The following is a 113744-nucleotide window of genomic DNA, read 5'->3' on the forward strand; positions in this document are numbered from 1 at the left end:
GCTTATATAAAAGCATACCTCAGCGAGTGGTCTAAGTTTTCAGATGCTATTTTTGATATTTGGTGAAATGTCAAAAATTTATTAACAATTAATACATAACGACGACAAAGTAGGGGAGCTACTTGAGTTCCTGTAGAATGAGGAATAATTTAACGATGTGGAATGATGTATTTCGAGTTTGAGGGCTTGATTGAATATTTCTCCTTCCTAAGGACTTGAGCTTCCTCTCACCAACCTTCAATCCAGAAATTGGCTGGGTGTCTTGTAAACCTCTGAAAATGCTTTCCTTGATTCAGAGACTATCATCCTCAACCTTTCAGACATGTCTTGGAGATCTTTTATTTCCTTTCCTTCTTTTGACAACATCTCATCGAGATTATCTTTCACTGAAAGCTTCCTTACCAAAATTGAAAAATTTGGGATATTTACTTTATATTCCCCTATGTAAGCCTGTAGAATAGCCCTATCAAAATTTGACAACGAATCAATATTGTATTCCTCTGTATCTTGAAATGGTTCTATTCCAAGCAATCTTCTGGGCCAGCTTCTCATATGACGGCCCCAAGTCCTCGAATATCTGCTATATTTAGGAGAAAATCTATACTGGTAATCTTCCATAAAATTTATGCTGTTTTCTTTAAATATGATAATTCAGCTTTTTCTTAGAATTCCTGAGGAAGATGTGGACTTGTCTATTGCCAATAATTATCACGAGAAGATCAAAAAAGTTGATGAAGACCTCTTCCTGATAAAAGTTCGGGATACTCCTAAGAAGATAATTGAACTTCTTGAAAGACCGTTGGATTTCAAGATTACCTTGCCGGAACTCGAGGGAGTGAAACATTTAATCGAAACTTACGAGGATCTATTTATCTTTTTGAAAGATTACATTGACGCTAAGGTTAAAAACGAGCATTCTCGGGGGAGACTCTCCATTCTGGGAATATTACAATCCGAGATGGGACAACCAATGTGGAATTCGAAACAAGATGTTCGCGAAATATCTCAAGGATCTCGGACTTGAAGTCCGGATGATTGGAGGCATATTTTTGACTAATCTCGATAAAACCCCGAGAAGTGTGGAGGCGACTCACGCATGGGTTGAGGTTAAAATAAATGACAAATGGGTTGAACTGGATGCTTCGGGAAAACCTGTATCCCACTTGCTGCGTCGTTCGACTGAACTCTCTTGAGAGGTGGGATAGATTCGAGAGATTACTGGCTGAAAGGGAAAGTTTTCGCGGAGATACTGTAAAATAATTTCATTCTTGTACAACGTCGAAAAGAAAGATAATTATTAGCTATTGAAAGCAATTTCAAGTTATATGGCGGAGGAGTCCGTTTACAGGGCACTTAACATCGGGCTCGGATACTCTTCTCGAGAGTTCTATCCCGAGCTAAACATTGATATCATAGGGTATCTTTCCATAGCTCCAAGTCTGAAGAGTCCCTCGAGCATCGACAACAATTTATCCAACTTAGAGAGAATTTTGAGGGAAATTAGTGATACAGATTTTCTGAAAGCGAAGTTTAGGAGTGCAGGATATGAGTGGTGGTTCTATGATGGCTGTGATGATGAGTAAATTTTTGTCCCTCAGAAAATATACTCGCCCGAATCCTGAATTTATTTCTTATCTTCGAGAGAACTATGATAAAGTAGATCTGAAATCTATTTGGAGGATTATCAGCTCCGAATTCTCTTATGATTCGGATATTGCGCATTGTGACAAAATTTACTCTGCTTCTGAGTTAATGAAAGCCCGGAAAAGAGGAGGATGCTCTTCATATTCAATTCTCTCTTCATCTATTTTGAGATCTTTTGGCTATCCTACAGCGATTCTCGTTTGTTTATAGCTTGATACGATATTTTACAACGAGGAATTTGTCAACAAAATGGCTCATAAGCTTGGGGAGGAACACTTAGAAAAGATTAAGAGGAAATGTTTTATTGGCGGGCTATGTGCTATTAAGACGGTTCGATATTTAGTTTTTCCATAAAAATATATTTTATTTAATGGTATTGCCTCAAAATAATCTTTATACTTAGAAATATAGTATACAAAAGTCATAGCTTAGCTTATATGTAGTACTCTCTTACTATTCCAAAGCGCCTTTCGACTTCTCTATCAAACCAATAGCCACTCCCATAACGTATATACCTATTTGGATCCAGCCCATAATTTTCTTTTAATCTCCTACAAGTGGCATTCCATAATTGTTTTCTTGCATCCCAAACGTCCATATCATCTGATAAGAACTTCCATTTGTCTAAGACCTTATATAGGTTATACAGCTCAGTACCTCTATATGAATCAATATCTATCAAGATTTTTTAGGATCTCCATATTCTCTCGCAAGATCTCTTAGCCTTCTCATCCCATATCCAAGAGGGATTAGCGTATTCGCTATCCCGAAATATTTAGAAGATAAATCTACTAAGTTTAGCACCTCTAAATATAACTCTAACGAATTTTCGTCCTTAGCTTGTTTGTATATTTCGTAAGCCTTAGAAATTGCTCTCTGAGAATCTTTCATGATCTGGTAGAGCTTTTTATCTAATTTCTTAGGGTCTCTCACAAGATTCTTGGTCTCGTCGACAAGTTCTTTCAGACCTTTATGAACGAGAAAACCATATGTCCACTCTACGTAAAGATAGTGTTTATCTGGATGACCTTCAATTGCATTGAACTTAGAAAGAATATTATTCTTTATAGCTTTTGGAGTGTCTGGATGGAAATACAATATGTTTGCTCCTGAAATCTTCTCAAGCGCGAAGATTTTCTCGGGATAAGCTACAACGTATATCTTATCCGCCTTGGAGAGATTTTCCATTTTCCATCCTTCGAGATCTATTACCATGTCGTGAGCTTCTTCTAGTAGATAAGACTTAACAGGTCTCCCTGGATAATAAACTACTCCCTCATCTGCATCTACATAGATTTTCATTCCATCATATACAACACTTAAAATTCCGGTAGCTCCAACTACCGCTGGAATACCAAATTCTCTTGCAACTATAGCTGAATGAGATGTTATTGTTCCGACCTCATTTACTATTGCTCCGGCCTTTAACATATCTGGCATGTAATCGTTGTAAGTGGTTTTGGATACCAGCACTTCTCCGGGTTTTAATTTATCTAAATCATTTTTATCTCTGATTATTCTTGCAATTCCGATATATTTTCCTGTTCCGGTGGGAATTCCTACTATTTTAGACCAATCCTTCGGAACGTTAAATTTGATCTCTTTTCTTCTTTTTGGAGTTAGAGGTCTCGCCTGGAATATATAGATTATACCTTTCTTGATTCCAAACTCTACATCCACCGGATATCCAAAGAGCTTTTCTATCTCAAGCGTTTTTCGGGCGATCTCTGTTATGATTATATCGTCTAACGACTCCTCTCTAATGACTCTGTTAGATATTTTTAGGGAGTTTCTATCGACTCTATATATGTTTGTTTTTGCTTTCCCTGAGACAACATTCTCTCCCAATCCTTTTGCAATTTCAATAATCACTTCATTTTTATCAGAAAAGACATCTTTCGAAAAAGATACTCCCGCAAAATCTGTGTTTATAAATTCTTGAACTACTACTGCCATTTCTACTTCTCTCTTTATGTCCAAGAATCTCATATATGCCTTTACCCTTTCAGATTCAACAGATTCATATATTTTTTCTATAGCTATCCTTAGCTCTTCCAAGCTATTTATGGGAAATATTGAAACAAATTGTCCGGCGAAGCTATGGGATATGGAATCTTCTATCGTCGCAGAGCTTCTTGCAATAAGAGGAAATGTTATATTCAAGTACTTTATTGCATCTCCTACTTCCTCAATAACTTCATCTAGAGAATCTTTTCTTTTGAACTGTCTGTATGCGAGAGTGTTTATTATGAATCCTTTTGGAACATTAAATCCTTGAGAATATAACCTTTGAAGGGATGACCCTTTTCCACCCACTAATTCCAAGCGAGAATTTTCATGAAAGAAGTTTATATACCTAAACTTTTTAGAAGGGCTGGACATCCCAAATAATTGGATTTTATGTATATAAGCTTATTTAAGCCCTCTTTGATATCACCTTCTAAGTCTCGTAGCTTATCTTCAAACTCCTTCTTTAGAGAAGAGATTTCCTTCCTTATTTTCTTGACATCTCTTTCTTCCTCCTTTATCTCCTTATCAAGATACTTTGCATCCTTCTTAAGAGCTTTTACTTCATGATATGCTCTCCCAATGACTCTCTCTGCTTTTATAGATACTCTCCCTACTCCTATAGCTCCATAATACAACAGTGCAATCATATTTCCCACAAAGAATCCCCAGAATAGACTCTGAACGCTAAGGGACATGTTTGCCAGAATAGTAAAGTTTAAGATATTACTACTCCATAATAATAACATGGGGTTGGATTCCATAATCAGAAGAAGACTGAGTCTTCTTTATCCAAAATATGAGAAAAGTGATAAGTTTTGGAAAATTGAAAGAAGAGCTCAGGATTTTAATAGAGAGACAAGATATGATGTTCCAAAATTTGATGAGTATATGAGAAAGTATATTGATGAGATCGTTGATAGTACTGGAGTTTTAGACAGGTATACCCTTCCTTATGTTACAATCGCAGCCGCTGTTTATGAGTTGTATAAAAGAGATCCTCATTACTTCGATTTCGTTAAGCCCGGAAACGTTACTGAGGAGGCTTACAAGACCTTTGATTACCTATTGAACCAAGGAAAGGCTAAGGAAGTTTACCAGAGGTTGTCCGAGTTCTTGGAGAAGCCATTGAGCCAAGTCCCAGAGTTCCAGAGAATAGTCGAGTTCATCGACAAATATGGATTCAGACCTTATCGAGAGGATGTAAATGGGAATGATTCTAAGGTTAAATTTACGCTTTCAATTATCAAGGATAATGACATTATTTCAGCTGGGATTGGAGTATATTCCAGTGGAGATAAGTATAAGTTTGAAGAACTTAATACTAAAGTTGAAAAAGAGCTTCTTCCAGCCTTTGCGAGAGTAATAGCAAAAAAGACAGAAGAATATTTGAATAGGCTTGGCTACCAAGAAGATTAATTTTTATCTTCGAGCCACGTTTCTCTCCACGGCTTGACTCATTGAATAAAGTTCTCTAAGTCTCTGGTTGATGACTAACATCGCCTTCCTAAAGCGATAACCTTCTCTAATGGATAGATCTCTTAGAGTCTTCAGAATCTTGTGAGCAACGTCTCTTAGATGGTTAATCTCGCTAAGTTCTCCTTTTATGTTGACATTTTTAATCTTCTTTAGCAAGTCTCTAATCCCTTCCTCGATGCTCTTGAAGCTCTCGGAGATTCCCTCTAAGCTCTTGATGGAATTCTTGAGAGGATCGATCTTCGAGATTATCTTATTGCTAATTCCCTCGTTCTTCAAATCTTTCTCGAGCCTTGAAATGTCCCTTCTTACGTCTTCAAGATCCTCTTCTTGCCTTCTCAATATATCTCCAATTCTCACCAAGTGTCCTTCCCACTGCTCGAGCTTCTTCAATTCAACTTCAACGGAATTCAGGGCAGATAACAATCCCTGAAATTCTCCATCCATATCTCTCCAGAACTCTTCGACTTCTCTCTCCAAGTCACTTAAAGATTCCTCTATGATCTCCATTGCGTTGTTCACTCCCTTTCCAAAGGCTTCAACTACTTTGTGCGGATAAACTTCATTCGCCATCTCTACAGCTTTAACATCCTTGAAAGCTATCAACTGCTTCCTTATCTTCTCAAGATGCTTCTTAACGGCATTGGATAATCTAACAGAGTACTTGTTCTTCTTCCTCATCTCTTCGAGATATTTTTCTAACCTCTCTATCTTACTCTCGTCGAACTTCAACCCATTCACCATTCGGGACATCGTGTGTATCTGATGGAAAGCTTCTCCCGACTCTCTAACTATTTTTCTCAGCTCCTGAGAGATCTCTTTTAACTCGCCTCCACCTCTCCCAATTTTTCTCAAGGTTTCCACGAGGTGTTTATCATGGGTAATCCTCTCCTCAAACCCCAATAGATTCTCTTCAACGGCATCGTACTCTTTTACTATCCTCTCGAACTCTCCAGAGAAGGTCTCGAAGTCCTTTAGGTAGGCCTTTAAATTACCTAAGGCTTCTTCAGTCTTTATCAGGGCTTTCTCGAGGTCAGAATCAACGTTTTTCATCTCATCAACCATTCTCTCAATGTCCCTGAGAACTTTCTCTGTCTGTTCTTTCAGACTCTCAAGAGGTTTATCTGCCTTCTCCTTTAACTCCTTTGAGAGAGCCTTTAATAACTCTCTTTTCTTGTTTGGCCTTAGCATGTAGAGAATCGATCCATACTTCTTCATGAACTCTTGAATGAGCCTCTTAGATTCCTCTATATAGCTTAAGACTTCTTTAACATCCATCTCTTCTACCTTTAAGTCTTTGTTTAGCTTCTCCTCGAGTTTTTTGATCCTCTTCTCAAACTCCTTCCTTGCCTCCTCCATCTCCCTGTGAATCTCCTTCAGATCCTTCAGCTCCTCCTTTTCTTCTTTTTCTAATCTCTTCTCTTCTTTTCTAAGAGCTTTTACTTCATGATAAGCCCTCCCAACTAATCTTCCAGCCTTCAAACCAATCTTTCCAACTCCAATGAATCCGTAGTATAATAAAGCGATCATATTTCCCGCGAAGAAACCCCAAAACAAACTTTGGACGCTAAAGGGCATGTTCTTCGATGCTTGCATCCAGAGATCTTGCAACTCGAAGAGCATTCCGAGGGTTATCATCGACAGGGCTATCGCCGTTAAAGACCCTCCGACCTTCGATTTATAATGCTCGTAGACCAATCTCGGGAGAGAGAATCCGAGTATGAACGATCCAAGGGTGAACAATAAGTTAGCCGTCGGAGATGCCATTCCTATTATTTCTCCCCCGGTGGTTATTTACTTTTCCTTCGAAGAATCGAGACGAAGAATCCCTTAACCATAACTCTCAAGAACGATAGGAAACCGTGGAAAAAGAGCTCGGAGAATCCCATAATACTACTCAACGCCGAAGAGAAGAAAGAGAAAGAGCTCTGATTTTAGCTTTATCCACGAGTTATGCCATCTAACGTGAAAAAGTTTGATGAAATGGTAAGAGATTAGCGGAAGGGCTCTCTAAGCTCACCTTATCTCCCTGTACCTGAAAGTTGGCAGAGGTTTCTTGAAGATCACGAAGAACAGGCCGTGGAATAAGTAGGTAAAGATCATCTGGAACGGAGCCAGAGCCCTCAACCACCTCGGGAGATCTGACTGGGCGAACCTTCTATCAAAAGTGTAAGACTTTATCGCGAAGGTTATCACATTCCTCTTCCCGACCTTCTTCTTCATCCTGTATCCGAAGTCGAAGTCCTCCCCAGGATACAACGCCTTAAACTCCACGAAATCCTCCCTCCTGATGGCAAAAACATTTGTTAGAGTCAGGGGAGCGTTCAAAATATTATTAAAGAGTATGAAGAAGGGCCATCCTATTAGGTCTCCGAGCAAGAAGTTTCCAAACCTCACGAACGATTTGGGATAGAACTTGGGAAGGTGAATCAGCTTGGGATATACGTAGGACAAGTCTCTCCTTCTCTCGATTATCTTAGCTAACTTGATCATATCTTCAGCCTTTAACCAGCTATCTGCATCGAAGAAAAACCATGACCTCTCCAGAGGATAGTTCATAACCTAGTTAAACAAAAGCTTAGAGCCACTCGATCTTGACTTTGTCTTTAATGTTCTTGAATTCTTCATCCCCGGTTAAAAGGGTTGCATCGAGGTCTATTGCTGTTGCAGTTGTGAAGGCGTTTGCATGGCTTAGTTTGTGGAAGGCTTTTATTCTGCCGGCAATTGGGGAGAGGTGCTCATCCGCGGGGGTGAATAGGATTGGGCTTTTCAGCAGGTTGGCTATGATGAAGTCAGCAACGTCAACATCCTTTCTGCGTGCTATGATGTAGTAGATCTCGCCAAGATTCACAATGTTCATGTAAACCTTTACTTCTCCATTTCTAGCTTTATTTAGCAGTTCTTCAACGCGCTTTGCATCCTTTTCGTTGAGGAGGTAAGTTAGTATAGCGTAACTGTCAAGCACTACTCTCTCCATTTTTTGGCCTCTAGTTCTTCTTCCTCCTTCCTTACCTCCTCCATAATTTCTTTCAAAGGTTTTTCAAGCTTTAATATTCCCTTGAGGTCAATGTCCCTTTTTATTGGAACTATCACTATCTCGTTTCCAAAGTCAAGAATCTCAAGCTCATCCCCTTCCCTAATCCCAAACTTCTCGCGAATAACTTTTGATATGACTATCTGACCCTTCGAAGAAACTTTAACAGTCACCATCTTACATTCACTAAGTTAGTCTTACCAACAGAGCATAAAAATATTTTCAACTCAGCATATTCAAAACCCCCTAATTACTTTCTCAACAACGGGATCTACTATCTTGTAAGTTTTCTTCCCGTTCTGGAGTTCTGCTTTTATCCAGCTCATCTTCTCAAGGTTCTTAAGTAAGGCCGAAAGCCTGGCGTTTGTTATGGGGCCATATTTAACTTCAACGTACTCCTTTATCTTTGACCACCGGTTCATGCCCAAAGATATTGCCTTTAGTATCTCTAAGTACCTCTCACTCCTTTTCTCCAGCTCTGCTAGCTCCGATCTTATTAGGGATTGAGCACTCCGAAAGGTTCTCTCCAACGCTTTTCTATGGTCTTTAGTGTGCACGTAATGGTAGCCGTATTCGACCAGCCATCCTGGGATCCCGTCTAAGTTCTCGACGGCTTCTTCAAGATGCTCCTCTGGAACATCGATTTTTACTTCCCTAAAGCCCTCCTTCAAGAATTCAACTGAAAGATCCCTGGGGAAGGGCTCCAGTGTTATCTCGTTGTATATCCTTCCAAAGAGAGGAGCCTTAGAGTCTTCAAATCCTAGGAAGTCATGCAACAAACCCACCTCGGATCCTGAAAAGAGGAACCTAAGCCACTCATGATTGTCATAGGAATACGCAACGGCTAGTAGAAAGTCCTCGCCACCCCTCGCCCCATAAAATCTGAAGTATTGGGCCTCATCGAAGGCTAAAACAACTACTCTCTTCCTTTTCTTCCCGTATGAGTTTAATACATCAAAGATATCGGGTAAATCAATTGATATTGGCTCAAGCTTAATTCCAGGAAGGCTTATCTCCTTTATTTTTACCCTCCTAATAGTGCCCAGGAGTTGAGTTTTGAGTTTCTCATCTGAAATTCTACCTCTCCTCATGGCCCTTCTTACGTCGATGTAGATCCCTACTACATCACTCTCGTTCAGCGAAACCCTGATTATTGAAGACTTCCCTGTCCTCCTTATTCCGAGTAATACCGTTATGGGATAGTTAACTAGTGAATGCATGAGCTCGGAGAGCTCTTTTTCTCTGTCAAACAGTTCTTCCCTTTTCTCTTTGGGCCTCGGATCGAACAACAAAGTATCGCCCCCGATACTTAGTATCGGTATCGATACTTAATAACGTTTCCAGGATCAAAGCTTAATACTCCCCAAGGCTAAATAGTTCTGAGGGGTAGCGATGGTGGAGAATAAACCCATTGAACTAATTCTTCCCAAGGTTGAGGGGGCGGTGCTAATAGAGGGATACCCAGGAATTGGGCTCGTCGGTCACATAGCTGCCAATTTCTTAGCTAAAGAGCTTGAAATGGAAATGATAGGGTACGTTGAGAGCTCCTTTATTCCACCGATGACTTTAATTCTTGAGGGCAAGCCAAATCCTCCCCTGAGGTTCTACGGCAAGGATAACATAATCATAGCGGTTGCGGACATTTACCTCCCCCCGACTCTGATAAACGAGATAGCAAGGGAGATGGCCAACTACCTTAAGTCCGTAAACGCAAGCAAGGTAGTATCCCTGGGAGGAATGGGCATAGGAATGTTCAAGGAGAAGTTTGAGGTCTGGGGTGTGGGTGGCACCGAAGAGGAGAATAAGGAGCTTGAAAACCTTGGAGTAAAAATTCTGAAGTTCGGCTCGATAAGCGGGATGAGCGGTAAGCTGCTTTGGGAGGCTTCGAGGGCCGGATTGAAGAGCTATGTTCTACTGGGAGAAACCTTTGGAGACAGGCCCGATCCAAGGGCTGCAGCTAACGTCGTTGAAGTCCTGAAGAAGATGCTCAACATAGAGGTTTCAATTGAACCGCTAATCAAGGAGGCAGAGATGATCGAAGAGCAACTGAGAAGGATGCATGAGCAGATGGAAGAGGCGAGGAGAAAGGTTGAGAAGCAGTACGAGACGATGTACCTGTGAGGTGGGATTATGGAGCTTCCCCTTCTCTCCGGAATAACGAGGAGGGCTTTGGATGCCCTCTTAAGGAATCCCTTTCGGACGTTGGAAATAAGGAGTGCCAGAAACTATATCGTGCTGGAGAGGGTAAGAGAGGGTGACTTAGTATTCCTTACTTATGAATCGCTTGAGGACGTAACTAAGGGAACGGAAGGTATAGTTGCAAGGGTAGTTAAGATTGAGAGGATGTTCCAGAGGGTTCCCTGGGAGGAGAGTGACGAGAGGGAGATGAACATTTGCAGGGTCCAGCTGAGGCTTGTTGGTCTTGGGAGGATAATTGAGGTCGAGGAGAAAGATGGGATGGTGTTCGTTAAGGTCAGGGAGATGATGCACCACGAGATGAGCATGGGCTAAAAGAAATCCAGCGTTCTCTGCCTTGACTTCTTTCTACTTTCCCTCTTTGGGGGCTCGAGCTTCCTAAACTCTAGTCCCTCCTTTTCAAGGAGTTTCCTTGCCCCTTCCGTTAGGGAGGGCGCAACAAGTATTCCCCTAACTTTGTCCCCGTACTCCTCTTTAAGGGAGTCAACGTACCTCTTCAACTGACTTACCGCGTGTAGATCTGCCCTTCTCCTCTTAAGCTCTAAGACCACCACGTTCTCCTCCCTGTCTACCCCCAGGATGTCAACTATTCCATGCTTTATCGGCTTCTCCTTGAACATCGGCTTGAATCCTTCCTCTATTACTTCGGGCTTTTCGAATATTAGCTTGGCCATCTCTGCCTCGCTTCCCGTTAACGAGAGCTCCTCATAATCTTCGGCTAGAAAAACGGTGATTGCATAGTTCTCTATCAGCTCAACCTCTAACTTCTCCCTGGGCTTTCTCCTTATGCTGACGACTTTATTTCCTTCAATCTTCACCACGCTTCCTGGAGGTTGCCAGTTGACTGGTTCCCTCTTCTTGTTCTGGTGTATCAGGAAGCTTCCGTCCGGCTTTATGATTATAATCCTGTCCCCCTCTCCAAGCTCACTTTTTGCCCTCCCCTCATAATAAACCCTGCATCTGGCGAATATTGTAACCATCCCGTTGTGCTTCTCGGCGAATTCTAGTAATTCCTTCACATCTTCTACCGTGGGGTTTTCTCTAACTACTATCTTTTTCACGTACAACACTCTCCAACAATCATTAAAAGGAAATTGTTAATGTTAGGTGGGGGTGCTTAAATGTTCAACCTTCGCGATTTCCTGTGGAACTACTTTATAAGGCCAATGTACACGAGGGAGGGATACAATCCGATAAATACAGTTGTCTATGCTTTAATCTTCGGCTTTGCCGTGATATACACTTACAAGTATATAATCAAACCCCTGAAGATAAAGGTTGATGAGAGATTATTTCTTGCCGTAACCCCAATGGTAATTTTTGGTTCCACCGTAAGGGCTTTGGTTGATGGGGGAGTATTAAAGCCAAACCCTTGGATTTTGACTCCGGGCATATTCTTCACGGCATTCTTCTTGATAGTCCCCGTTCTCTTCGCGGATGTCAAGCTGAAGATGTACCCAAAGCTTACAATAGCATGGGGTGCCGGACTGGCCCTCTACGCGAACTACCTCCTCTTCAAGAATGTGAAGTGCTGGGAGCCTTATGAGCTAACCTTACTCCACACGGTGGTAAGCTTTATTGTTGTTTTGGCATTTTACAGATTTAAGCCCTTTGACAGGCTCTACTTGTATCCAGTTTTAGCTCACTACTTTGATATAGCATCAACGGTCGTTGCAATTCACTTCTACCACTACATGGAGGTTCACTGGATTGAGAGGCACCTCGTCAGCTGGTTTGGAGCCTACGCTTACTATCCGTGGATAACCATAATACTCGTGGCCGTCTACTACATCCTTAAAACGATGGTTCCGGATGAGGAGGAGAGGAACTACTGGTACCTTGCCATATACATCCTGGGGCTTGGGCCTGCTATAAGGGATCCCGCTCAGATGATCTTGCAGATAGCCTGTCAATGATGAAACCGGCACTGCCTGATTGATGATGACCACTCGGTTGACCGAGACGGAAACGTTAAATAGAACTTGGGAGAAGGATTTGTGATGTTCCGCAGGCTCTCCTCCATTCCTTCGCTTGAGGTTCTTGGTGAGGTATCAAGGTTAGTTGGTCCCCTAAGGGAGGGGGATCTGCTTGGGGTTATAGCTACTGATCAGCTCGCCTATTCTTACGCTCTCTCTACGGCAGTTGAATCCGTAGGCAGGGCTTACTATATGGACGTCTCTTCGAGGATTCCTCCCGTAAGTGGAGAAGTTTTATTTGGAAGGGTTTATTCCATGGAGGAAGTGCTTTCCGGCCTTGATTACGTTGAGGATGGTTCCCTTGTAATCGTTGGCTCCCTCAACGTTCTTGAGCCTTCTAAGGAGGATATCCTTGAAGTGAAGAAAATAGCAGATAGAAAGGGCCTTTATATGATGTTCGTCGTTGAGGAGCCTTCTTTAAATGAATTAGACCTTCTGTCGGAGGCCAAAAGGCTCTTCATAGTTCCCGAGGTTTTTGAGCAGCTCCTCGTCCTCAGGATTTCATATTATAGAGGTAAGTACAGGCTCTCGCTCAGCGTTTTAAGAACTTACCCGGACAACTTAAGGGCGCTCGGCGAGCACGAGATACAGATTAAAGAAGAAGCCTTGTTCCCAAGTAGAGGAGGGCAACCCCAAGAATGATTGCCAGGGCCACATAATCTATTGGCTTCATCTTAAGGTCAACTAAGTATGTCCTTTTCCTTGAAGCTCCAAATGCCCTGCTCTCCATGGCTATAGCGAGCTCATGTGCAGTCCTTATCGTGAGAACCAAGAGGGGGATTATAACGGCCGTCATCTTTTTGGCCCTCTCGAGGAAGTTCCCTTTCTCAAGCTCAAGCCCCCTGCTCTTTTGAGCGTCCATAACGTTCTGGGCGAGGGCGTATATCGTCGGTACGTACCTTAGGGCAATTAAAACGGCTAGCCCTATCTCGTACGGAAGCCCAAGCTTCGTGAATCCCCTGATTAGGTCTCTCTGCTTTGTCGTCATCATTAGGCCGAAGGCCATTATCGTTATTCCCATTAGCCTGAACGTGTACGCTATGCCAACCAAAACTCCCCTTTCCCAGGGATCTATGATGATCGGCCAGCTGATAAATGTTAGCACAAAAACCGGAATTAGTGGCTTCAAAACCTTTAATTGTTCCTTAACTTCAATTTTTCCCAAGATTTTAAGGCCAATAATGGTAAATACAAAGATAAGGGGTGAGTATATGGGATCCTTTATCATGAGCCCCATGGTCATGAATATGGCAGTTCCGATAATCTTTACCCTTGGATCAAGGGAGTGGAGTATTGAATCCCTCTCAAGGTATAGGGAGAACATCATCCTAGAACCACCTTTATCAGTTCTTCCTCTGACCTCACGAATCCGACTCCAATCTCTTCGGCTATCTTTAGGACTTCGGGCACTTCTAAGCTGTACTGCCTTAGATCAAGGTTGAAAAATTCTCTAACGCTTCCGTAAAATTTCACTTCTCCTTTATCGAGCAGTAACACGGTATCGGCGAGCCTGAGGAGGAACTCCATATCATGTGTAACCAAAACTATTGAGTGCCCCTCCCTCTTTAAATTGAGCAGGACTTTCTCTAGGCTCTTGATTCCTCTGTAGTCTAATCCGGTTGTCGGTTCATCGAGAACGATTATCTTGGGCTTCATAGCTAGAATGCATGCTATGGCGAGCCTCTGCTTCTCCCCTCCGCTGAGCTCGAAGGGGTTCCTCTCCTCAAACTCCTCCAGTCCAACCACTCTCAGGGCCCACTTGACTCTCTCCTCCAGCTCCTTTCCAGAAACTCCAAGGTTCCTGGGGCCGAAGGCAACCTCCTTAAAAACGGTCTCCTCAAAGAACATTCCTTCAGGATTCTGGAATACGTAACCAACAATTCTGCTCATCTCGGCAACTGTTTTTTCCTTAACGTCTATTCCCTCCACGATGACCTTGCCTTTCTTGGGCTTCAACAATCCGTTCATCATCTTCGTTAGAGTCGTCTTTCCGCTACCGTTAGGCCCCACAACTCCAAGAACTCCACCGGAAAACTCAAAGCTAACCGATTTAAGCACGGGTTTCCCTTCCTCGTACCAGAACCATACATCGAGGAATTTTATCATCGAATGACCCTACGTGTTTTGAGTTAAAAGTTTTGAGAATAGAGAAAAGTTTTTATTTGGAAAAAGTTCTCCCCACATTAGCGGGGCCTGAACTCATGAGAGGTTCTATTCTAAAAGTGAGAAAGGGGAAGAAATATGCAAGTGAAAGTTGACCCAGAAGAGATTAGGAGAATCAAGCGCGAACTTGAGGCTCTACAAGAAGAGAGGAGGAACATAGAGCTTAAGCTACAGGAGCTACAGCAAGAGCTGAACACTTGGATCCAGAAGAGGGATGAAAAGAACGCGGAGGTCAGGAGGCTTAGGGAGAAGGCGAAGGAGTTCAAAGCAAAGAGGGACGAGATAAACGCCAAGATTAAGGAGCTTAAGAAGAACAGAGAGGAAATAAATGCCAAGCTCGACCTTCTCTATCAGGAGGCCCTGGAGTATAGGACTAAGAGGGATGAATACAGGCAGTTAAGAAGGCTTAAGATGCCTAAAGATAAAATCGAGGAGAGAATCGAGAAGCTTGAGTGGGAGCTCCAGACCAATCCAAACATAACCCCTGAGAGGGAGAGGCAGATAGTCGATCAAATCCAAGTTCTTGCAACTGAGCTCGAGATAATTCAGCAGATTGAAAGGTTCAATAATAAGCTCCAAGAAGTTAGGAAGAAGATAGATCAGCTTAAGAAGGCAAGGAGGGCTATAAGCTTAGAGATTCAGCAATTGGCAAATCAAAGCCAGCAGTTCCATGAACAGATGATAAAGAGTTATCAGAAGGCTGATGAAGTTAAGAAGGAGGCTGATGAGTACCACCAGAAGGTAGTTGAGCTGAGGGAGAAAGTGAGGGAAATTAGGAGGCAACTCAGGGAGCTCGACAGGAAGATACTTGAGTACGATCAGAAGCACAAGGAGCTAATAGCGTACAAGCTGGTTGCAAGGATGCTCTCGAAGAGGGATGCAAACTTCGAGAAGGCCGTCCAAGCCTTGGAGAAGTTTAAACGTGGAGAGAAGCTTACCTGGGACGAGATACTGCTACTCCAGAGGTACAATCTCGTGTGATCGGAGATGGAAGTCGTTAAGCACGATGGGCCTGGCAGGTTAGGAGTTATAAGGCTAGATCCTCCGGTTCAAACTCCCGCACTGGCTGGAGTTGATTTCACGCTCTCCCCATTCAACTCGTTCTTCCATCCAAAGGATTTTTCTGAGTACGATTTCAACTTGGCTCCTTCAATTCCAATAAGCTATTACACTCCCGATGAAGTGATAAAGAAGGCCTTAAAGAGGCTCTGGGACGTTGATTATTCTAAGTTCAACGCCTTCTACTTTCCCGCTCTAAAGAGGGATAAGTACCATGAGGAGCTCTTCAGGATAATCGAGGAGAATGAGTTTGAGGCAATTTACATAGGGAACTCAAAGATCATGGTTAGGGACTACAGGGGGTTCGTGAAGACCATTAGGGAGCTCAGGGAGAGATTTCCAAATGCCGTGCTAATCACGGATCTAGAACCCTTCTTCTATCCCCTAGCCGTTTACCTTGGGGTTGATGCCTTTGACGTTAGGTCTTTGAAAATTTATGAATTTGAGGGGTTAGGGTTTACCCAGTTCTCGCCCATAGTGTGGGACTCTCCCAATGATCCAGTTGAGTTCGCGAAGAACGTGATAAAGCTAGTCAAAGTTGCAATTCAGGAGGGAAAGCTTAGGTATCTCGTTGAGAACTTCCTACCAACGGCCATGAACGCTGGAATTTTGAGGATCGCCGACAGGGAAAACATGGATTACCTTGAAAAGTACACGCCGGTTCACGATAAGACCGTCGTCTTCATAAGCGACCACTCAATGACGAGGCCTGAGGTTTTTAGGTGGCGCTCAAGGGTCGTTGAGAGGTTTAAGCCTCCCCAAGGAATTGATCTCCTTTTGATCCTACCATGCTCGGCGAAGAAGCCCTACTCAAGGTCAAGATCCCATGCTCTCTATAGGAAGGCAATGAAAGATGCTCTCGGGAATAGGCTCTACAGGGTTCACGAGCTCATAATTACCTCTCCCTACGGTGTAGTCCCCAGGGAGTGGGAGTGGCTGGCAAAGTACGATATAGTCGTTACGGGCCACTGGAGCGAGTGGGAGGTTAAGTTTGCCGGTGAGCTTTTAGCGGAAACCCTGGAGAAGTACCCCGACATCCCTATAATTGCACACGTAGAAGGAGGCTATAGGGAGGCCGTTAAGCTTGCCATGGAACTAACCAGTAGGGACGTAATATTTACCGCCGGAGAATCTACAACCTCGAGGGAGTCGCTTGAGAAGCTTAGGAAAACGTTGGCCGAGTTCGACCTTAGGGAAGTTGACAAGGCCCACAGGAGGTACAGGTTCTATGAGAACGTTAGAAAGGTTTTCGACTTCTACTTTGGCCTTGGGGCTGGAGAAGCAGTTCTTCCAGATAACGCTCAGATAGTCGGCTCAAAGATGCTCAGACTTATAGTTAACAACTCCCAGACCGGAACCTTCCAAGAGGGGGTCATAAGCGTAACACCCTTCGGGATGCAGAGGATATACGATGAGCTGAGAGCTTATTGGGTTGAGGTTGACTTCGAGATAAGGGGAGACGTGTTCTCAGCGGGAGTTGAGAGTGCCGATGATAAAATAAGGCCCAACGATTGGGTTGGCGTTGTTAGAGATGACAGGGTTGTTGCCGTGGGGAGGGCCGTTTTGAGCGGTGAGGAAATGGTGAGGGCCAAGAAGGGAATAGCCGTGAAGGTGAAGAAGAGGGCGAAGGGGTGAGATCATGAAGTTCATCGTGAAGACCCAGATGGATATGGAGGCCGTTGCTGGGAACTACATCAAGGAGATCCTTCCCAACGCTAAGGTCACGATAGCTCCCGAGGGCTATCCTGGGATAGTTATAGTTGAGGCTGAAGATGAGAATGCCTTCCAAAAGATTCTGGAAGTTCCAGAGGTTGAGAAGGTCTATCCGGTCTTGGTAGAAGTTCCCGCAACCCTTGAGGATATAAAGTCGGCTGCCGAGGAGATAGTGAAGCACATAAACGATGGTGAGAGCTTTGCGGTTAGAACGAAGAAGAGAGGGAAGAAGGACTTCTCGAGTGTCGATGTAAATGTAGTGCTTGGTGCTAGAATCAAGGATCTCAAGAATGTTGAGGTGAACTTAAGCTACCCCGATAAGGTCGTTCAAGTCGAGATAATAGGGGACAAAGCGTACATCTCCGTGATCCCTGGGGAAGAGTACATGAAGTGGAAGAAGTATCCCAAGGAGAAGCCCGACTGCAGGAAGCTTTTTAAGAAACTGACGATAGTCCAGATGCCCTACTGGGGAGATTACAAGACCGCGAGGGCCTTCGGTGAGAAGATTGGAAGGGCTGCCCAGGCCTTTGAGGTTAAGGAACTCATAATTGCCCCTAAGGAGAAGATGAATGCTTACGAGCTAATGGCCTTCATAAGGGGGGTCAAGGAGGGGCAGGAGAGTAGGTATCAGATACAGAGGGAGGCTTATCCGTGGCAGGTTGAAAAGGTTCCGGTAACAGTTTGGGATCTGTATCAGGTCATAAGGGACAAGAGAAGGAACAGGAGGCTAATAATAATCACCGATCCAAAAGGCCCAACCCTAAATGAGGTAAAGAATAAGCTGGCAAAGGACATGTACTATGCAAAGGAAGTAGTGGTTTTCATAGGGTCAAGGGAAGGAATTCCGGTTGGCCTGTTCAGGTTCGCAGATTACGTCGTTGATTTGGCCCCTTACATGACGTTCGCGACTGAACACGGAATTCCAGCGACTTTAGTTGCCTTGTGGACGATCTATGAGGAAGAGCTCAGGAGGAGGGGAGAAGTTGCTGGAGAGGATTAAAGAGCTTATAAGGCTGCGGAGGTCAAGATGTCCCTTCTTTAGGAGATTTGAGGAGTGGAGGATGAGGAGAAAAGTTGACTTCAAGGTTCGCTGACCTTTAGGTTTATATACTCCAAGGAGGTATTCCTAAAGGGAAGTGCTCCATGCTATTTGATGTGAAACCAAAGACATCGATTAAAGATTTGTTTGGAAGGAAGGCTGAATATCTAATGTTTAAAGATGCTATAAAGAAGAACAGGAACTTTATTCTGATTACTGGGCCCAGGAGAATAGGAAAAACTAGTTTTCTGTATGCGTCGTTGAATGAGATCGCCAAGGAAGGCGTGCCTTACGTGGTGATAGATGCTAGAGCCGCTACGTCCCTTAACTCCAAGTATCCCCAGAAAGTGATTGCCGGGCACATCTATAAGGTCTTGAGTGGAAGGAGCGTTCTTAGTGAGGTTATTTCAAGAGTCAAGGGAATTAAGCTTGGACCAGTTGAGTTAGAGCTTAAGGATAAGTTTGATTTGATAGACGTCTTTGCAGAATTAAACAAGATTGGGAAGGTTATCGTGGCCTTTGATGAGGCCCAATACCTGAGGTTTGCAAATGAAGACTTAACGAAATTCTTTGCCTGGGTTCTTGATGCCCTCCAAAACATAATCCTCGTGTTCACTGGTTCCCAAGTTGGAGTGCTTGAAAAGTTTCTAAGGTTATATGATGGCTCGTCCCCTCTCTTTGGGAGGTACAACGTGAGAATAGTCTTGCCGAGATTTAATCCCTCAGAGAGCTTGGAATTCTTGGAGAGGGGATTTAAGGAAGTCGGCAGGGATGTCAGGGAAGAAGAATTGCTGTCAGCAATAAAAACTTTAAATGGAATTCCTGGGTGGCTAGTTCATTACGGTGTCTTTAGGGTCGATGGGCTAACCCATGAGGAGGCTATAGAGAGGGTTCTGGAGGAGGCAATGACGTACGTTATCTCGGAATTTAAAGAGCTTTCAAAGCTTTCCCCGAGGTACGAGGAGATAATGAAGGTTGTTGCGGAGCTGAGCGAGGGTAGGGGTGGAGTAAAATTTGAAGAGATAAGGAAGAAAACTAAAATAAACCCGAGGAGCCTGAGGAACTACATAAACAGGCTCATTGATTACGGATTCCTTGAGCCCACCGGACACGGGAGGTATAGGATCCCAGATCCTGTCATGTTCAGAGTTTTCAAGAGGCTCTAATCTTCAATGCCTTTCTCCGTTATCCTGAACACGGCCTCTCCCTCTGGAAGGTGTGGAGCATCTATTAACCTTGCAACCCTCTTTCCGCCCTTGCCCTTCCTTAAGTATACTCTAAGGGTTGCGGAGTGGGCTAAGATGTGCCCACCAATTGGCCTCGTTGGATCTCCGAAGAATGCATCGGGCCTTGCTTGGACTTGGTTGGTTACGAACACAGCTATCTCGTAGAGGTTGGCGAGTCTATGGAGGTCTGCAAGGTGCTTTGCAAGCTTCTGTTGCCTCTCAGCTAGGGCTCCTCTTCCTATGTACTCGCTCCTGAAGTGGCTCGTTAGTGAATCAACTACGAGTAGCTTAACGGGCCTGTCCGTGTTCAAAAGCTCCTTTATCTTATCTTCAGCCTGTTGGACGAGCAACATTTGGTGGTTGCTGTTGAAGGCCCTTGCAACGTATATATGCTTTAAAACCTCATCTGGATCAAGTCCCCTGTTCCTTGCGATCTCCCTAATTCTCTCCGGTCTGAAGGTGTTCTCGGTGTCAATCCAGATTACTGAACCGTGCAATCCTCCTTCTTCGGGAGGAAGTTGCACCATTACGGCTAAAGTATGAGCTAATTGGGTATTGTGGAGAATTAGACCGTTGGGTGCAATGAAGTTGTGTGTTCCTGGGACTACTAGGTCATAGACCCAGTCATTGTAATCAATTTCCCTGATTTCTTCAACTTTGTGGAATTCTAGCTCCCCTGATCCTAGATTTTGCGTTTTTGCATTTTTAGGAACATTCTTAACTCCAACAATTATGTCTCCTGGCCTAACGTTTTCTGCCTTTACCCATTTTAGTCCGTCCCTGAATACTAGGACTGGATGGGTCTTGGTTATCTTCAGTACCTGTCCCTTAGATAGTTTTATCTCTAGGATCCTCTTTACCTTCTCTCTGTAGATGTAAGTTGCCTGTGTCCTCCTGATTTCTCCTTTGGTGATGTCGAAGGTGTATACATGAACGGTGTTGAGCGGAACTGCAAATCCGTTGTCAAATGGGACTTCGCCATTAATTTTTGCGTATTTGGAGTACATCTCTTCTATTGTCTCCATGTGGAGCACTGTGTCGTTCTCATAGTATACTGGAGTGTCCTTGGCGAAGCATTTCCCCGATCCAAACTCTCCAAATACTTCTGTTATCGCCTGTGTCTCTATTCCTCCGCCTAACAGCTTATCTAAGCTCTTACTTCCCGTAGATATCCTTCCAATGCTCTCCCTCTTCTTCAAGTACTCGTCAGCCCTCATGAAAGTTCCTAGGTTTGCGGCCTTTCTTGCGGCTTGAATTATCTTTATTGCTGCTCCCTCACTTATTCCAGCGACTTCCTTGAGCTCTATTGGTGATGCAACGGCTATTGCCTCTAGCGTGTCGAATCCTGCCTCTCTAAGCTTCTCTGCAGTCGCCGGCCCTACCCCAGGGAGATCCTCTATTGTCCTAATCTCCTTCTCCTTCTTCTTTTTCTTTGTCGTTTCTACCTCCTCCACGGGCTCAAAGCCAAGCTCTTCAAGCTCGTCAATCTCCTTAACATCAGCGTTACCATTTTTCTTTGCCATATACCTCACCCTATGAGCGTGAGTTTTCAAGGTTGGTATAAGGTAAGGGATTATATACTTTTCTCAATGTTTAAAAATAGGATTATGGTTGCCCAAATTTGAAAAACAAAGCCTTACGCCCCTTGTTTTCTCACATCGCTTTGGCCAGTTATGCATATCAACTTGGCTCCCTGGGGAACTACTTCATCGAGTGGTGGGGCTAACCTCATCTCCCCCTTAACGTAACCAATTGGGAAATAACTCGGGCTCAAAATTTCAATGGCATCCTTAAAGTTCTTGTTCCATGTCCTTTCATCTAAGATAATAACGATATCGTGCCCTTCGCTGGACTTCATTAGATCCTCGAGGACATCTACTACCTCTGGCTCAAAAATGGAGCTCGCAAGTAGCCTTCCAGCCAACCCCCTGCTAAGAACGACCCTTTCGGCTCCGGCATTTTTTAAAAGGGGGATGCTTTCTTCCCTCAATGCCTCAACATGTATCTTGGCCTTGGAGAAGCTTTTCACCTTAAGCGTTATGAAAACCGCTTTGCTGTCATCTTCAGGGGTTAATATTACGTGTTTGGCCCTCTCTATTGAGGCCCTCTTTAGCGTGTCATCTTCTGTGGGATCTCCAACTAAAACCTCGACTTCCTCTGGGAGATTCAGCTTCCTCTTTTCATCCTCGCTCTCCACTATTGCTACTATCTTTCCTCTTTCGGCTTCTCCCCTCTCCATTGCCGCAATTATTTCCTCAACGAAGGCCCTAACCCCAGGACCCTTTCCTATAACGACATAATGATCTTTGAACCTCACACCATGCATCCCCATCATCCTCCTTAGAGAAGAAGTTAGGAAGTACTCGGCTATTAGCGAGATCAGGGCCGTGAAGCTTGAGATTCCGGCCACAGCTGCTACCATTGCAACTATCTTCCCTGCCTGAGTCGTTGGAGTTACATCGCCGTACCCTATCGTGGACATCGTGATGATGGCCCAGTAAAGGGCGGTAAAGAAGTCCAGATTCTCAAAAATCATGAATAAGAGTGCCAAGATAACCGCAAGAACTGAAACTCCAAGGGTTAGCCATGCGATCCTGCTCTTCTTGAGCTTAAAGTGTATCTTCAGGAGTTTTCTTAGCACCGGCACTGGTAGCATGTTCTAAAGTAGCTGCTAGAGGTTATATTATTATCTCACGACCCATATCGTCAGTGTCATTAGGATGTAGGTTATAACGGCAAGGGCCACGTGGACATAGGTCCAGAACTTCTTCCTCCTTCCCAGGAAGATCAAGGCTCCCGAGAGCATCGTGAAGTTCATAAAAACAAAGGTTAGGTAGCCGAGGGTGCAGTGATCGATCATATCTTCCCCACCGGGAATATGTATAGTGGAACTCCATCTACGCCAAGTGTCTCGGTGACTTGATCCTCATAGAAGGCTCCCACGGCTACGGTTCCTAAGTTGAGGGCTGTAGCTTGAAGGTATATGTTCTGGCCTATATGCCCGGCCTCCATGTGGACGTACATTTTACCCCTCTCCCCATAGTACTTTGTCGTTCTCTCGTAGTAAGCCACGAGGACTATATCTATCGCCGCGCTTCCCACCCATGCCTGATTCAACGCTGCTCTCTGGAGCGCTTTCCTAAAGTCTCCCCTTTTTACTAGCTTTATCGAGTGCGAGAAGGGATCATAGTGGTATATCCCGGGTTCGAGACCCTCAACCCTCCCAACGACCACGTAAACTTCAAATGGATAGGTAGCTCCGGCACTCGGTGCGGCTCTGAATTTTCTGTTGGGTTCGGTTATCCCCTGGGCTGCCCATAATAGCTGTGAGAGCTCTTGAAGGGTTAAGGACTCGTTTCTGTACCTTCTTATGCTCCTCCTCTTTGCTATTGCCTCCTCAACGCTCATTTCTCCCTTAAGTCTTGGCTCTGGGAGCTTGATAACTTCCCCTATCATCGTGGTTTCACCCCTTTCCCTGGGTAGGTAGGGCTTCAGCAAAACCGCTAGGCTACCTACTATAACTAGGAAAACAGTAAACCATGCAACCCTCTTCATCTACGTGAATTTGGGCTCATATTATTTTAGTTTTTTGAGTAAGGTGTAGTGCCAGATCAGGAATGCAATGACACCTATAGTTTCCGCAACCGCCACTCCTTCGAACCTGTGAAGGGCCCAGAGCGAGAGGGGGACTCCTATTGCGAAAATTATAATGCCCAAAACTCCTGTTTTATCTCCCTCCAAAAGGAGGGAAATAGAAGTTGCAAGCACCGCTAGAAACGTGAATATGAAGAATCCCCAGCTTACCTCGTAGTGTGGACTTGTCCCCTCGGGGAATATCCCAACGAGGGCTAAAAAGATCATCCCCAGGAGGTACAGGCTGAAGCTTACCTTCCACTGGAGCTTCTCCCTTTTTACTATCATCGAGGCTGAAAAGATAATCAAAAGGAGTGCTCCAATGATTAAGGAGGCATTCATTACCCAATTGTATGGGAGACCTACCTTGCCAAGATCGCTTATAGCATTTTCAGTTATTCTCCACCAGTTCCTATGGATTAAATAAGAGGTAAGCACACCACCAACCGAAATTACAGGCCCGATGTACGCTAGTTTCTTCATGTTCTTTACTTCGCTCTTTAGCGTTATTAACCTTCCTCCTGTAGTGATTCGTAACCCTCATAGACTTTAAGCTTCCTCCTTGCTCTTCCCCTTATCGCATGTCCCATTAGCCTGACTATCTTGTCTGCCTTGGCCTTTCCACTCCTCATCAGCTTTCTCTCGGTCTTTATCATCTCAACTTTGAATGTGTAGCCTCCAACCTCGATAACCTCCCCAACGACGAATTCTTCATCCCTGTCGACTACGACCTTGAAAGACTGTGTTATTCCCCCTGGAAGGTATATCGACACGCCGAAGACCTTTGGGTACGTTAAGCTCTCGCCCCATATCGTCTGGATCTCCTGCACTTTTGCCCTCCTAACTCTTTTTCCTCCTGGGAGCTCTATGCTCAATACCCTCACTTCGTCGTTCTCAAGCTCAATCACATCTCCCACCTTTACCGTTTCGTCTTCTGGTAGCTCTGCGAACTCTCTAAAGCTCCTCTCGTGCTTGCTGACTATGACCGGAACCTTTTTGAGCTTGGGGAGAGTGATTATCCAAACGTGACCGCACTCGTTGCACTTTAGGGTGATCTCTCTCCCTCTCTCCTTGATTACCTCTACATCCTCACTCCCGCACTCTGGGCAGATGAAGTATTCCTCCATACTCTCACCCTGAAGCTTAAGCGGAAGGTTGGGTTAAGAACTTTTGGGGTGGGAGAATGAAGGTCATAATCCTAGGATCTGGATCGTACAGTGGAACCCCAAAGCCCCTGTGCACCTGTGAGAACTGCGTGAGGGCAAGACTTAATCCCATGTACAGGAGGACGAGGTTCTCCATTTACATTGAAGGGATATTAATTGATCCAAGCCCTGATCTGCACTACCACTTGGAGAGGACTAACAAAAGGGTTAAGCACGTCCTCATAACCCATGCGCACTTTGACCACGTGTTTGGAGTTCCAGACCTTCAGGTGTTCAAGGAGGTGAGCTTTCATTCTAACGAGCTCGGCATTAGAACTGCCCAGGACCTTTCTAGGCTGGCCTTTGGCGACATCATGCCTCGCGGGTACAGATGGGAGTATGAAGTCCTAGAGTTCTGGAAGGAGTATAGGATTGGAAGGGCAAAGGTAGTTCACTTTCCAGTGAGGCACTCCATAGAAGTTGCCGGGGGATTTCTAATAGAGATAAATGGGGTTAGGATAGGCGTAACGGGAGATACTGGCCCTGAGATCCTTAACGATGAGAGGGTTTTAGAGCTCTTGATGGGAGTTGATCTTTTGATTTCTGAAATGACGAAAAAGGAATCAGTTCCTGGGGTTCACCTTGGTGTTAAGGACTCAATAGAGTTGGCGAAGAAGGTCAATGCCGAGTATACGGTGTTTGCCCATATAAGTCACAGCAACTACCCCCATGAGGTTCTCGAGAAGAAGGTTAGAGAGGCTGGAGTTAGGGGAGAGGTGGCGAAAGACTTTACGATTGTAGAGCTGTAATCAGTTCCTAAGGTCCTCATCACCCTTCAGCAATCCGCCATCTCATCACGTAAACAGGAGGAACAGTGATAATCCGATAAATCCTCCGATTAACGTTGATAAAAAGTTTGTGCTGTCGTTATTCGTTATTCCTTTCTTCTCTAGAGTGGCTCCTATTAGACTATCGACGTTTGCCCCTATAAAACCTCCAATAAGAATTGAGAGGAACATTTCAAGCTTTAAATTCGTGATAAAGGTGCTAACAAAAGCTATCATTGCTGCTCCAAATAGTGCAGCCATTTCTCCTTGAACGCTTACAGCTCCTTCCTCTCCTGGCTTAGCTTTTTTGAATCCAAGTATAATCCTGGGATGCTTTCCAAGGACTTTTCCTATCTCACTAGCTAAAGTATCGGCATTGGCAGTAGCAATTGAAGCAAAAACCGCTGCCCAACCATAATCGTCTCCAATGAACTTCTCATAAGCCAAGAACAGTAGGGGAGCAAGACCATTTCCCAGGACGTTTCTTATACTTCTGCATTTTTCATCCACAAGGCCGAGCTTTTTCTTCTCTTTGATTTTGAATTTTGTTGCAAGTGTTCCAGATATCAGAAAGAGGAGAAGAGCCAGAAAAGGTAACCAACCTCCAAGGGAAAGGATGAAATATCCAAGGATGAAAGCAGTGAAAGTTCCCCATAGGTCGAGGGCTTTAGCCTTATAGCTTATTATAGCAAGTGCTATTAGGATCAGGAATCCTTGAACGCTCATGTTGTAACCCTTGGCCTTTGCAGGATTTTTAAGCTTTTATCATTTTCTTAGATTTAGATGTATAAAAGGAATTACTTAATGGCGAGATAGAATAAGAGGGCTAAATTGAAAGTGAAGGTGCCTTTAAACTTTTTACTCTGAGTCATGAGGGACTAATAAAGATATCTCTTCTCTCTAAAGTTAATTGATACTCCGAGCACTTCTTTAAGCTTGGTATATATGACTTTGGATGCTAATTTTTGAGCTTTTGAACTGTCCCCTCGAAATCTTTAGGTAAAGCAAATTTGATGAGGACAAGCTGGAGAGGAATAGGAGGTTCTTATGGAGGTTATTCTTGAGAAAGTTTTAACCGACATTTCTGACCGTTCAAGAAGACATATACTCAATTCTCCCTCGCCTAATTTAAGATTTCAACTATTTTTAGTCCCAAATTTAATTTTGGAACGTTTTGGAACGTTCTTTTCACAGAGTCCCTAAAATATGTGGAATGCCAAGTTAAGAATGGTGATGGCCATGAAAGGGTTGAAGATCTGGTTGTTAATAGCCCTCTTAGTGGGGAGCATAATCCCAGCAGATTTGGCCCTAGCAGACGAAAATGCCACTATAGAAAATGAAACAGAACCCCTAGAGATCCAAAACATAACGCAGGAAGAAAAGATAGCTGGACATATTGTTGCAGCCCTTGAAAGATTGAGCAATATAACAACAAGGCTAATTAATAATGTAAATCTTCCTGAGAACTCAAGCATTATAATGCACTATCAGTTAGCGGAGCAGTATAAAGAAGTTGCCCTTGATGCTTATGAAAGCGGCGACTATTACAACACCATAATCAATGGATTAACGGCAATGTACCATTATAGAGAAGTGCTAAAGAGCTTCGAGAGAGGGAAGGAGGAGCTTAAGGAAAGGTTACTAGAAGAGATAAAGAGAATGAAAGGCTACTTTAGAATGGTTGAAAAGACAATAGAAATTGCCCAGAGACAAGGGATTGATGTGGGAAATGCAACAATGCTCTTACAAGAGACCAAGGATGCCTACAAGACTGTGCTGGAAGACATAAAAGCCAAAGATTTTGAGAAGGCCAAAGAAGACCTCAAAGTCGCCAGAGAGAAAAAAGCAGCTTTAGACGAGGAGCTGAAAAGAATAAGAGAAGACATTATAGAGGCAAACGCCGATAAGATAGTGAATAAATTCCTTGAAAAAGGCGAAAAAGCAATACAAATGGCGGAGAAAGTCATCGAGATGGCGGAAGAAAAAGGCTATGAGACAGATGAGCTTCAGGAGAGACTTGAGGCCTTCAAGGAGGTTTACAATGAGGTAAAGGCTCTTGCAGATGAAGAAAAATACAATGAAGCCCTTCAAGTTATGAGGGACAACACAGACGCCATAAAGGAGTTCCACAGAGCAATGGCCTTCCTTCAGAGAAAGTTCCACGAGAGAGAAGTTCAAGAAAGAATGAAAGACCTAAGAGCATTCCTCAAGGAGATTAATGGCAGGATTCAGAAAGACACTAAGGCACTGAGGGAGCTTAAAAGAAGAGGCATTGATACAAGAAAAGCAGAACTCCAGCTCAAAATAGCAGTCCAAGAGGTAAGAGTTGGAATGATACTCGTAAAGCACAAAAAGCCAGTTGAGGCTAAGACTCACTTTGCAATTGCCTTAGAGATGCTCCACAGGGTGGACAAGTTTATCTTAAAGCACCTCTGATTTCAATTTTTATGGAGGTGAAGATAATGAAAAAAGCTTTGCTTGTTCTTTTGCTTTTCGTTCCCTTTGTAAGTGCACAGAGCATAAACATAACTCCATACTTTGACGGATACGCAACTGTGGAAATCGAAGTGCCCGTTGATGATTATGCAACGCAAGTTACAGCCTCCCTGCTCGGGGATCACTATGAGGACATCTTTGTTATAGATGAAAACGGTAATCCTTTAGAATACTCCATAAACGGAAATGAGATCATAATAAACACTCAAGACGCCCAGATAGTGAAGATAGTCTACACAACCTCCGATTTAATCAGGCAGGAGGGCCTTGTCTGGACTCTCTCGTTAAATTCAGAGTATCCAGTGAGCGTTATCTTGCCTGAAGGAGCAAGCTTGGTGGATGTAAGCGATGTTCCCCTTGAAGTTGAAGGTAACAAAATAACGCTCCCAGCGGGAGAAATTGAGATAAGCTTTACAACTCAGGAGGTAGGAACAGGGGTTAAAGATGTTACAACGAGGGAGGAAGGCACTTCGACAAGAACGATCTTCGCGTTGGGGACAATCCTGCTGGCCTTGATTGTAGGATTTATTCTTTGGAAGCGATGACGTTTTGGACTTTATATTTTTATTCCTTACTTGATTACAAAAAGGGCTTTACGTATTCGATTTTAGAAATTGCTCTCTAATGGGGGTTCTTATTCCGAAATCAACGTAATTTCCATCTAAACCTTCCATGTTGGAGATGGAAAGGAGTTTGGAGGATTCTAGGAGGGGAGTTGCAGTTACTTGAATTCAACCTTACTCGAACGAATTGATGATAGACAAAAAACAGAAGGTATTAGAGGAAACTCCAACTTTATCTCTGTTCTTCAATAACATTATTTCCACATGCCTTATATGTTATAAGTTTCTATTCCATTTTCTCAATATGGCTCGCTTACATTCAGTGGGCTTATTTACAAAACTGGAGGAGTTTTATCAAAAATAATCAAAAACTACCGGAAAATTTCAAGCTAATTTAAAAACGTTCATCAACTTTCAGTATTTTCCAAAAACAACAAGCAAAGGCTCGGTTATATCAAAAACGGCCAGATCCTTTCGGTATAAATAAATGAAATCCCGTTAATTTCTTTCCGTTAGACCAAAAAACTTTAAAAGTATCTCCGTTCCACCCTCACAGTGTAACAGAACTTGAGGGAGGTGAGAGATATGGATACAATTGGGCACCACTACGTTGTTGAGGCTGCAGGTTGCGATCCTAAGATCATTGCTGATCCTGACAAGATTAGAGAGATTTTCCTTGAGGCAGCAAAGAGAGGTAACATGGAGGTTAAGGCGAGTTATTTTTTCAAGTTCTCACCGACAGGGGTTAGTGGTGTCGTTATCGTTGCCGAAAGTCACATCTCAGTTCACACGTGGCCGGAGAAGGGTTACGCAGCCCTAGACGTTTACACTTGTGGTGAGAAGGCTGACCCAGAGAAGGCCGTTGACTATATTCTGGAGCAGTTCAAGGCCCAGTACGCTCACGTCTCGGAGATAAAGAGAGGGATCGAGGAGGATGATCAAACTTTCACCCACACAATACTAACATGGGAGGAAAAGCTCGATAGAAGGAACGGGCAGAAGCTTTAACCTTTATTTTTTGTTTCCTTCTCCAAATACCTCTTCTTGGCGTAACTTTTAAATACCTCTTAGCTTATAGTATCCTGAAGTGAATAAAATTCTTGGGGGTGAGAGTCATGACGAGGAGAGTTAAGACTGGGATTCCTGGGATGGATGAGATACTCCACGGCGGCATCCCTGAGAGAAACGTTGTCCTGCTCAGCGGAGGTCCTGGGACTGGTAAGACAATCTTCAGCCAGCAGTTCCTATGGAACGGGCTTCAGATGGGTGAGCCTGGCATTTATGTTGCCCTCGAAGAACACCCTGTTCAGGTTAGACAGAACATGGCTCAGTTTGGCTGGGACGTGAGGAAGTACGAGGAGGAAGGATTGTTTGCGATGGTTGACGCTTTTACCGCAGGAATTGGGAAGAGCAAGGAGTATGAAAAGTACATAGTCCATGATCTCACAGATATAAGGGAGTTTATCGAAGTGCTTAGGCAAGCAATAAGGGACATCAACGCCAAGAGGGTTGTCGTTGACTCGGTAACTACCCTGTACATAAACAAGCCTGCCATGGCTAGGAGCATAATACTACAGCTTAAGAGAGTTCTTGCAGGAACTGGATGTACTTCAATATTCGTCAGCCAGATAAGCGTTGGAGAAAGGGGATTCGGTGGGCCTGGAGTTGAGCACGGTGTCGATGGAATAATTAGACTCGACCTAGATGAGATTGATGGAGAGTTGAAGAGGTCATTGATAGTCTGGAAGATGCGTGGAACGAGCCACTCAATGAGGAGACATCCCTTTGATATAACGGACAAGGGGATAATTGTGTATCCGGATAAGGTGCTCAAGAGGGGGAGGGTCCTAGAGATTTGAGAAGGTGGTGAGGATGAGGGTGGAAGTTCCACTTAATCCGATAACGAGAAGCGAGATTCACCAGCTCGAGAGCTTACTACTATTTGCAACACTCTTCAGGCCGGAGGTTATAGAATTAATTAAGGATCCCGCAGAGAGGTTAACCTGGGTTGACAGCTTAGCAGTAGCAGCTGGAGCAATCGCCAGGGAGAAGGCTGGAATGACCGTAAGTGAAATTGCAAGGGAGCTTGGAAGGACTGAGGCAACGATAAGGAAGCACCTCAAGGGTGAAAGCAAGGCTGGACAGCTTGTTAGAGAAACTTACGAGCTAATTAAGCAGGGTAAGCTTGACGAGCTAATAAAGACGATAGAGATGATAGAGAAGGGTGGACTTAAGGAGGTAGTGGCTAAGGAAGAGTACGAGAAGTTACTGCAGGAGTACGAGGAGCTCAAGCAGGAGTTTGAGGAGATAAAGGCAAAGCTTGAGGCTGCGGAGCTTGAAAGCTTAGAAAAAGCTAAGAAGGAGATAGAGGAGCTCAAGTCAAAGCTTGAGAAGCTTGAAGGGGAGAAGAAGGAGCTGGAGAAGGAGCTTAAGGAGTACAAGGTTAAGCTGATGGAGTACGAGGCAAAGGCCAAGAGGGCTGAAGAACTTGAAGCGAAACTCAAGGAACTTGAGGAGAAGGCAAAGGCAGTTGAAGAAGTTGAGACTAAGATTAGGGAGTACGAGGAGAAGGTAAAGGAGTGCGAAGAGAAGCTTAAGGAGAAGAACGCCAGAATTGAGGAGCTTGAAGCAAAGCTTAGGGAGTACGAGAACAAAGTTAAGTCCCTTGAGGAGGAAGTTAGCAAGCTCAAGGATGGTATAAGGAAAGCCAAGGAATTACTTGACTCCCTTCTTGCTTGAATTTATTTCTTAAAAATTTATTAACTATAAAGTTCTTAAAAAGTAAGATTTGCTACAATCTCTTGATAATTGTAAGGGAGTTTATTGAAAGCTTGGGAAAAGACATGCACTGACCCATTGGGTAAAGGTAAGGGCTTTCTTGAATATGCTCTGGGGTTAAGCTGACAGAGCTTGGCGGGAAGGTAAAAACAGCTATAGAGGGTGCAAAACTTCAGAAGGCATAAAGGCTAAGTTTCTCTACTCTTTAACGTGCTAAAGGTTATCCACCAACAGAATATGGAAGGAGAAGAGTGAGGTCATTAGCGTTAGAGTCCATAGCTTGGAATGAAACCTCCCCAAGTAGGGACTATAAAGTTAAGGGGATTGATTTGGGGGAGAAGAAATTAAGAGAGCCTCAACGGTGCTGAGAGTCCTTGGCTTCCTGAGAAGCTTGGGGCTTATTAGAACACCGCTTCTCCGTTTTCTTTCTTGAAGATATGAGCTCTCTTCATATCGAAAACTACGTCAATTTCTTGGCCTTCTTTCACTTTTGATTCACCTGTAAACTTTGCCTGGAATGTTATTTCTCCTATTCTTAGGTGGACTACCTTCTCCCCTCCGAGGTTTTCCACTATGTCCACCTTGGCTCTTGCCATGTTTTCACCAGGGATTTTTATTTGAGCAAACATTGCATCATAGATGTCCTCTGCTCTTATTCCAAATATCACGTCTTTTCCTATCATGTTGGCTTCTTGGAGTACCTCAAGTTGATCCGGAAGTAGCTTGAGCTTGAATTTTCCGAAGTCTATGAAACCGTCTTCTCTCACAGTTCCTTCTGTGAAGTTCATTGGTGGTGTTCCTATGAATCCGGCTACGAATGTGTTTTTTGGTTTTTCGTAGACTTCTTCTGGGGTCCCAACTTGTTGGAGAACGCCCTTGTTCATTACTGCAATTCTATCTCCCATGGTCATTGCCTCAACCTGGTCGTGGGTCACGTAGATTGTCGTGACTCCTAGTTGTCTTTGTAGTTTCTTTAATTCAGCCCTCATTTTTACTCTTAATTTTGCGTCAAGGTTGCTTAAGGGTTCGTCCATTAGGAAGACTTTTGGTTTCCTGACTATTGCCCTCCCCAAGGCTACCCTCTGCCTCTGCCCGCCTGATAATTCCCTTGGTTTTCTCTTCAGTAGTTCAGTAAGCCCCAGCATTTCAGCAACTTCTTTAACCCTCCTGTCAATTTCTTGCTTGGGCAGTTTCCTGAGCTTGAGGGGGAATGCTATGTTGTCATAAACGGTCATGTGGGGGTATAATGCATAGGATTGAAAGACCATGGCTACGTCCCTTTCTTTAGGGGGGATGAATACGCCCTTTTCAGCGTCAGCCACGACTTTATCTCCAATTATAATCCTGCCTTTTGAGGGCTCTTCAAGCCCAGCAATCATCCTCAAAGTCGTAGTCTTACCACAACCCGACGGGCCTAAAAGTACTAGGAACTCACCATCCCTAACCTCTAGGGTTAAATCCTTAACCGCAGCAAACCCCCCGAAGATCTTCCAAACATTAACTAACTTGACTTCAGCCAACTAAGCCCCCTCCGTTAATGTCAATCTTATATCAGTGCTCTCATAATCCTCAATAACTGCAAACATGCCTCCAATTTTCACAACTCCTTCTTCTGTTTCAATGTGAATATTGTTTACAGCTGAATCAAAGGATAGCGTATAACCGACGACTCTTCCCAAAATCTCTTTGTTTTCTCTTGTTTTTATTGATCTACCTATGACTCTAGCAAATATGTTGTACGTTTTTAGATGCCTCCTTACAAAATCTGCAGCATGGAACATCGCGAAGAATTTTACCTCATGAGGATTCGCTATGTTTTCCATCGTTAATTCGGACTCTTTGAATATCTCTATTATCAGAGAATACTGGGAAAATATTATTTCCGGATAAGTAGCCTTAAAACTAGGTGGCTTTTTTGGTCTGAACGAGACATTTTGAATAGCAACAACTTCTTTACCATCTGCCATCCCTATTAGGTGATTAAGCTTTGAAAATCTTCTTATAAATAAGTTTCCCACTTTCTCAACTTTGAGATCTTGTGGGAGTTTATCGATATACAAAGAAACTGTAGTGCCTCTCTTTAGCACATCTATTATATCATCAATTATATGTTTTAAAAACTCACTTGGGGTTACTATTATTACTTCATTTTTAGCTGATCTTAAGGTTTCTCTAACCATTTCAAGACCTTCCTCTAAGTCTTTACTCCTCCATATTGCTGGTCTTTGGTTCTCTTTTCTAATGTCTTTAATAGCTCCTTCTAACTCTTCCATTACCTTTTCTAACTCCTTTTTGAATCTGAAGAACGCTATTCTAGGAGAATAAGCGGCATAAACTTTGGGATTTCCATCTATCTCACTTACGAATCCCCTTAATTTTAAGGAAGATATAGTGTCGTACACTCTATTGTAAGGTATACCACTAAGAGTTGAGATCTCCTTAGCGGTACTTGGCCCATTGACGAGTAAAGTCCAATACGTAAGGATTTCATACTTAGTGAAACCCATTTCACTTAGGGCATATAATATCTTGGGGGGGATGTCTAGTCCCATCTCTTCACCTCCTTAAATAGTTTAAGATACTTCTCTAAGTGCTTTGTTATTATAAAGTGTTCTTTTACTCGTTCTTTAGCCTTAATCCCCATCCTTTTTGCAATTTCTGGGTGTTTTAAGAGGTAAATTACTTTTTCAGCAGCTTCTTTTACATTATTTACAAGAAAACCTGTCTCTCCATCGATTATTTGTAATTTTATTCCTCCCACTCCTCTCCCAATAACTGGTTTTCTTTTCCACATGGCCTCGGTGACACTTAGCCCGAATCCTTCTCTAGTCGAAAGCTGGAGTATGACATCACTAGCCCTTTGAAAAGCATTAACTTCCCTTGCATGAACTCCTATTAGATTAGTAAGTACCTTTACATTATAATCTTCCCCGATTTTTCTGAGTACCCTCTCATAGTAAATCCATCCTTCTGGATCATCATGAGCCATGACACTAACTAAAAGTAACTGAACATCTGGGAACTTTTTCTTTACTTCCCTATATACATCAATCACATCAAATATTCCTTTCCATGGATCAAATCTTGAAACTTGGGTAAGTATTGGTCTATCAGGATCAACATCAAACTTGTTTAGGATTTTAAGTATTTCTGTATCGCTTAGTTCAATGTTTTTCTCACTAAGAGGATCAATCGAAGGAGGCATTATTACCACTCTGTCTCTTTCTAAGTCATTCTGGACATACTCTCTCATATGGAATATGTAATAATCATACTTCTTAACGAACCTACTCAAGAAACTCCAGTACTCTGTATTGGGATCACTCAAGTCTATATGACATCTCCAAATCCACGTCTTTCTTCTTCTATAGAAATCTATTAGAGCCGCAGGTTGAGGGTCATGAACTATTACATAGTCATATTCGCTAATATCAAGACTTTCAGCATTGTACTTATTAGTTCTGAGGTAAAGGTCTATCATCTCTTTTGTTAATTTAATATTCTTATTTCCTTGGAGAGCATTATGCATGCTTTTTGTTACACTAAAAAAGGTATCATTCCCCTCTATCACGAACCATCTAGTGTCTAGGCCAAGGCTTCTCATTAAGGGAACTAAATTGTGGAGTATTTCTGCAACCCCTCCACCAAAGGATGTCGAGTTTACATGTGCTATACTTTTCTCTAAGAGTTCTTCCCCTAACGCCCTGATTTTCAGGATGTTTTCTTCACCAACAATTTCTTTGTAGTCTTCAATTTTCTTGCCCTCTCCATAAAATCTTTTCACTTCATACATTTTTAACATCCCCTCTCTATTTCTCTGTGGACCATCCAACCATACCAGCAATGTAATACTTCTGGAAGATTGCATAAACTACTAATGGAACGGCCATTACTATAATTGAAGCAGCAGTAAGAATCCCCCAGTCAACAAAGTACTGACCTCTTAGGAGAGGCAATCTCTGGGTTGCTACGTATTTATTTGGATCTTGGAGGAATACCAGAGCTAAGAAGAAGTCGCTCCAGACCCAGGTAAACTGAAGTATTGCAGCTGAGACTATTCCTGGGACTGCAATTGGGAGAACTATTTTATAGAACACTTGAAAGTCAGTTGCTCCATCTATCTTTGCAGCTTCTTCAACGTCCTTAGGTAACATCGAAAAGTAATTTCTCATAAAGAATATTATCCAGGCCAAACCCCAGGCAGAGTGAACTAAGATTAGGCCCGTAAAGGTATTTAGTAATTTAAGGTCTCTTAAAAGGAAATATAAGGGAACTACAGTCATCTGTTGCGGAAGGGCCATTAAGAAAACTATAAATGCAAATAGATAATTCTTTATTGGAAAACTATATCTGCTAAAGGCGTAGGCTGCTAAAGATGCTGTAAAGATGGGGATTACTGTAGAAGGAATTGCTACAATCAGGGAATTCTTTAAGCCAGTGCTTATTGGAAACATTGGATGGTAGAAAGCTTTCATGTAATTTTCTAGTGTTATTGTCAAAGGATGAATGTGCCACCAGCCAGATACGATTTCTTTATAGGGCCTAATTGATGCCATAAAAACTCCTATAAACGGGAGTAACCAGATCACAGCTACTGTCCAAGCTATTAAATTTGATAGTAAGTAAGATTTAATTTTATATTTTGGAGGAACTTTCATAAGCTCCCCCTCCTCTTAATGAGCCATGTTGCTGGAATTATAGTCAACAGGGTTAGCAAAACCGCTACTACTGCAGCATAATTGTAATTTAGGGCCCTAGCAAAATAATCCCACATCTGAAGTGCTAATACCATCGAAGCTCCTCCTGGTCCTCCTCCTGTGGCTACATACACAATGTCAAATATTTTCAAGTCCCACAACAGAGTCATCGCAACTACGACGACTGTTATTGGTTTTAGTAGTGGCCAAGTAACATATCTGAATATTTGGAATTTTGTTGCTCCATCTATTAAGGCCGCCTCATAGTAGTCTCTGGGAATCGAAGCTAGCCCAGCAGAATACATGAGCATGCTAAAACCTGTCCAAATCCAGATAGAGCCCAAAATAACTGCAAAGAGTGCAGTTTGGGGATAAGCTGTCCAAGTTATCTCTAAACTTTTAATTCCCAATTTCCCAAATATTGTAGGTATAATCCCCGCTCCCCTTTCGAAGAGGAATCTAATAATAAGTCCTCCAACTACCATGGGGATCACCATGCCAAGGAAAATTATTGACTTTATAATTGAACTCCCGAAAACTTCCTTTTTTCTTAATAATGTTGCTAAACCAAGACCTAAGAAAACCGTGGTTGGCAAATGAATAGCTATCCAAATTGCATTGTGAATTAATGCTCCCCATGGAGGGGAATCTTTTGGAAACCTATCAAGGTTTACTATATCTTTGCTTAATAGCACTTCTTTGTAGTTTTCTAATCCTACAAACTTTCCATCTAAGAAGAAACTTAAGTAAATCGTTTTAAATACAGGATATATAACAAAGGGAATCAGAAACAATATAGCGGGCAAAAGAAAAAATAAAGGAGTTAAATTATGCCTAGGCATTACTTATCCCCCATTACTTTTTAGGGAATTTCTCATCCAATGTCTTCAACACTTCATCCAATCTATCTGGCTGAACCCATAGGAGCTTTAACTGATCCCAGAATACTTTCTGCCACTCTCCTCCAACACTGTCATCAAGGTCTGGTGCGGACTCTACCTCTGACACTATTTTTGCTACTTCTTTCATAGGTTCCCAATAATCCTCTATTGAGACATTCCTCCATGTTGCTAACTTACCAGACTTAGTTCCGACGTGAATTCTTTGGCCCTTTGTTGCCAAGAATTTAGCTAATTCTAAGGCCTCTTTGGGATGCTTAGTGTACTTAGGAACCATGAAATAATCGGGAGCTATGACCATTGCCTTAACCCCAGGAAGAGATATGAGACCAAGATCATTTGGATCTTCAACCATTCCCGTAATCCATGTTCCCATAAAGTACAACGCATAATCTCCCTTCCACCAAAGATCAATCGCAGACGTCCATTCTATTGGTTCACTAAAGTACCCAGCTTTCAATAGTGGAACTAACCTTTTCTCAAAGATATTTCTGACCTGGGGATCCTCCCATCTAACTTCTCCTTTGATAAGCTTGAGCTGGAGATCCCTGCCCCCAAATGTTAAAATGAAGTGTTCTACAACGTCAGAAAGGGGCCATCCAACACTATCTCCACTTACAATTGGAGCTTTAATCCCTGGTATTTTCTGTATCTTCGCCAATAATTCAACAAATTCATCCCAAGTTTTTGGGGGCTCTAGACCGTGCTCCTTGAAGAAGGATTTCCTATACCAAAAGCCAGGCTTAGCTGCAGCCGTGAAAGGAGCTCCATAGATCTTACCATCTACTGTTACTGGATCGAGAATTCCAGGGATGTACTCATCTGGATTTATTACTGAACTAAGATCCAAAAGGTGACCTTTCTTGCCCATCTCTGCAATGAACCATCCCCACATTGCTATTACATCTGCGGGAGTGTCTCCTGACTCAAACTGTAGTGGTAGAATTGTTGCTAAATCTTCAGCCCTATATGTCTTATACTCGACCTTTATATTTGGATGCTCCCTTTCAAAGGCTTTTATTACCTCCATGAATGCATCAAGCTCAGCTCCTGACCATGGTCCTATGACTTTTAGAACTATTTGTTGCTGTGTTTCAGTTTTAGTTACAGTTTCTTTTTCAGTAACTGTCTTAGTTACTGGAGTTTGAGTTTGGGTAGTACCTCCAATGCACCCACTACCAAGAACACCCATCAAGATAACCCCCAGCAGGGCCAAGGTTAGGAACCTCTTCATATCGCATCACCCTATTCTCGTTCTCATTTTTGATGTACTTTTGGTATATATAATTTTCTGAACATAAGATAACACTTAGGGGAAATTTCAGATCTAAGACTCCAAGATATGTTAAAAATTTTGAATTGTCCTAAGATTCCTAAAAATATTTTTAAATTAATGAAACTGAAATTTCGTTGATATACTAAAAGTAAACAAAAAATTCAACCTAACACCCTCTCGTGCTCCCTCTTTATGCACCTGTGAGCAACGGCAGAAGCCTTTATTAGTCTCATTGTGTGTCATTGCATTGGTGAGCTCGGGTTTCCGTCAACGGTAGTGCTGTGACCGGTAACGGGGGTTGAGTTTCTGCCGTGAATGCTTAGAATCGCCGTGATGACCCCACACTACAACGATGCAGTATGAGGGAACGGCACTTCATAGGCGTGCTCAAGTAGGTATCTCATAACTTCATTGGCATCTCTTTCAGGTTTTGGCAAGGTTCCAATAAGTGCTATTTCCCTGTACATAGTATCTCCCGAATGTCATCGTCCCTTAACTGTCAATCGGCATTATCCTAACCATTTGATCACCAGGTAACACTCTGCTAGAAAGTTTAAGAGGCTTTGACGTATCCAAGTAGGAGGTATTGAATTAACTTAGAAAGATCCATCATAACAAGGAATATCAAGAGGAGAACGGCAGTAGCGGTCCAGAATGATGAGTTCTTTATGAAACCCAAAAGAAAATATAGGAGAAAGGCCACTGTTAAGGTTAAAATTAAATGAAAAGCTTCTTCGCTCTTTTTGCCCCGAATTAGCTTCCATAATCCCTTTGCATCCTTAACCCAATATACTTCTCCAACGTACTTGCAGTCCTCTGAAAGTATTATCCTACCCTCACACTTAACGAGGCAAAATTCCCTTCTAAACTCCATGAAAGGCTCAATCTTAAGTTCAACTTCGTACTCTGAGTTCCCCAAAATAACATAAGATCCTCTAATTAACTCCTTGCACGGCTCATCTATCTCTAACACCTTTACTAGGTACTTCCCCCTAAATAGCATAAGGGCCACCTTTAACAGGAAATCCTGCCTGCAAGGTTCCTGGGATTGGAGTTAGGATTGACTTCTCGAGCTTGACTTCCACATTTTCGTGATTTAATTTTGGCAAAACTTCCTTATAGAACGTTTTCATCCACTCGCCATCCCTTTTCACTATGACATGAAATCCTCCCCTGGTTTCACTTATCCACTTAACAGGAATTGAATAATTGTTCAATTGTTTAATTACGTAGTTAATTAACTGTGCATCTTTTGAATCAACATCGATTATAAAGTAGGGCTTCCTCCCAGGGGACTTTTGAAGGTTCGAGAGGAATATTCTATTAAACTTCTTCAACCTCCCAACGTTCTCTTGAAATGCGAGTAAATTAATGAAATCTTGCAGCGTCTTAACTACACCCTTCTTGATGTCCCTGGGAATCACATCAACGTACAGGGCCATCGCACTTACCGGAATGCATTCCTCAGTTCTGACATCAACGTACGCGCATTCCTGTGGGATCAACCTTAAAACAGCCCTATAAAACCTCTTAAAATTAAACTCAGCCAGGATTTTATAGTTGAGCAATTCATAGTTTGAGCTCAGCTTTGAAAACCACTTCCTTCTGGTCATCAGGAACAACGTGTATACTTCCCCCTCTCTTGGCTCCACCAAGACTTCCTTAAAGAATTTCTCCATCAGGTCAAGATCGTATATCATGAAAAACGTTTGGAAAACTACTTTAAACGATTTCTCTAAGGTCACTCTGGTGAGAGTATGGAGGTTAGGTACAGACCCGAGGATCTAACGAAGCTCCCTAGGAGCGTCGAGTACAAGAACGGTAAAGTTTACATGATAAACCAGAGGTTACTTCCCAGGGAATTCAAAGTTGAAGAGTTTAGGACAGTTGAAAGCGTTGCTGAGGCCATAAAGAACATGACCGTCAGGGGAGCCCCAGCGATAGGTGCGGCGGCAGCTTTCGGATTAGCCCTGTACGCGGAAACCTCTAAGGCAAAAACAAAAGAGGAGTTCCTTGAAGGATTCTACAGGGCTTATGAAACGCTTAAGAATACGAGGCCCACAGCTGTGAACCTCTTCTGGGCCTTAAACAGGATTAAAAATATCGTTGAGGAGCACAGGGAGGATTCCCTCGACGAAATAAAAAGGCTGATAGTCCAGGAAGCCCAGAAAATAGCGGATGAGGACGTTGAGGCCAACTTAAGGATGGGCCACTATGGGGCTGAAGTCCTCCCTGAAGGTAACATATTAACCCACTGCAATGCCGGAAGCTTGGCAACTGTCCACTTAGGAACGGTAGGGGCTGTGGTCAGGGTTATGCACAAGGACGGAACGCTAAAGCTGCTGTGGCTCGATGAAACTAGGCCAGTCCTCCAAGGTGCAAGGCTAAGTGCATGGGAGTACAGCTATGATGGCTTAAGTGTGAAGTTAATAGCCGACAATGCAGCCGCATTTGTAATGCAACAGGGCCTTGTCGATGCAATAATCGTTGGAGCTGATAGAATAGTTGCAAATGGAGACTTCGCAAATAAAATAGGAACCTACATGCTCGCCGTCCTTGCCAGAGAGCATGGCATTCCCTTTTTCACAGTTGCCCCGATCTCTACCATTGATATGAGCCTGAAGAGCGGGAGGGAGATACCAATTGAAGAGAGGTCACCGGAAGAAGTGCTGACATGTGGAGGTTGCAGGATAGCCCCAGATGTTCCGGTTTACAATCCGGCATTTGATGTCACCCCCCATAAGTACCTCACGGGGATAATCACTGATAGGGGGGTTGTATGGCCACCTTTTAAGAGGAACTTGAAAAAGTTGTTCTCTTCCCTTTAGCTTTGAAATTTTTCCAACAAACAGGGGGTCACTATCCGGAAAATTTTTTAAAATTTGTGTAAGGGAATAGTTACTAGATGATGACCATGGAGACATTCAAAGTTGTTCCAAGTGATGGTGCAGTTGTGTCAATAATTTACGACACATACTCATCAGGGTGGCAGTTGTTTTTCGGTACAATAGCCGAACTCCTTGAACGGGGTAAGTTTGTAATCCTCTCAAACTATAACCAGCCCCTCAAAACCCTTTTCAAGCTAGCTTCGGCGGTAGGGATAGAGATAGAGAAGGAGCTCAAAAACGATAACATGGCAATAATAGATGTGTTTGGCTCTAAATACGAGGCTCACTTTAACATACCCAATGTTTATTACCTTCAGGGTGTTGTTGATGTAGACACCATAAACCCCAAGATTTTATCTATATTTGAAAGGCTTCAATCGAAATTCAAGAAGAGGGGCCTAGTTAGAGCTATCTATGCCCTTGAAGGAGCAACCTTTATGTTTGGTGAGGAGGAAACCTTGAAGTTAATAAATGCGGATCTAGCTCATAAGTCGAAGTACCATCCTGATGCCATTTTCATGTTCCTCATGAATAGTGACATCTTATCCAGGAAGTTCATAGCTTGGGTTTCTGGGATAAGTGACTACGTAATAGTGACCAAGTCAAAGCTTGAGCCAGATGGGATCCTTGAGAGGCTTTATGTGGTGAGGAGTCCAGATGAGGGATTTAGGCCATTGGCCTTTAAGTTGCACGTGGCTGATGAGCTTACTAAGGAGAGAATCAAGATAGAGAAGCTCTTCTGACTTATAAATTGCTCCAAAATATAAACCCCTTTCGAATTCTTTATAAACTCATGAGGGCCCTCGCTTATCCTCGATGAAGGGTATGAAAAGTAGGAAGGGTAGAAATATCATAGTGTTAAAATCAAGGGAAAAAGCCGCAAGAAAGGTTAAGCATGGTAAGTGGTTCTACTCATTCATTCCGTTCAAAGTGTTCACAGGAGGCATGTCACAGCTCATCCCAATCTTGGCCATCCAGGAAGGGGGAACTCCAGTTGATCTCGGATATTTGGGAAGTGCCGGTAGCCTTGCTTCAATGATAGGAGGAGTATTTTGGGGCAGAATAAGCGATAAAGTGGGGAGGAGGAAGATATTCCTTATACTGGGATTTATAGGTAGTTCCATATTGGGAATAGTACTTGCCTTCATGACATCGATAAAGGCCCTGATAGTGCTGACATTTCTCTATACCTTCTTCGTTGCCGCAACCATACCTATTCCCGTCTCCCTAATCTCAAGGGAGTTCAATAGGCCTAAGATTGGAGAGGCAACAGGAAAGTTTAATGAAATAGGAGGGTGGGCCTGGGTTGCAGGATTATTGCTGGGTCTCGCCCTTATAGTGACCATACCACTAAGGTTAATTCCAGTAATCCTGGGCCTGATAGGGATGCTGTCAGTAATAATTGCAACCAGAAACATTAAGGAATGTCCAATTTATGTAAGAAGGGTATCTCCCTCAACCTTCTTCTATCTCCCACGCAGAATTTCCATTCCCAGGATCTCAACTTTGAGAGGTAACCTCATGCCTCTATTCCTATCTTCAACTCTACTCTGGGCTGGTTCAATGCTTCTCCTAACCCAGTTTCCAATGTTAGCTAAGGAAAAAGGGTTTGATGGAAAATTCCTCTATGTTCTAGGCCTAGCAAGTTCGACAATTTCCGCAATGACATATTTAAAGGTTGGCAGATCCTTAAGAGAGGATGGAACATACAATTTCGTCTTAGGACAAGGTGTGAGGTTGATAGGGCTTCTCCTTTTAATGCTCTCTCTGATACTTACTGGGTACGCTTTCCTCGGAATGGCAGTCCTTGGGTACATGCTTCTTGGTTACAGCTGGTCTCTGATCAGCGTTTCATCAACAACAATAGTCTCAAACAGGAGCCCAGAAAAGAACAGAGGAAGGATAGTAGGGGCATACAACTTTGTCTCTTCAGGGGGTGCTATAGCTGGAAACCTTGCGAGTGGGTACTTAACGAATGCAATCGGTATCCCTGGGGACTTCGCGGCAGGAGTTGCTCTAGCTGGGCTCTCACTTGTTCCAACGATGAAAATGATAAAATCGGAGGGTCACCCTCTGAACTTTGGTCTCCTGCTTAGGAGCAGGGGTAAGGGCCTTGGCTTGTAGGGGAATCCTTCCACCTTTGACTTTATCTCCCTGATCAGCTCTTCGATTCTAGTCTCATACTGCTTTCCATCTTCCCTTCTTCTGACCGTTATTGTTCCAGTCTCCTTCTCTTTTGCTCCAACTACGACTATATAGGGAATCCACTCCTTCTCTGCTCTTCTGATTTTCTTGCTGAGTCTCTCCTCTTCATCGTCAACGTCAACCCTAATCTTTGCCCCTTCGAGTTTGCCTGCAATGTACAGGGCATAGTCAAGGTACTCCTGACTTACTGGAATTACCCTAACCTGTATTGGGCTGAGCCACAGTGGGAACATTGGCTTCTTCCCTTCCTGCATGAGCTTTGCCTGCTTCTCAAGTATTGCGTACATGACCCTTTCAATGGCACCACTTGGGGAGCAGTGGAGAATTAGTGGATACCTCTCCTCACCGTTCTCGTCGTAGTAGGTGATTCCGAATCTTTCTGCGTTCTCAACGTCAATCTGCACGGTGCTCAAGGCTGCGGCCTTATCTAGGTTGTCAACGAAGTTGAACTCGAACTTGAGTATGAAGTAGAAGAACCTCTGCTTCCACATCTCTATCAGGACTGGCTTTCCAATGAGCCTGACTAGCTCAATTATGAAGTCCCTGTTTTCCTTCCAGAAGTCCTCGGTGAACCTTATCGCGACCTCATAATCCTCGGGGTTAAGACCAACTCCTTTGAGAACCTCCATGCTGAGCTTGAACTGCTTCTTGAACTCATCCTTCGCCTGCTCTATGTCCTTGGCCAAGGTGTGCATATCTGGCATTGTAAATGCCCTAAGCCTTCTGAGGCCCGAGAGCTCACCTCTCTTCTCCCTTCTGAATGAATAGCGAGTAAGCTCGTACATCCTAAGTGGGAGGTTGCGGTAGCTTATTATTGCATCCTTCTTTATCATGAACTGGCCGAAGCAAGCTGCAAATCTAAGGAAATACCTCTTATCTCCGCTGAGAACTATGTACTGCCTTGCCGGGAAGCGGTTGAGGTACTTCTCAAGCGCAGGATGCTCGAAGTCATACATAATCGGTGTCTCAACTTCCATGGCCCCGTACTCTATCACCTTCTCGGTAACGTACTGCTCAAGTAATGACTTAATTAGCCTACCTTTTGGATAGTAACGCAAATTCCCAGGATCACTTCCCGGCTCATAGTCCACGAGCTCGTGCTCGAGCATTAACTTAACATGTGGAGGTTCCTTGTCCGCAATTCTATTTTTTGCTATCTCGTAGTTTACGAACTTTCTCAGGTTTTCATAGCCCGTGAAGTCGAACTTATCGACCTCAATGAGCTCGCCCTCCGGGGTTAGGATGTACCAGTAACTTACTAACTCGGTTTCTTCCTTTTTCAAGGCCTCCGGAACTTCCTCCTCTTTTGCGGCCTCCGGAACTATTGTTCTGCTGAGCTCAGCTAGCGGGTGACCTTTACAGCTTATCTTGAATGCCTTGTAGTAGCCAAATGGAGCCCTCCCAACGTTATAACCCTTTTCTTTAAGCTTCTCCTCAATCTTCTTAAGAACTTCAAGGGCCACAGAGGGCTTGGCAAGTTCGCTACTCAGGTGGGCGAAGGGATAAACAAATAGGTTCTCAGCCTTTACCTGCTTTGCGACGTTTATAATTTCTTCAACTGCTTTCTCCACAACTTCATTCGGATTTTTCTCATCCACTTTCTCGACGCTTATGAATGCAACGAGAACTTCATCCATTCGACCCTTTTTCATTTCATCGGAAATGGGCTCAGGGTTCTTCAGGGCTTTATCCTTAACTTCGTACTCTATATAGTCACTGTGTATAAGGAGAACCCTCACATTATCACCCCCTAGGACTTGTAAACTTCTTCTTTATAAGGTCTTTTATAGGGATAAGGTTTTTAAATAATCTCCTGTAAGAGCTCTTAGCTTTCATCCCGAATTCTGGAGGTGAGAAAATGAAGGCGCCGATCTGTGAGGTTTGTCTTAAAACAGAGGGTATTCTTTGTCCCGCTGATGAAAAGAAGCTGGAACAGGGCATTATAACTGAGCTTGACGTTAAAATATCACGCATGCTTTATAAGTTGCTTGGAGATGCTGATGTGGAGTTCAAGAAGGCAGTTGAGGCAGGGGACCTAATAGTTCTCATCGTCGGGGAAGGAGATGTGCCAATAGTTATTGGAAAAGGTGGTAAGAACATAAAGTTCCTCATGAGGGAACTGGGCAAGAGAGTAAGGGTAATTGAAGGAAGAGACATAAAGGGAACCGATGACGTCAAGAAGCTTGCAATGGATCTTCTGTACCCTGCAGGAGTGTTTGGCGTGAATGTAGTTTACAAACCCGGAGGAGAGCAGTATTACAAGGTTTTAGTTTTCAGCAGAGATAGGAACAAGCTTCCAGAGAAGGCTGAAATTCTAGAGAGTATTCTAAGCCAAATTACGGGTGTTGAAACTAAGATTGCCTTTATTTAAATATATTTTTAGGATGTCTAGCAATGAAGATAATTATTAAGCCTGATAAAGGATTTGGAAAGATAGTTCTTGAAATCGACGAGAGGTTGTCTTCCAGGATAATTGAAATTAGTAGAAAATTTAATGTTTCCGTTGAGGAGGTTATAGTTCGAGCATTAGTGGGTGATTTTAGAAAGCCAAAAGGAAATCTAAGGGTTCTAGAAAAGGAAGTTCAAGAACTTGAGAAAAAAGTATGGAAGCTTGAAAAAGAGTACGCTCCGCTGAGGTTCAAGGCTTATGGTGTCTCTGAGGACAATAAGCTCCTTGCAATTGAGCTTACGGGGCTAATGGCTGAAAATGCCCAGTTAAGAAGATTCTTAAGGATGAAAATAGAGAGAAATGATGAATTAAGAAAAATCGTTAGGTACTATCTAAGCGGATGATGATATATTATTGCCGAGTGATGACGAACCCTATGAGCGCTGACGCTTTAAGGTTTTTCATCCAATATCTTTTTGTGATGTGCAATGCTAAGCCTCGCCGAAATTGAAAGGAAGGCTTTTGACTTGATGGCAACATCCATAAGGAAGCACGCATTTCTTCCAACCTGGGAGCTTGAGAGAAAGAAAGTTAGACTACCCATTGTAACCGAAGCAAAACCTGGGGATCTTATTAAGATAAAAACAACAGTGGAAGTGCCTAAGGATGGCCTAAAATGGTTTCTTAAAGTCTGTATGGAGGGTAATGCCCTTGTTAGACTGGACGGGATGGCTTATGGAACCATAGATGACGTGCACACTTATATCCCGATAAGACCCGGAAGGCACGAGCTCGAACTTATAATATCCCCATTAACGATGTTTGGTTATCATAAGTGGAGGGTGAGGATAGAGTACGCAATGCTCGTCGGGATAATGTGGGAGCCCTACGTACTGGCTCAAAGGTTGCTCGATCTAGTGAGCTTTATCGAGGTAATTCAGGAGGAGGATCTGAGGGAAACCCTGCTAAAGGAGCTGTCTGATATCTTGATCACGGTAAAAACGGTTCCAAATTTAAGGCAAATAACCCTGCTTAGGATGCTTCTCTATGACGGAGGACTTGGCATTAAGGAGCTCAAGCTTGGAAGGTTTGATATTAGAGAGGTAAGAACAGACTATATGTTTCTATCGGCCGTTTATGGTATTGGAGAGCTGAAAGGGTACATAGAGGATATACCGAGGCCAAGCAGGGAAGAATACCTAAGTGAAATTAGCGACGTTGAAGAAAAGCTCGAGAAAGCCCTAGCTAGGCTCAGAAAAGCTTTCCCAAAGGTCGGGAAAGCTTACGCTTTTGCACACTCCCATATAGATGCAGCTTGGCTATGGACGTATGCGGAGACAAAGCAGAAGATCCTCAGGACGTTTTCAACGATAGAGAGGCTCATGAGGAGGTACGGAATAACATACGTACAAAGCTCAGCCCAGTACTATGAGTGGCTTGAGGAGTTAGATAAAGACCTCTTTGAGAAGGTAAGGAGATTCATTGAGGAAGGAAAGTGGATATTAGTTGGTGGAATGTGGGTGGAGAGTGATGTTCAGCTCATAGATGGAGAGTCAATAGCAAGACAGTTCCTCTATGGACAGAGGTACTTCAAGGAGAAGTTTAACAGAATAGCAAAAATAGGATGGCTTCCAGATACCTTTGGATTTCCAGCTTCTCTCCCTCAGTTCTTGAAAAAGAGCGGTCTTGAGATGTTCGCTACGTACAAACTACTGTGGAACGAGAGAAACGAATTTCCTTATCACGCTTTTATATGGAAGGGAATAGACGGAACAGAAATTCCAGTACATTTAATGATGAGCTACAAGTCCTCAATGACCGCTAAAAGCCTCTACAAGCAGTGGAAGAAATACAAGAACAAGTACGAAGTTCCCTTCTTGCTATACGCCTACGGTTATGGGGACGGAGGAGGAGGGATAACCTGGGAAATGGTAGAGATGATGAAGCACATGAACAAAGTCCCGTACATTCCAAAGCTGATTAAGGGAACTGAAGAGGAGTATTTGAGGGAACTCAAGGAGCACGTTAGCGAGATGCCAACCTGGGAAGGGGAGCTTTACGTTGAGGTTCATAGGGGAACGTACACAACAAACCTGAACGTGAAAAAGCTAATGGCTGAGGCGGAATCAAAGCTCAGAAGCGCGGAGATATGGACCTCCCTCGCTCATTCTATGGGGATAATGGATTATCCAAAAGAGAAACTGGAGAGATTGTGGAAGAAGACTTTACTCCATCAATTCCATGACGTTCTCCCAGGATCGTCAATAAAGGAAGTCTATGACGAAGTGATAAAGGATCTCGAGGGTGTAATAAGAGAGGCTGAAGGGATAATCAGAGAAGCAACGGAGAAAATAGCCCAAGGTGAATCGCTGGTGTTTAACGACTTGCCGTGGGAGAGGGAGGAGGTAGTTGAGGTAGATGGAAAGCCCGTTCTTGTGAAGGCTTCTCCACTAGGATGGTCTCCCCTTAAATTGATTGATAAAGGATTCGTGAAAGCTTACAGAGAGGATGGCACCTTCGTTCTTGAGAACGATCATCTTAGAGTTAAGATAAACGATGAGGGAGAGATAGTATCACTGTACGACAAGGAGCTCAAATGGGAGGGGATAAGGAGTCCAAGCAACGTGATAATGGCCCATGTAGATACACCAGGAATGTGGGATGCTTGGGATGTAAATGAAGACTTCCTAATCCAGGGGCAGAAGCTCAAAACCGTTAGGGTAGAGATAACTCGGAACGATGGTTACATTGCCGAGGTAATCGTGGAAAAAGCCTACGGAAACTCTAAAGTCGTCCAGAGGGTAAGGTTGAAGAGGAAGTCAAAACTGTTAGAGTTCCACACAGAGGTGGACTGGTGGGACAAAGAAGTTCTCCTGAAGGCATGGTTCAACTTCAACACCCATAATTGGAGCGCCTACTACGATATCCCCTACGGAGTAATAAGGAGGCCCGCAGTTAGGAACACTCCCTGGGAGCAGGCAAAGTTTGAGGTTCCAGCATTGAGGTGGGCAGACGTCAGCGATGGAGAGCACGGGGTTGCCGTAATATGTACATCAAGGCATGGCTATACAAACTGGGACTCCAAGATAGGCCTTAGCCTCTTGAAGTCCCCAATATATCCCAATCCATGGAGCGATACCGGGAAGGGGGAGTTTACGTACTACCTATACCCTCACAAGGGTTACTGGTTCGAGGGTGAGGTGTACAAGAGAGCTCTGGAAGTCTGGTCACCCCTTAGAGTAACCAAGGGAAGCTCAGGAAAGAAGAGGTTTTCCTTGATGAGAACGAACGCTGTAGTGGGTGCAATAAAGCTCAGCGAGGATAGTAATGGGTACATAATCAGGCTATACAACCCCTCCAAAGGTGATCTAGAAGTTGAAATGCCGAGCGAAGGTGTTGAAGTTGATATTCCAGAGCTCAAGATTATGGGAAAAGTGGGAAAGAAGATAAAGCTGGGAGCCTTTGAGATAAAGACGATTAAAGTTTCCTCCTTGGCAAAAGCTTAACAGGACTACCACAGTCAGGACAAACGCCCCCAGGGGGAAGCTCCCTGAATTTCCTCCCGCAACCTATGCAGACGTACCTCCACTTGATCTTTTTCCTTATCCCCCTTTTCATAGTCTTAAACTTCAGCCCCAGGAACTTTGCAACGTTCTGAACGTTGTAGTCGTCGGTAAATATAACGGCCTTAAGCTCATAAGCTAGAGCCAACACCTCTACATCAGCTCTGCTAAGCTCATTAAGCTCTCCAGTCTCCTTCGCTACCTTTTTAACTGTGTTTATAGCCTCAGCGGAAGGTTCAACTACCTTAACCTTGCCCGCAGATATTAATCCCTCAAGGAATATCCTAGATTCTCGATCCCTAACTTCCTCAACTACCCCCGGGGTAGTGTAACCTTCAACGTCGATGCCTTGGATAAAAACTGAAGAGTCGAGAACAAGAATCAAGCCTTACAACACCCCTCCTTCTTCTCAACGGGAACTATTTCCTTAAAGCCAGTGTACTTCCACAGGACTTTCGGTATCTTTACCGTTCCGTCCTCCTGCTGGTGGTTCTCGAGTATTGCGATGATTGCCCTTGAAGTAGCTATGGCCGTTGAGTTTAGGGTGTGGACGTAGCGAGGCTTCTCATCGGTCCTGTCCCTGAACCTTATGTTCAGCCTCCTGGCCTGCCAGTCAGTACAATTGCTCGCGGAAACAACTTCTCTAAACCTTCCTTGGCCCGGCATCCATGCTTCAATATCATACTTCTTCGCTGCAACATATCCTAAATCTCCAGTGCAGATGTTCACTACCCTGTAGGGAATCTCAAGTTCCTGGAAGAGTTCTTCGGCGTTCCTTATTATCTTCTCGTGCCACTCCCAGCTCTCCTCGGGCCTTGAATATACGAACTGCTCAACCTTGTGGAACTGGTGAACCCTAAAGATACCCTTGGTGTCCTTTCCTGCCGTTCCCGCTTCCTTCCTGAAGCATGGGCTGAATGCCACATACAATAAGGGTAAATCTTTCCCATCAAGGATCTCGTTAGCGTGTAAGCCGGCCAATGGGTGCTCGGCCGTTGGAATCAAGTAGAGATCTTCCCCCTCCACCTTATATATGACATCTTCGAAATCTTCGAACGTCGTTGCACCTTCCTCAACGAACCTCCTAACCATGTACGGCGGTATTACGGGAGTGAATCCTTTCTCTATTAGCTTATCCAAGGCAAATCTTATCAAAGCCAAGTCAAGGATTACGATCTCGTTGAGTAGATAGTAGAACCTCGAACCGCTAACCTTGGCGGCCCTTGCAAAATCAGCACCTCCCAAGATCTCCAAGAGATCAACGTGAAGTCTAGGCTTCCATTCCAGCACCTCGTACTCCATCTTCCCTTGGCTCTGCTCAAGGAACCTCTCGAGGTGGCCCTTCCAGACCTTTGCCTTACCCCAGAATCTTATAGGCACGTTATCTTCGTCGCTCTCTCCCACGGGAACGCTTGGGTGTGTTATATTAGGTAGCCTCCAGAGGTAGTAGTCTATCCTCTTTCTGAGTTCCTCAACCTCCCTCTCAAGAACTTCAATTCTCTTAACGATTTCCCTGCTTTTGGCCAGTAGGTCATCAACAGGTTCCCCAGCTTTCCTTTTCTTCCCAATCTCTACGGCAATCTTGTTCCTTTCATGCCTTAACCTGTTTATCTCCTTAAGCTTTGCCCTCCATTCTGCATCGAGTTTTAAGATTTCATCTATCCACTTAACTTTCTCGAGTTCTCCCCTTTTTATTAAGTCATTTTTGACTAGGTCTGGATTTTCTCTTATGAGCTTAATATCGAGCATGTCTATCCCCTAATCCTCAAAGAGGTCTCTACTTAAAATAATTACCATAAAGGCACCAAATTATTTAAATTAGAGTTTTCCCATAGATATTCGAGAAATATCAAAAATTAATCAAGGAGGCAGGATAAACTATGGATAGACTACAATTACTTCAAATCCAGAGATGTGAAGAGGAGTTTGAGAAAGCGATAGCCCTTGGGCAGTACGATAAGGCAAGGCTAATAGCATTAAGATGCTCAGAATTGCTGAGAAAGTTAGCAAGTGAGAACTTAGGCATGTCTCACATCCTTTTAGAGCAGGCGAAGGTATGGGAACAGAAGGCTAAGAACGTCCATAAGAGGAGGAAGAAGGGAAGCGATGAATACATAGAAAGGATAAAGCTTCTGATTAAGAAAAGCTCCATAACTTGGAACGATATAGGAGGCCTTAAGGAAGCTAAAAAGCTAGTTTCCCAGGCCGTTGGATTGAGCATTGCAAAGTCTCCAATAGACCCGCCCCAGGGAATTCTCCTCTTTGGTCCCCCAGGAACAGGGAAAAGCCTCTTAGCAAGTGCAGTTGCAAACGGTCTTAATGCAACTTTCTTCAGCGTTAAGGCAAGTGATTTATTAAGCAAATACTTTGGAGAATCCTCAAAGTTTGTCTCTGCTCTATTTTCCTTAGCTAGACAGCTTAGCCCAAGTGTCATCTTTATTGATGAAGTTGATTCCTTAACCCTTAAGAGAGCCAGCTTAGATGACGCCGCCAGGAGGATGATTGGAACTCTCTTAGCGGAAATCGATGGGTTCAAAGATAACATGAAGAAGGTAATTCTTCTAACGGCAACTAATACTCCCTGGGATCTTGATGAGGCTATGCTTTCAAGGTTACCGATAAGGATCTACGTTCCTCTCCCGGACGTAGAGGCTGCAGTCGAGATATTTAGAATTCATCTCAGAGGATTGCCATATAGGTTAAATATGGCAAAACTAGCTAAAGAAGCCGTGAAACGATTGTACTCTGGAAGGGAAATAGCGAATGTTGTTAAATTAGCCTCAATGAAAATGTTAGAGGAGATGAACCCTGAGCTAGCCGATCCCCTGAAGATACCATCGCTCAGAGGGAAAGAGCTCGCCATAAGACCGCTAGAGATGGATGATTTTAAAGAGGCATTTAAGAAAGTTAAAAGTCCACTCACAAAATCAGAGATAAGAAAATATGAGAAATGGGCAAGGGAGTTTGCAATCTGATCACTCAAGCCTCGTAACCTTTTCGAGCTCTGGAATGACGAAGTCGAGGCCAAGCTTCTGGAGGGTTTCCTTCTTCGGAATTCCTCTCTCGTCCCAGCCCCTGATCCTGTAGTACTCCGAAAGTAGGGCATCGTACTTCTCCTTGTCAAGGTGCTGGCCCTTGTATGGGCCGCTCTTGAGCCCCTCGTTGAACCATCTCTTCGGTGGATAGTCCTTGGTTCTGTCCCAGTTGCCGTTGAACTCCCTAACCCAGTAAGCCCTGATGAGTGCATAGACCCTGTCTGCAGCTGCATACAGGTCATCCCATGTGTAGGTAACCCCAGTTATTGCCTTGAGTAACTTTGGATAGTAATCTAAGCTTAAGCCGATCTCAACCCATGGAAGCCTACATGCGGTGAGCATCTCGAAGAGTCCACCCCTGAGTCTCTGCAGCTCAACGACTTTCTGAGCCTTGATTGGGTCATAGGTTATCTTGTACTCGACCTTCTTAGCCTGCTCTCCCTCTATTGGTGCCGTTCCAATCTCCCATGCTATGACCCAAGCCTCCTTGTGGTGGGCACCTATTGAGGAGGTTCCATAAGCTAAGGCCATGCCAGGGTATATGTAACTGTTGTATCCACTAACCTCTAAGCCCTTAACGTGCATTGCGAAGCTATCATCTCCAAGCTTCTCCGCCATTCTCATGACTCCTTCGGCTGCAAAGTTGCCAAGTTCGCCCCTTCTATAGGCTATGTCGTAAGCGAGCTGCTTAGCACCCTTGAAGTCTCCAAACTCTGGACCTTCCTTCAGAAGTCCCCTTTCCTTAGCCTCCATGACGAAGCTTATCGAAACTCCAAGGCTTATCGTGTCCATGCCCATCTCATCTGCTATCCTGTTTAGGGCTGCAACCTCATTGAGCTTTCCGATTCCAAGGTTCGAACCAAGTAAAGCGACGTTCTCGTAATCAAGCTCACTCTCTTGGCCCTCAACATCTAGGACAACGTTTCCACATGGCATGTTACAGTATGGACAACCCCTTTGCTTGACCTTCATTCCCTCCATAGTGTAACCATCAATTGACCTTGCAAATTCGAAGTGCCCATCCTGGAAGTTCCTCGTTGGCAGTGCATAGTTCTCGTTGGTCCACTCAACTGCAGCCATAGTCCCCTGTCTCTTCCAGAATGGGTAGCCCGGAGCATTGAGAATTGCCTCATAAGCTTCCTGACTTAGCTTCCTTAGCTCATCCTTGTCCGCAACCGGTATATCCTTCGTACCCTTTATCACTACGGCCTTCAGCTTCTTGCTTCCCATTACCGCACCCATTCCGGGCCTTCCCGCAGCCCTTCCTTCCTGAGATATTACAACGGCGTACCTGACTAAGTTCTCACCAGCGGGACCTATGCTGAGAATTCCAACGTTTTTACCGTGTATCTTCTTAAGCTCCCTCTCTGTCTCAAACGTTCCCTTGCCCCACAATCCCTCAGCACTCAAAATGCTAACGTTGTCATCTTCAATGTAGATGTACACGGGCTTCTTCGCCCTACCCTCAACAACCAAAGCATCATAACCTGCTTTCCTGAGGTGGATGCTTGCCATTGTACCTAAGTTACCGTCACCATAACCCCCGGTGAGGGGGCTCTTTGCTGCAACAACCATTTTTCCGCCACTTGGGGTTGGGAGACCGTTAAACGGACCGGCTGCAAATACAAGTTTGTTCTCAGGGCTTAGGGGATCAACGTTCTTAACTTCATTCCACAAAATCCATGCGGCTAATCCCCTACCTCCGATGAACTTTTTTGCGATTTCTTCAGGATATTCCTGAACTTTTACTTCTCCAGTGGTCAAGTTAACTCTAAGAATCCTTCCCCACCAGCCTTTCATTGTAATCCACCACTTGACATTTGTTAAGCCATTCTAATAAATGTTTTGTAGTTCGAAAATATTTACAACATTTGAAAGTTGTAAACATATTTGTTGACCCCGTCAACGTTTAAATCTCATTATAATTTTGTAGTGATGGTGGGAAAAATGGTGAGGCTACCCCAGCTGTACGTTGAAGCAACATATGAAGAATGTTTCGATGAGGATGGGAAGGCGAAATATGATTGCATAGTCACCCAGGATAACATCGAAGTCAGGCTAAGAAAGGGAGAAAAGCTTCCGGAATTTATAGATAAGAGTAAAGCTAAGTTCTTGGCAAAAGAGGTTTACGATAGGTTCCACTTTTATGTTGACCAGTACGAGCACAGAATGAAGGTCGATGCTATTATAATATACCCTGACAGGAGGACAAGGATAGAGCTCAGGAAAGGAGACGAGCTCCTCCTACTCCCAGTAGAAGGGTACGTTGTTACTCTAATAGCGGACGTTGGGAATAGGGTTAGAACTGGAGATGCATTTGCGGCGGTAACAACGAGGAAGGGAGAAGTTCATTACATGAAGCCTCCGAGGTCGGGGACGGTTGTCTATATAGACGAGTTCACGAACAGGCCGAACTACGTCTATTATATACTCCCAGAGGAGTGAGGGAGGTGACCATGGCATCCCTACTAATAGTTGGCATCCTTCCATATGATTCAGGCAAGACAACATTGGCACTTTCCCTAATAAGGGAGGCCTTAGAGTATGGAATCGATGTTGGAGTGGCAAAGCCCGTAAGCGGTTTCAACGGGTGGTACCAGTATGAGTACCTTCTCAAAAGCATAGAGTTTGGCTTTTTGATAGGCGAGGATTCTTACAAGCTACACATGGCCGCAAAAAGCTCAGATCCAATTTACCTTGAAAGTCCCGTTACCGCACTTTTACTTCCTCCTGATCCTGAAAGGGTTGGATGGAAGAGCTCTTCATATACAGCAATTTCCTATCACACAAATGTTGTTCTCCTGAGGGTTCTTGAAGACCACTTTTGCGTTCCTGATAACATTAAGAGGCTCACACAACCAATGCAAGAAGCTGTGGCACCTCTAATAGAAGCAACGAAACCCGCTGAGATAAAGGCTGAGGATGCTCAACACTTACTAATGAGGGGAAGGGAAGAGGCCAGTAAAACCCTGGAAGTTATAAGGAGAAACCACGAACTAACTGTAATTGAGTCCTACAACAATATCGCAGCTCCCTGCAGTTCAGCACTGAATTCAGACCTCATAATAGCTGTGGCTCCAGGGAAAGCTGTCATTCTCGATGGGGAGAAATATAGAAAGGCTATCTATGCCGTTTCAAACATTAAAGAACCGTGGAGAATTGTTACAGAAGATGTAATACCCCTGCTGAAGCCCCTTAAGAAGTTCGAGTTCAAACCTGGGAAAGTAAGTGGTCTGCTTGATGGAGTATTAGAGATTCTTAAAGCGAAAACTTTTTAAATGCGATTTGGGGGAGAACTATTGGACGTGCCCCGGTGGTGTAGCCCGGTCAATCATGCGGGACTCTCGATCCCGCGACCCGGGTTCAAATCCCGGCCGGGGCACCAGCATGGGCCCGTGGCTCAGCCTGGTTAGAGCGCCCGCCTGATAAGCGGGAGGTCCGGGGTTCGAAGCCCCGCGGGCCCACCAGAACTATTCTTTTCGAAATTTCCATCAAAACGAGGGTCAGATTTCAAAACGAGGGGAGGAGAAGGGATATTTTGCTGAGGGGGTTGTATTCTTGCTGGAGCTTCGAGATCAAGAGCCTGCACGCGAGGTTCACAAAATCACTCAAACTCACTCCATATACCTCACAGAACTCTATTATGTCTTTTTGAATCAACACATGCTTGCGAACTTTCTCAACCATCTCAACCACCCACAGTGTGGGCTAACCGTGTGCTTATATATAATTACTGAACCCGCATGCCCTGGGAAGTTCTACTGTAGAAGAGCTGGATCACAACGAGGTGGGGAGATAAGAAAAAATGATAAACACACACTCAACTGATAAACATATCACGCTCGTCATTTTTGACACGTCTTACATCTCAACACCCTTTGTGCACACCTTCATTTTTCTGGCGTCTCGAAGTGTTTTCCTGTCCGGGCCCTACTACAGTTCTTGATAATTTTGTTGGATGGTAAAGGGGTTACGAGAAGGCCTCAAACATGTGCATTACCCCCCGATGTTCATCTTGCATTTTTATTACACAAATGTGTGAATGAACATGTTTTACACCCTCCCACGCCTTCTTTGGGGAACTTTTGTTTGTGTACACCTTCATTTTTTCCCATGGAAAAATGATAAACACACACTCAAATGACAAACACACCCTCGAGCGAAGATGCACATAAAATGACATAACCACGCCGTGATCATGTCATTTTGTGTACCACGTTAGCCATATGAACTGCATGAACCATGTGAGAAATATGAGAAACATGAGAAATGTGAACCTCCCATATCTAACTCTACCAAAGATGCAGGGGCAGTGTCCCTTATGATGTTTTTGGGAGAAAAAATTTTCATACAATGTCTGACTCGTGAACTCTATAGGGTTGATAAGACCTGTAAAAGAGGTCATTATCTCGCCTGATTTTGAGTGTTTTGTAAAATGGTCAGAGTTTTATTTATAAATGGGTTCGTGAACTTTGCCATTTTTGCATGTTTATTTCATCCCTGTAAGCAGTTTTATAATCAGAAGTGTGCACTCAAAAACAAGTGCACTTTTCTTCTCTCTGCTAATCAAATCGAAGTTGCGCTGGGGTTGTGCCATGTTTCCATATTTTTTATCGCAGGAAAAAACCTGGAAAAATGGTCCCTCCCATCACATCGTTGTGAATTCTTTTTTGTCAAAACGAGGTGGTGCTAAGGCTTCGCCATTTTTCCATTTCCAATGGATTGGTAGCACAATAATTCCTTGGAAATTTTCCAAGTATTGAAGTTCAATCTGACTTCTGTTTGTGCGAATACTTTTGTGTAGCTTTGCCCCCCAGCTCGTTTTGTCATACTCTTGTCATTACTATCACATAATATTGCTTATAGAAAAGACAATTATTTGCCGCGAGCATGTCAAAGTATATTACTATATTTGGTAGTAATTGACGCGTGAATGATCCACTAAAACTATACCCCCCCAGCGTGGTTCTATGTAGCGAGGTGATGCGCTATGACGAGTGCGGTTCAAATCCAACCAATTCAAACCCCCTACGGCCCAGCTAAAATGCCACAAGAAGCAGTCGAGAAAATAAAGGTGTTGGAGGAGAAAGTGGGCGAAATCGTTGAAACGAAGCTAAATGCAAGCGATCTACTTGTTAGAGCACTTGATGAGAAGTTTGAAGACTTTGAAATTATCAGAGACGAAGAACTTCGCAATCTTGCCACAAGGCTGGGAGTTTCGATGAAAATGCTACTTTCTGCACTAAGAAGGTTAGGTGTAGTCTTTAGGTATAGGTTGAACAGTAGAGATGTTGTTTACGTATTGATAAAAGACATAGACACTGAGGAACTCTTTGCAGTCGCCCTCGCCCACGTCGAGTGGAAGAAAAAGAACGCAGGGGGTGAAGAGTGATGCTCCACGCGACCGCCGCCGCCCTCGAACTCGTCAAAGTCATAGCCAAGTCAAAAGCAGTAAAAGTCTTTGATGATTTTGACGAGCAAATAGGAGCACATGCGGTTGCGATTGTCAAGAAAGGAAGAGCAAGATACGTCCTCGTGCTGAAATCAATCGTGAATGCGGTTGTGGGTGAGTATTGGGGCGACTTCAGCGAACTACTTGACAAATTTACAGATACGATAAGGCTTGCGGGCAAGGAATACTACGTCTTTCCGGCAATTGTTGATGAAGACTTTGAGAGAGTTTTGAAAGAGGAAGAGAGAACCATCGTGGAGTGGGCGCCGAAGAGGGAGAAGAAAGTGAGAGATCATGAGGAAGAAGAAGAGAAAAGGATAATTGCGCTTTACGACGAACTCTTCGACCTCGCATTGCAGGATCCACGCCTCGCAGAGGAATTATTTGCACAAGGTTTGTTGTGAATAAAAACAGGGAGGTGAGGGGAGTGGTAACTGAACTAAAATCAGCAAGCGCTCAATATAAAACTATCGCAGAGTTCATCAAGTGGTTGTTTAGTGATATCCCTTCCTCCCCCCACTCGTTTTACATATTTTTCTCAAGGGGGAACGAAAAGTATTGGCGTGATTGGTCAGTGCCGCTAAAGATTGTGCTAGAGGACCCTGAAAGCATAGCAAAAGAAGTTTATGATTACAACAAGTGGGACGAGATAAATGTTTACGTTGCACCCAGGTTGTTTGTGAGTAATAAGTCAAAGGAGAAGCGCAACGTGTTTGGAATGTCAAATGTTGTCGTTGCAGACTTTGACAACAATGCAGTGCATGGGGAGAAAATTTTTGATAAGGACATAATGAGGTTCAATTTTGAGGTTGCAGAAGTTGTTGCAAGAGAGTTACAAAAATTAGGGTTAGTAGGATGGGTCGTCTGGACTGGTGGTGGGGTGCATATTATAATAAAACTAAAAATGAAGAAATTATAAAGCTCCAGCATGCCCTTGCTCGCTTTATTGAGATTGAGATTATTAGCAAAATTGAAGGAGCGGATCATTTTGAATATGACAAGAAAGTTGCATCAACAATAAATCAGGTCATTAGACTTCCTGGGTCAATAAACTACAAATATAGAACAGAAGATGGTAGGAAAGTACCAATCAGGACTGTAGTGCTTGCAAGGACAAGTTCTACTGTAGAATACGAGAAGTTCATTGAACTTATAAAAAACTATATTCAAGAGCAGAAGCTACCCAAGCACTCCTCTCCTCGGTTTGGCACTATCAAAATTGAAGAAGTGGATGTAGACGTTGCGTGCTTGACTCAAACTCTTTACGAGGCTTTGAAGGGGGTGTGGAGGCCCAAAAGAAGGCACGACTTGAGCCTCGCGGTTGCAGGGATCCTTCTGCGAAAAGGAGTCAAAAGAGATGTTGCTAAACAAGTTATTGAGAACCTTGTGATGATTTTTGATGAGGGTGATGAAATAGAAGATAGAGTTCGTGCAGTGCTTGACACATATAAGAAAGATCCATCTCAAATTGCAACATTTTACGTCCTCAAGGAGAGAATTGGGTTGAGTGAGGAGGCGGCGCGGGAAGTTATCAAAAACGTGCTGATTGCTATAGATAAGTGTGCTGAAAAGAAAAAGGCGGAACAAAAAATAACAACAACGAGAGGGGTGTTGAGGAGAAGGAGTGATCTAATTGATGAGGAAGATGAAATTAGCTCTTACGTCGCAGGATTGATTGCAAGAGCAATACATGAAGTTGTTCTTGAAGATAGAGAGATTCCGGTTGAAGATATCTGTGGCTCAATAAACTACATCCTGTTTAAATATTATAATGTTGTGGACTGTAGATTACTAAAACAATACTACAAGAGGGTTAGAGAACAATTAGAAAGCCTCGGCTGGGAAGGGATTTTTTGCGCTTGTGAAGACTCACAAGTCAATGAGAAAATTGTAAAGAAATTTGAAGAAATTGCAGACGAGTTTGGGAAGAAGCTTTATGATGCAATTGAGATAATCTCCCTCCGCCCCTCGCATCGTTTTGCTCTCGAGACGAATTTTTGCTGATAACCTCCATGAGAGCTACTACTACAAGTTAGTGTATGTGGAAAGACTTATTGAGCTTTCAAAGAAGCGAAATCTAACAGAGAACGAAGTGAAAAGAGCTCGTGAGCCTCACTCAGAAGCTTCTCGATACAAGAAGACTGTAAAAATTCTAACAGAGATTTACAAGCGCAGAAACTCTTTTGGTGGCAGTTTAGAAACATAGGAATATCATTGAGTATGCTGAAGGAGCAGGCACGATTGCTTCTTGAAGCTTACAAGGAGGCAGGACGGAGCATAACTGTTGATACTATGCATTCTTCAAAAGGGAGAGAAGCTGATATCGTTATTTTGGTTGATGATTTTCACATAAACTCCATTCAGTCAATGAAGAAACCCGTTTAGTGTATGTGGCTCTAACACGTGCTCGTAAGACAATAGTGTTTGCAAATTTATTCAAAAAGAACAAATATATCAAGCTAGCGGAAGAAGTTGCCCGAGAGGTTATTTCTGTTCGGATTCTTTGATTTTTATAATTCCTAAGTGTATATGTGAGGAACAACTTTATGTTTTGAACTCAACTTTCCGCGCACCTCCTATGTTCCACTATTGTATTGTATGGACACATGCATGCTCTCTGGCATGTAAATAAGATGTAAAACTGACAACAGGAAAGTGTTCCTGGGATCTTTACAGAGTCAAGAACAAAAAGAGATGTCAAAGAGCTCTTATCGCCAAGATTTATATAATGTTGAGAGGAAACAAACATAACCACTTACTCAAACTAGCTCAACGCTTCGCTTTCAATACCACTAGGTGTTCCGTTTCAATACCACTTGGTGAAGCGTTCTTTCTATTCCTGAAGAGCTTTCTGCTTTTTATTACATCAACGTAAGTTATGACATGCTCGAAACCTTCTTCTTCGAGATGTTCAGTAAAAATAATGTCATACGGTGGATCTATGCCTGAGAAGGATGCATTTCCGACAAATATAGCCAAGTAATCTGTTATCCTACTACCTAATCTTTCAAAAACTCCAAGGACAGAAGTGAAATATTTCTCATACACCCTGACGAGTTTTGGATTTTTCTTTTCAATTATATTATAGTACCTCTCATATGTTTTGGAATGAATCTCAATCGGCGGGATAGTCTTTTCATGTCGATAAGGTATTTCTAGCTTTGAAAGCTTGCGGATTTGTTTGTCGTCATAACCAAGCCAAGCAAGTTCAAGTTTGAAAGACCGGATATATTCATGCGCCATTCCATAAGGTGGAGAAGTAATAAGATGGTTTACTTCCCTATCAAGCTTGTAGTTTACAATATCAATATGACCCCTCGCGATACACGTTCCTCCCTTATAATAAGTTTTGAACTCTGCGCTTGCTTTGTAGACATTCCTAACTGACTTTTCAAAAAAGTCGAGAATAAGTTTATAAGGGTTTTCAGATTTCAACATCTTTTCAATTTCAATTCTTTTTTTCTTTGAGCGGAAAATTTTAGGAACTTGATCGTCTGCAAGCGAAAATCGTCTTGAAGTTTTGAAAAGAGCAATAAGTGTTAGTGGGTGTGGATTTTCATAGTAAATTCCCCATAGCTTCTCAAGAACTTCGAGAAACTCGGGAGGATACCATTCTTCAATCCTACTCCACTTAGGCTTGAAAATTGGTGCATTATTGAGCTGACGATACTGTGATATATCTGGGGGGGACTTTGGAAGATATGTTTTTGCCTCTAGGAGTGGTTCAATAATGGGATTTAGATCAAGACATAGTGCGTTCCTATTTGTTATAAGTGCCTCAACTCCAACAGTTCCAGAACCAGCAAAGGGATCAAGTAGCCAGTCTCCCTCTTTTGTATATTTCTCTATGAAAAAGCGAACTACTTGGGGAATGAATCGGGCTGGGTAATAATACATTCCATGAGATGCGTATGTTGTACTAAGGGCAGGATAAACATCCCTGAAAGAAATTTCAACTCGTCTATAATTCTTCATTTGATCACCTCTCCCTTACGAATTTTCACAAATTTATCTAACTTTCCTTGTCTTTTATTAGGGTTGCCTTGTTCTCGAATTTTCTGGAGTTTGTGGAGTTTCTTTCTGGTATTTGGATCAACACCAATTACATTGCAAATTTCCTCAAGATGCTCATAAACTATTCTTAGAATTAGCAGATCACGGATGTAGTTGAGCTTATCTCCCAGTGCACTAAAGGGTATTATATCATCTCTGCCTCTAATGTACGGTGAGATTTCTTTTGCCATTTCAGCACTACATTCTCTATAATTTTCAAGACACTCTGAGGAAGATAACTTTTTCTGTAGAGCTGGGGTAAGCTTCTCTTCGAAAATCATTGCGTTTGTCTTTCCATATTTCACTAGATTTTCAAGTTCAAGAGTTGCAATCGCATAAGAAAGCCATAGATCATCCCACATAGAGACAAGTTCAAGGTATTTAGAGTACTCTTCAATAATTTTATTGGTTATTTCAGAACTTATCTCATCTCTCTCACTGACCTCTGTTAGAATAGTACTTACAAGTTCCTTAGCTCCATAAAGGATACAAACCTTGAGTTTCTCTTTTAGTTCAACGACTTCTCCATTCTTTAGTTTCTCTTTTATTTCTTCTACTCTCTCCCTCTCAAGATCTATCATATCTAACAATTTATTTATTAGCGTTATTTTCTGTTGGGGAAGGGTACTACTCTCGGGTTTCACCCATACATAAATTATGTAAAGAATTTCTTTCTGAAGATCAGCACGGTAAAGATCGCGAAGAAGCTCAGCAAGAGAAGACTTCGCAGTAGCACCACCTGTGTCGTCACGAGACCTCATTTGTAATATAAGAACTTTATCACTAACCTCTGCTAATATATCTATATCATGTCTCTCAAGAATATCCTTCGCTAGTTTTTCGTTACAAAATACTTCCTTCAAAATTTCTATTTTTTTGCTTTTGGAGGGTGCAATGTGTAGTTTCACACCAACTTGATCACTTTCTAGGATTTTTGCAAGAATATTCTCGAGAGCTTTCCCTTGCCTCGCTTCAAATGATCTATGGACATATTGTTGGAAAGCAAATTGATAGAGGCTGTAAAGTGCAAGCTTGTCATATACCCCAGAAGAGACAAGGATCTCAGCTCTACCTAGACCAAAGGCGACTTTCTTCGTTTCATCAAGGTTGTCTTTATAATCCCTCAAGTGTACACCTCCATCAGTAAAAATAGCATCTATAAGGATAAGAGCAAGCTTCAAAGGACTTTGTAGGTTATTTATTATTTCAGTAAGGATATCTAAGTTTTTATTTTCATCATTGTCCCTACTATTATGCGCTTCTCTTTTTCTGTTACTCCTGGCCCTTATAACCTCAAGAGTCAGAAGTATACGAGGATAAAAACCGTCTTCTTGAGATACTTTTTTGAATGACATAATAATCACCCCCACGTAGTTACTACTCTTCGAGCTTTTATAAAAGGCGCGGTGTAAATAATTGGTTGGCTAAAACCTTTTTTTTCTTTTGTATGATTCTAAAGAGTATTGCTTGAGCTCTTCTAACCGAATCTATTACTTCTACGAATTTGTAAAACTACATCACAGTTGAATACATATTCTCTACAAAATTACCTGTTGATATAGTAAACAAACCCCTATAAGTTTCTATGAGAATACACTATATTCGAGGTGGACGCAGTGTCTGGGAAGATAAAATTTAGAAAAGAGGATGGAAGAGGTGAAATAGAAAACACTTTGGGGAGAGGATACTACCACACACGCACTATCTTCATGGAGAGGAATCCATTTCTCGGTACATATAAAGTAAACAAGTATCCATTATTGCTCATAAGCTTAGTTCCCCTTATCTTTGACCATCCATTTATACCTATGCTACTTGTGGGGCTAGTTCTCGCGACGATAAATGCTTATGGTCATTATCATAAGTCTAAGGCAACCCTCTAGGGCGCGATAACAGCAGGCTTTAGTCTGTACGTTGAGAACATTGCGGCTTTATATTTCCTTATATCTATCCTTTACTTGATTTATAATGTTTTCAAGAGCCCACTTTATCCTCTAGCCTTTCTGGTGTTGGATTATGCGCTTCCAAAGATATTTATGAGAATTTGGAGGTGGTTGAGATGATAATAGATGGATTTGGAAAAATTGGAGAAATGATTGCTGCATCGATAGTTATGTACCTTATTAGTGGTATACTTGGGATATTATGTTGGTTATATTTCATCCCGAAAGGAGAAGTCATAGCTCACTTTGGAGAATTTGCTGCGATTCCACGCATATTTGAACTCATGAAGAAAGCTGAGACACTTGATGAGAAAATTTACTACTACTATCAGCTCCTCAAGCTCGAGGCAAGGATGCCTTTAGTGATTGTAAAATTTGAGAATGCCAGCCAAAACACTAAAGAAGTTTCTGGAGAGAAGTTCAAGAAAAAGACTTTCAGAGGTATGCTAAAGAAATTCCTAATAGATTTGACTGTCAGCGATAAAGAGCCTGAAACCCCTGTTACATACTACTCCAACCTCGCGAAGCTAATTATTAGGAACACTAAGGCTAGTTCAAGCTCCCCAAAACTTACTCCAAGTGTACTCGAGTAATAGTATGCTTTATTGCCTTTTAGTCTAGTTTCTACATCCTAAATTTTATTTTCCAACTATAAGCTTGAAATATACCTCCCTTTCAAGCCAGTCAATGTATTGCCTCATTGCTTCAAGGGAGAGAGTGAACAGCGAAAGATAGTGGCGGGCAAGAACGGATCTAGGAACCCTACCCTGAATATAATCTACGACACTATCTTGAACTCCCAGGCGATAGAGAAAAGTCGCTTGTGTCTTTCGAAGTTTATGTCATTTGATATTCTCCCTCTTTGAGTAGTTGTTGAGAATATCTAGAGAAACCTTCACTTTCCTGTTTGCAAAGTATTTAGCCACCTCAATGGATAGGAAGCAGACAAAAGCTCTCTTTGTTTTTGTGTTTTTGTTTAGACTTACCCATGCCACTTTTCCTTCTGACTGAAAACCTTCAGACCTCAGCTTTTGGACTGCAAGAACAAGCTCACTCCTTCGGAGGCCACTCTCAAGCCCCAAGCGTATAAGGTAATGTAATCGCGGGTCTGATGTTTGTGTCCTTGAAAGGAGTTCAATAACTTCTTGCACGGTGAACACTGTAGTGTCCACGTGCTCGTTCTCCTTGAACTTGATACGCTTCTTGATATCATTTGCTGTGGTCTCGTCGAGGATTCCCTGTTCAACAAGGAAGTTTAGGAAGCTCCTCACTCCCCTGACTTCGTTTTTCGACCTCGCTTTGAATATATTCCAGCCTCCAGCAATTTTTCCTACGATGGAACAATACTGTCGAAATACTTTCTCCACCACCCTCGCTTTGAGCCAGCGACAGTATTCGGTGTGGTAAGTGTTTGCGAGTTGGGTGATGCGGGACGCCCAAATTTGCTGTTCGGATAAATCCCAGCTTCTTTCGGCGAATAGAGGGCTCAGCTTTCTCCAAGACCGACTGATAAGCGGGAGGTCCGGGGTTCGAAGCCCCGCGGGCCCACCAAAATACCTTGTAGGGATAAATTTTAGGAGCAAGCTTCTCCTAGTTAAAAAGTTCATAGGTCGGTTGTACTGCGTATGATGACCTCTCTTTATCATTGTCTAAAACGACCACCAAGGGCTCAAAATATCTTTAACTTCTTCAACAATTTTAAGCGTTTCATAGCTCGGTTGCCCATCATCTCTGGCCTCTTTTTCCTCATATCCCTTAACAAAAGCGGGAAAACCTTTCTTTAAACCAACATTATAGCCCCCTTCAAATATCATGCCGAGAGGATATCTTCTAAGGGAGGCTCCAGCATAAGAGAAGAACTTCTCAGTAAGCTTAAGAGTTGTCAATCCGTCCCCTTTAAAGCCATCAAATCCTGCAGACACTAAAACTATCTCCGGTGTAACTTCCTCCAAGATTGGGATGACTATCTCATTCCAGGCAAATATATAATCAGAATCATTGGAATAGTGAGGCATTGGGATGTTTATCTTGCTCCCCTTAGCTAATCCTCCACCTATCTCACTCTCGTAACCGGTCCAAGGATAAATGTCCCTTTCATGGAGATCTATGTGGATAACATCGGGGTCATGCCAGAATATCTCCTGGGTTCCGTTTCCATGGTGGGCGTCAAAATCAACTACAACGATTTTTTCTAGTCCTTCATCCTTCAATGCCAAGACAGCGGCAGCGATGTTGTTGAAGATGCAGAAGCCAAGTGTCGAGGCTCCCATTGCTTTCCCCCTTCTGCCAGCGTGATGTCCTGGAGGCCTAACGAGAGCCATGTTTAGGCCTCCATATCGCAATGCAGCCAATGTTGCCAATTTCGATGCCCCTAAAGCCGTGAGGGCTGCTTCCCAAGTTCCTGGGCATACATAAGTGTCCGGATCAAGGTATCTTCTTCCTTCCTCAACGGCCCTTTTAACGAATTCAACATATGTAGGATCATGGATCCTTTTAACAAAAGACTCATCCACAGGCATTGGCTCAAGAATCCTGTCATCAAGCCTCAGTTCCCTTATGACAGATATCAATATCCATAATCTCCCAGGATTTTCTGGATGATAGTTTTCTGGCTTATGCTGGAGGAACTTTCGTGAGTAGTAAATCTCGCCTATCATAAGAGGCACCCTCTGAAGCTAAAACTCCTGGGGTATATAGAAGAGCTATTTATAAGAGTTTTTCAAAACAAAATTAGAAAAATCAGGCCAGGCTTATGCCGGCCTGCTCAAGGGCCTGCCTAACTTCTTCGTCGCTAGCCCCTCTTGGGATATTAACCTTCTCTGGAAGGGGCTCGATATGCTTGATGTTCATCCTTCTCCTCTTAACCTTGTTGAGGCCAGCCCCAGTAACGAGAACAAAGTTCTTGTCTATAATGTCCACAACAACGACCTTCTGACCGGCCCTTCTACCTGCGATAACTACGGCAATCCTACCAACCTCAATTGCAGGCATTCATCCCACCTCCTTTCCTTTTTTCGACCCCGCGTCGCCGACGGGGTCCAGGTGGTCAATAGCGGCCTTCACGATTGCGAAGACCCCATCGGGCGACCATTTAGAGGTATCAATTATCAAATCGTAAATCGAAAGGTCGTTGATGTCGATCCCATAGAGGTTTAAATATCTTTTCCTGTTCTGCTTTTCCCTCTCAGCTATTTTCATAAACGCCTCTTCAACGCTAATACCTTCCCTTCTCGCAACCCTTTCAGCCCTAACCCTGATTGGAGCGTCAAGCCAAATCTTTAAGTCAGCGTTCTTGACCATCCATCCAGCTAATCTGCCCTCTATAACAACGTTGCACTCCTTTGCAGCCTCAATTTGCCTTCTATCAACCTCCCTATCTATCTCGGGGTGAAGTTCAGCGTACTTCTGGAACTCCTCCAATGTCATCCCCATTTCCTTGGCCATCTGCCTGAATATTAACCCAGCGTAGACGTGCTTGAAGCCGTAGTGCTTGGCCAGGTTCCTACATAGTGTGGTCGTTCCTGAACCGGCTAGACCACTGACTGTTATGACGAGGCACCCCTTTGGCATGGGGCACCCCTTCAAGCTCCGAGCTGAGATCTAATTTGTTCCTTCATCACCCTGCGCATACACTTGGGACAGAGGTATGGGTAGGGCCTCTCTGGCCTCTTCTTGGTCTTCGGTAGTTTCCTCATCTCAACAGGCCTGCCCCTTGGTATTCCATTGAGAGGTCTGCCGCAAATAGCACAGTGAGCGATCTTAGGCTTCCTTCTCTCGAAGTGTATTACAACCCTCCCCCCTGGGGTCCTGACGTACTTCCTCCTCCATGACCTTGACCTGTACATTGGCTTCATTCTCTCCACCTCGCTTTAGGCATTAAGGGGGATGTTTTTAAATTTAACCAAAGGGCTTAAGTTTAAAAGCCCACGACCCAAGCAGGGTGTGATGAGGATGGAGCCAAAGCCGATGATATTCGAGGGAGACCCCGAAGTAATAGGTGGGGCAGATGAGGAGGTTGATGCGGGGGAGGAAACCGTTGAGCAATTCTTCGCTCACAGCAAGGGGAATACGATCTATGTATCTTTCGCGACAACCGATATGAAGGTAACAATAGGCATTTCTCACGACAAGGCAACTTTAGAAGAACTCGTAAAGGCCGTGAAAGAATTACTTTCAGAGTTTAAGAGGAAGTGACATTGTTCATGCATATGAACGAAATGCATACATATCGTTCATGCATGTGAACAATATTTATAAAGGTTGAGGCACAATATTGTATGTATAGAAGAGAGAATAATAACCTCGCTTATTTCAACGAGTAAGAGGCTAATGGCATGAGCAGAGAAGTTCAAAAAGAAACGATTCTTATTCCAGGAAATAAAGAAAATTAATGAAGAGTATTATGTTGGAATTAAGGGAATAAGAGGCGTTGGAAAAACTGTTCTCCTGCTCCAACTTGCAAGGGAGACTGAGGATAGTATTTATTTCTCAGCCGATTCAACACTTCTTAAACCCTTTTCAATTTATGAAGTCGTTAAGACGCTTGCTGAAATTGGGTACAAAAATATTTTCATAGATGAGATTCACAGGAAGCCTGAATGGGCTCAAGACTTAAAAACACTGTATGACGAGCACGAAGTAAGGGTGATATTCTCAGGATCCTCAGCAATCGATATTGTACATTGTGGGACAGATCTATCCCGTAGAGTAGTCCTCAAAGAGCTACCTCCCGCATCGTTCCGTGAGTGGTTGAACATAAAGAAAGGCTACAATTTACCTGTGATCAGTATCGAGGATATCCTAGATAAAGCGTTCAGGTTAATGAACCAATATGGAGGACTTCACAAGTACTGGATGGAGTACATGGAAAAGGGCGGAGTTCTATATCCGGAAGGAGGTTTTTATGAAGCCCTTGAAAACTCCCTCAGGAAAGTTATACTGGAAGACATGGCAAGTCTAAGGGAGGTGGATGTTAAATATGAGACTGATGCATTCAAGCTCCTCGTGTTGATATCAAAATCAGCCCCATTCGAAGTTAACTATTCAAAGATAGCTAGAGAACTTGAAATATCAAAAGGTGCGGCAATTAGACTAGTTGAAGACTTATCAAAGGCAGGTTTAGTGCATCAGGTTATCGCATGTGAAAGTATAAGAAAAGAGCCAAAGTTATATTTAACAGTCCCCCTTAGGAAGTTCTTTGAGAGAAAGGGATTCAGTGTAGATGTCGGAGCTTTAAGGGAGGAATTCTTCGTGAACCACGTAATATGGAGGTATGATATTTGCTACCTTAAGGGAAACAGGGGAGAGAAGACTTCTGACTTTAAAGTTAAAAACTGGACAATAGAGGTTGGAGGAAAAGGAAAAAGCAGATATCAAAGGCCAGATTATGTAGCCGTTGATGGTCTTATTGCAGGTAAAGGAAGGGTACCACTCTTCCTCTTTGGATTCATCTACTGAAGTGCTCTCATTACAAATGCAAGCAAATCGGTGAGCTCCCTTGCCCTCGTTTCTGGTGAAGCACCCATGTGGCCACTCTTGGTTTCGACCCTTAGGTATACCGGGGCATTCACTTCCTTGAGCTTCATGAAGAACTTCAATGCGTGAGCAGGATGAACCCTGTCATCGTGCAAGCCCGTGTAGATGAGGATTGGAGGGTACCATTGGGGCTTGACGTTGTGGTAGGGCGAGTACTTCAGCAGAAACTCCCTGTCCTTAGGATCGTCGGGATTACCGTATTCTGGAATCCAGACGCTTCCTATGTACAGCTTGTGGAACCTCAGCATGTCAATCACTGGATAACCAATTAGGGCAGCGTCCATAACGTCTGGCCTCTGAACGAGCGTTGCTGCAACCAAAAGGCCTCCGTTACTCCTCCCCCAAGCTACAACCTTATAGCCTTCGGCCTTAAGTTTGCTCAGAACGGCAATGAAGTCGTCAAAGACGTTCTGCTTGTTCTCCCTCATTCCCGAACGATGCCACTCCTCTCCGTACTCACTTCCTCCTCTTAAATTGGCCATCGCGAAAACTCCACCGCGCTTTATGAACGGGATTACCTGGGGGAAGAACCTTGGTGTTAGAGAGATGTTGAAGCCACCGTAGCCAAAGACCCAGGCTTTCTTCTCCTCTTTCTCCCCCTTCACGATGAAGTAGTGAACCCTCGTTCCGTCCTTGGATATGGCAAAGTCCTCCTCAACCTTGAAGTTACCCTCGATCCTTTTTTCATCGATTAACCTTAGCTCATCCTTCAGCTCATATATCCTGTAGGGAACTGTGAAGCTCTCGTACCTCAAGATGACCCTTTCATTGTCCTTATCTAACGGATAAACGCTCCCAGGGAAGTCAAAAGTGAACTCCCTCACCTTCTTGCCATTCAAGGTATAGACTTCAATCCTGTGACTCGCGTGAACGAGCCTCCCCGCTACTATTTTATCCCTAACGATGACCGCCCACTCAAGGGGGAACTGGCCTTCTGGAACTACTTCCTCCACCTGACCATCCTTTAATGCGATGATCTTCCCGAGGCCCTTCCCCTCTTTAGTCAGGATGAAGAGCTTCCCATCAACTACATCTATGGGCTCCGCCGGAACCTCCGCTGAATAAACCTTCTTCCACTCTTCGGGCTTGTCAATTGGTCCAAGGTATATTTCAGCTTTATTCCATCCATATGTGACAGTAAGCATTGCGTACTTTTCATCTGAGCTCTTTGAGAGTTCCATAAAGTAGCCAGAGCCAAGGCCCTCACCGAATACCATCTTCTCTCCTTCTTCGTCCTTCCAGAATAACCTCTCAGCTGGAGGATTTATACCGTCGGGAGTCTTCTCCTTTCTGTAAAAGCGGGCGAAGTAGTAGCCATTTCCCAGGAACACTATGTTCCATGCTGAGGGCGTTATCTCCTCTATTACCTCCCCGGTTTCGAGGTCGATTATCCTAGTCGTTCCCTCGTCGGCCCCTCCGATTGAGAAGCTGTACGCTAGCCTCTTGCCTTCCCTATCGGTAGTGAAGCCCTGCAGGAGAACCTCATCGCCGATTTCTTTCTCCAGCTCCTTGGAGTCAACTATAACCTCACCGTTAAGCCACCTTATGACCTGTCTGTCCTTTTCTCTCGTTGAGACTATTACTCCCCTCTTAGTTATCCTTGCAGAACCCACGGTAGGTATCGAGAAGTACTCCCAGACTTCCGAGAATAGCTCATCGCTCAGCTCTCCCACGAACTTCCTGAACCTTCTGTTTTCCTCCTCAATCAACTTTAGAACCCTTTCATCTTGCAAGTTCTCCATCCAAAGATAGGGGTCTTCCATGAAAACCACCATCTGAACGTTAAGCTTTGGGATTAATAAGCTTTGATGAGAAGATTTAAGTTTAATAATGTGATATTTAATATCATGATATTAAAATTTATCGACAGAGAGTTTGAGCTGGAAGAGCTGGAAAAGAGATACAAGGAAAGAAGGGCTCATCTAATTCTGATCTACGGAAGGAGGAGAATAGGAAAGACGGAACTAGTGAAACAGTTCATAAAGGACAAGAAAAGCTTCTACTTTCTCGCACGGAAGGAGCCGATGGAACTTGAAATCAGCAGGCTAATAAAGAGCTTCAACAGGAAGTTCAACGTGTTCATAGAGGCTGAAAGTTTGGAGAATTTCTTTGAGGAGCTAAAGAAGTTTGGGAAGATAGTTGTCGTGATTGACGAGTTTCCATATTGGGTTGAGGAAGACAAATCAATCCCCTTACTCTTCCAGTATATCTGGGATGAAATATTGAAAGATTCAGAAGTAATGCTAATACTCCTGGGGTCATCAATCTCCACAATGGAAAGCCTTCTCAGCTATAAAAATCCCCTGTATGGGAGAAGGACGGCTCAAATGAAACTATCTCCTCTAAGCTTCTTTCACCTCAGAGAGGCATTTCCTAAGTATTCGTGGGAGGATCTCGTGAAAGTTTATGGTGTGATAGATGGTATTCCCGCGTATCTCCAGTACTTCGACGACTCACTACCGGTTGAGGAGAACATAGAGAGGAACTTCTACAACAAAGTCAGCATTCTCTATGAGGACGCTGAAAGACTGCTCAAGGACGAGCTCAGGGAGCCAGTGACGTACCTTAACATCCTGAAAGCAATAAACGATGGAAAAACTAAGCTAACAGAGATTGCAAATGAGGTAAAAGTTGCAGTAACGAACCTTCCAAAGTACCTAAAAGTTCTCGAGACTCTCGACCTAATATACAAGGAGTTTCCAGTAACGGTAAGGGAGAGGAGGAGGTTTGGAATATACAGGGTTAAGGACTTTTACTACAGGTTCTGGCTTCGCTTCGTCTATCCATATAAGGATGATATTGAAATAGGGGCAATAACGTTCTCAGACATCCAAGAGGATTTCAACAAGTACCTCGGCGAAGTCTTTGAGAGGGTGTGCAGGGAGTTCCTGATAAGGATAAATGGAAGAAAGTTGCCCTTCAGGTTCACTAAGATAGGAAGATGGTGGGATAAGGAAAAGGAAATTGATATAGTTGCAATTAACAGTTTAACTGGAGATTCGGCATTCTTTGAGGTTAAATGGAAGACCCTTAACTATAGAGGGACAATGAAAATATTAAAAGAGCTAATTGAAAAGAGCGAGAGGGTGAACGTTAAAGGGAAAAAGTTTTATGGAATAATCGGAAAAGAAATAAAGGGAAAGGAGAAGCTCAGGGAAAGAGGTTTCTTAGCCTTCGATCTTTCAGACTTCGAATGGGCCCTCAGAGAGCCCGGGTCGAAGGGATGATGGCTGCCTATGACGATGGCCCATGTCCAAGAATATCAGGAGGGCGGAAGTTAGGTACGCTAGAGGAATAAGTAGAAGGGCCTTCCTGTAACCGGTAATATCTATGAGCCTTCCGACAACGTAGGGACCAAGTGTGGCTCCAAAGAACCCAACCATGTTCACGAACCCCATGACAACCCCCAAGTTTTCCTTTCCAGCCTTCTCTGATGTGTATGCGGTTATTATTCCTCCAACCGAGTAAAGGAAAAAGCCAAGAGGTATTAGAAGGATGGGATTCGGCCAGATAAGTATGAGAAATGTAAAGAGGGCATTCATAATAAACGCTAAGGAAACGCTAACTTTCCCTATCCTATCATAAAGGAAGCCGGCTGAAATAGATCCTAAAATTCCTACCATTGAAAGCATGGAGAACATCGCGGAGGCTTTCTCAAGGCTTGCTCCCTGGGAGACCAAGTATGAGACCAAGAATGTGAGGAGAGCAAAGAATGCTCCAAGGCCCAGGAAATTTGCTAGGCTTAATAGGAAGACAGTTCTCGGGATTGAAAACCTCGCAACTTCGGGCTTAGAAACCTCTCCTCTTACGGCAAAGGCAAGCAAGACCGCTACAATGGAGCTCAGAAGTGAGAGAACCAAGAACGAAAGCCTCCAGTTAAAGGTTAGGGCTATTGGAACGACTATTAGGGGAGTAATTCCGGTTCCTATTGCGGGACCAATCATGAAGAATCCTAAGGCTGATCCCTTCCTTTCCTTAAAGGCCTCGCTTATTAGGGCCGTTGCGGGTGCATAATAAAGGCCGGCGAACACGCCATAAATGAATCTAACGATGAGCATATCCCAATAATCCCTCGTGAGAACTATGAATGCCGACGATATGGAATAACCAAGTATGCTGAGGATGAGCAACTTCTTCCTTCCAATTTTATCTCCAATATATCCCGCGGGGACCTGAATTAACGCGTACGGTAGGAGTAAGGATGTCATTAACAGGCCTATCTCAGCATTCGTGATGTGAAGATCTTCTCTTATCAGAGGCGCAAGGGAAGGAACAGCCATTCTGTGAGAGTAATTGAATATCCAGCCCAGGCTTATGAGTAGTAAAATTATTAGCTTTTGCATGTTTAAACCAATATCTTAACGCTTAAAAAGCTTTATCACGGCCTCAACGTGAGGAGTATGTGGGAACATGTCGATTAGAGTTGCCTCCTCGATTTCGTATGCCTTGCCAAGATAGTTCCTATAGTCAAGGATGAACCTTCTAGGGTTGCAGGAGACGTAAATTAGTGTTTCTGGACCTTCCCTAGCTATCCTCCCTGCAAACCTTCCGAGACCCTTCCGGGGTGGATCGACTATTATGGTATCATAACCAGACAAATCTGCTTCTTCCGCATTCCGAACTTCAAACTCAACATCTAGAGAGTTGAATTCAGCGCTCTTCCTGGCGACAGAAACTGAAGATTCGTTAATCTCAACTCCTTTGACTTTGAACCCTTCACTCGCCAAGTACAAGGAGAAAGTTCCTATGCCGGAGTACAGGTCTAGAACGTTCTCCCCCTCAACGTACTCCTTAACCGCTTCCAAAAGTAGTGGTAGAGCATAGCTGTTGGTCTGGAAGAAGGAAGAGGGATGAATAAAGTAGTATACACCCTCAACAAGCTCCTTAACGAGCTCTTCACCGTGAATATGGATCGGAGTTCCCCTGGGGTCATCTCTCTTGTCCCTTTTAACGCTCCAGTAGATTGAGTCCGCGAAATCAAAGGTCTCTAGGAGAATCTCCTTTACCTTTTTGATTGGCTCAACGTGGGCTATCACATTTACCATGACTTCTCCAGTAAACTTCATTTCCCTTATCTGGACGTAGTGCACTTCCCCTCCCTTCCAGTTCCATGGCCTAAGCTTAGATTTTCTGAGGAATTCCTTTATCGCTTCTACATAAATTGGAAAGTTCCGGGAGAATACGGGACATTCCCTTAAGGGAACTACCGTCTTCGGCCTCGCAAACTCCTTCATGCCAATTCCGTTCACCGTGACTATCAGATTTGTAATGTTCCTGAAGCCATATATCTTGGGAGAGGGCTTTATCTCGGCGCTTATATTAGTCAATTTTTCAAACAGCCCAGTCTTGAGCTTTAGTTGCTCCCTGTATTTTAATCCTTGCCACAGGCAACCGCCACACCTTCCAAAGTGCATGCATTTGGGTTTTCCTCTAAGAGGAGAAGGGTCAAGAAGAATAAACTCCCCAATTTCTTTTCCGAGCTTATTTCTGGTCTTCACTACCTCCACGACGTCCCCAGGATACGCAAAGGGTAATAGAATGTTCCCAAGCACACCAAGGCCATCCTCACTAATATCCCTGACTTTGCCCCTCATTGTCCCTGGGATCTACTAGTGGATAAATATTTATTTCCTCCTCCCCAGGATTATCACAATAATGGCAAGGACAAGGACAACCATGAAGTCTAAGCCCCGAGGAGTGTTTCTTAGAGGAGTTTTCGGTTCAATTTGAGATGAGGTTGTTTTGGGAGGCTGATATTTGTTCGGATTTTCTTTCGAGCACTCTTTAACCCCTCCTTCCCGGGGGCTTTCGGGCGGGATGTACTGAATGATCTCTCCGTTTTTGTAATTGTAGATGTAAATCGGATAATCAGTTTGTACTAGAACTCCTCCCCTCCACGGAAGGATGCCCTCAACAGTACCATTTACCTGGAAGCTCTTGTTGGCAATAACATCCCAGAAGGATCCCTCGCCTCCTATTATCAAGGTGCCATTCCAAGCAAGGTAGGAAGTTCCCTCAGAAGGGTAAATTCCTAAGAATTCAAGCGTTCCATTGTTAACCCTATACACAAATTGTCTTGGGTACGTTTCAAAGCTTTGATTTGAGAGAATAAGATAATCCCCTATAAGGAAGGCCTCCGTTCTGTACATTTCAGTTCTCAAAATTTCCTTAAACTCCCCATTATAGAGGTAAAAACTAGATGGTTCCCTCCAGTGATCAACTTTAATCACCCATCCGGAACTTGAATGACCGAGCACCCTTGCCATCCCTTTGAACTCTCCCACCTTCTTAAATTCATCATTTAAGATGTACAGCGTAGAGGTGAATTCGGGCAGGTTAGACTCACCCTTCCTACTGCGATCGCTCTTCCTGACATACGCGATGAGACACCTTCGTTTGAAACAATTGACGGACACATCACTCCTTAAATCGAGCTTAAGTGGAATCCTGTAAACATTAAACTCCTGAACTATATAGCTCTCATTCTCGGTAACCACTAGAACACCTGAAGATGCACTAGTGATATGAGATCCGGGGGGAAACGTCGCTATTTTCTTAACCCCCTCCTTATAAACGTACAATGTTCTGTTCTCTCTGAACTTTCCCGAAAGTATATAGCTCCCAGCGACCTCACCGGTAATGTTCAGTGGTTTTATGCAACTACCGTTAAAGGTGTACAAGAGACCTTTGTCATCTTCAACGATCCAGATCCCGGCCCAGGAAAGGGGATAGTACCTTCCAATGTACCTAAAGGTGCCGTTGAATTCATAAAGGTGGCCACACTCCCAAGGCTCACTTTCTGGTTCTTTCACATAAATCAGTACAGATGTCCCGTTTGAGAGGGAGTGCACCACTTCAACAACCTTTTCTGGTGGGTTAGGGAAGAGGGAGCGTAACTTTGGAACCAAATCTATAACCGTGCCATTGTACGCGTAGAGAGCGTTAAAAGAACCACCATTTGAATACATCCTCCCAAAGTAGAGTAACACGAAATCTTTCGAAGAAACTATCTTTAAGGGAAGGTTCTCCTTACTTATCCTAACGACTCTCTTGCCACCGTCACTTAGGTTCCATATGTATAAATCTCCTCCTGCATAGAGGTACAAGCTACTGTCAGTGAAAGCAACGGGCCATCCAAAGCTCTCATATCCAGATAGAAAGAGCCACTCCCCAGTATATGGATCCACGTACCATGTAAGGCCTTCAAGCTTTATGGGATTTTCCCGGGTTGCTATGTACGAAAAACCCTCTCCGGGGGATGACAGGTAGTAATGACCAAGAAAAGATCCGTTCTCCGAGTACAGTGGAATTGGTTCTCCAGAATAGAGGGCATCTGTAAGGGCTAGGCTCGTGTTATGGTAGATGTACCACGTCCCGTTCCAGCCCAGAGACATTGAAAAGCTTTTGGTTTCAATGAGCTTTAGCTTAAACATGCTCAACAGTGTTCTGTTAATCGTGTAGTTTCCCCACCTTATAATAAGGAGGGTACCGTTAAAATAATCGAGCCAGATGTTACCACTTGCAAGCCACCGAGCGCTATCGTTTAGCAAAATGTAGTAGTGATAATAGTAGTGCTTTGACACTGGCTTTGTCCTAATAAATATATAGTCTCTGAAGGCGATTCCGTCCACAAGGCCTTTAACTTTTCCCAGGAAGGTAGGACTACCATTTAAAGAAATCCTACACAGATGAGCTTCTCTATAATCCTCACGAACTGAAACGTAAATGCTACCATTAATAAACGCTAGACCCCAGATAATTTCACCTTCTCGGGGTTTCTTAGTGTACAATCTCTTAATTGAACCATTAAAGGGGTTATACAATACTATTTCATATCTTTCTGCGCTCCTTTGGAGGATCAAGCTATCGTTGATAGTGCCGAGAATGGAATAACTCCCAAACCAGGGAGGAGCAAGCTTAAATCCACTCCCATTATAAAACACATAGGTTGGATACCCGGAAGGTGCACAACCCCGCTGGACATTGCAGTATTCGTCCGTATAAACTCCGATAACTGCAACTCTATCCCCAGAATAGACCTCGCTTATAAGAAACATTGCCCGAACTGGAGAAATTACAGCGAAGATAATGAAAGTTAAGATAAGTAAGTTCTTCTTCATTCACTTCACCGGTCATAACTAGACTTCTTAACTTAAATTATTTTTGTAGTAAGTAAATTGTTTTATTTAGGCTCAAGGTGGGCCTTCTTTATCACTAATTTCCCGGAGAGACCATCCCAAATTCTCTCAGCTTCATCAACAACTATCCTATACTTAAATAGGGGCATATCAAGAACGAAAGTCTCGAACTCACCACCCTCTCCTGCCACGTGAACGTTGTATTTATCCCTCAACTTTACGAGCTCATCTATTACGGCATCATCTACTACTCTCCCGAGCCACTCCTGGGTTAAGCCATAAGCTGAAACCCCAACGAACATGAATTTAAAGCCGAGTTTCACGAGCTCTCTCATGTATTCTTCAGGCTCCCTACCCCAAGCTGGAACATAGACCTTAAGCTCGAGTTCATTGGCTATCCTCTCTATCCTCTCTCTTTGGTACCTGCTTGCAAGGGCTCCGGCAACGACTCCTTCAATTTTAAGTCCTTCGAGGACTCTCTTTAGATCCTCAACTTCCTTCTCTTTCTCTCCCGTGGTGAACCCCTTCACGAGAGGAATTCCAAGGGCCCTGGCCTGCAGGTCAGTGAGGTTTATGTTTGGAGTGTGGTACATATAGCTTTCCTCGTTCTCGCTCACCATCGAAACCAAGAACCTGACATTTAATCCGCTTTTAACAGCCCAATACAAGGCATAATTAGAATCCTTGCCGCCAGAATAGAGGACGGCAACAGAGACATCAGCTAAGCCCACCATTCATCATCCCATCAGGGTCCTGGCTGTTTCATCATTAAAAATTAAAATCACTGGGAGAGCTTGGCGTACTTCTTCTTGAGCCTCTTGCCTTTTGGCTTGCCCCTGCCAAAGAGCCAGCCGTGGGCCTTGTTAACGTGCTTTATGTAGTCCTTTCTCCTCTTGAATACCATCCCACACCTTGGACACCTAAGGAACTCCTCGCCATCCCTATCCTTAACGATGATCGCCTTGAGCCTCACCATTATTAATCCCCCGCATGCTTGAGTTGGTGAGTTGCTTATAAATTTTCTCCTCAAGCTTAAAAGTTCAAGGCCCCTATATTGGTTCATGAAACTCATAGTCCTCAACGACAACGTTCCCTCCAAAGGGTTGAAGAATGACTGGGGATGGAGCATTCTAGTGGGTAGAATTCTGTTCGATGCCGACACGAATCCCCTAGTCCTAGCGTACAACTCAAAGGCCTTAGGAGTTGAGCTTAAAGGATTGAAGTTCGCCGTGCTGAGCCACTGGCACTACGATCACTATGGAGGTTTCCCTTATATTGCGGAATTGAATCCTGGGTTAAAGCTCTACGCTCCCCTCGAGGGAATGGCGATGGCCATGAGATGGGGCTTTGATCCGATCCCGGTTACAAGTCCAGGAGAGATAGAAAAGAGAGTTTACACCTCTGGGATCCTCGACAATTTCGAGCATGCTATTGGAATTGAGACGAGCTCAGGCTTAGTAGTTATAGTAGGATGCAGTCATCCTGGAGTGGATAGGCTAACTAAAGCCGTTCTCGATGCCAGCGGTTACAAAAAGGCTTGCCTAGTTATAGGAGGCTTTCACTCGCCGCCCCTATGGAGGATAGACAACTTAGCTAAGATGACAGAATTAATAGCTCCAGCCCACTGCTCTGGGGATGTAGCGAAGGAGTACGTAAAGAGGAGGTACGGGGAGAAGTTCGTTGATGTTAGAACTGGAACCGTTATTGAGGTTTAGTTTTCTAGCCCCTATGCTCTTCCCCAGCTCGCCTTCAAAGTCCCAGGTTTTGAGACTTTTCATTACGCTCATTGGCGTAGGGCACTTGGATTAGGGCGGCATCTTTGATCCTCAGCTAAGAAATTGGCTTCCTTTCCTCAGGGCATTCCTGTAGTAGATCTCAAGTCTTGAGTTCGGATAGAGACTTTCCCTGGGGATCCAAGAACATTAAGTTTCCATGAGGAACATGGAAAATTCCACCGAAAAGCTCACATAGAGAAGATTTTTGAGAGAGTATCTGACTCCCTTCCTTTATGGGGTTCCCACGGGAAACATCCTCCACACGGTCACCCGTGCTTCATCGGACAGGTTGGTGTCATTGGGCACGGCCAGAGGTGCCCTCTAAGGGAATAAAAAATTGAATATAGCGGGCTTTCCTCCCCGCCCTAAAGGGCGAGGCATTCAACCTACAGAGGAGGCGTGGTGAGAGAACAGACCCGATATTGGACAAAATTATTAAGATGTTGCATCTCCAAGCTTTAAATTATTGAAGAGTCTTTTTCTCCTGAACTTGTCTCCACAGCTCATCAAAGTTCTCAATGACCCTTTGAAGTGCAACCTTTAGATCCCTAGTTCTCGTGAAGAATGCTACTTTGTCACTCTGATCTCTTATCCTTAGGAAGTTGGGACCCATTCTAAACGCCGCTAGAACGTCCACATCCTTCAAAAGCTCAACTATCGCCCTAAACTTCTTGGGATCCCCATGCTCTTCCTCCTCTACCTCCTTTGCTTTATTGATTCTCTTCTCCAGCAACCTGTACCTGCCGTCCTCGCATACATCATAGATCGCAAAGAAATTTGAGTCCCCATAGTGAGCGTCTATGAGCTTTTCATCATCCTCCATTCCGAACGCAACCTTTAAACACCTCATCTCCACCACCGAAAATTAGGTCAGCCTAACATTTAAAATCCTTTCTATTTACCTATAATTGCCCCTTATCCTCTTAGTTCTAGGGAGAGGCATGAAGTGCAGTTCCCTCACACTGCATCATTGTAGTGTGGGTCATCATGACGATTCTAAGCATTCACGGTAACAACTCAACCTCGTCACCGGTCACAGCACTACCGTTCTCGGAAACCCGAGCCCCATCCACAATGAGACCAATAAAAATTTCTGCCCCTAAAAAGTCCTCCTATATCATGCCGGTATTCATGCCTACAAAGACTATCCCAAGATGATGGGACAGGGAGCAGGAGCGAGAGGCCTCACCTTCATTGTAATTTTGAAATAAAGGAAATTAGCTAAAGCTCGCGAACCCTATTTCATATAGCTGGCGAAGCATTCTCAGGACTTTCTTGGCGGTGTGCCGATACACGTAGTTGCCTGGGTTAGTGAGCTCTTTAACGACAGCCCTACTTTTGTCCTGCCAATTTTCAGTTCCAAATATATCTTTAAATAGCTCATCGGCCGTTTTGTGCACGTCTTCATCTTTTAGCTCTCCTTCTTTAGCAAGCTTAAGGAGAAGCAGTAAAGGCTTTTCAAGTTTCTTCCTGTTTCCGTGGAACTTCGGAAGGATTTTCATTAGAATTGCTAGGTCGAATATTTCATCGTCGTTCTCAAAGCTGACTATACCCTTGCTTTTTTGTGCATTATCAAAGAACAATGCTATTTCATCAACAACCCTGTAGCCAAAGTGCAGATCATATGGCTCTAAGGCCCTGTTCAGCTGTTCGAGGGCCTCCCAGTACTTTCCGTTTTCAGCTTTTTTGAGCTTTTTAATGGCTTCCCCTATATCCTTCTTGTCAAATGCAAGGAACTTTCCGTTCCTCCTTAGGTCGTTAAGAATGGTTTTCCTGAGCTGTTCACGTTTTTCCCAGGACAACTTGCTTTCCTCTGGAGGATAGCTTTCAAGGTCAACGTCGTGAAATTCTATCGTGAACGCCCTGTCAAGAACCTTGGGACTGAACATATAAGTTGTCTCGTCTATATTCACCGTTCCAATTATGTAGAGGTTTGGTGGAAGTTTAATCTCCTTGGGTATCCCCTGCTCTTTTTCGACTTCATCTACATCATGGAGCTTTATGCTCTCCCTTGTAAAGCCGTCCTCATCTCTGCCACTCTCGAGGACACTTAAGAAGTCGGCAAAGTAGTACTCAACGTGAGCCAAGTTCATCTCGTCGAGGATTATGAAGTAGGGCATTGCTTTTTCCTTATTCTTCTCATAGTCCTCCTTGGCCCTCAATATGAACTCTAGGAGAGGAGTTTTGTAGTACTTGCCGTCTAATGGATTATAGTAGCCTAGTAAAGGCTTGGAATCTCTCCAGTCTGGACGGACGGAGAGGAAAAGGGAATTATCTATAATTGATCCACATATAGTTGTAATTAAGCGTTTCAATGCTAAAGGCAATTTGACAATTTTGCTGTATCCACTTTGGGAGACTTGTTGAGGGGAATATACTTTCCCATCATCTTTTTCGATTACAGTATCTGAGACCTTAACTAATGAAGTCACTGGGATAATTTTGGAAATTTCAAAAAAGACAACCCTATCATTTTCATCCTTTATATGTTTAAATCTATTTAGGTGCTTTGTTGTATCCTCATTAAATGATTGGCCGACGTCTTTTCCTCCATAGCTATCTAATGTCCATCTATAACCTCTGAGCAATCTCTCCTTTAATTTATCATCTCTTTGAACATCTTTTAATTGGTAAACCTTGTTAACTAGGAACCCTGCTCTGATGAGATTCTTATAGACAACCCATAAAATAAAAGGAGTTTCAATTTTTATTGTCTTGCCAGCAGGCCCCCATACTAAAACGGCGTATCCAATATCGTTTATTGTTTTAGAAATTTCTTCTAGGGCTTTCTTTAATTGCTGTTCAGTATCCTCGCTCCCCCATGCAGTTAATAGTTGTGGAAAATTTATTAGTAACTCAGCAAACTCCAAGGCAATCTTTGTCTTCCCCGTACCACTTAATCCAGAGAGAATGACAAATCCTTTAGTCTTTAGAGCAACGTAGAATTGGGAAATTGTTGTGGGAGAGTATAAATACCCAATGGAGGAATAGTATTCATTCAGTGATCCATGGCTGACGTCGTTGCTTTTTGAGACTCTTTCAATTTGCTGGTTATGTAGGTTGTCCTTAAATTTGCTGAGGTAAAACACAATTTCAAGTGCAGTTTCTGCTCCTACTCTGTTTTTTATGATGTTTACTACATAAACGAACTTTAGGTAATTATTTACGTAGTTTTTCCACCCTGGGCCCCATTTTAGTTCAAAACCGAGCACTTTCCTTAGCATTAAATTAAATTCTTTTGGAATGGTGCCTATAAAGACAGGAACAAATATGTGAGGATTTACAATTGTTAGCCAAGTGCTTATTATAGACAAGCCAACATCATGTATTTCTAACTCTCTTATCTCTTTCTCTAATCTTTCAATATCTTCAGGAGTTAAGTTTTCCTTATCTTTAATTGAGGAGAGCAACTTTCTGAATTTTTTATCTGCAAGTATGCGCCTTAACAGTTTATCCCTATTTCCGCTGTCGGTCGCGTGTGAAAAGTAAAGCAGTGATCTAGTAGTTGGGGGTATCTTTCGAATTAAATCCTTAACTTCCTCAATAGATATATTCTCCTCAGATACAAGCTTGTCGGATATTTCTCTAAATATGCCTAACGTCTTGCTTTTATTATTTTCCCAATCTTTTTGGTATTCTCTTTTTAGCTTCTTAATGATTTCTTCTATCTCAGATATTTTTTGATGGTCAAAGTTAAAGCTTCCCATAAATTGCCACCTCCTATGGCCGGAATTTTAAATATCCAATACCTTGGAAATCTTCAATGAATACATCTCTCATATCTTTCACTCCATAATGTTCCTTCAAATTAACATTAAAGAATGCACTCCTCTCCCCAGGATAAAGAACCACCGCAAACTTAGCCCTTAGAGCATCCCTATATGTGTGCATCTTGTATATATCTTCAAGCTTTGCCCACGTCTTAAGGTCTGGCCTCTGCTCCATCTCCCTATCTTCTTCAGCAAATTTACTTGTATCAGCAGTTTCAACCTTGAATTTTGCATCAAAAATTCCAATCAACTTTGTTCCTGACTTATTGGGGTCTCCATCGAAAAGAGAGAAATCAGGCCTTAGAGATACTGAATAGCTCCATTTTTTAGGTTTGGGAGTAAGCTTCTTGTTGTAGTAAAGCCTCCAGCCATTGTCAAATTCCGCGTAAACATCACCCTCTTCTGAGAGCTCACCAAGAGGTGAAATAATAATCTTGGTATCCCTACTTCTAAGTATCTCCCCAAGCTCCTCCACAAGCTTAAAGAAGCACCAGTACTCGTAGAGCTTTGGAATATCCTTGTTGTTTATCGCCCTCAACATCTCCTCAAAAAACGGTGAGTAGCTATTAAACTCCCTCCAGAGCTGGAGCAGGTCCCTGTAGCCCTCGCGCTTGAGGAGCACTTGGGATGTATATGGAAACATCTCCATTTCGCCAACATCCTCAAATATATCGCTCGTCGCATAGTACTCCAAGTCCTCAAGGATGGGCTTAAGGTTGGACACCGCTTTTTCTTTCTGCTCCCTTGTTAGGTAAGATGAGTTAAGGATAGCGCTGATTGCTCTCTCGCCCCACGTTATCAGCTCGTTGAGGAAGTGTTTTGCGAATCTGTTCTCGTGGGTGTCGAAGCTCTCGTACTTAATTCTCTGGCTAACTTTTAAGGGCGCGTAGCCTTTCAGGTGCTTTGCAATATTGGAAGAAGATTTAACTAAATACTCTGGATGAGTCGCTATTGAAAGTACTGTCCCTTCGTATACCTCGCTGACCTCCCAGAAGTTTACCCACTCCTCCTTTTCAACCAACTTTCTGTGTGGATGCTTTAGAATTTCCTCGTACGCTGAAATTATTCTCTCCCGATTGTTCACGAGGAAGTGATATGCAAAGAGCTCATTTACGGGTTCTTCGGACTCCTTAACGCTGAATGCAGTTGGGGTGGAAATAGAAAATGGGAGCGTAATCGCCTTGTTTGTTATATCTTCAACTAACGCCCTGTAAAGCCTCTCGTGTTTTTCTACTATGCTACCCTCCTTGTAAATCCTGTCAATTTTGTCCGAGAGAACCTCAACTTCAACTGTTAACTTGCCCTCTCCATCTATGATCTCTATTCTTGCCTTTCCAATGTAGTTCCTAAATTGAAAGGTGGCTATGTACGTGTTTTTATTGATCTTCTCAGCTCTGACGATGTACTCTCCGGTCTTCACGCTGAACTCTCTATTCCCAATGATCATATATTCCCGCCACTCGAAAAGATACACTCTTTTCTCACGTTTTAGGAGAGTTCCACCTTTAGTCCTCAGAATGTAGCCCCTGCCAAGGGGTAGCTCCTTTAATTCTCCACCGTCCATGCCTTATCCCTCGACAATTAGCTTAATTATCGCCCTCCTATAATCATTCACCGCGACTCCTCCCCTAGTAATTTTCAGGAGTTTCAAATCTACGAGCCTTTTCACTGTGTTATCAATCTCGGGGCTCTCTCCATTCAGAACCGCTCGAAGAACTTCAATCTCATCCTTCCTGAGCATGGGCTCAATTTTCCTGCCGACTTTAAGCAATAAAGCACCGTCCCTGAAAATGTAAAGCTTATTTTTCTCCATCTTCTCCCATTTTTCATCCGTGAGCCTTCTCGTAGCTACGAGGTACGCGTACTCGTCCTGAGCCTTCATATCTCCCACTGAAACTTCAAAGTCCTCATCAAGAAGCCTTGCATGGCCTCTATGGGGAGGATGACGCCTAAGTAGCCACATGCCCTTGCCCGGGTAGTGCGTGTAGGCAAAGAGGTATCTGCCGTTACTCATAAGAACATTAAGCGTCCCATAATCGCTGAGCTCGTCTAAGATGCTTTGTAGTTTGATGAAGAGCTCCCTTATTGTCCCTATCCCCTCCAAATTCTCCATTATATAGCAGAATGCCGCCTCAGAGTCCGTCGTCCCTAAGGGCTTAAAGCGTTTTGGCAACTCTTCGACTCCGTCTAAAACTCCATTGTGTGCAAATATCCACTCATCGTACTGACCAACGCTCCAAATCCTCCTTACGAAGGGATGCGTGTTGAGGTAGCCTATCTCGCTCGTTGCAAGTCTCACGTGGCTTATTACTATTTGGCCCTTTATCCTCAGTGTGGGAACTGCGAGGGCTATCCTGCTTCTATATGCAGGGATTGGCTGCTTTATTACTGAAAGGTTCCTACTTCCAGCGAGGTGGCTGTACCACCCAATGCCCCAGCCATCGGGATTATACTCGCTCTTCCTTATAAAGCCCCTCCAGGTAAAATTGACGTCGACATCTTTGTTCGCATTCACACCAAAAAGCTCGCACATTATCCCTCCCTCACGGCACCACTTCATAGATCCTTATTGCCAAACTATCACCATCGACATCAATGTCCTTCCTAAATCTGCAGATGATGATTGGTTCGGGCCAGTGCTGAGGCTCCCCTATACTCTTCATAACCTCATTAATCAGCCACTTTGCACGCTTCTCCTTCCTTTCCTTGTTTTTAAAGAGGATGTAATCCCTTGTTAGCTTGAATCCTTTGTTGATTTCTAGATCAAAGAATTCCATCAATTTATTTTGGGGATTGCGGTAATATCTAATCATTTCTTGATCAACTAGGTATACGAAGTACCGTTTTATGACTTCATTTGATTTGAACAACGCAAGCCTGAGTATATCAGCGAATGCAGAACCGGCTACCTGAGATCTTGGAATGTTCCTCTTACTCGGGATCTTAGTCTTGAACTTCATTTCAAACGCTAGAGCAGGTCTATTATTGGCAGGAGCAATATACGTGTCAATCTTTGCGTACTTTACATGTGGGATATTTTGAGGTGGATATTCAAGGTAAATGGTGAGGGGATCAATATCAGCAGTGGTTGTTAAGGCGTAGAACATCATGTATCTAACTGTGTCTTCGCTTTCTTCATAGAGATGGTTTGCCTCAGAGCGTTTTTCTGCTATGGCTTTAATCCTTTCCTCTATAAGAGAAGCGAACTTTTTAAAGGCTCTGTAAATTTCAATATCGAACTTTTCTGGCGGGAATTCTATGGTATCAACTAAGGTTCTCACATCTGCAGAAGTTTTGGGAATATTAGTATCAACATTCTTTCCCGTGGGCTCTTTCATAACTATCTTAAACCCCAGTCTCTTTAGATGTCGCACTGCCTCATGGGTATTAAATTCTGCAGGGCTTAGAAATTCTCCGTTAGCGTATTTATTTGCCAAAGATATTATGTACTTTGGAGGATAATACTTTCCCTCATAAACAAGGAAGTATGTTACTGATTTGTACTGGCTCGGAACTCCATTCGCTTTTACTTCTTCAAGTGCCTTTATCACATCCTCTCTGGAGATATTCCTTGGCACCGGCATCTTAACACCTCCTAAATCTCAAAGCTTTCCCCGTTATTCAGAATAACAACTCTTTCTGACCCAAACACACCTTTAAACCACTCAGGGTTCTCCGTGTGAACTGGAATTATATAGTCAGGATCTACCTCCTCAATAACCTTGATCAGGTCTTCCCTCGAAGCATGTCCGGAAGCGTGAAGCCCCTTCTCAAACACCGGCCTTCCATCTCTTAGAACTTTGAAACCGTAAACCTCGAACCCGAAGTGCTGGAGCCAGTTCCAGAGCCTCAAGAAGCTGAACACCTGCTCCTCGGTGAAGGCCTCGCTAGAGGAGTATATGTAAACTCCACCGCTTGGCATGATGTCGAGCAGATGGGGCATGTCGTAGAATGAGAAGCAGAGAATGTAGTTTTCTAGGTTCTCTTTTATCTCTTCAGGAGTGACCTTCAGCTCCCCGTACCTCTCGAACACCCAGAGTTCCCATTTTCTAGGGTCTGCCTTTAGGTTTTCGTAAATCCCAACACCCTCGAGGTAGTTCACTCCTTCAGCCAGAGTTAAGGCGTGGAGGAAGTAAGCGTCTTTGCTCGTTATTACCAGCTCCCTTCCAGTCTTTTTGGCGATCTTCTTGAAGGTCTCCAGCCTCTCGAAGTTCCTCGGTGAAAAATCTGCAACCACGAGCCCGTTTGCCTCTTCAACTATACCGAGGGCGTTTTCATAAACCTCATCCTCTGAGACGTTGAAGTCTTCCCTGTTTATCCTCGTGCCCTCCGTAATCAAAACGCTCGCATTTTTGGCCTCTCTGATGAACTTTTTCGTTAGTTCCCTGCGCTCCCCGTGAAGCCTAAAGTCTCCCGTGTAAGCTATGACACCGTCGATTACGTAACCTACGGCTCCATAGATAGAGTGGTCAACAGGGTAAGCTTTTACCTCCCAGGGGAAGTCCCATTCCTCAATGCTGACGATCTGTCCGACTCTTATCTTCCTCGCCCTGTTGCTCCTCGCCAGCTCTAACTCCGGCCTCCACCTCATGAATTTCTCGATGTCATGTTTGAGTTTTTCCGTCACTACCATATCCCTCGCTATGTAATCCCCCTTCCTGTCCGACTTTAGGACGTTTAGATTTCCATTCACAGGAGTTTTCGGGCTGTAGTAGGGGAGCTCCATTCCCATATGAGAGTTTTGAGAGGTGTCCCGGAGGGCCTTCAGAATGACGAGGGTAGTAGGCGAAGCGACTATTGGTATATTTTCCCTCAGCAAGGCTATATTGCCAACGTGATCGAGGTGTGCGTGGCTTATCAACACCGCGTCCACTCGGGGGGCTGGATATCTCCTAACGATCTCGCTTAGATCCTGGGGGATTAAGTCGGCCCTGTAGATGTTGAGCTTGGGGATTAGGTTCAGCATCCAAAGATCGTAGATTCCACGGGCAGGTCTTTCCCTAAGGAACTCCTCGTAGTATATTGAGTATTTCGCAAAGTTCATGCCAAAATCTAGGAAAATACCATTTCTGCCGTCTTCAACGTGGATTTTTGTACCGCCTATAGTATCGGCCCCGTCATAAATGGTTATCTTCATCATCAACCCTCCGAGGAGGCTTCAGCACGTGCTCCATAACAAGAGTTATTGTAACTCATTTATAAAAAGTGCTCTTATATCAAGTGAAAAATTACTCTTGATTATTGAAATAATTCCTAAAGTTGAGGTCAAGGTAGCCCTCCCTTAGTACTTCAAGGTCATAAGGCAAAATTTTGACCCTGCTATCATCGAAGAATTCAAGTTCCTGGGGCTCTAAATCTTTATTAAACCCCTCCGTCCTGGGGAATATCAGGAATGCTCTACCTTCTTCTCCTTGAAACTCCAAGATCTTCGAGTAAACGTAGATCTGCCTTAAAATGTCTGGCTCAGCGTTCCACTCCCTGTACTTTGCATCGGCAACTCCAACGCCCTCAATTACGTAGTCGGGCCTCGCCTTTAGCACATCTTTAACGAACCAGAACTCCCTTTGATAGTGAACTCTGAAGCCGGAACTCCTCAAAGCCCACAATATGAACCTCTCAAAGAGCTCGTTCATGTCCACGAAGAACCCTCCAACGCTCTCCCCACCTTCGGCGATTGAGCCCAGGATGATCTTAGCTAGGTTGAATGGCTTCCTAAATCTCTCGTTCAGCCTCGTGAAGTGAACCCTCTCGAAGTCCCTAGGAGTAATCCTCTTGGGGGTTACGTCTGCGAAGACCAACATCAACGATTCCAGTAACCTTCTATTTCCTTCCCATCTAGTTTTGGAGAGGGCAAACCTCGTCGTGAAGTAGAATATCTGGTTTAGGAGGTTGTCCTGGGTGAACTCATGGATCTCGACTGTGAACTCGTGCATCTTGTGCGGCAGCTTTAGTATCTGCCTCCCAACGAGTAGCTTTCCCCTAAGGAACTTTTCCTCCGATACCCTCTGAACGTACTCCCTGTGGTGGCCCTTCAGGATTTCCTCCCATAGGCTCTTTGCGTACAGGAAAACTAGAACTTCAAAGATGTCCCTGGGGGCTTTAAGGGATTTGAAGGTTGCAAGATCCACATCGTAAATGTTGAGGCCGTAGGAAACGTTCAGCATCTTCATTAAACCGATGATAGCGTCAAGCTCTCCCCAGGATTTAAAGACCTTTGGGAGCACTTGAATTGACAAATCTCCGGCAAAAGCGAAGCCCACGTAGTGCTTGGCCTTTATCCCTTCGGCCGTTACTTGGAGGAAGCCGTTCTCCTCGGTGAACTCCTCCTGGGGGCTGTCGTTTGATGTCGAAGTTGGACGCGGGAGAGCTCTGTTAATGAGTTTTATTGCCTCCCTAACGCTCTCATCAACTTCCCTGGGTTCGTGTTCAAAAAGTGTTATGGAAGGCATTACTCATCCTCCACTATTCTCTTGAGGGCGTTGATGAAGTCCTTTCCTTCTAGATGTTTTATTCTGTAAATTGACCTCTCACCGAATGGTGTTTTGACTTTCTCTTCTTCGATGAAGTCCCCCAGGATGGACTTCAGGCTCTCCCAGTCGTTGTAGAAGTACTCTTGCAGTAAGGGGATTATCTCTTGGTACCAGACCCTGTGGAGCTCTTCCCTAGTGTTGATGTTGATGAAGTAGCTATGGCCTATCCTGTGATCCCTGTCCTTTAAGGCTTCGATTTTCTTGTTCAAGCTTTCCAAGAGTTTAGCGAGATTAATGCCTTCGATAACGTTACCCTTTAGTTTCTCTGGCTCCGGTTCTACTTCAATGAACGCAAACCTCCTCCTCAGGGCAATGTCTATTAAGGCAATGCTCCTATCTGCAGTGTTCATCGTCCCGATTATGTAGAGGTTCGGTGGCACTCCAAAGGGTTCTCTCGAGTAAGGGAGTGTAACGATGACTTCATTCTCTTGACCCAGCCTTTTGTCCCTTTCGAGGAGGGTAATAAGCTCACCGAAGATTCTGCTTATATTCCCCCTGTTGATCTCGTCGATTATGAGGTAGAAGGTGGGAGCATCTTTGAAGAGCTCTTCCCTTTCCTCTTTTGATAACGATAGTAGGGCGTTCCATAATTTTTGCTTCAACTTATTATATCGGGAATAATCGGTGGAGTAATTTCTGAGATAATTTTCTAATTCCCCGATTTCGTCTTCAGTTAAGAGCCCTTTATTTTTTATTGCTTCGAGGATTGCTCTAAGGGCCAGTTTCTTGAATATTCCGTCCTCGATGACGTAGGTTATCTGACCGTTTTCTGTTCTTGGTCTGAATCCCTCAACAAACTCTTCATAACTGTAAGATTGATGGAAGGTTATGAACTCCCATTTATTCCCAGGGACATCTTCTCTGGTGGCATCTTTTACGTATTTTAGAGCGAGCCAAGTCTTTCCAGTTCCTGGGGGACCATAGAGAATGATCTGACTTTTCACCGACAATAGGGCATATAGAGTAACTTTATATATCTGCTCTTCTTTATTAGGGGTATTATCTTCTTTATCATCAAGCTTTTTAATTTCAAATCCAAGCTTTTTTAGGTGAGGAATTACATCCTTAGGTGTGTACTCTCTTGTTGGCAGTTGTTCTCCAAACTTGCGTTCTCCAGCTATGGAAACTACGTATTTTACTGGGTATTCCTTGCCATTATAAATCGGTATTCCTATCTCATCGATTTTCTTAATGGCGTATTTTATGTCTTCCTTATCTAATTGATGAATTTTCTTTATTACATCTCGCTTTTTAGCGGTTTTCATGAATTCTCCCTCCTACTAATCGTTACTTTTGCAAACGTCTCTAGCGTAATCCTTAAACGCCTCATTTGCCGCCTTTGCGAAAGTATAAACAAGCCATAATGAAACTACCGAAACTATGAAAGAAACAAAGAGAGAAACAATTGTCCAGGACTCCTTTATTTAATTATTTCGGGATATATGTTTTTTAAAGCTCTATATAACAATGTCATCCTTGTATTCAAAAATTCATCGTAGTTTTCAAGTTTCCATAATTCTGGCTCATATGGGATAAAATGTTTCTCTAGGGATTCTCTATGCCTCTGAGGGAGGTACTCCTGTGGTGGAGAATCCCCTATTTCGGAGTTTATGGCCTTATTTATTAGGGTTATGTTTCCAAGGTTGTTTATTTCAATGTCTCTTCTCTCAGGATCTTCCACTTCCAAGTTTTCCTCGAGAAATTTCTTAGGGAATATATGGTGACGTGTTAATTCTTCATAGCTGATTGAGGATATTAACTGCCCGTTCCAATCATCTGCATTATTGTTAGCAAGAGCAATATAAAGGAGAAATATGTAATTCCTTCCACTTCTTTTTAGGGTATTCTCCTCCCTACCTTTCAGTATCATCTGCTTAGTTATTTCAGTTGGGTAATTCCTGCTCTTCATGTTTTTTAGGAGTTCATTGTAAGGGAACGTTGAGGCAGATGATATCACTTTGAGATCCTGCTCTAATTTGGAACTTGTCCAAGTGCTATAGTAACTTGTAAAGTTGGCGAGTATAAACCAGTTTAATATCTTTCTTTCTTCTTCATTACTAAGTTGTGATAGCTCATTTATATCTTGTAAGTATATATATCTTGCAACCGGGACTAGAGTTATTTGAGAAGGCAGTAGCTGGGAGCTTGGTAGTGGAAGTCTTCTTGCTATGAGTTCTATAGTAAGGGTGAAAGCTTCTGATGATTTTTCTAAAACAATATCTGTTTTATGTATCCTCTCATCCTCTGATATCTGTTTCAAGGCCTTTGCAAACTTATCTACTTTTGAAATTTGGGCTTGATTTATTCCAAGGTTTGCTAATATAAACCTTATTATCGGTTGAATGTCTACTTCAAACCCAAAAGTTTTGCGAATTTTCCTGTATATTCCTCTTGATATTGCATGTTTTACTTTTCCACCAAGTACGCTGGTCATCAAAGATAGCATAAGTTCTACGTTTCCTATTCTAACTCCTTCCTTGTTTATCCTTATAAAAGCCTCTGCCATTTCGAGAATGGTTTCTTCACTTTCTTTCTGTGTCTCTATTATATATATAGGGAGTTCGTAAGTTGCTATTTTTGAAGCAAATCTTCTTGCTTTTTCAATGTACTCTTGTTCATATTTCCGTAAGTAATTTTGTGAATCACTATCAAAGGGGTTAAGAGCTATCTTCAATAGTTTCGATAAGTCTACCCCCCTCTTTTTGCTCTTGTATAACTTATATCCTCCATCTGGGGCTGGGGCTATCGAAATTGGGACTTTTAGGGATATCTCCTCTCCATTCCTTGTAATTCTCCATTCTCTAAACAGGAGGAGTAATGAAGTCAATCTTTGTTGTCCATCGAGGACATAATAATATTTTCCTCCATGGTTAATTGTTATATCGGCTAGTGGGAGAGAAAAGGGATTTTCTTTTATGAATTCTTCACTTGAGGGTGCCCATAAGATAATAGATCCTATTGGATATCCGCGAATCATTGAATCTACCATAGATTTCACATCATCTTCATCCCATACATAGTCTCTTTGGAAGGGAGGTAGGTAGTAGTTATCAAGTTCTAGCGAGGATCTCATAAGCTCAAGCACTCTCACCTTTTCTACCTTTAAATTTAGTAACTCCATTGGATTCACCTTCGAATGTTATTACCTAAATTATACAATAAATATTAAAAGTTAACGTTTTGAGAGTATATGATTCACAAACCCCTCAATTATCCACCCAACAAGCTCCTTGTTCTCCACCTTTATCAGCCATTCCCTGGGAATACCCTTTATCCCGTAGTAAGTCCCGGCAAGCCCTCCCGTTACTGCCCCAGTGGTATCAGCATCTTCTCCCAGAAATACTACCTCCCTTACCCCCTCCTCATAGCTTTCACTCCTCAGGAATGCCCAGAGGCTTGCTTCAAGTGTATGAACAACATATCCACTGCCCCTTATCTCCTCCCTGTGGTACTCGTGTATCCTCCCCTCCAGCACCCTCCTATAGCGCTTAAGCTCCTCCTTAAAGGGCTCCTTAGAGTAGAATTCCTTGGCGGTTTCAATGGCCCTTTCATATGCTTCAAACTTATCAAGGCCCTCCAGGATCTCCCAGACCGTGAGAGCATAAATTCCACACCCCATCAGCGCCCTCGGGTGGGCGTGAGTTATCATGGAGACCTCATGGATCAGGTTGAGCCTCTCTTCAAGCGAGTCGAGCTTAAAGTAGGCGTAGTACACAGCCGGGAGGATCCTCATCAGCGAGCCGTTTCCGTTGTCCCACTCTCCCCTGCCTCCAGCCTTCAAGGGCTCAACTCCTTTGGCAATCCTTTCTATGGCCCTTGACGTAGTGTAGCCTTCGTCGAAGGCATAGCCCCTTGGAGTGAACTTTCCGTTATAGTACCACTCCACGAAATTCTTGGCTATCCTCTCAACGTCATATCCCTCGGTCAGGGCGTGGGCTGTGGCTAATGTCAAGGATGAATCATCGCTCCAGAGCCCACTCATCATCTTTATGTCCCATGGACTCTTGAACATTTCCCTCATCTTGCTCTTCGACACGAACTGGAAGCTCAGCCCAAAGGCATCCCCCACTACAATGCCCCACAGCCCGCCGACGAGCCTAGAGCGAAGCGATGACTTCATTCTTAACACCTCCTACCTCTAATCTTTCACTAGTGAACTGGGCGAGGTCTATGACCCCGTACCTCTCCGTTATTACCCTTGCCATGGTGTGCATGAACCCCGCGAAGAGGACCTCTTTCCCGAGCTCCCTTGCCTTGTCAGCTAGGGGCACGAAGTCTTTATCCCCAGAGATTATGATGAGCGCCTCAATGAAGGGACGTTCGTAGAGTACGCTCATTCCCTCTACTATCATTTCTGAGTCAGTTAGCGTCTTCACTCTGTCCCCGGCCTTAAACGAGGGTGTCAGCTCCACATGGATTCCAGCTCTCTCGAGGTTGTTAATCTGATCAAGCTTACCCAGGTAGAACGGGCTGGCGAAGCCTCTCGCAATGACGACTTCGTAGCCAAGGCCCTCCAGGTACATAAAGAGGGCCTTCCAGTTTACATCCCTGTCAAGCCTTGCGTCCTCCCCGTATAGATCCCTCAACCCGAGGACAACATTTTCCAAATCAACCAGCACGGCGGCCTTCATACCCAACCCTCCGTAACTTATGTATGGGGAGATGCTGTAATATCTCAAATCTCCCTAAATGTAATCTAAATCTTATGTTATATAAATTTTTCGGTCACATTTTGTTAGAAAAATGTCAATAGCATCTTCCAGCTTTAGGGCAAGCCCGTGGGCTTCTTCATGCTTGAAGCCAAAATAGACCTCGAGGTAGAATTCGAAGACCTCATGGAGGATAGTCTTAAGCTCTTCAATCTTATCATCTTTTTCCACAACTACAATCTCCCCATTTTCAAACCACCAGCCCTCCTCTTCCAGGATCTCCTCCCAGTTCTGGTAGTTCTTCTTGACTTCCTGGGGCGTTAGAACCCTAACCGTGGTCATATCCATAGATCCCTCAGAAACACTTAAATACCTTTCTATTAAATTACAGGTGGTGTATTCCAATGAAATACAAAAATTTGGACGAGATAAAATACGAGAATATGAAGGATCTTGAGTACGTTGCGGCCTTAACTGGCAGGGTTCCCTATTACGATGCCACCTCAAAGAGGGCTCTCCTGCTAACGAGAGAAGAGGCCCAGGAATATGCAACTAAGCTTGCAAAGGAGGGCAAGTTTGCCGAGGCAAAGGATCTCCTCGGAGCAATGAAGAGGGATTATCTTAAGGAGCTGGAAGGTGAACTAGCCCTCAGGCCGTTCTCCATGAGGATTCCATTCCCCCTATGGGTTAAGCTACACGCACTGGCGTTGAAGCACGAAACTTCTCCATCGGCAGTCCTCAAGAGGCTACTAGCTAAGGCGCTCCGAGAATTAATTGAGGAGTTACACTCGAGAGGAATTATAGAGGATAGGGCATATATTATACTTAAGGATGCCATATCGAACATTGAATCCATCCAGGAGAGGAAGACTTTCAAAGTTGACGAACTCGGCAGGAAGTACGTTCTTATATATGAGCACGAGAAGCCGATAAGGGTTGAGGATATCCCCTACCTTCACGCCTTCCTTAAGATGCTGGTTAAAGTTCACGCGGGGAAGGTTGGAGTTCCTGGGGAAATTGTGGATTTGCTGTTTGAAAAAGCTGTCACATCTAACTTCGAAACCCCTGAAGCCTTCTTCTTTACGTACGTGGGCCTTTTCAAGGTGAAAGATGACGTCTTCCTCAGAATCGGGGCCGAGGTCAACACACTTGACTTTAGGCATGTGGTCTTTGACTACCCCATAAAGGCCATTCAGGAGTTTCCTCCTGAGATCGTCCTGAAGTTCCACGAGCTCATAATGTTTGATGCATTCCTTGACTGTCCAGAGGTCATCGATGTTATAAAGGAAAAACTTGAGAAGAAGGAGGCAATAACTTTAGCAGATTATAAGGCGATATTCTGCCATAAGTTCGACGAGGAGATAGAGGCTCTATACAAGGAAGGTGCTAAAAGCATGAGCACTGCTTTCCTGCCCTACTGCTTCGAGGACTATCCACTTCCACTTTTCACGCCGAGGTTTGCAAAGGATGAGCTTATAATCAATGGAATAACCCTCAAGAGAAGGGCGAAAACCCAGGAAGCTGTCAGGGCTCTTAGAGAGAAGTTTAAAAGGGCTTATTATGATGCCCTAGGCTTAAGTGATCAGAAAATTAGGGAGGCTGAAGAGAGTATAAAAAGAGGAAAGATAGACGAGGAGGCACTGGAAATACTAAGCACTGCCAGGGGCATTGACTTGTTCTTGGATTACATGCTCGAAGATCACGGGAGAAGGGATATCCTCTCAGCGTTTTCAAAACCTTCTGAGGTCTTTACAGTCAAGTTCCCTAAGCCATTGGCAAGAATACTCGAGTTGTTCACCGGAAAGAGACTCAACGAGTTAATAAAAGAGTTGTTGTAACCTTTTTATACTCATTGCAAACTTCAAATTAGGGTGGTCTAATGGACGTTGAAAAGCTCATCGAAGCTGGGAAGATAGCCAAGAAGGTGAGGGAAGAGGCAATAAAAATGGCAAAGCCCGGAGTTCCACTTCTTGAGCTTGCCGAGAAGATTGAAGGCATGATAGTTGAGCTCGGCGGGAAACCGGCTTTTCCCGTCAACTTATCTCTCAACGAGGTTGCCGCCCACTACACGCCCTACAAAGGTGATGGTACAACCCTAAAAGAGGGGGACTACCTTAAGATAGACATCGGGGTTCACATTGACGGCTACATAGCGGACACGGCTGTAACAGTCAAGGTTGGAGGAGAGTTTGATGAACTCATGGAAGCAGCAAAGGAAGCCTTGGAGAGTGCTATATCGGTGGCAAGGGCCGGTGTTGAGATAAAGGAGCTTGGCAGGGCGATAGAGAATGAGATAAGGAAGAGAGGCTTCAACCCGATAGTTAACCTTACTGGCCACAAGATAGAGAGGTACAAGCTTCACGCCGGAATAAGCATCCCCAATATATACAGGCCCCACGACAACTACGTCCTCAAGGAGGGAGACGTTTTTGCGATAGAGCCCTTCGCGACAACCGGCGCTGGTCAAGTGATAGAGGTTCCCCCCATCTTGATATACATGTACGTGAGGGACGCTCCCGTCAGGATGGCTCAGGCTAGATTTCTCCTTGCGAAGATAAAGAGGGAGTACAAAACCTTGCCCTTTGCGTACAGGTGGCTCCAGGGAGAGATGCCCGAGGGCCAGCTAAAGCTCGCTCTGAGGAGCTTGGAGAAGGCTGGGGCCCTCTACGGCTATCCAATACTTAAAGAGATAAGGAACGGGATGGTGACTCAGTTTGAGCACACCATAATCGTTGAGAAGGATTCCGTAGTCGTCACGACGGATTAGTACTCGAACTCCTTAACCTTCTTTTTGTCAATGAACACCTCTACCCTCCTTTCTTCCGTGTCTATTACTCCATAAGCTCTATGCCTCTGGCTGGAATCGACCCTTAAGTACTTGAACTCTCCCAAGTGGATGGTGTAGGGAGTTTCGTGGATGTGGCCTCCTAGGATTAGATCTGCTTTCACTCTCTTGAGGCACTCTAAAACGGTCTTCGTGTGTGGGTTTAGCCTTATTATGCCCTCAAACTCTGGAATTGCTGGGGCTTCGTGAATCAGCAGGAAGTTTACTGGCTTGAATCTCCCGCAGATCTCCATGTACTCTTCTTCCGTTTTCCTGGGGACTCCTCTCTTTGGCTTTCCAGACTTGCTTAGCACACCGCTTATCCCGGAGATCCTTATCCCTTTAACTTCAACTACCTCTCCATCCTCGATGAGAACTGGCTTGTTTTCAAGCAAAGGATTCCTTAACTGCTTTAAGACTTCCATATTCTCGTGGTTGCCGTAGATGGAGAGGACGGGGACTTCCCTAAGCAGTTCCTTAAACTCTTCCCTTGATATTCCCTTGTCCCAGTCTCCCGCCGATAGGATTAGGTCTGGCTCCGTGCGGTATACAATATCGAGGAGCCATGACCATGCCAGCCCTTGATAGATCCCATGGAACGTCTCAGGGGTGTAGTGTAAGTCGGAAATGAAGAGTATCCTCATAACCCAAAACCTCCAACATGGTAATGGAAAGGCGCCATAAAAAGACTGACTTGCACATTACATTGGACCCTGATGTAGTTGAAGTGCTCGAAAAAATGGATGTTATAAAGTCCGGTAAGGTACTGAGGCATGTCTTATTCGGGGAAGAATTGCCCTATCAACTGAAGCTCGGCAGGTGGCGCCGGGGCGGGGATTTGAACCCCGGTGGGCGAACGCCCACGGGATCTCGAGTCCCGCGCCTTCCCTGGCTAGGCTACCCCGGCATGCTCAATAGAAAGACCTAATAATGGTTTTTATAAACCTTTAGCTCGGGGTGCAGGAATGGCGTTCTTGAAGGTAATTCCACTTGAAGAGGCCCTCAAGGTAGTTCTCTCATTTAAACTCCCTATTAAGGTTGAGGAAGTTGATCTTGCCAATGCTCTCGGAAGGATAGTGGCCGAAGACGTGTACTCCCCGACAGATGTCCCTCCCTTTGACAGGGCCACCGTGGATGGATACGCCGTTAGGGCCGAAGATACCTTCATGGCGAGCGAGGCTAGCCCTGTTAATCTCAAGGTCGTTGGGGAAGTTCATGCCGGAGAAGTCCCTTCGATAGAGCTCGGGAAAGGTGAGACAGTGTACATTTCCACGGGGGCAATGTTGCCAAAGAATGCCGATGCTGTAATACAGTTCGAGGACGTTGAAAGGGTCAACGATGAAATCATAATTCAAAAACCAGCTTATCCCGGGCTAGGCGTCATGAAGAAGGGGGCGGATATAGAGAAAGGGAAGTTGTTGATTAAGAAGGGAACGAAGCTCACGTTCAAGGAGACGGCCCTTCTCTCTGCGGTTGGCATCCACAAGGTTAGGGTCTTTAAGAGGCCGAGAGTGGCCGTGATAAGCACTGGCAACGAAGTTGTGCTCCCGGGACAGGAGCTTAAGCCGGGCCAGATATACGACATAAACGGGAGGGCAATAACCGATGCTATAAATGAGCTAGGCGGAGAGGGAATTTTCATTGGAATAGCCCAGGACAACAGGGACAGCCTGAAGGAGCTCATAGAAAGGGCAATTGAAGTTGCCGACTTGATAATTCTCAGCGGAGGGGCAAGCGGGGGAATGAGGGATCTCACTGCCTCAGTAATAGAGGAGCTTGGGGAAGTTAAGGTTCATGGAATAGCAATCCAGCCTGGAAAGCCGACCATAATAGGCATAGTTAGGGGCAAGCCCATATTTGGCCTTCCCGGGTATCCGACGAGTTGCTTAACGAACTTCACGTTACTAGTTGCTCCTCTCCTTTTGAAGTCCCTGGGAAGAGAGGGTAAAGTAAAGAAGGTCAAAGCCAAGTTAAAGCACAAGGTGTTTTCGGTAAAGGGGAGGAGGCAGTTCTTGCCCGTGAAGCTTGAAGGCAACATCGCTGTCCCCATACTGAAGGGTAGTGGGGCCGTAACGAGCTTTATAGATGCGGATGGCTTCATAGAAATACCTGAGAACGTTGAGAGCCTTGACGAGGGTGAGGAAGTTGAGATTACACTCTTTTCCTTTTAGCTAAACCTTATATTTCTTTGGAGGTGGGTGCTATGAAGGTTAAGGTAAAATACCTAGCTAGGTTCAGGATGCTCGCGGGAATCGATGAGGAGGTTTTGGAGCTTTCAGAGGGGGCAACCGTGGAAGATCTAATAGAGGAAATTAAAAAGAGGCACCCAAAGTTCAGGGAGGAAGTCTTCGGGGAAGGTTTTGATGAGGATTCCGATGTTAACATAGCAGTTAATGGCAGGTACGTTTCCTGGGATGAGAAGCTCAACGATGGAGATGTTGTTGGCATCTTCCCGCCCGTGAGTGGAGGCTAGCACTTGCAGACCTTTACATATATTTCCCTCGTCCTCGGCCCATCAAGCTCAACGAAGAGTACGCTCTGCCATGTCCCCAGGGCAAGCCTGCCGTTCTCAACTGGGATAACAACGCTTGAGCCCAGAATTATTGCTCTTAGGTGGGAATGAGCATTGTTGTCTACCCTGTCGTGACTGTAGCCTGCTCCTTTTGGGATAAGCTTTTCTAGTGTCTTTTCGAGGTCGCTAATTAAACCGCTTTCATTCTCATTAATGATTATTCCGGCGGTGGTGTGTCTGGTAAATACAACTACGATTCCGTCTTCAACTCCTGATTTCCCCACGATCTCTCTAATCTTCTCGGTTATGTCAATAATTTCTATTTCCTTTGATGTAGTAACCCTAACTACATCCATCACTCATCCCTCCAAATATTTAGCGAGCATTTCCTTTGCAGTTATTAGGTGCTTTTCGGGGTTCTTTTCCATGCTAAGTGTTGCTCTAAGTGCTACTATCTCTTCAAAGGCCTCGAGTATGTCATCGTTACACTTTCCTTTTAGTAATTTCTTCAGTGTCCAGTACACTTCTTCAATCACATCCTCCCTTAGAACACCATTTTTAGCCATTTTATCAAGGACTTCATAGAGAAATTGTACGTTCTCCAGTTCCTCTCTCCTCCTGAATGCTCTCGGGAACTTCACGTAGGCTCCCCTCCACAACTTTTACGAGTATTTCAGAGGCCAACCTTGAGGCTAACCCTCTATCCTTAATGCTGAGCACTACGTCAACGGCGTCCCCAATGTTTCCCACTTTAATAAGGTAGTGAGCCAAGAATCCGAGGGCAATTGACCTCGCTTTTTCTGTTCTTAGATTCGACATTATTTTCATGGCATTCTGTAGGTCATCAATTGAAAGATAGTACTTCACGGCCCCAACTAGAATATCCTCACTGACCTCCTTTTGGGTTAGAACATCAACGATTCCTTTTAGGTCTTCGTCGCCTTCCTTCAAAATCTTTAGTATATCCTTCTTTAAATACTTTAGAAGATGCTCGGGCAGTTTCGCTAAAAACTCTTTGAACTTTCCTTTGTCTCTAATGAAAAGTGCCTCAAATATTTCTTTAAGAACGAACTCTGGATTTGATATCTCCTTAATAATATCTATAGAGTGGTCGATAAACCCATGGATAGCAAAGATATACGCTATATCCTCCCTTATATCCTCTCTAACTCTCTTTGATAATTCCTTAGAGAATCCTATAAGATCCTCAACGCCCTCTCCTTTTTCCTGCTTTAGGTACATAAGGATCTCGGTTAGTGCTTGTCTCAGCCATGGTTTACTCTTTATTTCCTGCACAAGCTCAATTACCCTCCTATAGTCACCCACGGAAAGGAGCGGTCTTATTGCTTTTACTATTGCTTCCGATCTATAGGGTTCATCCGTTATTGCCTCAAGTATGAGCTCTATCTTTCTTTTCTTGTAGATTACGTTTATTTTCTCTCCTCCAAGTTCATCGAGGGCCTTTTCTAAAATTTTAAGCAGCTTTTCGTTTTTGATTTTCTTGTTCTTTATTTCTAAAGCGTAGAATAGTGCCTCTTCAAGCTCTCTTAATAGAATAAGGTACTCAACGGCTTCAGCCCTTATAGCGTCTTTCAGCTCGGGAGGTAGCATTTCGGAGTTTATCATGACTTCCCTAAACGCTTTCTTGGAAGATTTAAATCCAGCTAAACTCGTTGAGTACCCTATAACGAGTAAACCCCTTAAGAGAAGGTAGGGATCTTCTATCTTCGATAGTTCCTCGAAGGCAAGCTTGAAGACCTTTTCATACCTTGGGTCGTTTGCCCGTGCGAGGAACACGCCTATCCTTCCGTATGTTACTATCCTCATATAAGGATCTGGAATTGAAGATACGGATTCTATGACCTCCTCTATTACCATCATGCATCACCATAATTTTAACTACCATCACGATTTAGCCTCAGATTGTGAAATCCTTGGAGGACGTTGTTAATTAGTTTTTCGGTTACCTTCTGGTTTCTCTGATAACTTCTCTAAGCGATTCTATTCCTTCTTTGATATTGTCCTTGTCAATTTCAATCCATTGTGCGTTATGAAGCTTACTAAATCTTTCCATAAGTTCCGTGAAGAGAAGTCCACTCCCTTTAACGATCCTGAGGTTTCCCTTCTCTATAATTTCCTTATAGCTCTTGAGTCTCTCCTCCTTTCCAAGGTAGAAGAACCTTTGAATTGAAGAATAGTCATAGTCTTCTGGATTGCTTGACGTTGTGGTAAAAACACCACATGTTGGAGATCCTTTAACTCCAACAAAAACAATTTTTTCGGGCTTTTCTTCGGTTATTATCCTCCCTATAAAGTCGGCTATATCCTTTACAATCTTTTCCATTCCTAAGTGAGCCATTACTTCCTTGCTCATTGGGGGCCTTGGCCACCTTAGAAGGAGGAATTCAGGACAAGGATACGAGAGAATTTGCCACTCTTTGTCTAGCTCCGATATTATCCCCCTTACCCCTATTGATGCGATGTATTCTTTTTCCTTTGGTCCCCTGTAGACGTAGAAAGGCGTTATTAAGCAAGGTGCAATTACAAGGAGCTTCATGAAATGAAATTAGAAAAAGGATAGATAAAGGTTTGGGATCATTCCTTCTTCTTGAGCTTCTCGCACTTCTTGACCCACTCTTCAAGGATGTCTTTGAGCTTGGGCGTTCCGATCTCCTCAAGCTCATACTTGACCCTAACTGCGGGCTTGTTGAGGTTCATGAACCTCCTGAGGTCGACTGGGGTTCCCATAATGACTACATCAGCGTCAGCCCTGTTTATTGTTTCTTCAAGCTCCTTTATCTGCTTCTTACCGTACCCCATTGCTGGCAAGATGTTGCTGAGGTGTGGGTACTTCTTATAAGTGTCGATAATTGAGCCAACAGCATAGGGCCTCGGATCAACGATTTCCTTTGCTCCGTACTTCTTAGCTGCGATGTAACCTGCACCAAAACTCATTCCACCGTGGGTTAGTGTTGGCCCGTCCTCGACCACTAGAACCCTCTTGCCTTTGATGAGCTCCGGCTTGTCGACGAAGATCGGTGATGCCGCCTCGATAACGATTGCGTTTGGATTAATCTTCTCGATGTTCTCCCTTATCTTCTGGATATTCTCTGGTGGGGCTGAGTCGATCTTGTTGATTATAATTACATCGGCGCTCCTGAAGTTAGTTTCGCCTGGGTGGTGGGTCAACTCGTGTCCCGGTCTGTGTGGATCCGTAACTACGATCCAGAGGTCGGGCTCGTAGAACGGGAAGTCGTTGTTTCCGCCATCCCAGAGGATTATGTCAGCTTCTTTCTCTGCTTCCCTGAGGATCTTCTCATAGTCAACACCCGCGTAGACAACCATACCGCGCTCGATATAGGGCTCGTACTCTTCCCTCTCCTCAATTGTACACTCATGCTTGTCAAGATCCTCGAATGTAGCGAACCTCTGGACGACCTGCTTTCTAAGGTCTCCATAGGGCATTGGGTGCCTCACGGCTACGACCTTGAAGCCCATCTCTTGGAGTAGCCTTGCGACCTTCCTTGAGGTCTGGCTCTTTCCACAACCGGTTCTGACTGCGGTAACTGCAACGACAGGCTTGCTAGACTTAAGCATAGTTGATTTTGGCCCTAACAGCCAGAAATCGGCCCCAGCTGAGTGAGCCCTGCTTGCCAAGTGCATGACGTGCTCGTGAGAGACGTCAGAATAGGCAAACACTACAATGTCAACATCCTTCTCCTTGATTATCTTCTCAAGATCATCCTCGGGAAGTATTGGGATTCCATTTGGATAAAGCTTACCAGCGAGCTCTGGGGGGTAAACTCTCCCCTCAATGTCTGGAATCTGTGTAGCTGTAAAGGCCACGACCTCGTACTCGGGGTTGTCTCTGAAGAAGACGTTAAAGTTGTGGAAGTCTCTTCCAGCTGCGCCAAGAATAACTACCCTCTTCCTCTTCTTCTGCTCAGCCATTTTAATCACCCCAAAATATTTTTACGTCGAAACATTTTCGAATTTGGCATTTATAACAGTTTTTGTTTAATAGAGAAAGCTTATAGCTAATACTATTCAGAAAAATTATGAAATGGCCGAAAAATATTTAAAAATTCTTGCTTATCTTGTAAACAATAAAAAGAAATATTAAGAGGATATTAGACGCTTTGAGTCTTAATAGCATTCTTTAGCATATCTATGGCCTGCTGGAGGTATATGTATGCGTTTCTGAGATGAGGCAATAGGCTAATGTCCCATAACCTGCTTATTATTGCTCCTCCTGCAAGCTCTTCAGCAATCTCGTATTCTTTGATGGCCTTCTCCGTAAGCTCTAAAGCCTCTTTTAGTGTTGTGTTGTCGACCCCTACCTTGACTGCTTCTTCATAAACCCTGTTGAACTCTTCCATGCTAATATTGTAGTACCTGTAATACAAGAAGTTTAGGAATGTAAAGTATCTCCTAATGGTAATCTCAGGAACCTTAACCACTTTGCTTCCATCAGCTTCAATTATTGGATCCTCCTTGAGGACTATGAACACTATGTTGCCCTGCTTGTAATAATATCCAATCGGGTTGCTCTTGTCAGTTGTTAGGTATATTACCTGTCCGTCTTCCTTAATGACTCTTACCTTAGTTATGTTAATGTCCCTAAGAGCAATTACTGCAATACCATTCTCCTCAAGATCGACTTTTGCCCTTAACTTAACACTAACTAGTTTCTGAGCTCCAGTTCTCTGAACGACCTCGGTTTGGACTTCAACGTTTTCAACCTTTGAGTTCCATCCAGCAACTAGTGTTACATTCTTCTCTCCCTCAGCTACCTCCTCTATTGCAGTTCCGTTAACGGTAACCGCTGGGACGTTGTTGGTTATTGGGACTTCAACCTTAACTTCTCCGGCCTTGGTTTTAACTTCAACGATCATGGTGTTATTTTGTACGGTTACGTTTGAGACTTCGGCACTAACTGCACCGATCTTAATACTTCTGTTTTCAATAGAGACTTCCTCAACGGGTGTCTTTGCAACGACGACGAAGTGAACCTTTGCAGTTCCGATGTTACCTGCCTCATCAACTGCCTTAACTATGAGATCATAGGACCCACTTGTTAGATTGAGTGTCCCTCTGTACGTTCCATTGACCTCAGTTAGAGTTACTGTCTTTCCTCCAATGTTAGCTGTGACATTGAGAAGTGGGAGGGTATCCGTGACGTTGACTACTATCGGGATTTCTGTCGTGTTGTATATAGTTGGCTCTGGTGAGATTATGTGGACTATAGGTGCCTTGATTGTAATTGTTCTCTCAGGTAGCCTATATGTCTCACCATTCATGAACTCAACTTCGACTGTGTAATTGTAAGTGCCTGCGGGCAACTTAAGCTTACTAGCAATGGCTGAACCATAGAAGTAGTAACCACCGTTCTCTGATGTTAGCTGGTACTCTTGATCTCCTATAATTACCTTAGCCGACTTTAGTCTTGCCAGACTAACTATGTCAACATTGAAGTTCCCAACATTCACACTTGTATTGTTCCCTGGAGTTATTGGACCATACTGAACTGGAGGTACGGTAAGGGCCACACTAACGTAATCTCCTTCGGGTATCTCAACAACGCTTGTGTTTGAACTTATTGGGTAGTAACCCTGAGGAGTCCAAATGAGGATAGTGAAGTTGTACAACTCCCCTGTTATATTGTCTGGGACCTTATCAATTAACTGTATGATAAATGTAACATTATTGGGAGCTTCTATCTCGTCTAGTGCTCCTGAAATGTCAAAGGCCATTGGGCTGTCTGGGAAGGGGTGTGATTGTGGTATGGTTGAGGCATTGAGTTCGGATAGTGAATTAATCCCTACATAGTCAATCCAGAAGTCAAGGAAGTAATGTACCCATACTGGGTCTTCGCTTACGGCAACTATTATCGGAATTCCCGAGCTGTATATTATCTTACCTGATGACCTGTTGTATATACCATCTATGATCTCTCCTCTCACTGGGTGCTTAATTCCAACAACAACAAAGACCTTTGGGGTGTAGTTAGCCGCTTTAGGCACGAACACGAACGCTTCTCCAGGTACTGGGAGAGGCAGGAACAGTTCTACTGGGTATACTCCTTCCACGTAAACTATTTCCTCGTCGGACATCCTTGCGGCCTCATATGAATAGAGCCAGAACCCGTTGTCCCCCCATTCCTCTCCCCAGGAGTTTACCATTATTAAAGCTCCTTTTCCATCAGGAGTTGTTGCATTGTCATCGTACCCTATTATAGTTACTGCATGACCTCCACTAAATGCCCAGTAGAATGTATTGAAGTCAAAATACTGTAGGCGGCTTTCGTATTCTCCTAACGGTATGTACTTTACCATCAGGTAGAAGTTTATTATAGCATATAAGTCTGCAAAGGCATTGTCCAAGAACCACTTGGTGCCATTAATTGAATATGCTGAAAGATAGTACTTTGCTTCTTCCAGCCATTCTTCATTAAAGTTCTTCTGGATACCTTCGTAAATTTTTTCTGCCGCTTTTGGAATAGTGTCGTCCATGCTAACATTATATTTTTCTGTGAGGACCTTCCTCATTAGGATAGCTGAAAGATTAGCAGCTATCTCGTCTTTATATTCCTCTGTGTAGGCCGTGCGTACCCAATCTATTAATTGCCCGACGGTCCAGTACTTGAAGGTCCCATTTTTCCAGTTCTCTGTATATAGGAGGGCACTATTTGCGTACCATGATATGTATTCAATAAAGTGTTCTGGATGGTTTAGGTAATTAAATGATGGAAGAACCATTATTCCAGTCTCAAGGATGTAACCCTGAGCAAGTAACCCTTTCATGTAGTTCCACTGTGTGTCATTGTCTAAGTATAGGATATACCACTGACCTGGAAGTTTGTATGTGTTGTACGGATCATAGTACTGCCACCAGTACATGTCTTCAACGCCACTGTTATGTGGAGCAAGCATCCATTGGCTGAGGTTCGGCCAAACCCACAGGTAGTCTTCAGGGAACGGTGGGTACGTATAGAGTGGGAATGCATCTAATGGAACAGCGCCTACAGTGGAAATTAAGTTCATAGCATCCCACATATTGCTGCCAGAGTCATATCCCTTGTTGATTAGATTGTAAGTAAATGTTGGATTCATTATTTCACTTGGAGTGTTCGGATGTGGGTTGTTCCTCCACCAGTTTACCATGTACGTCCAAACATAGTAAGTTGAGGCCCATGCATTACAGGAACCCACATAGCCTTGATCACCTATTGGAGGCAGATAGAAAGTATTGACAACCTTTGAAGGCAGGCTTTCATTACTTGCATATAATAAGGCTCTCCCAGGATATGCAGGGGCGCTTAGAAGAGCCTCTTTAAATGCTCTCAAGTTTAGTGATTCATACGTAATTCCAGTTAGCTTTGAGTACTCCTCTAATGGCGTCCAAAGTAATCCCGTCTTGTGAGCACTTGGGAAGAGTTCTTGGGCTGTTATTGGAGTATCCTGGGGGGAGGCTGTAACGGGTGTTGCTAGTGGAACTATAGACAGGACAACTAAGATTGTTATCAATAATGGGACTATTTGCTTTTTATTCATGTAGCTACACCTCCATACATAGTTGTCCATTATTTTTCTTTTATCACTGGAATATAAGAATTTTGGCCGTTTGATATCTATGGTACCAAGAAAATGCTCACCATAGAATAAGAAATTAGAAATGCTGTGCAATTTCCGATGTTTAATTTTGTCCAAATGATAATTCCTTAAGGAAAGACATAAATTAATCCTACAAGTTGTTATGAACATGAGCGTTGAAGTTAAAACTCACACGGCTCTTCACATACTCAAGGGGGCAGTTGTTAAGGTCCTGGGAGAGGAAGCAAAATGGACGGCATCAACGTACGTCAAAGGTAACCACGGTGTTTTGGTTGTTAAGTTCAACAGAAAGCCTACTAAGGAAGAAATAGAGAAAATTGAGGAGCTTGCAAATAGGAAAGTGAAAGAGAACGTTCCAATTAAGGTTTATGAACTTCCCAGGGAAGAAGCTGAAGAAAAATTCGGAAAAGAGATGTACGACCTGTTCCCAGTTCCTAACGATGTGAAAATTTTGAAGATAGTTGTTTGTAATTGAAGATTTGGAATGTTAATGCTTGTAATAAGGAACATGCGAAGACAACTGGTGAGATCGGAACAATTAGAGTTAGGAAGGTTAGATTTAGAAAGAACAAGAAGCTACTTGAGATAAGCTTTGAGATCATTGGAGATTAACTCCATAATAAACTTTTTATTATAACGTTTAGATGAGCATTTGATGCCCACACTTCAAGAAGCAAGGGAAGAAATACTGCATGGGGACATAGAGAAAACCCTATTCAAGCTCGCGTTTCCCTTAATAATAAACAACTTAGTCCAGGTAATGTACAACTTGACGGATACATTTTGGTTAGCTAAGCTTGGGAAAGCCGAGCTTTCTGCTCCAGGAACCGTTTGGCCCTTGCTCTGGTTTATGACAAGCTTGGGAGCTGGATTCGTTACAGCTGGCTTCGCCATGGTTAGTCAGTATGTGGGAGCAAGTGAGTTTAAAAAGGCTAGCAAAGTTGCCGGTTCTCTCTATGCCCTTCTCCTCTTTCTTTCTTCCCTCCTAGCGATTTTTGGTGTATTCATTGCCCCCTATGCATTGAGGTTTGTCAAAGTTACTCCCGAAGTTTACCCATTCGCCTTGAAATACATGGTTATCGTGTTCGCCGGTATCCCTATTGCTCTAACCCTCCACGCGTTCAACTTCATACTCAGAGCCGTTGGTGATACGAGAACCCCAGTAATAGTGAACGTGTTCACGATAATCCTAAACATAATTCTTGACCCAATATTCATATTCCCCCTTAGAATGGGAGTTCTTGGTGCCGCCCTAGCTACCGTAATTAGTGAGGGGGTTGGCTCAATAATAGGTGGCTACCTACTCTTTACGGGGAAGGTTAGCATAAAGATAACCCTGGAGGACATGAAGCCCGATCTAAGCTTGTACTGGAAGACCTTTAAGATAGGCCTCCCAGCAACGGTTGGAGACTCTGCAAATTCTTTTAGCTTTGTCTTGCTGACTAGGATTATCTATGGATATGGAACCGCCGCATTCGCAACGTACACGATAACTAACAGGCTGACAAACTTCATGTTCGCCTTTGCGGATGGGATAAGCCAGGGAATGGGAACTATGATAGGGCAAAACGTTGGGGCTGAAAGGTACAAAAGGGCGAAAATCATAGCTGAGAAGGCGATGCTAATTAACTTCTTAATCCTTTTGATTGGCACCATTATTTTCATAGCATTCAGAGAACAAATATTTGGCTTCTTCATAAAGGATCCTGAGATACTAAGGGAGAGCGAGAAAGTTGTCAAGTACTTTGCGACATCACTGCCCTTCTTTGGCATATTTGCCGCAGTGACAAACGTTTTTGCCTCTGCAGGTCATACTAAGAAAAACCTCGTCTTAGGTACGATAAGGCTCTGGGGATTGAGGATACCTCTCAGCTACTACCTGGGGAAGATGCTTCATGACAGTGCCGGAGTTTGGATAGGGATGGGGTTGAGTAACGCTATCTCCGCTCTAATTGGTCTAGCATGGTTCATGAGGGGGAGCTGGATGAGGAGGATAATAGAATGAGCATGGAGAAAGTTAAGGCAATGAGGGAGGAAATTCTAGAGGGGCCGATTGAGAGAACCCTTTTTAGGTTAGCTTGGCCCATAATAGTGAACAATCTAGTTCAGGTTCTCTACAATATAACTGACACCTTCTGGCTTGGCAAGCTTGGGAGGGCTGCTCTTTCGGCCCCAGGAGTAAGCTGGCCAATAATCGGGACCCTCATGTCTTTCGGCATGGGCTTCACAATGGCAGGATTTTCCATAGTGGGACAGTATATTGGAGCTGGAGACTATAAGAAGGCAAATCGCTCTGCTGGTGCCCTGCTCTCGCTTATTCTGGTCTTCTCTACACTATCCGCCATAATAAGTATTGCAATCCTGCCTTTAGCTTTGAGGTTTATGCATGTAACAAAAACTATCTATCCCTACGCGTTCACGTACTCCCTAATAGTCTTTGCCGGAGTCCCTGCCTCCTTCACTTTCATGGCATTTACCGCCCTAATGAGAGCAACTGGGGACACTAAAACTCCCGTGAAGATAAGCATGCTCACGGTTTTCCTCAACATAATCCTTGATCCTATTTTTATCTTCGCCTTGGGGCTTGGAGTGGCCGGAGCAGCGATAGCTACTGTCCTTTCAAATGCCCTTGGAACCTTTATAGGATTTAAAATCCTTCTAAGTGGAAAGGCCGGGCTAAAGATAAGCAGGGAAAGCATGAAACCGGACTGGAAGTTCTACTCGAAGATAATAAAGATCGGCCTCCCTTCAAGCATCGGTCAATCTGCGAATTCTTTTGGCTTTGTCGTCCTTACAAGAATAATTATGGGCTTTGGAGATGTGACGTACGCGGCTTACACGATAACAACAAGGCTAGTGAACTTCATAACTAGCATATCGAGGGGTTTTAGCATGGCCATGGGAACCATGGTTGCCCAAAACGTCGGTGCGGAGAAGTATGAGAGGGCGAAAACGATAGCCGAGAGGACAATGGTCGTGAACTTTATAATAGCAAGCATTGCCGTTTTAACGATTGGCATTTTTAGGGTTCCCATCTTTAAGGTGTTCCTAAATGATCCGAAGGTTATAGCCGAGAGTGCAATAGTCTTGAAGTACTTTCTAATCTCCGTTCCCTTCTTCAACGGCATTTTTGTCGTAGTCACGAGAGTTTTCACGTCAGCAGGCCATACAAAGAAGAGCATGATAATGAGCATGCTAAGGCTTTGGGGCTTTAGAATCCCCCTAAGTTATGCTTTTGGTTATATCCCAGCCTTAGTGATTGCATTTACTATAATGGGTCACTCCATAAACTTTAGGATACCATTGGCAGAGCTCTTTGGCTTTACGAGCAAGGGAGTATTCTTCGGCATGGGAATGAGCAACTTCTTAGCTGCAATAATCGGGTTAATATGGTTCCTTAGGGGTAGTTGGATGAAAAGAATTATAGATTAGAACTTGAGAACCCTAGCAAGAACGACTAGAGGATCCCAGACCGGGGCGAACGGAGGTGCATAAGCTAAATCCGTAAAGAACGTATCCTTCGTAGTGAAGCCTGCCATTAGCATTGCTGCAGCTGTATCGATCCTGGGGAGTATCTCTGCCCCTACAGCCTGCACTCCAAGCAACCTGTTTGTTTCGTTGTCAACTATCCCCTTCAGCCATATTGGCCTTGCCCCAGGATAGTAGTGGGGTCTCGTTGATGCTTTTATGAACGCTGTCCTTACGTCATATCCTTCCTTTATTGCCTCCTGCTCTGTCAATCCTGTCTTTCCTATTTCAACGTCCATGAACTTGGTAACGCTAGTCCCCAGAACCCCCGGAAAGTGGATTTCTTTTCCGGCTATGTTACTACCCGCAACGTACCCCATCTTATTCCCAGCTGGGGCCAATGGGGTCCATACCCTCCTTCCCGTAATCACGTGCTTCGTCTCTGCAACATCTCCAGCAGCGTAAACGTTCTCAACGCTCGTCTGCATCTTCTCGTTTGTCCATATGGCTCCAGTCTCACCTATCCTAACGCCTAGTTGCTTTGCAAGCTCGATGTTCGGTTTTATTCCTGTGGCAAGTATAACTATGTCTGCCTTGTACTCTCCAGCATCTGTAATGACTTTCTCAACCCTATCTTTCCCCTCTATTTCCATAATAACTTCTTGTAATCTTAGGTCAACATGTTGTCTCATCTTTTCCTCTAAGATATCTGTAACCTCCTTGTCAAAGGACCTCTTCAAAATTCTGTTGCCCCTCTCAATCAGCGTCACGTTCTTACCCTGAACAACAAATGCCTCTGCCATTTCAACCCCTATGTACCCTCCACCGACTATGACGACATCCTTTACTTCATGCCTTTCCATGTACTCTTTTATGGCCACGGCATCTGGAGGCAGGTCAGCAGTGAATACTCCAGGAAGATCAACACCCTCAACGGGTGGAACCTTGGGGGAGGCGCCATTTGCAAAAACTAAATAATCCCACTCATAGCTTTTTTCTCCATCTTTCTCTCTCACCCTGACGTATCCCTGGCCTACCTCTATAACCTCAGCGTTGAGGTGGAGGTCAATTCCCCTCTTTTTAATGAAGACCTCTGGGGGATAGTGCATTAGCTTTTCTGTGGAAGAGATGCCCTCAACGACGTACGGAATCCCACAAGGGGCGTGGCTGACCCATTTCGTGGCTTCGAATACCTTAACTTCCCATTCAGGCTTTAAACGCTTTACACGTGATGCTGCACTCATTCCAGCAGCTCCACCACCTATTATAATGACCCTCTTCATACTCTCACCCACCAGAGGTTCTAAACCTTACGTTAAAAAAGCTTGGCAAGGCTTTTAAAAAGATTGTCTAAAAGTTCAGCTCGATGTTTAAAAGGAATACCCTTGCGGTAATACTGCTTGTCCTCTCGGCATTTACCGGAACCCTAGCGTTCAGGTTAGCTGTGCCTGCGATTGCTTACTACAGTAGAGGCGTTTTAAAGGCTTCAATGGTCTCGATCTCAGTGATATCAACATCATTTATATTTGCCAGGGCCTTTGCCGCGGTTTTCGGAGGCTATTTAGTGGACAAAAGGCCAAAGCTTATAATCCTAGGAGCGCTGGCCATGGCACTAAATGCCCCTCTTGTCTACCTTTACTCCTTTGCGTCCTCTTGGATCCACATAGTTGGAATAAAGCTAGCTAATGGATTTCTGAATGGGATCAGCTGGCCTCTTGCACAGTTAGCGGTTGCTTACGCTTCTCCTAGGAGTATCAGGGCTAGAATATCAGCTATTTACTTCTTCTTTGGAAGTTTGGCCTCGCTTGCGGGCAACTATCTATATGCTTTTACAATTAGTATTGGAATGAGAGGGCAGATGGTAATTTCTGGCATATTTTATATCCTAACTGGTCTACTTATGGCAAGTGCATACTTATTAATAGGGACTATAAAAAAGGAGGGGAAGGATAAAAAGACGGAGGAAGTTGATGTTAACCCTAGGATTGTGATAATGTTTGGAGCGTTAGTCTCGTTTATCTCAGCTTTTGCCTTTGGAGAGATAACCTACGTATACATATCTGAGACCCTGGGATTAGAAAAGGGAAAGGTTGCGATGGTGCTTGGGACAATAAGTTTCCTATCCTCGTTAACTTCTTACTTCATCTCCTGGGTTGCCGACTCCATAGGGAGCGCCAAGGCTCTAAGGATTATAGCCGTATTTGGGTTCCTAGCCCCAATTCTCGCTGGCATTAGAACTGGCTTTACTATATTCTCTGGTATATTCCTAGCATTGCTGGCGGTGAACTCTTTTAGACCAATATCAAGAAAAATCCTAGTTACTCATTCAAGATCTTCGTTGGCAATTGGAGGAATTAATGGGGTTCAGAACATATCGACGTTCTTGGGAGGAATAATTTTTGGTTTCGCATACACTCTTGGCTCTCTTGGTGCTTACAATCTTGCATTCCTTCCTTATCTTCCGTTTTCCTTGGCTCTTGTAATAGTAACCCGTAAATTGGAGAAGTGAGTATCACTTATGGTGGGAGTCAATGAAGCTACCCCAACACAAGACTAAGATAGTTGCAACAATAGGACCGGCAACAAACTCGAGGAAGATGATAGAAAAACTAATAAAAGCCGGGATGAGTGTCGCAAGACTAAACTTTTCTCATGGAACTTTTGATGAACATGCAAGGGTTATAGAGACAATAAGAGACGTCTCATTGAAGTTAGATAGAAGGGTTGCAATACTAGCGGATCTCCCTGGGCTAAAAATAAGGGTGGGAGAGATTAAGGGAGGTTATATTGAGCTTAGGAGAGGAGATAAGGTAGTTTTAACTACCAGGGACATTGAAGGGGATGAGACAACGATACCAGTTGAATATAAAGACTTTCCAAAGCTTGTCTCTAGGGGAGATACTATATATTTGAGCGATGGATATATAGTCTTGAAAGTTGAAGATGTTAGAGAAAGAGAAGTCGAGGCAGTCGTTGTTTCTGGAGGGAAGTTGTTCTCGAGGAAGGGTGTCAACATCCCTAAGGCCCACCTACCAGTTGAGGCCATTACACCGAGAGATATGGAGATAATAGAGTTCGCAGTTGAACATGGAGTTGATGCTATAGGCCTGAGTTTCGTTGGTAGCGTTTACGATGTTCTGAAAGTTAAAGGGTTCCTAGAGAAGAAGAACGCTGGGGATATATTCGTTATAGCAAAAATAGAGAGGCCAGATGCTATTAGGAACTTTGATGAAATACTGAACGCTGCGGACGGAATAATGATAGCTAGGGGTGATCTGGGCGTAGAGATGCCGATTGAAAAGCTACCTATATTACAGAAAAAACTTATCAGGAAAGCGAATCAGGAAGGAAAGCCTGTGATTACCGCAACCCAGATGCTCGTTTCTATGACTACCGAAAAGGTTCCCACAAGGGCTGAGGTTACCGATGTTGCAAACGCAATACTTGATGGAACTGACGCAGTAATGCTTTCAGAGGAAACCGCTGTTGGAAAGTTTCCGATTGAGGCCGTAGAGATGATGGCAAAAATAGCAAAGGTTACTGAAGAGTACAGGG

General features: G+C 43.7%; 112 protein-coding genes, 3 tRNA genes and 3 pseudogenes (1 of these 118 cut by a window edge). 50 read left to right on the top strand and 68 right to left on the bottom strand.

The features are described 5' to 3' along the window. Positions 1-237: 237 nt before the first annotated feature. The gene (locus P8X24_RS07195) at positions 238-552 is read right to left on the bottom strand and encodes a hypothetical protein (protein ID WP_372914901.1); all 315 of its coding nucleotides are present in this window, start codon (positions 550-552) and stop codon (positions 238-240) included. Between the two features lie 91 nt (positions 553-643). Between P8X24_RS07195 and P8X24_RS07200 the strand changes: the two genes are divergently transcribed. From P8X24_RS07200 to P8X24_RS07215, 4 genes are all read left to right on the top strand, one after another. After that, the gene (locus tag P8X24_RS07200; RefSeq protein ID WP_372915358.1) at positions 644-1024 is read left to right on the top strand and encodes a hypothetical protein; all 381 of its coding nucleotides are present in this window, start codon (positions 644-646) and stop codon (positions 1022-1024) included. Beyond that, entirely contained in the window at positions 990-1193 is a 204-nt protein-coding gene (locus tag P8X24_RS07205) for a transglutaminase domain-containing protein (RefSeq protein WP_372915336.1), read from the top strand. Before P8X24_RS07200 ends, P8X24_RS07205 begins: the two co-directional genes overlap by 35 nt. 132 nt (positions 1194-1325) lie before the next feature. Further along, positions 1326-1583 carry a hypothetical protein gene (locus tag P8X24_RS07210; protein WP_372914903.1) on the top strand — a complete coding sequence of 86 codons (258 nt, stop codon included), beginning with the start codon at positions 1326-1328 and terminating at the stop codon, positions 1581-1583. After that, positions 1576-1854 carry a transglutaminase domain-containing protein gene (locus P8X24_RS07215; protein WP_372915338.1) on the top strand — a complete coding sequence of 93 codons (279 nt, stop codon included), beginning with the start codon at positions 1576-1578 and terminating at the stop codon, positions 1852-1854. Before P8X24_RS07210 ends, P8X24_RS07215 begins: the two co-directional genes overlap by 8 nt. A gap of 223 nt (positions 1855-2077) precedes the next feature. Here the strand turns inward: P8X24_RS07215 and P8X24_RS07220 are convergent, their stop codons facing one another. Genes P8X24_RS07220 through P8X24_RS07230 form a run of 3 tightly spaced genes read right to left on the bottom strand, consistent with a single transcriptional unit; the run spans position 2078 to position 4310 of the window. Further along, entirely contained in the window at positions 2078-2326 is a 249-nt protein-coding gene (locus tag P8X24_RS07220) for a hypothetical protein (protein ID WP_372914905.1), read from the bottom strand. Beyond that, entirely contained in the window at positions 2323-3960 is a 1638-nt protein-coding gene (locus P8X24_RS07225) for a PEP/pyruvate-binding domain-containing protein (RefSeq protein ID WP_372914907.1), read from the bottom strand. The genes P8X24_RS07220 and P8X24_RS07225 overlap by 4 nt, the downstream gene beginning before the upstream one ends. Before the next feature lie 32 nt (positions 3961-3992). Further along, positions 3993-4310 (bottom strand): hypothetical protein, encoded by a 318-nt coding sequence (locus tag P8X24_RS07230; RefSeq protein ID WP_372914909.1) that lies wholly within the window; start codon positions 4308-4310, stop codon positions 3993-3995. A gap of 37 nt (positions 4311-4347) precedes the next feature. On the opposite strand from P8X24_RS07230, the gene P8X24_RS07235 reads away from it, so the two are divergent. Beyond that, the gene (locus P8X24_RS07235) at positions 4348-5070 is read left to right on the top strand and encodes a hypothetical protein (RefSeq protein ID WP_372914911.1); all 723 of its coding nucleotides are present in this window, start codon (positions 4348-4350) and stop codon (positions 5068-5070) included. A gap of 3 nt (positions 5071-5073) precedes the next feature. On the opposite strand, the gene P8X24_RS07240 is transcribed toward P8X24_RS07235, so the two are convergent. The 5 genes from P8X24_RS07240 to P8X24_RS07260 all read right to left on the bottom strand — a co-directional run bounded on the left by P8X24_RS07240 (position 5074) and on the right by P8X24_RS07260 (position 9453). Beyond that, positions 5074-6894 carry a hypothetical protein gene (locus P8X24_RS07240; protein ID WP_372914913.1) on the bottom strand — a complete coding sequence of 607 codons (1821 nt, stop codon included), beginning with the start codon at positions 6892-6894 and terminating at the stop codon, positions 5074-5076. A 249-nt stretch (positions 6895-7143) separates the two neighbouring features. Beyond that, entirely contained in the window at positions 7144-7686 is a 543-nt protein-coding gene (locus tag P8X24_RS07245; RefSeq protein WP_372914915.1) for a hypothetical protein, read from the bottom strand. Positions 7687-7705: 19 nt separating this feature from the next. Next, positions 7706-8104, bottom strand: a complete 399-nt coding sequence (locus P8X24_RS07250) for a type II toxin-antitoxin system VapC family toxin (RefSeq protein ID WP_372914917.1) — start codon at positions 8102-8104, stop codon at positions 7706-7708. Continuing rightward, positions 8092-8337 carry an AbrB/MazE/SpoVT family DNA-binding domain-containing protein gene (locus P8X24_RS07255; RefSeq protein ID WP_372914919.1) on the bottom strand — a complete coding sequence of 82 codons (246 nt, stop codon included), beginning with the start codon at positions 8335-8337 and terminating at the stop codon, positions 8092-8094. Before P8X24_RS07255 ends, P8X24_RS07250 begins: the two co-directional genes overlap by 13 nt. Positions 8338-8397: 60 nt before the next feature. Further along, on the bottom strand, positions 8398-9453 hold the full coding sequence (locus tag P8X24_RS07260) for an AAA family ATPase (RefSeq protein ID WP_372914920.1): 1056 nt from the start codon (positions 9451-9453) through the stop codon (positions 8398-8400). A gap of 100 nt (positions 9454-9553) precedes the next feature. Here P8X24_RS07260 and P8X24_RS07265 point away from each other — a divergent pair, with 100 nt between their 5' ends. Continuing rightward, positions 9554-10282, top strand: coding sequence for a proteasome assembly chaperone family protein (locus P8X24_RS07265; RefSeq protein ID WP_372914922.1), 729 nt, complete (start codon positions 9554-9556; stop codon positions 10280-10282). A 9-nt stretch (positions 10283-10291) separates the two neighbouring features. Further along, a complete protein-coding gene (locus P8X24_RS07270) occupies positions 10292-10672 on the top strand; it encodes a DUF473 domain-containing protein (RefSeq protein WP_372914924.1) in 381 nt (126 codons plus the stop codon). On the opposite strand, the gene nucS is transcribed toward P8X24_RS07270, so the two are convergent. Then, complete coding sequence (gene nucS / locus P8X24_RS07275; RefSeq protein ID WP_372914926.1) at positions 10669-11418, bottom strand: endonuclease NucS; 750 nt, start codon at positions 11416-11418, stop codon at positions 10669-10671. The two genes, P8X24_RS07270 and nucS, sit on opposite strands and share 4 nt — an antisense overlap. A gap of 60 nt (positions 11419-11478) precedes the next feature. On the opposite strand from nucS, the gene P8X24_RS07280 reads away from it, so the two are divergent. Both P8X24_RS07280 and P8X24_RS07290 read left to right on the top strand, forming a co-directional pair. After that, complete coding sequence (locus tag P8X24_RS07280) at positions 11479-12273, top strand: DUF63 family protein (RefSeq protein ID WP_372914928.1); 795 nt, start codon at positions 11479-11481, stop codon at positions 12271-12273. Positions 12274-12357: 84 nt separating this feature from the next. Beyond that, on the top strand, positions 12358-12975 hold the full coding sequence (locus tag P8X24_RS07290) for a hypothetical protein (protein WP_372914930.1): 618 nt from the start codon (positions 12358-12360) through the stop codon (positions 12973-12975). Here P8X24_RS07290 and P8X24_RS07295 read toward each other — a convergent pair. Then, on the bottom strand, positions 12926-13660 hold the full coding sequence (locus P8X24_RS07295; RefSeq protein WP_372914932.1) for an energy-coupling factor transporter transmembrane component T family protein: 735 nt from the start codon (positions 13658-13660) through the stop codon (positions 12926-12928). The genes P8X24_RS07290 and P8X24_RS07295 overlap by 50 nt on opposite strands. Beyond that, positions 13657-14439: an energy-coupling factor ABC transporter ATP-binding protein gene (locus tag P8X24_RS07300; RefSeq protein WP_372914934.1), complete on the bottom strand. Its 783-nt coding sequence runs from the start codon at positions 14437-14439 to the stop codon at positions 13657-13659. Before P8X24_RS07300 ends, P8X24_RS07295 begins: the two co-directional genes overlap by 4 nt. Positions 14440-14574: 135 nt before the next feature. Between P8X24_RS07300 and P8X24_RS07305 the strand changes: the two genes are divergently transcribed. The 4 genes from P8X24_RS07305 (at position 14575) to P8X24_RS07320 (ending at position 19473) form a co-directional block, all read left to right on the top strand. Beyond that, positions 14575-15477 (top strand): coiled-coil protein, encoded by a 903-nt coding sequence (locus P8X24_RS07305; RefSeq protein ID WP_372914937.1) that lies wholly within the window; start codon positions 14575-14577, stop codon positions 15475-15477. Between the two features lie 6 nt (positions 15478-15483). After that, positions 15484-17190 carry an archaeosine synthase subunit alpha gene (gene arcS / locus P8X24_RS07310; protein WP_372914939.1) on the top strand — a complete coding sequence of 569 codons (1707 nt, stop codon included), beginning with the start codon at positions 15484-15486 and terminating at the stop codon, positions 17188-17190. Between the two features lie 4 nt (positions 17191-17194). After that, positions 17195-18268: an SPOUT family RNA methylase gene (locus tag P8X24_RS07315; RefSeq protein ID WP_372914941.1), complete on the top strand. Its 1074-nt coding sequence runs from the start codon at positions 17195-17197 to the stop codon at positions 18266-18268. Positions 18269-18411: 143 nt separating this feature from the next. Beyond that, a complete protein-coding gene (locus tag P8X24_RS07320) occupies positions 18412-19473 on the top strand; it encodes an AAA family ATPase (RefSeq protein WP_372914943.1) in 1062 nt (353 codons plus the stop codon). On the opposite strand, the gene radA is transcribed toward P8X24_RS07320, so the two are convergent. The 6 genes from radA to P8X24_RS07350 all read right to left on the bottom strand — a co-directional run bounded on the left by radA (position 19470) and on the right by P8X24_RS07350 (position 24293). After that, positions 19470-21056 carry a DNA repair and recombination protein RadA gene (gene radA / locus P8X24_RS07325; protein WP_372914945.1) on the bottom strand — a complete coding sequence of 529 codons (1587 nt, stop codon included), beginning with the start codon at positions 21054-21056 and terminating at the stop codon, positions 19470-19472. The two genes, P8X24_RS07320 and radA, sit on opposite strands and share 4 nt — an antisense overlap. Positions 21057-21169: 113 nt before the next feature. Continuing rightward, positions 21170-22189, bottom strand: coding sequence for a potassium channel family protein (locus P8X24_RS07330; protein ID WP_372914947.1), 1020 nt, complete (start codon positions 22187-22189; stop codon positions 21170-21172). 30 nt (positions 22190-22219) lie between these two features. Next, positions 22220-22393 carry a hypothetical protein gene (locus P8X24_RS07335; protein WP_372914949.1) on the bottom strand — a complete coding sequence of 58 codons (174 nt, stop codon included), beginning with the start codon at positions 22391-22393 and terminating at the stop codon, positions 22220-22222. Continuing rightward, entirely contained in the window at positions 22390-23088 is a 699-nt protein-coding gene (locus P8X24_RS07340) for a SagB/ThcOx family dehydrogenase (protein WP_372914951.1), read from the bottom strand. Before P8X24_RS07340 ends, P8X24_RS07335 begins: the two co-directional genes overlap by 4 nt. A gap of 21 nt (positions 23089-23109) precedes the next feature. Further along, positions 23110-23649, bottom strand: a complete 540-nt coding sequence (locus P8X24_RS07345; RefSeq protein ID WP_372914953.1) for a DUF998 domain-containing protein — start codon at positions 23647-23649, stop codon at positions 23110-23112. A gap of 26 nt (positions 23650-23675) precedes the next feature. After that, positions 23676-24293 carry an HVO_0476 family zinc finger protein gene (locus P8X24_RS07350; RefSeq protein ID WP_372914955.1) on the bottom strand — a complete coding sequence of 206 codons (618 nt, stop codon included), beginning with the start codon at positions 24291-24293 and terminating at the stop codon, positions 23676-23678. Between the two features lie 56 nt (positions 24294-24349). On the opposite strand from P8X24_RS07350, the gene P8X24_RS07355 reads away from it, so the two are divergent. Beyond that, complete coding sequence (locus tag P8X24_RS07355) at positions 24350-25120, top strand: MBL fold metallo-hydrolase (protein ID WP_372914957.1); 771 nt, start codon at positions 24350-24352, stop codon at positions 25118-25120. A 45-nt stretch (positions 25121-25165) separates the two neighbouring features. Here P8X24_RS07355 and P8X24_RS07360 read toward each other — a convergent pair whose 3' ends face one another. Beyond that, a complete protein-coding gene (locus P8X24_RS07360; protein WP_372914959.1) occupies positions 25166-25864 on the bottom strand; it encodes a DUF92 domain-containing protein in 699 nt (232 codons plus the stop codon). A 513-nt stretch (positions 25865-26377) separates the two neighbouring features. Between P8X24_RS07360 and P8X24_RS07365 the strand changes: the two genes are divergently transcribed. The 5 genes from P8X24_RS07365 to P8X24_RS07385 all read left to right on the top strand — a co-directional run bounded on the left by P8X24_RS07365 (position 26378) and on the right by P8X24_RS07385 (position 30936). After that, positions 26378-27574 (top strand): hypothetical protein, encoded by a 1197-nt coding sequence (locus P8X24_RS07365; protein WP_372914961.1) that lies wholly within the window; start codon positions 26378-26380, stop codon positions 27572-27574. Positions 27575-27600: 26 nt separating this feature from the next. Continuing rightward, positions 27601-28179 carry a hypothetical protein gene (locus P8X24_RS07370; RefSeq protein ID WP_372914963.1) on the top strand — a complete coding sequence of 193 codons (579 nt, stop codon included), beginning with the start codon at positions 27601-27603 and terminating at the stop codon, positions 28177-28179. Positions 28180-28782: 603 nt separating this feature from the next. Next, positions 28783-29205 carry an adenosylmethionine decarboxylase gene (speD, locus tag P8X24_RS07375; RefSeq protein WP_068319844.1) on the top strand — a complete coding sequence of 141 codons (423 nt, stop codon included), beginning with the start codon at positions 28783-28785 and terminating at the stop codon, positions 29203-29205. A 107-nt stretch (positions 29206-29312) separates the two neighbouring features. Then, the gene (locus tag P8X24_RS07380) at positions 29313-30056 is read left to right on the top strand and encodes a KaiC domain-containing protein (protein ID WP_372914965.1); all 744 of its coding nucleotides are present in this window, start codon (positions 29313-29315) and stop codon (positions 30054-30056) included. Positions 30057-30069: 13 nt separating this feature from the next. Continuing rightward, the gene (locus tag P8X24_RS07385) at positions 30070-30936 is read left to right on the top strand and encodes a transcriptional regulator (protein WP_372914967.1); all 867 of its coding nucleotides are present in this window, start codon (positions 30070-30072) and stop codon (positions 30934-30936) included. Between the two features lie 440 nt (positions 30937-31376). Here the strand turns inward: P8X24_RS07385 and P8X24_RS07390 are convergent, their stop codons facing one another. From P8X24_RS07390 to P8X24_RS07430, 9 genes are all read right to left on the bottom strand, one after another. Beyond that, complete coding sequence (locus P8X24_RS07390; RefSeq protein WP_372914969.1) at positions 31377-32495, bottom strand: ABC transporter ATP-binding protein; 1119 nt, start codon at positions 32493-32495, stop codon at positions 31377-31379. Beyond that, positions 32496-33527 carry an HTH-type sugar-sensing transcriptional regulator TrmB gene (gene trmB, locus P8X24_RS07395; RefSeq protein WP_372914971.1) on the bottom strand — a complete coding sequence of 344 codons (1032 nt, stop codon included), beginning with the start codon at positions 33525-33527 and terminating at the stop codon, positions 32496-32498. After that, positions 33518-34768 carry a trehalose synthase gene (gene treT / locus P8X24_RS07400; protein ID WP_372914973.1) on the bottom strand — a complete coding sequence of 417 codons (1251 nt, stop codon included), beginning with the start codon at positions 34766-34768 and terminating at the stop codon, positions 33518-33520. The genes trmB and treT overlap by 10 nt, the downstream gene beginning before the upstream one ends. Before the next feature lie 16 nt (positions 34769-34784). Beyond that, a complete protein-coding gene (locus P8X24_RS07405; protein WP_372914975.1) occupies positions 34785-35633 on the bottom strand; it encodes a carbohydrate ABC transporter permease in 849 nt (282 codons plus the stop codon). Beyond that, positions 35630-36514 (bottom strand): carbohydrate ABC transporter permease, encoded by an 885-nt coding sequence (locus P8X24_RS07410; protein WP_372914977.1) that lies wholly within the window; start codon positions 36512-36514, stop codon positions 35630-35632. Before P8X24_RS07410 ends, P8X24_RS07405 begins: the two co-directional genes overlap by 4 nt. A gap of 13 nt (positions 36515-36527) precedes the next feature. Next, on the bottom strand, positions 36528-37805 hold the full coding sequence (locus P8X24_RS07415; RefSeq protein WP_372914979.1) for an ABC transporter substrate-binding protein: 1278 nt from the start codon (positions 37803-37805) through the stop codon (positions 36528-36530). A 386-nt stretch (positions 37806-38191) separates the two neighbouring features. Then, complete coding sequence (locus P8X24_RS07420; protein WP_372914981.1) at positions 38192-38314, bottom strand: CoA-binding protein; 123 nt, start codon at positions 38312-38314, stop codon at positions 38192-38194. A gap of 86 nt (positions 38315-38400) precedes the next feature. Beyond that, positions 38401-38850: a hypothetical protein gene (locus P8X24_RS07425; protein WP_372914983.1), complete on the bottom strand. Its 450-nt coding sequence runs from the start codon at positions 38848-38850 to the stop codon at positions 38401-38403. After that, on the bottom strand, positions 38840-39547 hold the full coding sequence (locus P8X24_RS07430) for a hypothetical protein (protein ID WP_372914984.1): 708 nt from the start codon (positions 39545-39547) through the stop codon (positions 38840-38842). The genes P8X24_RS07425 and P8X24_RS07430 overlap by 11 nt, the downstream gene beginning before the upstream one ends. A 57-nt stretch (positions 39548-39604) precedes the next feature. Between P8X24_RS07430 and mtnA the strand changes: the two genes are divergently transcribed. The 3 genes from mtnA (at position 39605) to P8X24_RS07445 (ending at position 42859) form a co-directional block, all read left to right on the top strand. Further along, positions 39605-40675, top strand: a complete 1071-nt coding sequence (mtnA, locus tag P8X24_RS07435) for an S-methyl-5-thioribose-1-phosphate isomerase (RefSeq protein WP_372914986.1) — start codon at positions 39605-39607, stop codon at positions 40673-40675. A 77-nt stretch (positions 40676-40752) separates the two neighbouring features. Then, positions 40753-41478 carry a hypothetical protein gene (locus tag P8X24_RS07440; RefSeq protein WP_372914988.1) on the top strand — a complete coding sequence of 242 codons (726 nt, stop codon included), beginning with the start codon at positions 40753-40755 and terminating at the stop codon, positions 41476-41478. Between the two features lie 73 nt (positions 41479-41551). Beyond that, entirely contained in the window at positions 41552-42859 is a 1308-nt protein-coding gene (locus P8X24_RS07445) for an MFS transporter (protein WP_372914990.1), read from the top strand. Here the strand turns inward: P8X24_RS07445 and P8X24_RS07450 are convergent. After that, positions 42802-44679, bottom strand: coding sequence for a threonine--tRNA ligase (locus P8X24_RS07450; RefSeq protein ID WP_372914992.1), 1878 nt, complete (start codon positions 44677-44679; stop codon positions 42802-42804). The two genes, P8X24_RS07445 and P8X24_RS07450, sit on opposite strands and share 58 nt — an antisense overlap. Positions 44680-44798: 119 nt before the next feature. On the opposite strand from P8X24_RS07450, the gene P8X24_RS07455 reads away from it, so the two are divergent. From P8X24_RS07455 to P8X24_RS07465, 3 genes are all read left to right on the top strand, one after another. Continuing rightward, a complete protein-coding gene (locus P8X24_RS07455; protein WP_372914994.1) occupies positions 44799-45311 on the top strand; it encodes a KH domain-containing protein in 513 nt (170 codons plus the stop codon). A gap of 23 nt (positions 45312-45334) precedes the next feature. Beyond that, positions 45335-45733: a hypothetical protein gene (locus tag P8X24_RS07460; protein WP_372914996.1), complete on the top strand. Its 399-nt coding sequence runs from the start codon at positions 45335-45337 to the stop codon at positions 45731-45733. Between the two features lie 84 nt (positions 45734-45817). Further along, entirely contained in the window at positions 45818-48835 is a 3018-nt protein-coding gene (locus P8X24_RS07465) for an alpha-mannosidase (RefSeq protein WP_372914998.1), read from the top strand. Here P8X24_RS07465 and P8X24_RS07470 read toward each other — a convergent pair. Then, positions 48807-49277 (bottom strand): type II toxin-antitoxin system VapC family toxin, encoded by a 471-nt coding sequence (locus P8X24_RS07470; protein WP_372915000.1) that lies wholly within the window; start codon positions 49275-49277, stop codon positions 48807-48809. The genes P8X24_RS07465 and P8X24_RS07470 overlap by 29 nt on opposite strands. Beyond that, a complete protein-coding gene (gene serS, locus P8X24_RS07475) occupies positions 49274-50641 on the bottom strand; it encodes a serine--tRNA ligase (RefSeq protein WP_372915002.1) in 1368 nt (455 codons plus the stop codon). The genes P8X24_RS07470 and serS overlap by 4 nt, the downstream gene beginning before the upstream one ends. Positions 50642-50772: 131 nt before the next feature. Between serS and P8X24_RS07480 the strand changes: the two genes are divergently transcribed. Further along, the gene (locus P8X24_RS07480) at positions 50773-51867 is read left to right on the top strand and encodes an ATP-binding protein (protein WP_372915004.1); all 1095 of its coding nucleotides are present in this window, start codon (positions 50773-50775) and stop codon (positions 51865-51867) included. Here P8X24_RS07480 and for read toward each other — a convergent pair whose 3' ends face one another. Next, positions 51868-53727: a tungsten-containing formaldehyde ferredoxin oxidoreductase gene (gene for, locus P8X24_RS07485; protein WP_372915006.1), complete on the bottom strand. Its 1860-nt coding sequence runs from the start codon at positions 53725-53727 to the stop codon at positions 51868-51870. A 147-nt stretch (positions 53728-53874) separates the two neighbouring features. Between for and P8X24_RS07490 the strand changes: the two genes are divergently transcribed. The 4 genes from P8X24_RS07490 (at position 53875) to P8X24_RS07505 (ending at position 55394) form a co-directional block, all read left to right on the top strand. Next, entirely contained in the window at positions 53875-54372 is a 498-nt protein-coding gene (locus tag P8X24_RS07490; RefSeq protein WP_372915340.1) for a DUF2118 family protein, read from the top strand. A gap of 11 nt (positions 54373-54383) precedes the next feature. After that, positions 54384-55205, top strand: coding sequence for an ATPase (locus P8X24_RS07495; protein WP_372915008.1), 822 nt, complete (start codon positions 54384-54386; stop codon positions 55203-55205). A gap of 29 nt (positions 55206-55234) precedes the next feature. Next, positions 55235-55312 (top strand) — tRNA-Glu (locus P8X24_RS07500). 4 nt (positions 55313-55316) lie between these two features. Continuing rightward, positions 55317-55394, top strand: a tRNA-Ile gene (locus P8X24_RS07505). Between the two features lie 43 nt (positions 55395-55437). Here P8X24_RS07505 and P8X24_RS07510 read toward each other — a convergent pair. After that, positions 55438-55614, bottom strand: coding sequence for a hypothetical protein (locus P8X24_RS07510; RefSeq protein WP_372915009.1), 177 nt, complete (start codon positions 55612-55614; stop codon positions 55438-55440). Positions 55615-56917: 1303 nt separating this feature from the next. Here P8X24_RS07510 and P8X24_RS07515 point away from each other — a divergent pair. The 5 genes and pseudogenes from P8X24_RS07515 to P8X24_RS07535 form a co-directional block, all read left to right on the top strand. Next, a complete protein-coding gene (locus P8X24_RS07515; RefSeq protein ID WP_372915011.1) occupies positions 56918-57319 on the top strand; it encodes a hypothetical protein in 402 nt (133 codons plus the stop codon). Then, on the top strand, positions 57319-57783 hold the full coding sequence (locus tag P8X24_RS07520; RefSeq protein ID WP_372915013.1) for a hypothetical protein: 465 nt from the start codon (positions 57319-57321) through the stop codon (positions 57781-57783). Before P8X24_RS07515 ends, P8X24_RS07520 begins: the two co-directional genes overlap by 1 nt. 23 nt (positions 57784-57806) lie before the next feature. Next, complete coding sequence (locus P8X24_RS07525) at positions 57807-58298, top strand: hypothetical protein (protein ID WP_372915015.1); 492 nt, start codon at positions 57807-57809, stop codon at positions 58296-58298. Next, the gene (locus tag P8X24_RS07530; RefSeq protein WP_372915016.1) at positions 58235-59383 is read left to right on the top strand and encodes a hypothetical protein; all 1149 of its coding nucleotides are present in this window, start codon (positions 58235-58237) and stop codon (positions 59381-59383) included. Before P8X24_RS07525 ends, P8X24_RS07530 begins: the two co-directional genes overlap by 64 nt. A 356-nt stretch (positions 59384-59739) precedes the next feature. Then, a pseudogene (locus tag P8X24_RS07535) lies at positions 59740-59886 on the top strand (hypothetical protein); the annotation flags it as partial. Between the two features lie 262 nt (positions 59887-60148). Here P8X24_RS07535 and P8X24_RS07540 read toward each other — a convergent pair. Further along, entirely contained in the window at positions 60149-61354 is a 1206-nt protein-coding gene (locus tag P8X24_RS07540) for a DNA methyltransferase (protein ID WP_372915018.1), read from the bottom strand. Beyond that, positions 61351-62787: a hypothetical protein gene (locus P8X24_RS07545; RefSeq protein WP_372915020.1), complete on the bottom strand. Its 1437-nt coding sequence runs from the start codon at positions 62785-62787 to the stop codon at positions 61351-61353. The genes P8X24_RS07540 and P8X24_RS07545 overlap by 4 nt, the downstream gene beginning before the upstream one ends. A gap of 261 nt (positions 62788-63048) precedes the next feature. Here P8X24_RS07545 and P8X24_RS07550 point away from each other — a divergent pair, with 261 nt between their 5' ends. Both P8X24_RS07550 and P8X24_RS07555 read left to right on the top strand, forming a co-directional pair. Then, entirely contained in the window at positions 63049-63315 is a 267-nt protein-coding gene (locus P8X24_RS07550) for a hypothetical protein (protein WP_372915022.1), read from the top strand. Positions 63316-63491: 176 nt separating this feature from the next. Continuing rightward, positions 63492-63968 (top strand): hypothetical protein, encoded by a 477-nt coding sequence (locus P8X24_RS07555; RefSeq protein WP_372915024.1) that lies wholly within the window; start codon positions 63492-63494, stop codon positions 63966-63968. A 45-nt stretch (positions 63969-64013) separates the two neighbouring features. Here the strand turns inward: P8X24_RS07555 and P8X24_RS07560 are convergent. From P8X24_RS07560 to P8X24_RS07585, 6 genes and pseudogenes are all read right to left on the bottom strand, one after another. Beyond that, positions 64014-64202, bottom strand: a pseudogene (locus P8X24_RS07560) (integrase); the annotation flags it as partial. 15 nt (positions 64203-64217) lie between these two features. Continuing rightward, positions 64218-65021 (bottom strand): hypothetical protein, encoded by an 804-nt coding sequence (locus P8X24_RS07565; RefSeq protein WP_372915026.1) that lies wholly within the window; start codon positions 65019-65021, stop codon positions 64218-64220. Between the two features lie 3 nt (positions 65022-65024). Then, on the bottom strand, positions 65025-66032 hold the full coding sequence (locus tag P8X24_RS07570) for a histone deacetylase family protein (RefSeq protein ID WP_372915028.1): 1008 nt from the start codon (positions 66030-66032) through the stop codon (positions 65025-65027). An 82-nt stretch (positions 66033-66114) separates the two neighbouring features. Continuing rightward, on the bottom strand, positions 66115-66366 hold the full coding sequence (locus P8X24_RS07575; protein WP_372915030.1) for a 50S ribosomal protein L14e: 252 nt from the start codon (positions 66364-66366) through the stop codon (positions 66115-66117). Beyond that, positions 66367-66945 carry a (d)CMP kinase gene (gene cmk / locus P8X24_RS07580; protein WP_372915032.1) on the bottom strand — a complete coding sequence of 193 codons (579 nt, stop codon included), beginning with the start codon at positions 66943-66945 and terminating at the stop codon, positions 66367-66369. It lies immediately after the preceding gene. Between the two features lie 11 nt (positions 66946-66956). Beyond that, on the bottom strand, positions 66957-67229 hold the full coding sequence (locus P8X24_RS07585) for a 50S ribosomal protein L34e (protein ID WP_372915034.1): 273 nt from the start codon (positions 67227-67229) through the stop codon (positions 66957-66959). A 97-nt stretch (positions 67230-67326) separates the two neighbouring features. Here P8X24_RS07585 and P8X24_RS07590 point away from each other — a divergent pair, with 97 nt between their 5' ends. Both P8X24_RS07590 and P8X24_RS07595 read left to right on the top strand, forming a co-directional pair. Further along, positions 67327-67569 (top strand): hypothetical protein, encoded by a 243-nt coding sequence (locus P8X24_RS07590; protein WP_372915342.1) that lies wholly within the window; start codon positions 67327-67329, stop codon positions 67567-67569. 216 nt (positions 67570-67785) lie between these two features. Next, complete coding sequence (locus tag P8X24_RS07595) at positions 67786-68832, top strand: ATP-binding protein (RefSeq protein ID WP_372915344.1); 1047 nt, start codon at positions 67786-67788, stop codon at positions 68830-68832. On the opposite strand, the gene P8X24_RS07600 is transcribed toward P8X24_RS07595, so the two are convergent. Next, the gene (locus P8X24_RS07600; RefSeq protein WP_372915345.1) at positions 68826-70673 is read right to left on the bottom strand and encodes a prolyl oligopeptidase family serine peptidase; all 1848 of its coding nucleotides are present in this window, start codon (positions 70671-70673) and stop codon (positions 68826-68828) included. The two genes, P8X24_RS07595 and P8X24_RS07600, sit on opposite strands and share 7 nt — an antisense overlap. Positions 70674-70757: 84 nt before the next feature. Between P8X24_RS07600 and P8X24_RS07605 the strand changes: the two genes are divergently transcribed. Continuing rightward, the gene (locus P8X24_RS07605) at positions 70758-72137 is read left to right on the top strand and encodes an ATP-binding protein (protein WP_372915036.1); all 1380 of its coding nucleotides are present in this window, start codon (positions 70758-70760) and stop codon (positions 72135-72137) included. Here the strand turns inward: P8X24_RS07605 and P8X24_RS07610 are convergent. The 5 genes from P8X24_RS07610 to P8X24_RS07630 all read right to left on the bottom strand — a co-directional run bounded on the left by P8X24_RS07610 (position 72093) and on the right by P8X24_RS07630 (position 78024). Continuing rightward, positions 72093-73253 carry an MFS transporter gene (locus P8X24_RS07610; RefSeq protein WP_372915038.1) on the bottom strand — a complete coding sequence of 387 codons (1161 nt, stop codon included), beginning with the start codon at positions 73251-73253 and terminating at the stop codon, positions 72093-72095. The genes P8X24_RS07605 and P8X24_RS07610 overlap by 45 nt on opposite strands. A gap of 15 nt (positions 73254-73268) precedes the next feature. Beyond that, positions 73269-74504 (bottom strand): 23S rRNA (uracil(1939)-C(5))-methyltransferase RlmD, encoded by a 1236-nt coding sequence (gene rlmD / locus P8X24_RS07615; protein ID WP_372915040.1) that lies wholly within the window; start codon positions 74502-74504, stop codon positions 73269-73271. A gap of 30 nt (positions 74505-74534) precedes the next feature. Beyond that, on the bottom strand, positions 74535-77030 hold the full coding sequence (locus tag P8X24_RS07620; RefSeq protein WP_372915042.1) for a hypothetical protein: 2496 nt from the start codon (positions 77028-77030) through the stop codon (positions 74535-74537). A gap of 62 nt (positions 77031-77092) precedes the next feature. Then, positions 77093-77782, bottom strand: coding sequence for a diphthine--ammonia ligase (locus P8X24_RS07625; protein ID WP_372915044.1), 690 nt, complete (start codon positions 77780-77782; stop codon positions 77093-77095). 47 nt (positions 77783-77829) lie between these two features. After that, a complete protein-coding gene (locus P8X24_RS07630; protein ID WP_068324533.1) occupies positions 77830-78024 on the bottom strand; it encodes a C2H2-type zinc finger protein in 195 nt (64 codons plus the stop codon). 85 nt (positions 78025-78109) lie between these two features. On the opposite strand from P8X24_RS07630, the gene P8X24_RS07635 reads away from it, so the two are divergent. Continuing rightward, entirely contained in the window at positions 78110-78763 is a 654-nt protein-coding gene (locus tag P8X24_RS07635; RefSeq protein WP_372915046.1) for an MBL fold metallo-hydrolase, read from the top strand. Positions 78764-79286: 523 nt separating this feature from the next. On the opposite strand, the gene P8X24_RS07640 is transcribed toward P8X24_RS07635, so the two are convergent. The 12 genes from P8X24_RS07640 to P8X24_RS07695 form a co-directional block, all read right to left on the bottom strand. Beyond that, positions 79287-79673 carry a NifB/NifX family molybdenum-iron cluster-binding protein gene (locus tag P8X24_RS07640; RefSeq protein WP_372915347.1) on the bottom strand — a complete coding sequence of 129 codons (387 nt, stop codon included), beginning with the start codon at positions 79671-79673 and terminating at the stop codon, positions 79287-79289. Between the two features lie 367 nt (positions 79674-80040). Continuing rightward, the gene (locus tag P8X24_RS07645; protein ID WP_372915048.1) at positions 80041-82530 is read right to left on the bottom strand and encodes an McrB family protein; all 2490 of its coding nucleotides are present in this window, start codon (positions 82528-82530) and stop codon (positions 80041-80043) included. A gap of 13 nt (positions 82531-82543) precedes the next feature. Beyond that, positions 82544-84157, bottom strand: a complete 1614-nt coding sequence (locus tag P8X24_RS07650; protein ID WP_372915050.1) for a DUF2357 domain-containing protein — start codon at positions 84155-84157, stop codon at positions 82544-82546. 3 nt (positions 84158-84160) lie between these two features. Then, positions 84161-85126: a class II glutamine amidotransferase gene (locus tag P8X24_RS07655; RefSeq protein WP_372915052.1), complete on the bottom strand. Its 966-nt coding sequence runs from the start codon at positions 85124-85126 to the stop codon at positions 84161-84163. A gap of 10 nt (positions 85127-85136) precedes the next feature. Next, entirely contained in the window at positions 85137-86177 is a 1041-nt protein-coding gene (locus P8X24_RS07660) for a hypothetical protein (protein WP_372915054.1), read from the bottom strand. 11 nt (positions 86178-86188) lie between these two features. After that, entirely contained in the window at positions 86189-87730 is a 1542-nt protein-coding gene (locus tag P8X24_RS07665) for an MBL fold metallo-hydrolase (RefSeq protein WP_372915056.1), read from the bottom strand. Positions 87731-87821: 91 nt separating this feature from the next. Further along, positions 87822-89042 carry an McrC family protein gene (locus tag P8X24_RS07670; protein WP_372915058.1) on the bottom strand — a complete coding sequence of 407 codons (1221 nt, stop codon included), beginning with the start codon at positions 89040-89042 and terminating at the stop codon, positions 87822-87824. Next, positions 89042-90388, bottom strand: coding sequence for an McrB family protein (locus P8X24_RS07675; protein WP_372915060.1), 1347 nt, complete (start codon positions 90386-90388; stop codon positions 89042-89044). The genes P8X24_RS07670 and P8X24_RS07675 overlap by 1 nt, the downstream gene beginning before the upstream one ends. Before the next feature lie 155 nt (positions 90389-90543). Continuing rightward, positions 90544-92244: a GmrSD restriction endonuclease domain-containing protein gene (locus P8X24_RS07680; RefSeq protein WP_372915062.1), complete on the bottom strand. Its 1701-nt coding sequence runs from the start codon at positions 92242-92244 to the stop codon at positions 90544-90546. 51 nt (positions 92245-92295) lie between these two features. After that, complete coding sequence (locus P8X24_RS07685; protein WP_372915064.1) at positions 92296-93243, bottom strand: ADP-ribosylglycohydrolase family protein; 948 nt, start codon at positions 93241-93243, stop codon at positions 92296-92298. After that, positions 93221-93742, bottom strand: coding sequence for an NYN domain-containing protein (locus P8X24_RS07690; protein WP_372915066.1), 522 nt, complete (start codon positions 93740-93742; stop codon positions 93221-93223). The genes P8X24_RS07685 and P8X24_RS07690 overlap by 23 nt, the downstream gene beginning before the upstream one ends. A gap of 84 nt (positions 93743-93826) precedes the next feature. Beyond that, positions 93827-94114, bottom strand: a complete 288-nt coding sequence (locus tag P8X24_RS07695) for a hypothetical protein (RefSeq protein ID WP_372915068.1) — start codon at positions 94112-94114, stop codon at positions 93827-93829. Between the two features lie 62 nt (positions 94115-94176). On the opposite strand from P8X24_RS07695, the gene P8X24_RS07700 reads away from it, so the two are divergent. Continuing rightward, positions 94177-95610, top strand: coding sequence for a hypothetical protein (locus tag P8X24_RS07700; RefSeq protein ID WP_372915070.1), 1434 nt, complete (start codon positions 94177-94179; stop codon positions 95608-95610). A 41-nt stretch (positions 95611-95651) separates the two neighbouring features. Next, positions 95652-96539, top strand: a complete 888-nt coding sequence (map, locus tag P8X24_RS07705) for a type II methionyl aminopeptidase (protein ID WP_372915072.1) — start codon at positions 95652-95654, stop codon at positions 96537-96539. Here map and P8X24_RS07710 read toward each other — a convergent pair. Together P8X24_RS07710 and P8X24_RS07715 are read right to left on the bottom strand one after the other, a co-directional pair. Further along, positions 96536-97240 carry a metallophosphoesterase family protein gene (locus P8X24_RS07710; protein WP_372915074.1) on the bottom strand — a complete coding sequence of 235 codons (705 nt, stop codon included), beginning with the start codon at positions 97238-97240 and terminating at the stop codon, positions 96536-96538. The genes map and P8X24_RS07710 overlap by 4 nt on opposite strands. A 176-nt stretch (positions 97241-97416) precedes the next feature. Next, positions 97417-97503: transfer RNA gene (locus P8X24_RS07715), tRNA-Ser, on the bottom strand. Between the two features lie 58 nt (positions 97504-97561). Here P8X24_RS07715 and P8X24_RS07720 point away from each other — a divergent pair. Together P8X24_RS07720 and P8X24_RS07725 are read left to right on the top strand one after the other, a co-directional pair. Next, positions 97562-98767 carry a molybdenum cofactor synthesis domain-containing protein gene (locus P8X24_RS07720; RefSeq protein WP_372915076.1) on the top strand — a complete coding sequence of 402 codons (1206 nt, stop codon included), beginning with the start codon at positions 97562-97564 and terminating at the stop codon, positions 98765-98767. A 32-nt stretch (positions 98768-98799) separates the two neighbouring features. Then, positions 98800-99069 (top strand): ubiquitin-like small modifier protein 1, encoded by a 270-nt coding sequence (locus P8X24_RS07725; RefSeq protein ID WP_372915078.1) that lies wholly within the window; start codon positions 98800-98802, stop codon positions 99067-99069. Here the strand turns inward: P8X24_RS07725 and P8X24_RS07730 are convergent. From P8X24_RS07730 to P8X24_RS07755, 6 genes are all read right to left on the bottom strand, one after another. Next, entirely contained in the window at positions 99066-99464 is a 399-nt protein-coding gene (locus P8X24_RS07730; protein ID WP_372915080.1) for a secondary thiamine-phosphate synthase enzyme YjbQ, read from the bottom strand. The two genes, P8X24_RS07725 and P8X24_RS07730, sit on opposite strands and share 4 nt — an antisense overlap. A 3-nt stretch (positions 99465-99467) precedes the next feature. After that, on the bottom strand, positions 99468-99749 hold the full coding sequence (locus tag P8X24_RS07735) for a hypothetical protein (RefSeq protein WP_372915082.1): 282 nt from the start codon (positions 99747-99749) through the stop codon (positions 99468-99470). Then, entirely contained in the window at positions 99688-100986 is a 1299-nt protein-coding gene (locus tag P8X24_RS07740) for a hypothetical protein (RefSeq protein WP_372915084.1), read from the bottom strand. Before P8X24_RS07740 ends, P8X24_RS07735 begins: the two co-directional genes overlap by 62 nt. Positions 100987-101071: 85 nt before the next feature. After that, complete coding sequence (locus tag P8X24_RS07745) at positions 101072-101665, bottom strand: hypothetical protein (protein ID WP_372915086.1); 594 nt, start codon at positions 101663-101665, stop codon at positions 101072-101074. A 38-nt stretch (positions 101666-101703) separates the two neighbouring features. Then, complete coding sequence (locus tag P8X24_RS07750) at positions 101704-103059, bottom strand: cyclic 2,3-diphosphoglycerate synthase (RefSeq protein WP_372915088.1); 1356 nt, start codon at positions 103057-103059, stop codon at positions 101704-101706. Between the two features lie 179 nt (positions 103060-103238). Next, on the bottom strand, positions 103239-106661 hold the full coding sequence (locus P8X24_RS07755) for a C1 family peptidase (RefSeq protein WP_372915090.1): 3423 nt from the start codon (positions 106659-106661) through the stop codon (positions 103239-103241). Positions 106662-106863: 202 nt separating this feature from the next. Here P8X24_RS07755 and P8X24_RS07760 point away from each other — a divergent pair. From P8X24_RS07760 to P8X24_RS07770, 3 genes and pseudogenes are all read left to right on the top strand, one after another. Next, positions 106864-107333, top strand: a pseudogene (locus P8X24_RS07760) (alanyl-tRNA editing protein). Positions 107334-107376: 43 nt separating this feature from the next. Then, the gene (locus tag P8X24_RS07765; protein WP_372915092.1) at positions 107377-108726 is read left to right on the top strand and encodes an MATE family efflux transporter; all 1350 of its coding nucleotides are present in this window, start codon (positions 107377-107379) and stop codon (positions 108724-108726) included. Next, the gene (locus tag P8X24_RS07770) at positions 108723-110153 is read left to right on the top strand and encodes an MATE family efflux transporter (protein WP_372915094.1); all 1431 of its coding nucleotides are present in this window, start codon (positions 108723-108725) and stop codon (positions 110151-110153) included. The genes P8X24_RS07765 and P8X24_RS07770 overlap by 4 nt, the downstream gene beginning before the upstream one ends. Here the strand turns inward: P8X24_RS07770 and cdr are convergent. Further along, positions 110150-111472 carry a CoA-disulfide reductase gene (gene cdr, locus P8X24_RS07775; RefSeq protein WP_372915096.1) on the bottom strand — a complete coding sequence of 441 codons (1323 nt, stop codon included), beginning with the start codon at positions 111470-111472 and terminating at the stop codon, positions 110150-110152. The two genes, P8X24_RS07770 and cdr, sit on opposite strands and share 4 nt — an antisense overlap. 83 nt (positions 111473-111555) lie before the next feature. Here cdr and P8X24_RS07780 point away from each other — a divergent pair, with 83 nt between their 5' ends. Together P8X24_RS07780 and pyk are read left to right on the top strand one after the other, a co-directional pair. Continuing rightward, entirely contained in the window at positions 111556-112698 is a 1143-nt protein-coding gene (locus P8X24_RS07780; RefSeq protein ID WP_372915098.1) for an MFS transporter, read from the top strand. Between the two features lie 22 nt (positions 112699-112720). Then, a protein-coding gene (gene pyk / locus P8X24_RS07785; RefSeq protein WP_372915100.1) for a pyruvate kinase crosses the window boundary here: on the top strand, positions 112721-113744 show its 5' portion. 407 nt of this gene lie beyond the right edge of the window; only the first 1024 of its 1431 coding nucleotides appear in the window; the start codon lies at positions 112721-112723; the stop codon falls past the right edge of the window.

The organism is Pyrococcus kukulkanii (genome assembly GCF_041647995.1).
GTDB lineage: Archaea > Methanobacteriota_B > Thermococci > Thermococcales > Thermococcaceae > Pyrococcus.

Excerpts from the sequence above, each read along its gene's own strand:
- P8X24_RS07350 (WP_372914955.1), bottom strand. The coding sequence starts at position 24,293 with ATGGAGGAATACTTCATCTGCCCAGAGTGCGGGAGTGAGGATGTAGAG.
- P8X24_RS07530 (WP_372915016.1), top strand. The coding sequence starts at position 58,235 with ATGGGTCGTCTGGACTGGTGGTGGGGTGCATATTATAATAAAACTAAA.
- P8X24_RS07365 (WP_372914961.1), top strand. The coding sequence starts at position 26,378 with ATGAAAGGGTTGAAGATCTGGTTGTTAATAGCCCTCTTAGTGGGGAGC.
- P8X24_RS07280 (WP_372914928.1), top strand. The coding sequence starts at position 11,479 with ATGTTCAACCTTCGCGATTTCCTGTGGAACTACTTTATAAGGCCAATG.
- P8X24_RS07540 (WP_372915018.1), bottom strand. The coding sequence starts at position 61,354 with ATGAAGAATTATAGACGAGTTGAAATTTCTTTCAGGGATGTTTATCCT.
- P8X24_RS07490 (WP_372915340.1), top strand. The coding sequence starts at position 53,875 with ATGGTGAGGCTACCCCAGCTGTACGTTGAAGCAACATATGAAGAATGT.
- P8X24_RS07565 (WP_372915026.1), bottom strand. The coding sequence starts at position 65,021 with ATGATAAAGAGAGGTCATCATACGCAGTACAACCGACCTATGAACTTT.
- P8X24_RS07680 (WP_372915062.1), bottom strand. The coding sequence starts at position 92,244 with ATGGAGTTACTAAATTTAAAGGTAGAAAAGGTGAGAGTGCTTGAGCTT.
- P8X24_RS07195 (WP_372914901.1), bottom strand. The coding sequence starts at position 552 with ATGAGAAGCTGGCCCAGAAGATTGCTTGGAATAGAACCATTTCAAGAT.
- P8X24_RS07640 (WP_372915347.1), bottom strand. The coding sequence starts at position 79,673 with ATGAGGTGTTTAAAGGTTGCGTTCGGAATGGAGGATGATGAAAAGCTC.
- P8X24_RS07745 (WP_372915086.1), bottom strand. The coding sequence starts at position 101,665 with ATGAAGCTCCTTGTAATTGCACCTTGCTTAATAACGCCTTTCTACGTC.
- P8X24_RS07430 (WP_372914984.1), bottom strand. The coding sequence starts at position 39,547 with ATGATATACGATCTTGACCTGATGGAGAAATTCTTTAAGGAAGTCTTG.
- trmB (WP_372914971.1), bottom strand. The coding sequence starts at position 33,527 with ATGGGACTAGACATCCCCCCCAAGATATTATATGCCCTAAGTGAAATG.
- P8X24_RS07215 (WP_372915338.1), top strand. The coding sequence starts at position 1,576 with ATGAGTAAATTTTTGTCCCTCAGAAAATATACTCGCCCGAATCCTGAA.
- rlmD (WP_372915040.1), bottom strand. The coding sequence starts at position 74,504 with ATGAGGGGCAAAGTCAGGGATATTAGTGAGGATGGCCTTGGTGTGCTT.
- P8X24_RS07345 (WP_372914953.1), bottom strand. The coding sequence starts at position 23,649 with ATGAAGAAACTAGCGTACATCGGGCCTGTAATTTCGGTTGGTGGTGTG.
- speD (WP_068319844.1), top strand. The coding sequence starts at position 28,783 with ATGGATACAATTGGGCACCACTACGTTGTTGAGGCTGCAGGTTGCGAT.
- P8X24_RS07575 (WP_372915030.1), bottom strand. The coding sequence starts at position 66,366 with ATGCCTGCAATTGAGGTTGGTAGGATTGCCGTAGTTATCGCAGGTAGA.
- P8X24_RS07515 (WP_372915011.1), top strand. The coding sequence starts at position 56,918 with ATGACGAGTGCGGTTCAAATCCAACCAATTCAAACCCCCTACGGCCCA.
- P8X24_RS07200 (WP_372915358.1), top strand. The coding sequence starts at position 644 with ATGATAATTCAGCTTTTTCTTAGAATTCCTGAGGAAGATGTGGACTTG.
- for (WP_372915006.1), bottom strand. The coding sequence starts at position 53,727 with ATGAAAGGCTGGTGGGGAAGGATTCTTAGAGTTAACTTGACCACTGGA.
- P8X24_RS07755 (WP_372915090.1), bottom strand. The coding sequence starts at position 106,661 with ATGAATAAAAAGCAAATAGTCCCATTATTGATAACAATCTTAGTTGTC.
- P8X24_RS07765 (WP_372915092.1), top strand. The coding sequence starts at position 107,377 with ATGCCCACACTTCAAGAAGCAAGGGAAGAAATACTGCATGGGGACATA.
- map (WP_372915072.1), top strand. The coding sequence starts at position 95,652 with ATGGACGTTGAAAAGCTCATCGAAGCTGGGAAGATAGCCAAGAAGGTG.
- P8X24_RS07405 (WP_372914975.1), bottom strand. The coding sequence starts at position 35,633 with ATGAAAGTTCCTCCAAAATATAAAATTAAATCTTACTTACTATCAAAT.
- P8X24_RS07210 (WP_372914903.1), top strand. The coding sequence starts at position 1,326 with ATGGCGGAGGAGTCCGTTTACAGGGCACTTAACATCGGGCTCGGATAC.
- P8X24_RS07660 (WP_372915054.1), bottom strand. The coding sequence starts at position 86,177 with ATGCCGGTGCCAAGGAATATCTCCAGAGAGGATGTGATAAAGGCACTT.
- P8X24_RS07665 (WP_372915056.1), bottom strand. The coding sequence starts at position 87,730 with ATGAAGATAACCATTTATGACGGGGCCGATACTATAGGCGGTACAAAA.
- P8X24_RS07415 (WP_372914979.1), bottom strand. The coding sequence starts at position 37,805 with ATGAAGAGGTTCCTAACCTTGGCCCTGCTGGGGGTTATCTTGATGGGT.
- P8X24_RS07420 (WP_372914981.1), bottom strand. The coding sequence starts at position 38,314 with ATGTACAGGGAAATAGCACTTATTGGAACCTTGCCAAAACCTGAAAGA.
- P8X24_RS07675 (WP_372915060.1), bottom strand. The coding sequence starts at position 90,388 with ATGAAAACCGCTAAAAAGCGAGATGTAATAAAGAAAATTCATCAATTA.
- P8X24_RS07655 (WP_372915052.1), bottom strand. The coding sequence starts at position 85,126 with ATGTGCGAGCTTTTTGGTGTGAATGCGAACAAAGATGTCGACGTCAAT.
- P8X24_RS07410 (WP_372914977.1), bottom strand. The coding sequence starts at position 36,514 with ATGCCTAGGCATAATTTAACTCCTTTATTTTTTCTTTTGCCCGCTATA.
- P8X24_RS07585 (WP_372915034.1), bottom strand. The coding sequence starts at position 67,229 with ATGAAGCCAATGTACAGGTCAAGGTCATGGAGGAGGAAGTACGTCAGG.
- P8X24_RS07700 (WP_372915070.1), top strand. The coding sequence starts at position 94,177 with ATGAAATACAAAAATTTGGACGAGATAAAATACGAGAATATGAAGGAT.
- P8X24_RS07240 (WP_372914913.1), bottom strand. The coding sequence starts at position 6,894 with ATGGCATCTCCGACGGCTAACTTATTGTTCACCCTTGGATCGTTCATA.
- P8X24_RS07695 (WP_372915068.1), bottom strand. The coding sequence starts at position 94,114 with ATGACCACGGTTAGGGTTCTAACGCCCCAGGAAGTCAAGAAGAACTAC.
- P8X24_RS07600 (WP_372915345.1), bottom strand. The coding sequence starts at position 70,673 with ATGGAAGACCCCTATCTTTGGATGGAGAACTTGCAAGATGAAAGGGTT.
- P8X24_RS07545 (WP_372915020.1), bottom strand. The coding sequence starts at position 62,787 with ATGTCATTCAAAAAAGTATCTCAAGAAGACGGTTTTTATCCTCGTATA.
- P8X24_RS07380 (WP_372914965.1), top strand. The coding sequence starts at position 29,313 with ATGACGAGGAGAGTTAAGACTGGGATTCCTGGGATGGATGAGATACTC.
- cdr (WP_372915096.1), bottom strand. The coding sequence starts at position 111,472 with ATGAAGAGGGTCATTATAATAGGTGGTGGAGCTGCTGGAATGAGTGCA.
- P8X24_RS07465 (WP_372914998.1), top strand. The coding sequence starts at position 45,818 with ATGCTAAGCCTCGCCGAAATTGAAAGGAAGGCTTTTGACTTGATGGCA.
- P8X24_RS07630 (WP_068324533.1), bottom strand. The coding sequence starts at position 78,024 with ATGGTGAGGCTCAAGGCGATCATCGTTAAGGATAGGGATGGCGAGGAG.
- P8X24_RS07780 (WP_372915098.1), top strand. The coding sequence starts at position 111,556 with ATGTTTAAAAGGAATACCCTTGCGGTAATACTGCTTGTCCTCTCGGCA.
- P8X24_RS07440 (WP_372914988.1), top strand. The coding sequence starts at position 40,753 with ATGATGACCATGGAGACATTCAAAGTTGTTCCAAGTGATGGTGCAGTT.
- P8X24_RS07315 (WP_372914941.1), top strand. The coding sequence starts at position 17,195 with ATGAAGTTCATCGTGAAGACCCAGATGGATATGGAGGCCGTTGCTGGG.
- P8X24_RS07295 (WP_372914932.1), bottom strand. The coding sequence starts at position 13,660 with ATGATGTTCTCCCTATACCTTGAGAGGGATTCAATACTCCACTCCCTT.
- P8X24_RS07425 (WP_372914983.1), bottom strand. The coding sequence starts at position 38,850 with ATGCTATTTAGGGGGAAGTACCTAGTAAAGGTGTTAGAGATAGATGAG.
- P8X24_RS07610 (WP_372915038.1), bottom strand. The coding sequence starts at position 73,253 with ATGCAAAAGCTAATAATTTTACTACTCATAAGCCTGGGCTGGATATTC.
- P8X24_RS07370 (WP_372914963.1), top strand. The coding sequence starts at position 27,601 with ATGAAAAAAGCTTTGCTTGTTCTTTTGCTTTTCGTTCCCTTTGTAAGT.
- P8X24_RS07520 (WP_372915013.1), top strand. The coding sequence starts at position 57,319 with ATGCTCCACGCGACCGCCGCCGCCCTCGAACTCGTCAAAGTCATAGCC.
- P8X24_RS07555 (WP_372915024.1), top strand. The coding sequence starts at position 63,492 with ATGATAATAGATGGATTTGGAAAAATTGGAGAAATGATTGCTGCATCG.
- P8X24_RS07265 (WP_372914922.1), top strand. The coding sequence starts at position 9,554 with ATGGTGGAGAATAAACCCATTGAACTAATTCTTCCCAAGGTTGAGGGG.
- P8X24_RS07245 (WP_372914915.1), bottom strand. The coding sequence starts at position 7,686 with ATGAACTATCCTCTGGAGAGGTCATGGTTTTTCTTCGATGCAGATAGC.
- radA (WP_372914945.1), bottom strand. The coding sequence starts at position 21,056 with ATGGCAAAGAAAAATGGTAACGCTGATGTTAAGGAGATTGACGAGCTT.
- P8X24_RS07335 (WP_372914949.1), bottom strand. The coding sequence starts at position 22,393 with ATGATCGATCACTGCACCCTCGGCTACCTAACCTTTGTTTTTATGAAC.
- P8X24_RS07235 (WP_372914911.1), top strand. The coding sequence starts at position 4,348 with ATGTTTGCCAGAATAGTAAAGTTTAAGATATTACTACTCCATAATAAT.
- serS (WP_372915002.1), bottom strand. The coding sequence starts at position 50,641 with ATGCTCGATATTAAGCTCATAAGAGAAAATCCAGACCTAGTCAAAAAT.
- P8X24_RS07620 (WP_372915042.1), bottom strand. The coding sequence starts at position 77,030 with ATGAAGAAGAACTTACTTATCTTAACTTTCATTATCTTCGCTGTAATT.
- P8X24_RS07360 (WP_372914959.1), bottom strand. The coding sequence starts at position 25,864 with ATGAGCGTTCAAGGATTCCTGATCCTAATAGCACTTGCTATAATAAGC.
- P8X24_RS07320 (WP_372914943.1), top strand. The coding sequence starts at position 18,412 with ATGCTATTTGATGTGAAACCAAAGACATCGATTAAAGATTTGTTTGGA.
- P8X24_RS07725 (WP_372915078.1), top strand. The coding sequence starts at position 98,800 with ATGAAGGTTAAGGTAAAATACCTAGCTAGGTTCAGGATGCTCGCGGGA.
- P8X24_RS07205 (WP_372915336.1), top strand. The coding sequence starts at position 990 with ATGTTCGCGAAATATCTCAAGGATCTCGGACTTGAAGTCCGGATGATT.
- P8X24_RS07340 (WP_372914951.1), bottom strand. The coding sequence starts at position 23,088 with ATGAAGAGGGTTGCATGGTTTACTGTTTTCCTAGTTATAGTAGGTAGC.
- P8X24_RS07460 (WP_372914996.1), top strand. The coding sequence starts at position 45,335 with ATGAAGATAATTATTAAGCCTGATAAAGGATTTGGAAAGATAGTTCTT.
- mtnA (WP_372914986.1), top strand. The coding sequence starts at position 39,605 with ATGGAGGTTAGGTACAGACCCGAGGATCTAACGAAGCTCCCTAGGAGC.
- P8X24_RS07330 (WP_372914947.1), bottom strand. The coding sequence starts at position 22,189 with ATGCTACCAGTGCCGGTGCTAAGAAAACTCCTGAAGATACACTTTAAG.
- P8X24_RS07445 (WP_372914990.1), top strand. The coding sequence starts at position 41,552 with ATGAAGGGTATGAAAAGTAGGAAGGGTAGAAATATCATAGTGTTAAAA.
- treT (WP_372914973.1), bottom strand. The coding sequence starts at position 34,768 with ATGTATGAAGTGAAAAGATTTTATGGAGAGGGCAAGAAAATTGAAGAC.
- P8X24_RS07455 (WP_372914994.1), top strand. The coding sequence starts at position 44,799 with ATGAAGGCGCCGATCTGTGAGGTTTGTCTTAAAACAGAGGGTATTCTT.
- P8X24_RS07270 (WP_372914924.1), top strand. The coding sequence starts at position 10,292 with ATGGAGCTTCCCCTTCTCTCCGGAATAACGAGGAGGGCTTTGGATGCC.
- P8X24_RS07290 (WP_372914930.1), top strand. The coding sequence starts at position 12,358 with ATGTTCCGCAGGCTCTCCTCCATTCCTTCGCTTGAGGTTCTTGGTGAG.
- P8X24_RS07635 (WP_372915046.1), top strand. The coding sequence starts at position 78,110 with ATGAAACTCATAGTCCTCAACGACAACGTTCCCTCCAAAGGGTTGAAG.
- P8X24_RS07570 (WP_372915028.1), bottom strand. The coding sequence starts at position 66,032 with ATGATAGGCGAGATTTACTACTCACGAAAGTTCCTCCAGCATAAGCCA.
- P8X24_RS07250 (WP_372914917.1), bottom strand. The coding sequence starts at position 8,104 with ATGGAGAGAGTAGTGCTTGACAGTTACGCTATACTAACTTACCTCCTC.
- P8X24_RS07625 (WP_372915044.1), bottom strand. The coding sequence starts at position 77,782 with ATGGTGGGCTTAGCTGATGTCTCTGTTGCCGTCCTCTATTCTGGCGGC.
- P8X24_RS07510 (WP_372915009.1), bottom strand. The coding sequence starts at position 55,614 with ATGGTTGAGAAAGTTCGCAAGCATGTGTTGATTCAAAAAGACATAATA.
- P8X24_RS07650 (WP_372915050.1), bottom strand. The coding sequence starts at position 84,157 with ATGGACGGTGGAGAATTAAAGGAGCTACCCCTTGGCAGGGGCTACATT.
- P8X24_RS07770 (WP_372915094.1), top strand. The coding sequence starts at position 108,723 with ATGAGCATGGAGAAAGTTAAGGCAATGAGGGAGGAAATTCTAGAGGGG.
- P8X24_RS07740 (WP_372915084.1), bottom strand. The coding sequence starts at position 100,986 with ATGGTAATAGAGGAGGTCATAGAATCCGTATCTTCAATTCCAGATCCT.
- P8X24_RS07300 (WP_372914934.1), bottom strand. The coding sequence starts at position 14,439 with ATGATAAAATTCCTCGATGTATGGTTCTGGTACGAGGAAGGGAAACCC.
- P8X24_RS07750 (WP_372915088.1), bottom strand. The coding sequence starts at position 103,059 with ATGGCTGAGCAGAAGAAGAGGAAGAGGGTAGTTATTCTTGGCGCAGCT.
- P8X24_RS07590 (WP_372915342.1), top strand. The coding sequence starts at position 67,327 with ATGGAGCCAAAGCCGATGATATTCGAGGGAGACCCCGAAGTAATAGGT.
- P8X24_RS07305 (WP_372914937.1), top strand. The coding sequence starts at position 14,575 with ATGCAAGTGAAAGTTGACCCAGAAGAGATTAGGAGAATCAAGCGCGAA.
- P8X24_RS07645 (WP_372915048.1), bottom strand. The coding sequence starts at position 82,530 with ATGGGAAGCTTTAACTTTGACCATCAAAAAATATCTGAGATAGAAGAA.
- P8X24_RS07480 (WP_372915004.1), top strand. The coding sequence starts at position 50,773 with ATGGATAGACTACAATTACTTCAAATCCAGAGATGTGAAGAGGAGTTT.
- P8X24_RS07495 (WP_372915008.1), top strand. The coding sequence starts at position 54,384 with ATGGCATCCCTACTAATAGTTGGCATCCTTCCATATGATTCAGGCAAG.
- P8X24_RS07605 (WP_372915036.1), top strand. The coding sequence starts at position 70,758 with ATGATATTAAAATTTATCGACAGAGAGTTTGAGCTGGAAGAGCTGGAA.
- P8X24_RS07670 (WP_372915058.1), bottom strand. The coding sequence starts at position 89,042 with ATGCCTTCCATAACACTTTTTGAACACGAACCCAGGGAAGTTGATGAG.
- P8X24_RS07385 (WP_372914967.1), top strand. The coding sequence starts at position 30,070 with ATGAGGGTGGAAGTTCCACTTAATCCGATAACGAGAAGCGAGATTCAC.
- P8X24_RS07710 (WP_372915074.1), bottom strand. The coding sequence starts at position 97,240 with ATGAGGATACTCTTCATTTCCGACTTACACTACACCCCTGAGACGTTC.
- P8X24_RS07685 (WP_372915064.1), bottom strand. The coding sequence starts at position 93,243 with ATGAAGTCATCGCTTCGCTCTAGGCTCGTCGGCGGGCTGTGGGGCATT.
- P8X24_RS07720 (WP_372915076.1), top strand. The coding sequence starts at position 97,562 with ATGGCGTTCTTGAAGGTAATTCCACTTGAAGAGGCCCTCAAGGTAGTT.
- P8X24_RS07355 (WP_372914957.1), top strand. The coding sequence starts at position 24,350 with ATGAAGGTCATAATCCTAGGATCTGGATCGTACAGTGGAACCCCAAAG.
- P8X24_RS07730 (WP_372915080.1), bottom strand. The coding sequence starts at position 99,464 with ATGGATGTAGTTAGGGTTACTACATCAAAGGAAATAGAAATTATTGAC.
- P8X24_RS07255 (WP_372914919.1), bottom strand. The coding sequence starts at position 8,337 with ATGGTGACTGTTAAAGTTTCTTCGAAGGGTCAGATAGTCATATCAAAA.
- arcS (WP_372914939.1), top strand. The coding sequence starts at position 15,484 with ATGGAAGTCGTTAAGCACGATGGGCCTGGCAGGTTAGGAGTTATAAGG.
- cmk (WP_372915032.1), bottom strand. The coding sequence starts at position 66,945 with ATGCCAAAGGGGTGCCTCGTCATAACAGTCAGTGGTCTAGCCGGTTCA.